Below are 111,658 nucleotides of genomic sequence, written 5' to 3'. Positions count from 1 at the left end.
GATGGTGTGCTGGGCGACCAGGCCGCCTTCGGAGACGGCGAGTTCGGGCTGCTCGATGGCGGCCGGTGCGATGCCGAGCTCGCGGTGGAGCTTGGTGGCGACCAGGGGCATGCGGGAGGCGGCGCCGACGAGGAACAGGGCGGTGATCTGCTCCTTCGCGAGACCTGATTCGCGGATCACGCCTTGGGTGACGCGGATGGTGCGGGCCACGAGGGGCGCGCAGACCTCTTCGAGCTGGCCGCGGGTCAGGTGCGTGTCGACGTCCAGCAGCGGGATCGTCAGGTCGGTGGTCGTGGAGCGGGACAGGCGCTCTTTGGCCTGGCGCACTTCGTCCATGAACGCGGTGCGGTGGCGCAGGTCGGCGGGCTCGACCGGGTGGAGCAGGCGCTGCCAGCGCTCGTCGTCGGGCTGGACGGTGGCGGCGAGGTGCTCGGCGAGGGCCTGGTCGAAGTCGAGGCCGCCGAGGTCGTCGGCGCCGTCGACGGCGAGCACGTCGAAGCCGTTCGCGTTGCGGCGCAGGACGGTGGCGTCGAAGGTGCCGCCGCCGAGGTCGTAGACGACGACGCCGTTGCCGGGGTGCACGTCGACGCGGAGGGTCTCCATGAAGTAGGAGGCGGCGGCGACGGGTTCGGCGACGAGGTCGACCTGGCCGAGGCCGGCCGCCGCGGCGGCGTCGGCGACGACGTGGCGGCGGGTCGGACCCCAGGCGGCGGGCACGGTGACGGTGACGGGGCCGAGCGCGCCGAGGGTCTGTTCGCATTCGCGGGCGACGCGGGAGAGGACGGCGGCGATGACGCTGGTCACGGGGATCTCGGTCTCGCCGAGGAGGATCGACTCGTCGTCGATGCGGCGCTTCGGGTTGGGCTCGAAGCGGTCGGGGCGGCGGCGTCCGGAGTGGACGGCGTCGGCGCCGACGACCGGTCCGCCCTCGTCGTTCATGAACACCGCGGAGGGCAGTTGCGGCGAGCCGTCGAACAACTGCTGGTGGACCCGCCCGTCCGCGCGCCGGATGGTCGCGACCGTATGGGAGGTGCCGAAGTCGATGCCGATCGCGGCGGGCCGTGGGCTGGAGAAGGACATGAGGTCACTGTAGTTTCCGCGGTCAACGGCGCGGGGGACGGGAACCGGTGTGGTGGCGGGCGGCTGCGAGAATTCCTCAGTGGGAATTCAGACGCAGCTGCGGCGCGCGAACACGGTGTTCCGGTTCGTCGCGCTCGGCTACCCGGTGCTGCTGGGCGGCCTCGCCTTCGACGCGCTGGTGCGGCCGTTGTGGGCGGCGCTGCTCGTCGTGGTGCTCCTGGGCTGGACGTGGGCGGCGACCGAGTGGTACCGGCGGCGAGGGTACGAGCCGAAGGCGCTGTACACGGACCTGGCGGTGACGGTGTGCGCGGTCGCGGCCTCGTCGTGGGCGCTGGCGACGGACACCGGCGTGCCGGTGTCGGTGGGGCCGTGGATGGCCGGGGCGGTGCTGGCGTGGGCGGCGGCGTGGGGGCGGCGGTCGGGGGCCGTCGCGGGCGCGGTCGTGGCGGCCGCGGGCATGGTGTTCCGCGGGGGCGTCCACTCCAGCACGGTGAACGAGACGGTGCTGCTGGTGCTCACCGGGTTCGCGGCCGGGCACCTGGTGCGGCTCGGGGTGGTCGCGGAGCAGCGGATGCGCGAGGCCGCGGAGCGGAGCGCGACGGTGCGCGAGCGCGAGCGGCTGGCGCGGGACATCCACGACTCGGTGCTCCAGGTGCTGGCGCTGGTGCAGCGCAGGGGCGCCGAGATCGGCGGGGAGGCCGCGGAGCTGGGGCGGCTCGCCGGGGGCCAGGAGGAGGCGCTGCGGGCGCTCATCCGCTCCGAGTCGTACCGCGATCCCCTTGGGGGCCAGCGGGACCTGCGGAGTCTGGTGGGGCGGCACGCGGGCGCGACGGTGACGGTGGCGGCCCCGGCGACGCCGGTGCCGCTCCCTGCGGAGACGGCCCGGCAGCTGGCGGCGGCGGTGGCGAGCGCGGTGGACAACGTGCGGGAGCACTGCCCGGCGGGCACGAAGGTGTGGCTGCTGGTCGAGGACGACGGGGAGGCCGTGCAGGTCACCGTCAGGGACGACGGTCCGGGCATGGAGCCGGGGCGGCTCGCGGCGGCGGCCGCGGAGGGCCGTCTCGGTGTGGCGCAGTCGATCGAGGGCAGGATCCGGGAGCTCGGCGGCACGACCGCCGTGGTCTCGGCGCCCGGGGAGGGGACGGAAGTGGAGATGCGGGTGCCGAGGGGTGAAGGAGGTGCCGGTGGCGACGCTCGTCGTGGTCGATGACCATCCGATCTGGAGGGAGGCCATCGCCAGGGACCTGGAGGGGGCCGGGCACCGGGTGCTCGCGGCGTTCGGGGAGGGCCGGGCGGCGCTGCAGGGCATCAGGTCGCTGCGCCCCGACGTGGCGATCCTGGACCTGCAGCTGCCGGACCTGTCGGGGGTGGCGGTGCTCCAGGGCCTCGAAGAGGACTGCCCGACGGCGGTGCTGGTGCTGTCGGCGAGCGGGGAGTCCACGGACGTGCTGGAGGCGATCAAGGCCGGGGCGCGGGGGTACCTCGTGAAGTCGGCCTCGCCCGCGGAGCTGGCGGAGGCGGTGGAGCGGGTCGCGGCCGGGGACGCGGTGTTCACGCCGGGCCTGGCGGGCCTGGTCCTCGGCGAGTACCGGCGGCTGGCGAACACGCCGGAGCCGGACGAGCGGCCGCGGCTGTCCGACCGTGAGACCGAGGTGCTGCGGCTCGTCGCAAAGGGCTTGGGGTACAAGGAGATCGCGTCGAAACTGACGCTGTCGCCGCGGACCGTGCAGAACCATGTGCAGCACATCCTCGCGAAGCTCCAGCTGCACAACCGGGCGCAGCTGGTGCGGTACGCGATCGAGCAGGGCATCGACGGCGACTGAGTACTTTCGCCCCCGCGAAATGAGCGATCCGGCGGATGCGGGGCGGGCCCCGGATGGGGCCCAATGGAGGCATGAACGCCTTCATCACCGCCGCCGGGGCGTACCTCCCCGGGGACCCTGTCGGGAACGACGAGATCGCCGCGCGCCTCGGGGGCGTGGACGGGCGCGGGGACCGGCTCCGCCGCCGCATCCTCGCCGCGAACGGGATCGCCAAGCGCCACTACGCTCTCGACGAGCGCGGGCGGACCACCGAGCTGAACGAGGAGCTCGCCGCGCACGCGCTGCGGGCCATGCTCGGCGACCGCGGGTACATCGCCGAGGACCTCGACATGCTCGCCACCGCGACCACCCAGGGGGACCTGCTGGTGCCCGGGTTCGCGTCGATGGTCCACGGGCGGCTCGGCGGCGGCCCGATGCAGCTCCTGTCTGCGGCGGGCGTGTGCGCTTCGAGTATCGCGGCCCTGGACGCGGCCGTGGCGAAGGTGCGGCTCGGCGACCGCGAGCGGGTGGGCGTGGTCGGCAGCGAGCTGGCGTCCCGGTGGCTGCGGGCTTCTCGCTTCAACGGCGCCAACGACACCGACGCGCACTTCCTGCGGTGGATGCTCTCCGACGGCGCCGGGTCGGTGCTCGTGGAGGCGCAGCCGCGCCCGGACCGGCCGTCGCTGCGCGTGGACTGGGTGCGGACCGTGTCGCTCGCCCACGAGCACGCGGTGTGCATGCGGGCCGGGACCGACGGGTCCTCCCCCGCGGCCGGGCGGACCTGGCAGGACATGGGCAGCGCCGCCGCGGCCGAGCAGGCCGGGATGATGCTGCTGCGCCAGGACACCTCGGCGCTCGGGCAACTCGCCGAAGCCGGGCTCAAGGAGTTCGCGTCGCTCGCGCAGCGCGGCCTCATCGACCTCAAGCGGCTCGACCACGTGCTGTGCCACTACTCGACGAACGCGTTCCGCGACATCGTCTTCGACCAGCTCGCGGCCACGGGCGCGCAGATCGACACCGGCCGGTGGTTCTCGAACCTGGAGACGCGCGGGAACACCGGGGCGGCCTCGATCTTCATCGCCCTGGAGGAGTGCTGGCGGACCGGGCGGTTCGAGCCGGGGCAGACCGTGCTGCTGGCCGTGCCCGAGTCGGGCCGGTTCTCGTTCGGGTTCGCGCACCTGACGTGTGTGGGACCCGAAGCGCCGCAGGCGGTCCAGGTCCCGGCGCGGGCCGCGGCGCCGGTCCGCGAACCGGTGGCCGCCGCGGAGGGGGACGTGTTCGCGCGGCTCGACGCGGTCTGGCGGGACTTCGAGGAGCGCCTCGACGACGTGCCGGTCATGCGCCGCCTCGCCGACGGCGAATCCACACTGGACGACTACCTGCGGCTGCTGTTCAACCTGCGCCAGCAGGTCGCCGACGGCGCCCGCTGGATCGCGCGGGCCGCCTCGAACTTCTCCGTCGACTACTTCGACCTGCGCAGCGCCGCCATCGGGCACGCTCAAGAGGAGCACCGCGACTTCATGATGATCGAGCGGGACTACGCCGCCTGCGGCGGCTCGATCGAGGCGATCCGAAACGGGCGCAAGAACATCGGGTCGGAGGCGCTGTCGGCGTACATGTTCTGCAAGGCGAGCGAGCCGGACCCGGTCGGGCTGCTCGGGGCGATGTTCATCATCGAAGGGCTCGGCACCGGGAAGGCCGCCGGATGGGCCGCGCAGTTCAAGGAGCAGCTGGGCCTGTGCGACGACCAGGTGAGCTTCCTGGCCTACCACGGGGAGGCCGACGACGACCACTTCGCGAAGCTCCAGGCGATCCTGGCCTCGCCGCGGGTCGACGACGCCGCCGCCGACGCGATCGTCTCCACGGCGAAGGCCGTCGCCCGCCTGTACGCGCTGCAACTCGAAGAGCTGGACAATGTCTGACCTCGCCGGGCCGCCGCTGTGGGACGCCGTGGTCGGGGACCCGTCGCTGGTCCTCGACCCCGAGACCGCCCGCAAGATCGCCGCGGACCAGCAGCGGTGGACCCGCACGTGGCTGTACCCGCTCGCGCGGCCCGTCTCCCGGGTCCTGGCCCTGGTCATCCTGGTGCTCAAGCGGCTCACGCCGGTGCGCTGGACCGCGCACCGGCTCATGGACCGGCTCTGCATCTGGTTCCTGCGCCGCTTCGTGTCCCCGCAGGCGGTGGAGCTGCTCATCAGGCACTTCGTGATCGAGACGAACCTGCTCAACTTCATCGTCCGCAACTGCGACACCGACGTCGAGCCGGTCTCGCTGCGGCCCACCACGCTCGCGGGGCTCGGCGACAACGCCGTCATCGAGCACGACATCAACGTCTACGTGGTGCTCGCCGGGATCGGACCGCTCGTGTACGACGCCGGCCCCGACTACTCCGGGCTCGACGTCCCCGAGCTCGACCCCGAGCCGGACCGGTTCCGGTTCATGCACCTCGACATCCAGACCGCCCTGTGCCTCATGAACCTGCCGTTCGCCGCGTGCCTGACGCCCGAGGAGTACCGCCGCGCCGTCCACTCCATGCGCTTCGACGACTCGATCCTGGCGATCCTCGCCGAGATCACCGGCGACCCGTCGTTCCTGCGGTGGTGCAACGGGGACCTGTCGGTGCGGGTCGACTCCAATGCGGACGTGCCGCACGCGGTGTACCGCCACGCCGTGATCTGCGAGTACGCGCACGAGCACCTGCGGCGTCTGGCGGCGCGCGCCTGAACTGCTACCGTCAGCGGCGCAGCAGAGGGGGCACGCCTGTGGACGCCTGGGTGGCGATCGACTTCGAGACGGCGAACGGCAGCCGCGCCAGCGCGTGCTCCGTGGCCGCGGTGCGCGTCGAGAACGGCAAGGAGGCGGACTCGTACGCGAGCCTCATCCGCCCGCCCGCCGGGCACGACCGGTTCGACTACCGGAACACGCAGATCCACGGGATCAGGCGCGGCGACGTCGTCGGGGCGCCCACGTGGCGGCAGGCGTGGTCGCAGCTGCGGGACCTCATCGGGGACGCGCCGCTGGTCGCGCACAACGCCGCGTTCGACACCTCGGTGATCCGCGGCGCGAACGCGGCGGCCGGGATCGACGCGCCGAGCGTGCGGTACGCGTGCACGCTCGTCATCGCGCGCCGCACGTGGGAGCTCGACTCGTACACGCTGCCGCGGGTGGCGCGGGCGGCCGGGATCGCATTCGGCGACCACCACCGGGCCGAGGCCGACGCGCGGGCGGCGGCGAACGTGCTCCTCGCCGAGCAGCGCGAGCACGCGGTGGACTCCCTGGACGGGCTGCTGGACTCCGCGCGCGTGCAGTGGGGCCGCATTCACAGCGGTGGATACGACGGCTGCCGCAAGTATTGACCCTAGTCGATATCGGCGGGTTCTGGCGGTCTGGACGCTTTCACCCTTTCAGTGTCAAGAAATTGTCAAGTCCGTTGACGCAGGTCAATCGCGGTGGTGCGCTTGAGAGGTCAAGCGAATCGCAATCGGAGGTGGATGATGGAGCGCACTCCCTCGACCCCGTACTCCCGCGCCGGCGCCCTGGCCGCCCTCGGCGGTTCCATGCTCGTGGCCGGATCGATGTTCCTCCCGTGGGCGGACGCGGGAGGGGGGACGGTGAACTTCTGGGGCCTCTCGGGCCTGGTCGACGGCGACGGCGACACCCGCACCTACGGGATCTCGGTGGCCCTGATCCCGCTCCTCGTGCTGTGGTGCGCGATGTTCTTCGCATGGCGCACCCACGAGACCCGCATGGCCTGGGCGTTCGGCGGGTTCACCGGGGCGATGCTGCTCTACGGCGGCGACCTGCGCATCAGCGAGGACATCGCCGGCAGCGCCCAGGGCGCGGGCGAGGTCGTCGCCGCGGTCGGGCTGCTGCTCCTGGCGGCGGGGTGCGTCCTCGCGCTGGCCGCGAACATCCCCGAGCCGGTCCAGTCCCGGACGGACTGGAAGGGCTCGCTCTAGGCGGGCCGGAGACCTGGCGGCGGCACCTCGGTGCCGCCGCTGCTCATTGCTCCAGGAGGCGGCGCTTGGCCGCCTCGAACTCCTCTTCGGTGAGGTGGCCCGCGGCGCGCAGGGCCGCGAGGCGTTCGAGCTCGGCGACGAACGAGTCGGGGGCGGCCGTCGCGGGCACGGCGTCCGGTTCGGGACGCTCCAGGGCGGGGAAGCTCCTGATCCACGGCAGGGCGATCCTGGCGCGCTCGGGGCGGGTCTCGCGGAAGACCGCGAAGAGCGGGTGGCCGACCCACTGCTCGCGGGCGCGCACCTTCACGCGGTGGCGGCGGCCGTTGTCGGTGAACGTCAGGTACGCGGTGCCGAAGCCGAGCGCGGCGGCGTCCTTCGCGCCGATGCGGCCGTAGTCGCCTTCGGCGGGGCCGTAGTCGACGAGGACGGCGGGCACGCGCCTGGCGCCGAGGAGGCGGGCGCCGTAGCCGGTGGTCTTCAGCTCCGAGAGCAGGCCGAGGAGCGCGATGAGCGCGGCGAGGGCCGCGGCCGCGGTGACGACCCGCCGCTCGGTGAGGACCGACGCGGGGTCGACGCCGCCTTCGGTGACGGCCTCGTTCCAGCCGCTCAGCGCCGCGAGCGTGCCGACCAGGGCCGCGAGTCCGAAGCCGAAGGCGCGGGCGGGCTTGAGGAGCAGGACCATGAGGACGACGTTGCAGATGATCCCGGCGATCGGCAGGAGCGACCGGGGGTCGTTCGTGGAGCACTCCCCGCCCCAGCACTCCCACTGGACCAGGTGGCCGACGGAGACGCCCCATTCGATGAGCCGCCAGGCGGCGACGGCGAACGCGGCGGTGAGGAGGAAGCGGAGGATCGCCGGGCCGGGGCTGCGGCGCGCGGGCTGCGGTGTCGAGGGCACGGGACCAGTATGGAGCCTGGGAGCCCCTCGCGCGGAACGCGTCTCGCGAAGTATTTGACCTAGAGCGCGCTCTAGGTTCTACGCTCGGTCCATGAGCACACCGCAGCAGAGCATCAACTCCGGATTCGGCGCGAAGACCACCGCGGCCGAGGTCCTCGAAGGCATCGACCTGACCGGGAAGCACGTCCTCGTCACCGGCGGGTACTCCGGGATCGGCCTGGAGACGACGAAGGCGGTCGCGGCCGCGGGCGCGGAGGTCCTGGTCCCCGCGCGGCGCCCGAAGGTCGCCGAGGAGGCCCTCGACGGGATCGCGGGCGTCGAGACGGACGAGCTCGACCTCGCCGACCTCGCGAGCGTCCAGGCGTTCGCGGACCGGCGCATCGCCGTCGGGCGGCCCTTCGACGCCGTGATCGACAGCGCCGGCGTCATGGCCTGCCCCGAGACGCGGGTGGGGCCGGGCTGGGAGCTCCAGTTCGCGACCAACCACCTCGGGCACTTCGCGCTGGTGAACCGGCTCGCGCCGCTCGTCAGTGAAGGCGCGCGGGTCGTCTCGGTGTCCTCGGGCGGCCACCGCAGGTCGGCGATCCGCTGGGACGACCCGCACTTCGAGCGGGGCTACGACCGGTGGGAGGCGTACGGGCAGTCGAAGACCGCGAACGTGCTGTTCGCCGTCCACCTCGACCGGCTCGCGCAGGACCGCGGCATCAGGGCGTTCGCGCTGCACCCGGGCGGCATCCTCACGCCGCTCCAGCGGCACGTCTCCCGCGAGGACCAGGTCGAGCTGGGCTGGATCGACGCCGACGGCAACCCCGTCGCCGACTGGTTCAAGACCCCCGAGCAGGGGGCCGCGACCCAGACGTGGGCGGCGTTCTCGCCGCAGCTCGACGGGAAGGGCGGCGTGTACCTCCAGGACTGCGACGTCGCGGAGGTCGGCGAGGGCGGTGTCGCCGAGTACGCGGTGGACCCGGACGAGGCCGAGCGGCTGTGGGCGCTGTCGGCGGAGCTGACGGGGGTCGACGGCTTCGGGCGCTGACGTCGGTCGGGCGCGGTAAGTTTCCAGGCGGAGAGAAGGGAGGCCGCATGGAGGTCAACGAGGTGCTGGCCGACGCGTTCGGGCGGGTCCAGGGCGAGGTCGCGGGGGTCCTCGACGGGCTGTCGCAGGAGGACCTGGAGGCCCGGCCGGGCCCGGAGGCGAACTCGATCGCGTGGCTGGTGTGGCACATCGCCCGCGTCCAGGACGACCACGTGTCCGAAGCGGCCGGCCGCGAGCAGGCCTGGACCGCGGGCGGATGGGAGGAGCGGTTCGGCCTGGACCTGCCGCCCGGGGACACCGGGTACGGGCACGGCCCGAAGGACGTCGGCAAGGTCGCGGGGGTGTCCGGGCCGGACCTCCTCGCGTACTACGAGGCGGTCCACGCGAACACGCTCGAATACATCGGCGGGCTCACCGCGGCCGACCTCGACCGGGTCGTGGACACGAACTGGACGCCGCACGTGACGCTCGGGGTGCGGCTGGTCAGCGTCATCGACGACAACCAGCAGCACGGCGGGCAGGCCGCGTACGTGCGCGGGCTCCTCGAAAGCCGTTGAGGCGCAAGGGGTTCAGGGGCGGGCGCGGCGGGAGCGGGTGAGCAGGACCCACAGGCCGGCGGCGAGCACCCCCGCGGCGCCCGCCGCCGCGGCCCACAGCCACCAGTGGGCGGTGGACTCGACGGGGGCGACCAGCGCGGCCTCGTCCCTGTCGCAGTCGAGCATGTGGACCTCGTCGGCGGTGGCGACGCAGACCGTGGTGGTGAACCCGGTGCCGCGGCCCGCGGGGCCGAGGTCGTGCTCCTCGACCGCGACGAGGCGGCCTTCACGGAGCTGCTCCCCCGTTCCGGCTTCGACGGTGTCGCCGATCGCGACGGTCTCGCCGGGGCCGAGGGAGATCCGCCACACGGCGCCGCCTTCGGGCTCGGTCGCGGGTTCGGACCCGGCGAGGGTGAACCCGGACGGGAGCAGGTGCGAGACGCGCAGGTCCTCGTAGGTTTCGTCGCCGGTGTTGGCGACGGTGATCGCGTACTCGACGGTCTCGCCCTCGCGGACCACGTCGGCGTCGGCGGTGCGCTCCACGGTGACCGCGATCGGGCCCGCCTGGGCTGCCGCCCCGGTGAGGACGGCCGCGGCCAGGCCGCAGGCGAGGGCGGCCGTCAGGTTCCAGTGCTGCATGGGGTCCGTTGTAGCGGAGCGAGCCGTGGGAAGGACTGCGCGACACGGCGGCGGCGCAGGAAGGAAAGGCGAGGAGTGCTCGATGCGGCGCGCCCCCGTTTCGAGTGTGGCGCGGGGGTGCGACAGCGCACCGCGGCGCGGGCCGGGGCCGGATGCGTTCGGGTTCAGGCGGGCCGCTCCCGGGACCGCGGGGAGCCGGTCGGCCGGGGCCGGACGCGTTCGGGTTCGGTCGCCTTTCCGGCTCAGGCGCTGTCGCGGACGACCAGTTCGGTCGGGAGGATCACCGGTTCCACCTCGTGCTCGTCGAGCAGTTCGATGAGGAGGCGCACGGTCTCCTCGGCGACGCGGGCGAGAGGGTGGCGGACCGTGGTGAGGGCCGGGCGGGTGGCGGTGGCGATGACCGAGTCGTCGAAGCCGCCGACGGCGACGTCCTCGGGGACGCGGCGGCCCGCCTCGTGGAGGGCCTGGAGGGCCCCGGCGGCCATGAGGTCGGAGGCGACGAAGACGGCGTCGATGTCGGGGGCGGCGGCGAGGAGGCGGCGCATCGCGGCCTCGCCCGCGGCCTGCGTGTAGTCGCCGTGGACGACGAGCTGCTTGGCGGCCTTGCGGCCCAGCACGCCCGTGAAGCCTTCGAGGCGCAGCGCGCCGCCGGGCGTGTCGAGCGGGCCGGTGATCATGCCGATCTTGCGGCGGCCCAGGCCGACCAGGTACTCGGTCATGGCGGCGGCGCCGCCGCGGTCGTCGGCGGCCGCGTACGGGATCACCGACTCGCGGCCCAGGACGGCGCCGCACGCGACGGCCGGGATGCCGGAGCGCTCGATCTCGTCCAGCAGCGGGTCCCCCGCGTGCGTGGAGACGAGCAGGGCCCCGTCGGCGTGGCCGCCGCGCAGGTACCGGGCGACGCGGTCGCGGCCGCGGTCGTCCCCGGCGATCATGAGCACCAGCGACATGTCGCGCTCGGCGAGCTGGTTCGTCGCCACCCGCATGAGGACCGAGAAGTTCGGGTCCTCGAACAGGCGCTCCTGCGGCTCGGACAGGACCATGACGATCGAGCCGGTCCGGCTGGTCACGAGGCTGCGCGCCGCCCGGTTGACGACGTACCCGGTCTCGGCGACCGCGCGGCGCACCGCCGTCTCGGCCGAGAGCGAGACGTTCGACTTGCCGTTGAGGACCCGCGAGACCGTCCCGCGCGAGACCCCCGCGGCCGCGGCGACGTCGTGGATCGTCGGTCGTTTCCGTGCTGCCAAGTTGCTCAGTTCTCCCTTGTGTCCCGGTCATTATGTCCCCGCCCGGCGACCGGGCGGGGCGCGGATGATCGGGTCGGCCCTAGGGGGGGTGACGGCCTCGCCGGATTCCGCGGTCAGGCGCCGCCGAGCGCCCGCAGCGACGGCAGCGCGTCGCCGTCGAAGTCGAACAGGCCCTGGTTGGCCCAGGAGTTCCCGGCCTCGTCCAAGACGTCGTCGCCGTACTCCATGCCGGCCCGCGACGCCCAGGTCGTGCCCGCCACCGGGAGCCACGCGGGCTCCCAGTAGACGATGCCCAGGCCCAGGCCGTTCGGGACCGCGGCCACGGTCGCGTACAGGTCGCGCAGGAACGCGGTCTGGCCCTCGGGCGAGACCTCCCACGGCAGGCCCTCCGCGAGCTTCGCGGTGAAGACCTGGTGGTGGCCCTCCGGCTGGGCCGTCGTCCACGCGAACGCCGTCTCGACCACCACGAGGCCCTTGCCGTAGCGCAGCGCGAGGTCGTTCAGGTTGGCGCCCAAGTCCTCCAGGGTCGAGTGCCAGTACGGGTAGTACGACAGGCCGATGACGTCGAAGTCGAGGCCGCGCACCGTCGCCTGGTCGAACCAGCCGCGGTAGAGCTCGTTCGCACCGCCGAAGTCGAGGTGCACCATCACCTGCGCGCCCCCGGACTCGCGCACCGCGGCCGCGCCCGCCTGAAGGAGGCCGGTGAGGCGGTCGAACGCGGCCGGGTCCTCGCCGTCGAAGCGGCGCTCGGCGTCCAGGAACTTGGGCGTCCTGCCTTCGGGCCAGAGCATCCCGTTGGTGATCTCGTTGCCGACCTGCACCATGTCCGGGTAGACGTCCGCGGCGCTCATCGCGGCGAGGACCTCCGCGGTCCAGTCGTGCACGCGCGCTTGAAGGTCCGCACCCGTGAGGCCGCGCCAGGCCTTCGGCGTGGACTGCTTCTTCGGGTCGGTCCAGAAGTCCGAGTAGTGGAGGTCGAGCAGGAGGCGCTGGCCCGCGGCCCTGGCGCGGCGGGCCAGCGCGATCGTGGTGTCCAGGTCGTTCGTGCCGCCCATGTAGGGCTCGCCGGTCTCGTCGCGCGGGTCGACCCACAGGCGCAGGCGGATCCAGTTGACGCCGTTGGACTCCAGGATCTCGAAGAGGTCGCGTTCGGCGCCGCCGGAGCGGAAGGCCGCGCCGCGCTCCTCGATCTCGGCGGTCATGGAGACGTCGGCGCCTCGGATGGGCGGCAGGGACATGTCTAGCCTTTCTCGGCGCCGGCGGACGCGCCGGTCACCAGGTAGCGCTGGAGGACGATGTAGAGGATGGTGATCGGGACGGCGAGGATGACCGCGCCGGCGGCGAAGGTCGTGAACGCGTTCTGGTAGACGTCCTCGATCATGGCGAACAGGCCGAGCGCGACGGTCTGCTTCTCGGGGCTCTGGAGCAGCAGGCGCGGGAGGATGAAGTCCATCCACGGCACGGTGAACTGCGTGATGGCCACGAAGGTGAGCATGGGGCGCATGAGCGGCAGGACGATCTTGACGAAGATGGTCCACCGGCTGGCGCCGTCGATCGCGGCGGCCTCGTCGAGGCTCGCGGGCAGGTTGTCGGTGTAGCCCTTCATGAGCCACGTGTTGTACGGGAGGGCGGCGGCGATGCTCACGAGCGCGAGGCCGGTGAGGGAGTCGAGCAGCCCGAAATTGAGGAACAGCATGTAGACGGCGATGGCGGTGAGGAAGGTCGGGAACATCTGGAGGATGAGGATGCCCAGGAGCCCGGCCTTGCGGCCGCGGAAGCGGATGCGGGAGAACACGTAGCCGCACAGGGCCGACAGGACGACGGAGCCGACCATGTTGAGGACGGCGACGTACAGGGAGTTGAGGTACCAGCGCCCGTAGTCGGTCTCGGTGAAGAGGCTGACGTAGTGGTCGAGGGTGGCGTCGGTGGGGATGGGGCTGGCGTTCGCCAGGCCCGTCCCGGGGCTGAAGGAGGCGCCGACGATCCACATGAGCGGGAAGATCACGATGATCGCGACGACCAGGAGCTCCAGGTGGAGGAAGAGGCTCGCGGCCTTCTCGCCCCGCGGGGAGGTGCGGCGGCGCTTGCGCGCCGGTGCTGCGGTTTCGGTGGTCATGTGATCAGAGCTCCCGGATCGCCTTGGAGCGGTTGAGGTTCCACACCGAGATGGTGCCGACGATGACGAAGATGAGCATGCTCATGACCGCGCCGATGTTGTAGAGCCGGTTGTCCAGAGTGAGGTTGAACAGCCAGGTGATGAGCAGGTCGGTGCTCCCGGCGAACCGGTAGTCGGCGTTGTCGGGGCCGCCCTGGGTGAGGAAGTAGATGACGCCGAAGTTGTTGAAGTTCGACACGAACGCGAGGATGAGCAGCGGCGCGACGGTGCGGTGCACCACCGGGAAGGTGATGTGGCGCAGCTGCTGGAGCGGTCCGGCGCCGTCCATGCGGGCGGCCTCGTAGTAGCTGTCGGGGATGTTGGTGAGCACGCCGCCGACGAGGGCCATGAAGAACGGGAAGCCCAGCCACAGGTTCACGAGCAGTGCCACGGCTCTTGCGAGGTTCGGGTGGGACGGGTCGGTGAACCAGTAGACGCGCTCGTCGGTGAGGCCGACGTCGACGAGCCACTGACTGATGGGTCCGAACTGGCCGTTGAACATCGAGCGGAACACCAGGGCCGAGACGATGCCGGGGACGGCCCACGGCAGCAGGAACACCGAGCGCCACACGCGCGGGAACTTCACCTTCTTGTTCGCGAGGAGCACGGCCTGGAGGAATCCGGCCGCGTAGGTCGTCGCCGTGGCGACGATGGCCCACACGAAGGTCCAGCCGAGGACGCCGAGGAACGTCGCGGTCCAGGAGGGGACGGCGAAGATCGTGGCGAAGTTGTCGAAGCCGACCCAGTTGACGAGGTTCTTCGGCGGCAGGTTGTCCCGGTTGTAGTCGGTGAAGGCGACGAGGATGCCGAAGAGCACCGGCAGGACCGACATGAACACGATGAGGATCAGGCCGGGCGACAGCACGATGTACGCGAAGGCGCCCTCCCATACGCGCTTGAAGTAGGCGAGGGAGGTCTCGCGCAGGCCGCCCTCGATGAGGCGGCGGCGGTAGGCGTGGGCGTCGCGGATGCTCCAGACCCACACGATCGCCAGGAGCGCGAGGGTGAGGAGCGCGATGAGGCCGTTGGCCATGAGGACGATGGAGTTGTCGCCGTCGGTGAGGCCGGTGACGGTCATCTGGCGCGGCTGGGTGCCGAGGGTGAGCAGGCCCCACAGGCCCTTGATGAAGAACCCGCCGTTGGAGCGCGGCGCGAAGTCCATCCCGGCGTAGTAGTTGCCGGTCCCCATCTCCCAGCCGATCAGGGCGGCGAAGAAGGCGAAGAAGAAGGCGGCCTTGCCGACCTGCCGGTTCATGAGCTGGCCGGCGCCCCACACCAGGGCCGAGGCGACGCCCGGCACCGGTGCGGGGAGCCCGCCGTTCTGAGCAGTGCCCATCTGTGGTTGCGTCCCTTAGAGTCCGGCGAGCTCGTCGTACCCGGCGACGGCCGCCGCGGCGGCGTCGGCGGAGGACGAGAGGTCGTCCCAGACGGCGACGGTCATCTCGTTGGCGGTCGACCAGAAGTACTCGGGCAGCTGCGGGAACAGGTCGGCCTGGGTGGACTGGGCGACGATCCCGGCGACGTGCGGGTCCTCGGAGAGGCCCTCGATGCCCGCGAGCAGGTCGGCGTTCAGGGCCGGGATCTGGCCGGTGGTGGCGTAGAGGGCGGCGGCGCCCGCGTCGGAGGCGAGGAAGTTCGCGAAGACGCGCGCGGCGGCCGGGTACTTCGTGTACGCCGACACGGCGATGACGTGCATGCCCGCGAAGGACGAGGCCGGGTCGCCGGAGGGCGCGGAGGGGATGGTGGTGACGCCGTACTCGAAGCCGTTCTCGGCGGCGCCGGCGTCGAACGCGGAGAACGCCCACGGGCCGGTGATGATGAGCGGCGTGTTCCCGGCGGCGAACTCGGCCTCGACGGTCTCGGGGGTGGCGTCGGCGGACGGGACGTTCCAGATCTCGCGCAGGCCCTTGTAGTAGTCGAGGGCCTCCACGAGGGCCGGGTCGTCGAAGCCCGGCGCGGCGACGTCGCCGCCGGGGTAGGCCTGCCAGCCCATGGAGGAGAGCACGGAGTAGGAGTAGTAGATCTCGCCGGGGACCCAGCGGATCGTCCAGGTGTTGGCGGCCGCGTCGTTGTAGCCCGCGGCGATGGACTTGACGTCCTCCCAGGTGGCGGGCGGCTGGTCGGAGCCGGTCAGGTCGGTCAGGAGCTGCTTGTTGTAGAACAGCGCGATGGACTCGGTGGTGACGGGCACGGCGTACATCTGGCCGTCCTCGCCGGACACGGCGCTGGTGAAGGTCTCGGCCAGGCGGCCCTTGAGGACGGTCTCGTACTCGCCGAGGGGCGCGGCGGTGCCCTCTTCGATCGCGCGGGCGATCTGGTCGTAGAAGCTCATGAAGACGTCGCCGCCGTTGCCGGCCTCGCCCGCGAGGGACATCTCGGAGACGGCGTCGTTCTGGGCCACGAGCTCGTACTCGAACTGGATGTCGGGGTAGACGTCCTTGAAGGCCGTCTTGAACGCGTCGATCTGCGCCTTGGCGAGGTCCTCGTTCTCGAACCACAGCTTGAGCGGGACCTTGCCGGAGGCGATGTCCTCCTCGATGACGTACTGCTGTGCGTCGGCGTCCCAGTCGAGGCCGCCGTTCTCCTCCGGCTCCTCCTCGGGGGAGCCGCAGGCCGCGAGGGTCCCGGCCGCGGCGACCCCGCCGCCCGCGGCGAGGAGGCGGCGGCGGTTCATCGAGGGTCCCGCGTAAGCACCGTTGCTGCGCATGTCAAGTCCTTGTCTCGGTGAGAGGGAGTCCAGTGCCCGCTGGGCTGAGAGAGGCGTGCCACCGGACTGTGAACGTTTACACGAATCTAGCGACTCACGTCGCAGTTAGCAACATATCTATGTCCGCTTGTATCCGTTTCACGTGAAACGTACTTCATGAAACGATCACAATTTCGAAACGAGGACCGACTGAACCACAGGTTGCACGGCGGCTAGGCGTGGAGTACTGTGCACGTTCACAGGCATTGATGCAAGGAACCTCACAGGAGACCGCAGTGCAGGACATTCGCTTCGGCGGCGACTACAACCCCGAACAGTGGCCGGAGGAGATCTGGCTCGAAGATGTGCGCCTCATGCGCGAGGCGGGCGTCAACCTCGTCAGCCTCGGCGTCTTCAACTGGGGGATCATCGAACCCGCCCCGGGCGAGTACGACTGGAGCGGCCTCGACGCGATCGTGGAGCTGCTGCACGCCAACGGAATCGGCGTCAACATGGGGACCCCGACCTCCTCGCCGCCCGCGTGGCTCCGCAAGGCGCACCCGGAGATCAGGCTCGTGGACGCCGAGGGCCGGACCCTCGCCGGGGGCTCGCGCCACGGCGTGTGCCCCTCCTCCCCCGCCTATGCCGAGGCTTGCGCATCCATCGTGGACAAGATCGCGGAGCGGTACGGCAAGCACCCGGCGGTCAAGCTGTGGCACATCCACAACGAGTACGGATGGGCCAATGTAGAGTGCTACTGCGAGGCGTCCGCGACGGCGTTCCAGGGGTGGCTGGCCGAGAAGTACGGCGATGTGGACCGCCTGAACGAGGCGTGGGGCACCGCGTTCTGGGGCCTGGTGTACCGGTCCTTCGACCAGGTCGAGGCCCCCGCGGCCGCGCCGCCGGGCGTCAACCCCGCGCTGCGACTGGACTGGAAGCGGTTCTCCAACGACGAGCACGTGCGCAACTACCGGATGCAGCGCGAGGTCATCGCCCGGCACTCCGAGGCCCCCGCGACCACGAACTTCATGATCCCCAACTGCGAGGGCATGGACTACCGGCGCTGGGCGGGCACTGTGGACGTGGTCTCGAACAACCACTACCTCATCGCCGAGCGCCCGGACCACCAGATCGAGCTGTCGATGAGCGCCGACCTCACCCGGGCCGTGGCGAACGGCCCGTGGATGGTCATGGAGCACTCCACGTCCGCGGTGAACTGGCAGCCGCGCAACATCGCCAAGACCACCGGCGAGCTGCGCCGCAACTCCCTCGCGCACGTCGCGCGCGGCGCCGACGGGCTCATGTTCTTCCAGTGGCGGGCCTCCCGGGCCGGGGCCGAGAAGTTCCACTCCGCGATGCTCCCCCACGGCGGCACCGACACCGAGGTGTGGCGCGACGTCGCCGCGCTCGGGAACGACCTCAAGAAGCTGTCCGCCGTGGTGGGTGCCGATGTGGCCGCGGACGTGGCGGTCCTGTGGGACTGGGAGTCCTGGTGGGCCCTCGAACTCGAATGGCGCCCCTCGGTGGACCTGAAGTACCGCGAGCGCGTCGAGGCGTACTACGCGGCCCTGTGGCGCGAGCACGTCACCGTGGACTTCGCGCACCCCGAGGCGGACCTGTCGGGGTACCGGCTCGTGGTCGCGCCGTCGTCCTATGTGCTCACCGACGCGGCCTCGAAGAACCTGCGCGGGTATGTGGAGAACGGCGGCCACCTGGTGGTCTCGTACTTCTCGGGGATCGTCGACGAGCACGACACCGTCCACCCCGGGGCGCACCCGGGCGCGCTGCGGGAGACCCTGGGACTGTGGATCGAGGAGTTCCACCCGCTCCACGAGCGTGAGTCGCTGAGTCTCGATTCCGGTGCGGCGGGCCGCATCTGGTCCGAGCACGTGCGCCTCGACGGCGCGGAGGCCGTGGCGCGCTTCGCGTCCGGTCCCGACGCGGGGCGTCCGGCGCTGACCCGGCACGACCTCGGGCGCGGCACCGCGTGGTACGCCGCGACCGCACTCGACGCGGGCACGGGCCTGGACGAGCTGCTGGCGACCGCGATGGACGCCGCCGGAGTCGAACGGCCGCAAGGCGTCCCGGACGGCGTCGAGGTGGTCCGCCGCGGCGCCCACCGCTTCCTCATCAACCACACCGGGCAGGACGTGCAGGTGCCGGGCGCGGGCGTCGACGCGCTCGACGGCACCGCGTACGACGGCCGCGTCCCGGTCCGCGCCGGAGGGGTCGTGGTCCTCGCCGACGCCTAGAAGCCCCGGCGGCCCCGCACTCCCGCGGGGCCGCCGCCAAGAAAATCACCCTCAGGGAGAGTGTCTCAATGAAGAGAAGAACCGCCCTCACCGCGGCAGTCGCCGCCCCGGCACTCGCTGTCCTCGGCAGCGGCACCGCGGCCTCCGCGCAGACCGCGTTCGCCCGCGGCGCCGACATCTCCAGCCTGGCCAAGTCGGAGGCGCTCGGCGGCGTCTACATGTGGTCGGACGGCTGGAAGGAGGACGCGATCTGGATCCTCCAGAAGAGCGGCGTCAACTGGATCCGGCTGAAGGTGTGGGTGAACCCCGCCGACGGCTACAACAACAAGGCGCGCGTCGTCGCGGTCGCCAAGCGCGCCAGGGCCGCCGGCCTGAACGTGCTCGTCGACTTCCACTACTCCGACGTCTGGGCCGACCCCGGCAGCCAGACCAAGCCCGCGGCGTGGGCGAACTACAGCGTCGCGCAGCTGAAGACCGCGGTCTACAACCACACCGCCGACGTGCTCGGCGCGATGGTCTCGGCGGGCGCGGCCCCGCAGATGGTGCAGATCGGCAACGAGCTCAACGGCGGGATGCTGTGGCCCACCGGCCGCTACGACCAGCTCGACAACCTCGCGCAGTTCCTCATCTCGGGTGCGAACGCGGCCTACGCGACCGTGCCCGGGATCAAGGTCATGCTGCACCTCGCCGAGGGCGGCAACAACTCGCTGTTCCGGTGGTTCTTCGACGCCATGAAGAGCCGCGGCGTGCGGTGGGACGCCATCGGCGCGTCCTACTACCCGTACTGGCACGGCTCGCTCTCGGGCCTCCAGTCGAACCTGAACGACGTGGCCGCGCGGTACGCGAAGCCGGTCTACGTCGTGGAGACCGCGTACCCGTTCACGTCGAGCGACAGCGACGGGTTCGCGAACATCGTCTCGTCGTCCACACCCGTCTCCGGCTACCCGGCGAGCACGACCGGGCAGTCCAACATGCTCAAGGCGATCGCCGACGTCGTCAAGGCCGTCCCGAACGGCCGCGGCGCGGGCGTGTTCTGGTGGGAGGCCACCTGGACCGCCGTCAAGGGCAACGGCTGGGACCCGACCGACCCGTCGAGCGGCAACGGCTGGGAGAACCAGGCGCTGTTCGACTACGCGTGGAAGGTCACGCCCGCGCTGAAGACCCTCGGGACCCTCTAGACCGAACCTCCATCCCCCTGGTCGGGGCCGGCCGCGCGGCGCACTCCGCGCGGCCGGCCCCCGAACCCCCGCAAGAGAAAGCGACCCCTGATGAAACGCAGAACCGCCCTCACCGCCGCAGGCGCAGGCGTCTTCGGCATCGCCGCGGCAGCGGCCGTCCCGGCTCTGGCCGAGGCCGTCGGCGACGACCGAGGAAAGCCCGGCGGGAGGTTCGTGCGCGGCGCGGACGTCTCCGGCCTGCTCAAGAACGAGGACTACGGCGCGGTGTACCGCAAGGCGAACGGCCGGCCCGGCGACGCCGTGCAGATCCTCGCCGACAGCGGCGTGAACACGCTGCGCGCGAAGGTCTGGGTGGACCCGGCCGACGGGTACAACGACAAGGACCACGTGGTGGCGCTCGGCAAGCGCGCCAAGCGCGCCGGGATGGACCTCATGGTGGACTTCCACTACTCCGACGCCTGGGCCGACCCCGGGAAGCAGAACAAGCCCGCCGCGTGGGCCGAACTGTCGTTCGCGGACTTGAAGACCGCGGTGTACGAGCACACGGCCGACGTCCTCGGCGCTCTGAGGCGGGCCGGGGTGAAGCCGACGCTCGTGCAGGTCGGCAACGAGACCAACGGAGGGCTGCTGTGGCCCGACGGCAGGTGGGACCAGCTGGAGCAGATGGCGGAGCTGCTGGCCGCCGGGTGCGATGCCGTCCACGACACGGCGCCGCAGGCGAAGGCCGTGCTGCACTTGGCCGAAGGCGGGAACAACGGCGCGTTCACGTGGTTCTTCGACAACGCCGTGGCGAACGGGGTGCCGTTCGACGCGATCGGCGCCTCGTACTACCCGTACTGGCACGGGCCGCTCTCGGGGCTGGAGGCGAACCTGAACGACCTCGCGGGCCGGTACGGGAAGCCGCTCTACGTGGTCGAGACCGCGTACCCGTTCACCACCGGGGACGCCGACGGGTTCGCGAACATCGTCACCGACCCCGAGCCGGTGGCCGGGTACCCGTCGAGCCCCGAGAACCAGGTGCACTGGCTGGAGCAGATCGCCGAGGTCGTCAGGAACGTGCCCGACGGCCTCGGCAGGGGCGTCGTCTACTGGGAGCCGACCTGGACGGGCGTCGCGGGAGCCGGGTGGGACCCGGCCGACCCGTCCAGCGGCAACGGCTGGGAGAACCAGGCCCTGTTCGACTTCGACGGGAAGCCGCTGCCGGGCCTGCGGACGCTCGGGCGGCTCTAGAAGGACCAGGGGCCGAAGCGGCCCCAGGCGATCACGGCGGCGATGAGGAACAGGACGCCGTTGACCACGAGGGCGGAGTACTCGCCCTTGCGCACGTGGTACGCCGCGGCGAGGACCATCGTGAGCGCGAGTCCCGCCGCGGCGAGCGGCGTCAGGACCACGGCGATGCCGGTGGCGGCGGGCAGGATGAGGCCGAGCGCGCCGAGGAACTCGACGATGCCGACGAACTTGACGGTCCCGGCGGAGAAGTCGTTGACCCACGGCATCTGCGGGGCGAGCTTCTCCTTCGGCTGGGTCGCCTTCATCACACCGGCGGCCAGGAAGGCCAGGGCCAGAAGGCCTTGCAGGATCCAGAGCAGGACGTTCATGCGGGCGTCTCCATAACGAATCGACGGGCGCCGCTCCCAAGCGGAGCGGTCTATCCGGTTGCTGGCGCCGAGTGTAACAACACAAGCGGATAGGGCATTCCACTTGGTTAGGATGGCGGCATGGAACCCGACCGCAAGCGCCCCCGCCGCCTCCGCTGCGACGCGGAGCAGAACCGCGAGCGCATCATCGAGGCGGCGCGGCGGGTCTACGAGCGGGAGGGCCTGAGCGCGTCGATGGCGTCGATCGCCCGCGCCGCAGGCGTGGGGATCGCGACGCTGTTCCGGCGGTTCCCGACCCGCACGGAGCTCATCGCCGCGGTGTTCGAGGACGCCATGGAGCGCAACCGGGCCGCGGCGCTCGCGGCCGGGGAGCGCGCGTCGGCGTGGGACGGGTTCCGCGAGTACGTGGAGACCGTGTGCGGGCTCCAGGCGGACAACCGCGGGTTCGCCGAGGTGCTGACGATGAACTTCGGGTCGGCGAAAGTGCTTGAGCGCCACCGGCAGGAGGCGTTCGCGGCGTTCACCGACCTCATCGGCCGCGCGAAGGCCGAGGGGCGGCTGCGCGAGGACTTCGCGCCCGAGGACCTGCTCATCCTCTTGATGGCGAACGCGGGCGTGCTGGCGGCGGCCACCGACGCGGCGGGCGAGGCGTCGCGGCGGCTCGTGGGCCAGATGCTGCGGGCGTTCGCGGTCGGCGCCGAGGAGGCGCTGCCGGAGGCGCCCGCGCCGAAGCGGCTGCTGCGCGGGATGGTGCGGGGGCGCCGCGGGAGCGCCTGCTAGGCCGCTACCCCGCCGCGAGCTTGGTGGCGAAGCCGATCATGACGGCGCCGACGAGGCCGTTCCCGGCCGCGGCGAGGCGGCGGCGGCGCCGGAACACCTGGGCGAGGCCGTCCCCGGCGAGGATGAGCGTGGTCAGGTAGGTCATCGACAGGACCTGGATGATCACGAACAGGACGCCGTAGCTGAGGACCGGGTAGGCGTAGCCGGGGTCCACGAACTGCACGAAGAACGAGACGAAGAACAGGATGGCCTTGGGGTTGAGCAGGCTCGCGACGAGCGCGCGCGTGAAGGGCCGCTCGTTCGGCGACGCGGCGGGCGCGGGGGCCTCCTCGATCGCATCGCCGCGGCGGGCCGCGCGCCAGGACTTCACGCCGCCGCGGATGAGCCCGAACGCGAGGTAGGCGAGGTAGACGACGCCCGCCCAGCGCACCAGGTTGTAGATCAGCGGCGAGGTCGCGAAGACCGAGGCGAGGCCGGCGGCCGTGGCGATCATGAGGACCGAGTCGCCGCAGAAGACCGCGGCCGCGGCCTTGAACCCGTCGCGGCGCCCGCGCCGGGAGGCCACGGACAGCACGTACAGCGAGTTGGGGCCGGGGAGCAGGATGACGAGGACCGAGGCGACGACATAGGTCCACAGGTCGACGGTGCCGAACACGGGCGCTTCCTCTCAACGCGGGGGACGCATCGAAACGGCCGCGCTCGCGCGGCTCAACAGTCCCAGCCTAGCGCGCCGTTGCGAGGTGGCCCTATGCTGTGGCGACCGGGGCCGGCGGCGCGTGCGGGTATGCGCCGCCGGCCCCTTCGCTCACGAGTTGTCGAGGCGCGGGATCACGATCTCCTTGGCGATCAGGCGCACCGCCGCGTAGATCGGGACCGACAGGACGATGCCGACGACGCCGAAGAGCGTGCCGCCCACCAGGACCGCGACGATCGCGGCCAGGTTCGAGACCTTCACCGCGCTGCGCATCACCGTCGGGTAGATGACCCAGTTCTCCAGCTGCTGGTAGGCGATGAAGAAGATCGCCGACGCGACGGCCGTCATCGGCGAGACCGCGAGGGCCACCAGGGTCACCACGACCGCGCCGATCGTGGCGCCGATCTGCGGGATGAGGTCGAGCAGGGCCACCAGGAGCGCGAGCAGCGCGCCGTAGGGGATGTCGACGATCGCCATGAAGATCCACGACGAGACGCCCGCGAACAGGCCGATCGCCAGTGCGCCGATGAGGTAGGCGCCGACCTGCTTGAGGATGCCGTCGAGGATGCGGCCGGTCTGCTCGCGCTTGGAGGCGGCGACCAGGCGCAGCGAGCCCTGGCGCAGCTGCGTGTAGGACGCGAGGATGAAGACGGTGAGGAGGATCGTGGTGACGGTCCAGACCAGGCCGTTGGCGGCGGAGGCCGCGCCGCCAGCGACGCCGCCGAGGGCCTTGGAGATGTTCTCGGCGGTGAGGACGCCTTGGGCGCGTTCGGCCAGGCCCGCTTCGCCGCCGAACTGGGCGGCGAGCTTGCTGCTCATGATCGCGTCGTAGTAGTCGGGGACGTGCTCGACGAACTGCGCGGTCTCGCGCACGAGCGCGGGGATGATCGCCGCGATGCCGCCGCAGAAGACGAGGAACACGCCGAGGAACAGGATCGTCATGGCGAGCCAGCGGGGCATGCCGCGGCGGGTCATGGTGGAGATGATGCGTTCGAGGCCGATCGCGAGGAACGCCGCCACGACCAGGGCCGTGATGACCGTGCTCAGCTCCTGGAGCGACCAGACGAGCGCGTAGGCGACGGCGAGGCCGAGGCCGAGCAGGATGCCCGCGGTGAGCGGGGGGCTCTGGGAGAGGCTTCTGCGCAGCGGCAGTCCGGGTTTGTCGGTCATGGGAGATGTCTAGCAGATTCGGCGGCGGCGCGGTGGAAGGGCCGGTGGCGGTGCCACCGGCCCTTTCGGGTTCGCGTCAGACGGCTTTGAAGCCGCGGGAGAGGAAGCGGCGGGTCTGGTAGAAGCGGGCCCAGGCGATGAGCGCGAACAGGACCAGCAGGATCAGCGGGGTGTAGACCGGGTAGTCCAGGATCGTGGCGTTGAAGATCGCGGCGCCGACCATGAGCAGGCTCAGGCCGATCGCGGCAAGGCCACAGGCGCGCGGGATCAGCAAGCCCACCCCGCCGGCGACTTCGAGCGCGCCCACGGCGTACATGAACCAGTCGCCCCAGCCGATGAGGGCGAACCCCTCGGCGGCGGACTCGACGCCGAACAGCTTCGGGGCGCCGGAGGCGGCGATCATGAACGCGGCCAGCAGCGCCTGGAGGACCCACAGGGTCACGTGCAGGCCCTTGGCGGGGCGCTCGGCGTCGACGGTCTTCTCGATGGCGATGTCGTTGGTGCTCATAGTGTCTCGTACCTTCCGGGAGTATCGGGCTCTCGAAAGTGAAGACGAGGGGGCTCCTCCGGATTCATCGCCGCCGCCGAAGTTTTTCCGGAGCGGGTGTCGGGGGGCGCGGATACGGTGAAGGCATGATCGACAGCCGCCAGGTCCTGAGATACCGCACGCACGTCCAGCAGCTCGACCGCGAGCACGGCACGGCCGCCGACACGGCCGTCCTCGACCTCGGGGTGCAGGACACCGGCCCCGACGGCGCGATGTGGGCGCTGGCGGTCCGCGGCGCCGGCATCAAGGAGGAGGACCTGGTGTGGCTGTGGACGCTGCGCGGCGCCCCGCACGCGTACCGGCGCGCCGACATGGCCGCGGTGGCGGCCGCGGTCGCCCCGTGGTCGGACGCCGACGCGGCCAAGCGGATCTTCGACGCCTCGAAGCCGCTCAAGGCCGCGGGCATCCCGGTCCTGGAGGCGCTCGACACCGTCGCGGCCGAGATGAAGCGGATCGTCACCGCGCCGATGGTCAAGGGCGAGATGTCGACCCGCCTGCACGAGGCGCTGCCGGAGCCGTACCAGCGGTACTGCCGCTCGTGCGACGCGGTGCACCTGTACGAGATGCCGTTCCGCCTCGCCGCGGTCCACGCCGGGCTCGAACTGGAGGCGCACACCTCGCCGCCGGTCCTCAAGCCCGTCAAGGGGTTCAAGCCCGCGAAGGCGTTCCCGCAGCGGCTCGACCCGGTCCGGGCCTACCTGCACCTGTGCGGGCCCGCGACGGTGAAGGAGGTCGCCGAGTACGTCGACTCCCCCGTCAAGGAGGTCAAGGCCCACTGGCCCGCGGACGCGGTCGAGATCGACGTCGCGGGCGAAAAGCGGTGGATCCTCGCCGGGGACGAGGCGGCCCTGCGCGAGGCCGACGCCGAGGCCGTCAGGCTCGTCGGGCCTTACGACCTGCTGCTCCAGTCGCGGGACCGGAAGCTCCTCGTCGACGACCCCGCCAAGGCGAAGGCCCTGTGGCCGGTCCTCGGCCGCCCCGGCGCGGTCCTCGCCGGGGGCCGGATCGCGGGGCTGTGGCGGCCCCGCAAGTCCGGGAAGAAGTTCACGGTGCTCCTCGAACCGTGGGAGCAGTCGTTGGACCGCCAGGCGATCGGGGTCGAGGCCGAGCGGCTCGCGGCCTTCCGCGGCACCGCGCTCACCGCCGTGGAGTACGCGGACTAGCGCTTCGCCGTCAGGTTGTCGACGAACAGGCCGTAGTCGCCGAACGCGTCGTCGATCATCGCCGGGTGCAGCCCGTAGTGGACCATCGAGTACTCGTGGCCGCGCTGGTCCCGCGGGCGGTCCAGCGCCTCTTCGAGGTTCCGCTCGTCCGCGTCGGTCCACTTGAGGTCGAGCTGCTCGAACAGCGCGGGGACGGCGCGGGTCGGATCGGCCATCATCGCGTGGTACGACACGTCCACGGTGGTCTCGCGGGGCATCTTGATGCGCTCCCGGCGGGCCCGGTCGACCATCTCGGGGAGGATGCGCAGCCAGGTGCGGCCGATCTCGTGCGGGTCCACCGAGCCGGGCCGGTTGTGCAGGTACGCGAGGGACTCGGCCATCGAGCACATCGAGCCCATGACGGTGTGCGGGTCGCGGTGCGTCCACACGAACTTCGCATCCGGGAACACCGCGTGGATCGCGGCGGTCTCGCCGAGGCAGTCGGGGTGCTTGAGCATCCAGCGCGGCGTCGGGCGCCGGTACTGGAGGATCTGGAGCGTGTCGCGCACGAACCGGTAGTCGGGACGGGCGTCGTAGGTCGACATGAACTCGATGTACTCCGGCATGGGCGCCATGGTGTTGTGCAGGCGGCTCTGGTTGAGCAGGAAGTAGATCTCCTCGACCCAGTCGGAGCGGACCGGGTGGATGCGGCCCCACGAGGGGCTGAGGGTGAGGATCTGGTCGAGCTTGCGCTGGGTGCGGCGGCGCAGCCGCTGCTCCTCCTCGACGGTGCGGGCGAGCCCGATGTTGTCCATCTCCCACATGTACGGTCCGCGCCCGCCTTGGGCGTTCGCGAGGATCTTGTGGGTCAGCGTGGTCGCCGTGCGCGGCAGGCCGATCACGAACACGGGCGCCTCGATCCGCTCGCGCCTGACCTCCGGATGCCGGCCCTGGAGGCGGCGGACGCGGAACAGGTTCCCGATGCGGGTCCTGATCATGTCGTGGACCGAGAGCCAGCCGACGCCGCTGAGCGACTCGACGGCGGCGATGCGGTGCAGGAACCACCGCAGGTGCTCCAGGGACCGCTCGTCCTCCTCGGTGAGCACGGCCCCGTCGAGGTCGGAGCGCTCGGTCAGGAGGATCTTGTCGAAGACCCGGTCGGGGTCGCGGCGGGCCTTGGCGGCGGGGGCGGTGAGGGTGTTGACGAGTCGCATCTTCGCGGTGGTGCGGCGCATGGGAAAGGGGTCCTCTCTCCGTCGGCATTGGACACCGGATCGGGCGGATTCCCACGTACCGTAGCGCAATCGGTGCGCACGGAAAAGACCCGCGCGTCGCCTTTGTCACGTGCAGGCGGACCGCGCGGGTCTGAACTGTATTTCCGATTCATTCCATCGGATTAGTGCAATTGGAGACGGAAGGCGCGGCTATTCGCCGGTCTCGCCGTCGATGGATTCGCGGATGAGGTCGGCGTGGCCGTTGTGCCGGGCGTACTCCTCGATCATGTGGGTGAGGATCCAGCGGAGCGACGGCTTGCGGCCGTCCTCCCACGAGCCGTGCGCGAGGCGGTCGAGGCCGCCGTCGGCGAGGGCCTCGGCGGTGAGGGCGCGGGCGCGCTCGACGTGCGCCGCCCACAGGGCCCGGAGCTCGTCGGGGGTGTCCTGCGCCGCCGAGTGCCACTCCCAGTCCCGGTCGGCCTTCCAGTCGACGTCGTCCCACGGCTCGCCCATGGGGCGGCCGAACAGGCTGCGGGAGAACCAGCTCACCTCGACGAGCGCGAGGTGCTTCATCATGCCGCCCAAGGTCATCTTGGAGGGCGGGAGCGAGGTGTAGAAGCCGGCGGCGTCGAGGCCGCGGGTCTTCCACTCGAAGGTGGCCCGCTGGAAGTCGAGGAAGCCGATGAGGGTGGCGGCCTCGTCCCCGGCAGCGGGCGGCTCGGGGCGGCCGCGGTCGTCGATGATCGTCATGTCCGGACTCTAGCGGACCGGTGCGCGGGGCTGCGGCGCAATCGGTTTCCGGAAGTTCCGGAGCATGGCGACACTGGTCAAGCTATTTACATACCTCGATGTTTATCGGTAACCTGGTCCTGCGGCCGGGTGCATTCCGGAACTGTTTGGAACTTCCGGCCCGCGCCGCATCGAGAGAGGCGAGGCAATGGCAATCCCAGTGAGAACGAGGCTCAAGGCGGTGCGCGCAGCGCTGCTGGCGGCCGCCCTGGCCGCCACCATGGCGGCCGCCGCGCTGAGCGCCAGCGCGCAGGGCGACGACTCGGCCGACCCGGTGCAGGCCGAGGCGCTGCCCACGAGCTACTCGTGGAGCTCCAGCGGGGTCCTGGCGGGCCCGAAGCCCGACTCGTCCCACCCGAGCATCGCGGGCCTGAAGGACCCGTCGGTGGTGTACTCGGGCGGGAAGTGGCACGTGTTCGCGTCCATCGCGAACTCCGGCGGGTACAACATGGTGTACTTCAACTTCACGGACTGGTCGCAGGCGGCGTCGGCGACGCACTACTACCTGGACCGGTCGGGGATCGGCACCGGGTACCGGGCCGCGCCCCAGGTGTTCTTCTACGAGCCGCAGAACCTCTGGTACCTGGTGTACCAGGACGGGAACGCGGCGTACTCGACGAACGCGGACATCAACAACCCCGCGGGCTGGACGGCGCCGAAGCACTTCTACTCGGGGATGCCGCAGATCATCAGGGACAACATCGGCAGCGGCTACTGGGTGGACATGTGGGTCACCTGCGACGACGTCAACTGCCACCTGTTCTCCTCTGACGACAACGGGCACCTGTACCGGTCGCAGACCTCGGTGGCGAACTTCCCGAACGGGATGAGCGAGCCGGTGATCGCGATGCAGGACTCCAACAAGTACGCGCTGTGGGAGGCCAGCAACGTGTACAAGGTGCAGGGCTCGAACCAGTACCTGCTGCTGGTGGAGGCGTTCGGGAGCGTGGGCCGGTACTTCCGGTCGTGGACGTCGACGAGCATCGCCGGGCCGTGGACGCCGCTGGCGGACTCGAACGCGAACCCGTTCATGGCGGCGTCCAATGTGACGTTCCCGGGCGGGGCGTGGACGGAGGACATCAGCCACGGCGAGATGGTGCGCGCGGGCGTGAACCAGAAGCTGGAGATCAGCCCGTGCAACATGCGGTACCTGTACCAGGGCGTCGATCCGAGCGCAGGCGGCGACTACAACAGCCTGCCGTGGCGCCTGGGCCTGCTGACGCAGACGAACACGGCCCCGGGCTGCGGCGGCGGCGAGGAGACCTCCGACCCGCCGACGACCACGCCGCCGCCGACCGGAGGCGCCTGCACCGCGGCGGTGTCGGTGGCCGGGAGCTGGAACGGCGGCTGGCAGGGCAAGGTCACCGTGACCGCCGGCTCGGCGGCGATCAGCTCCTGGAAGCTGACGTGGACCTGGCCTGGCTCGCAGACGATCAGCTCGGCGTGGAACGCGACGTGGTCGCAGTCGGGGTCGGCGGTGACGGCGACCAACGTGAGCTGGAACGGCGCCGTGGCGGCGGGCCAGTCGCGCGAGGCGTTCGGCTTCATAGCGAACGGGGCGACGGCGACGCCGCAGGTGACGTGCTCCACTGCGTGATCAGAAGGGCCGCTTGACGAGCCGGTGCCCGCTCCCCCGGATCTGGGGAGCGGGCACCGGAAGCTGTTTCAGGGCAAGAAAAAAGGCCCCACCGCAACGAACCGAAACGACGAAAGCCTTAGAAATGAAACGATGACCTTCTTTTGCTAACGCTTTTTCTTTCCACAGACTATTTGTCCACTACATACACTAACTTTAAGTATCACCGAGACCTCTCAAGTATAAGGCCCGGACGCCTTTGCGGTCAAGGCGTCCGGGCCGTGCTTTACGTAAATCGGCTGTTCAGCCGATGTCGAATTGCACCAACAGGTAAGCGCGGCGCACGTCCTCGGGCAGCAGCGAGTCGTATTCGGCGGCGCCCGCCCGCTTGAGCCCCATGCGCCACTCCCCCAGCATCGGCGGGGCCGGCACGGGGGCGACGGCCGAGTGCGGGGCGCCCCCGAATCCGGGGTCGTTCGCACCCGGGACCTCGCTGGAGGAGGGCTGGCCGGGGAGGCGCCACTTGACGGTGAACGCGTCGGTGTGGACGGTGTCGATCACGAGGTCGGCGGCCGAGACCTTGACGGGTTCGCCGGCGGCGCGCACGCGGGCCCAGAACGGCAGGTGCTCGGGGGTGAGCGTGAAGACGAGTTCCTGGTCTTCGCCGTCCTCGGGGTGGAGCATGCGGTGCCAGGCGGTGCCGAACTGCTCCTCCAGGGCGAACAGGGCCGCGCCGGAGGTCGGGAGCACCGCGTCGATGTTGTCGACGGCGAGGCCCGCGAGGCCGGGCCCGCCCGCGCGGGCCGTGTAGTCGAGGTGGAGCACCACGTCCGTGATGGACCCGAGGTCGAACTGGTTGTGGGCCTTGGGGAGCGAGAGCGTCCATTCGCTGACGGCCCCGGCGCCCTCGAAGGGCAGGAACCGCTCGTCGTCGAAGCGGAGCTCGAACATGCCGCGGTCGTTGACGGCGTGGCTGGTGGCGATGGCGGTGGTCGGCACGGGGCTCTTCCAGAACCGCGGGTCGCCCCCGGCGAGGGGGTCGCCGTAGCCGCCCGCGACCGAGTCCGTCAGGCGCACCCCGTTGTTGGTGACCGCGAGCGTGCAGTTCACGGAGGTGTAGGGGCCGACGACGCACGGCACGGACAGGGCCGCGGACTTCAGGCGGCGGCGGTAGTGGCCGGGGTAGTCGAGGTCGAACAGCCACTCGGGCAGCAGGATCGAGGCCTGGCCGGTGAGCTTGAGCGCGAGCAGCGCGAGCGGGTCGACCTGCGCGAGCGAGACGTGCTTGGTGAGTTCGAGGTCCCGCAGGTGCTTCTCCATGTAGGAAGACTCCATGCGGCGCAGGTCGTTCGTGAGCCGCTCCGGGGCGAGGAGGCCCTTGCGCAGGGAGTCCCAGTACCCGAACTGGATGAACGAGGCGTCCGGTTCGGCCAGCTCGAACTGGTAGGACTGCTGCGCGAGCATCGCGGTGTCGAACGCGATCTGGTACGCCTGGAAGTAGACCGTGGCGACCTTCCCGAGCATCCAGTCGTACAGCTCCTTGTCGGTGTACTTGGAGCGCAGGAACTCCTCGACGGCCTCGGCGTCGGCGGTGGCCTGGAGCTGGTTGTTCGCCTCGGCGGTGGCGATCTGCTCGCGGATCGCGGCGGCGGCGAGCTGGGCCTCCAGCTGGGCGAGGTCGTTCACGGCGACGTCGCGGTTGAACTGGTGGTCGTCGAAGTCGCGGGTGTAGCGGCCCTGCGTCTCGGCCATCGCGGCGCCGGTCATGAGCATCCCGGCGAAGCCGCCGATCATCGCGGCGGTGTTCGACAGGTACCCGGAGACGTTGGAGCCGCCGATGGACATGCTCACGTTCGGGGAGCCGCCGAACCCGGCGATGCCGATGCTGAAGTCGGGGATGAGGCTGGCGCCGCCGGCGATGCCGGACATGATGGCGGACACGGCGTTCCCGGCCAGGCCGAGGCTCTGCATGACGACCGCGGCGATCTCCTCGCCGTTCATGCGCGGCACCGAGCCGTGGAACGCGATCCGCGTGTCGATCGCAGCGCGCCCGGCTTCGAGGGCGGCCTTGTCGGCGGCGGCCTCGTCCACCTGGAGGTCGCGCACGGCCTGGATCGCGCGGTTGAGCGCGGCCTCCTGGGTGGCGCGCAGGAGCGCGAGCTCCTCGGCGTCGCGGGTCTCCAGGATGCGCAGGAGCTTGTCCCCCATGGCTCTCAGCTCCGAGAGCAGCTCGGCGGCGCGGGCGGCGAGGACCCGGAACCGGTAGCGGGTGTCGGCGGCGGTGAACAGGCCCAGGACGCTGGAGAGGTCGGCGCCCGCGGCGGCGGCCTTGACGAGCATCCCCGGGTCCAGGGGCGGCTCGAACAGCGGGAGCTGGCGGAAGACGCCCTCGATGTTGAGGCCGTGGCGGACCTTGAACAGCCGGTCGGCGACGGTGTCCCAGTAGCCGAGGAGCCGGTCGTTCACGGGGATGCCGAAGTACTTCACCTCCAGGTGCGGGAGCGGCTCGCCGCCGCCCTCGTCGGGGCCCGCGGCGATGTCGAGCGGCGGCGCGAAGCCTTCGAGGACCGCGGCCACGTCCTGGTTCCCGAACGGGTCGAGGGCGCCTTCGGCGGTGAGCTGCGCGTAGGACTTGTCGGCGCGCTCGGGCGGCGGCACGCTCTCGGGTCGCCGGCCGAGGATCTCCGCGGCGAGGGTGTACAGGAGCACGGCCTGGTTGATCGATTCGAGGGTGTCGCGCCGGAACTGCTGGTCGGCCCAGCCGATGAGGTTGTCGAGGTACTTCATGACGATCGCCTTCTGGTAGGCGACCGGCCGGTGGCGGGCGATCGTGTGCGGCGAGAACGGGTGGTTCTTCCAGGCGCGCAGCTCGTCGAGGTGGTCGCCGATGTCGCCGAGGATCGACTCGATGCGCTGCTGCCGGTAGTCCTCGCTCGTGTGGTCGAAGAACGGCTTTGTGACCCAGTACCGCTGGGGCGCCTCGTCGCCGTCGGTGCTCGTGGGGTCGAAGATCCGGTGGTACCAGCGCATCGCCTCCTCGAACCGCTGCTCGGCGGTGAGCTTCGCGGCGATGAGCATGGGCGCGTGGAAGAACAGCTCCCAGTTGTACGCCGAGTACGCGCCGCCGCGGGTGAAGTCCACGCCCCCTTGGGCGGTCGGGTCGATCGCGTTGCCCGGCTGCGGGCCGTACGCGAACTGGGTCTGCGCGGTCGGCGCGATGCTCTGCTGCGGGCGCGTCACGAGCCCCTCGACCCCCTTGGTGTCCAAGGAGGCGAGGAAGTCCGAGGCGTGCGGGTGCCAGAACGGGTACCAGCGGTGCCCGAGCGTCGCCACGGGCACGTGGATCCAGAAGTCCCCGGCGACCCCGTGGAAGCGCATCGGGACCGTGGTGACGACCTGGGTGCGCTTGACCCAGTAAGCGCGCTCGCGGTCCTGGAAGACCATCGGGGACGCCGGGTCGTCGTTGAACTGGCGGGCGTGCGGGGCGAGCACCAGCTCCGCGGGCGTGCGCGCGGCGGAGAGGAGCTTGCGGGTGTCGTCCCACCCGACCATGACGTCCACTGCGGACCCGAGCGCGGCGAGGCGGCCGTTCGCGAAGCGCATCGTCGCGGGCTTGCGGAGCTTCGGGGAGCGCTCCGCGGACGTCAGGGCCGTGATGCCGCGGCCCTTCTCGCCGAAGTTGGTCTGCACGTGCCACAGCGAGTCGGCGGTGAACAGCGTCCCGTCGGAGCGGCGGGTGTAGTTGCCGTACATGGGCTTCATCTTCAGGTCCAGGACCTCGCCGGTGAACACGTACGACGAGGAGTGCCAGGGCCAGTGGAGCGCCGAGTACGCGCGGCGGGTGAGCCGCTCGTGCGAGTCGGTGAACTCGTCGTAGAAGCGGCCGTCGTTGAACTCGATCGAGGAGGAGATGTACACGTCGAGCCACAGCTGGTTCGCGCGGTGCCGCGGCTTGAGCGTGTACGACGAGCGAGGGCGCGGCCACGGGTGGATGAGCTTCTCGCCGCTGGTGCGCCGCGCCGTCCACCCGTCGGGGGTCCGCTCGGACCACGCGAGCTCGATCTCCAGGGTCCGGGCCGGGTCGGCGGTCGGGTTCGGCGAGTCGGTGATCTGGGCCGGGGGCTGGCGCTTGGGCGACTGGGTCTTCTCCTCGAACTGGAGCCAGAACAGGTGGAGGCGGTCGCGGAAGACGACGGGGATCACCTGGTCGGAGGCGATGTCGACGTCGATGCGCTCCCAGCCGGTCCACTCGTTGTAGGCGAGATCGAGGGAGCGGTAGTAGCAGTGGCTCGGCTGGGAGGCCGAGCGGGCGACCACGTGCAGGCGGTCCGCCGAGGCGGTCCGCTGGTGGTAGATCCCCAGGGTCTGCATATGCGCGACCTCCACGAGCTTGCGGAGGTAGTCGCGGTAGGCGGCCTCGGCGTTCGCGTCGGTCAGCTCCCCTTGGGCCAGGCGGTCTTCGAGCTCCTTGAAGAACGGGGTCTTGTCGTCGCGCAGCTCCGCCTCGATCCAGTTCTCCGGGTACAGGAAGACCTTCCGGTTGGCCTCCCAGAGCCGGTAGCCGCTCATCCACTCCCACTGGCTCCACGAGTCCAGCGACGTCGTGTCCGCGGTCTGCGCGGCCGTGATCCGCACCAGCGGCAGCTCCAGGTTGAGCAGGCACCGCTGCGCGAACAGCTGCACCGAGCTGATCGCCTGCTTGAGGCGGGAGGTGAGCTGCACGGAGGTCATCTCCGTGTCGAGGAGGAACCAGCGCTGGAGGTCCGCGGCGTCCTTCCAGTGCCGCGGGTTCGCCCACTCGCGGCCCTCGGCGAGGACGGTCGGCGAGGTGGTGCGCAGCGAGTGCTCCACGAGGTACGCGGTGAGGGCGTCGCGGCGGGCCTCGCGCAGCGGGTCCTGGAGCTCGGGCATGAGCGCGAGCCACGCGCCGGTGTCGTACTTGGACTTCATGGTCTGGCGCAGGTGCTCGGCGGCGAGGCGCTGGGCGCCGCCGGTGTCGTCGTCGCGGTCGACCCACCGGAGGGCGTCGGCGGCGGGGACGGCGAGGCGGCGCAGGGCCTCGGCGGCGGCGCGCACGCGGGTGAGCGCGTCGACGTCGGCGTAGAACGCGGGGTCGCCGCCGTCGAGTTCGGCGAGGTCGGCGGCGTGCCAGCCGGTCAGGGCCTCCACGGCGGCGCGCACGTCGGCGACGGGGTCGCCCGCGGCCGCGGCGTCGAAGACCTCCGGCCAGCCGGACTCCTCGGGCCGCGGGTACCGGTGCCGCAGCACCAGCCACGCCGCGAGCCGCCGCCATTCCTGAAGGGACGCGGCCGGATCGGCGGGCCCGGCGGGCAGCGAGCCGGGGTGCAGCCACCCCGAGGCCGCGGCGCGGTCCATGAGCCACGGCAGGTCGGTGGCGTCGATCCGCATGCGCCGCACCAGGTACGCGGCCTTGTGGAGGAGCCGCCAGGTGTGGAAGAGCTCGGCGAACGCCGCCTCGGTGAGCGGGTGCGCGTACTCGCCGTCCTCGTTCTGGGCCATGAGGTCGGGGTTCGCGAACACGTCCCACAGGGCGGGCCGCAGCAGGTCGAGGAGGGTCACGGCCTGCTCGTCCGGGAGGGAGAACGTGGCAGCGACGGTGGCGGCGATCTGGCCGTTCACCTCCTCGGCGGGGGTGGTCCGCAGGCTCTCGCGCAGGGCGTCGAGCTGCTCGGCGATCGCCTCGGCCCGCTGGCCGAACGGCGCGTCGGGCCGGTCGTTCAGGAGCCAGTCCAGTTCGGACACCGTCAGGCCCGCGGCCTTGGCCTCGGCGTGGCGGTCGGCCAGCGCGAGGGTCGCGTCCGGGCCCGCGTACGGGTCGGGGAGGTCGGCGGCGGCGAGGTCGAGGAGCGCGAGGTACTCGGCCACGGGCAGGCGCAGGGCCTCGGCGAGGACGGTGTGGCGCAGCGGGACCGTGAGGTCGGCGACGGTGAGGTTCGGGCCGGTGCGGGCGAGGAGGAGGTCGAGGTCGGCCTCCCCGGCGCGCCAGGCGGCGGCGAGGGCGGGCCGGTGGTCGGCCATGGGCTCGGTGCCGGGGAGCGGCAGGTCGAACGCGGGGTCGGGCGGGTCGAGGAGGTTGGGGTTGGCGAAGAGGTCGGCGTACGGGGAGCGGGCGCCGTCGGGGCCGGGTTCGGTGCTGAGGGGCGCGTAGAGGGTGATGGCGGCTTCGAAGGGGAGGCGCAGGCGCTTCGCGAGTTCGGCGAAGGCGGCGAGGCGGCGGAGGGCGGCGGCGTCGAGGGTGCCGCCGCCGATGCCGGGGGCGCGCAGGAGCCGGTCGAGCTGCCTTGGGGTCCAGGAGGTGTGGCGCCAGAGGCGGATGAAGCGGTGGACGCGGTCGTAGCGGGCGGGGCCGAGGCCGGTGAGGGTCTGGAGTTCGAGGTCGCAGGTGCCGTCGGGGCGTTCGAGGGCGATGGTCCCGGCGGCGTGGATCCAGGTGGTGTCGAGGAGGTCGAGGAGTTCGGCGTAGGTGACGCCCGCGTGGTGCATGAATCCGAGGACGCCGGTCTCGGCGTCGGTGGTGTCGAGGCCCCAGACGTCGTCCTGGTCGGTCTGGTTCGGGGCGGGGGCGGTGATGAGCGCGGCGTCGAGGGTGGAGAGTCCGAAGTACTCGGCGGCGGCGGAGGCGAGGGCGGTCGGGGTGGCGGGGCCGAGGAGGCGCATGAGTTCGTGGCGGGGGACGCCGAGGTGGGCGAGGAGGACGCGGGCCTCCTCCTGCCAGGCGTTGAAGGCGCCGCGCACGGGGAAGCGGGCGGCCTTGACGGTCTCGTAGGCGGGGGCGTGGAGGTGTTCGGGGACGGCGCGCAGTTCGGCGGCGGTGCGGGTGGTCTGGGGCTGGGCGGCGCCGGGGGCGGCGGCGCGTTCGAGGAGTTCGTTGACGAGGTCGATGTAGGGCAGGGCGGTGTCGGTGTTGGGGCAGTTGAGGAGCAGGTCGTCGATGTCGGGGCGGCGGGCCTGGAGGACGGTGAGGACGGTGTCGGTCCCGCCGGTCTTGGCGGGCCGGGTGGAGAGGAAGCGGAGGAGGTCGGCGAGGTAGGCGGCGGGGCCGTACACGGATTCGCAGTGCCCGCAGTCGCAGTAGTCGAGGCCGCCGAACAGGAGCGCGAGGTCGGGGACGTCGCCGAGGACGCCGGTGGCGTCGGCGAGGGTGATCTGCTGCGGGCCGAGGGCCTGGGCCTGGCCGGGGGCGTGGTCGGAGCGGAAGGCGGCGACCTGGCCGAGGACGTGGGCGTAGGCGATCTGGGCGGCGGAGTGGACGTGGGCGACGGCGAGGTCGTCGACGCCGTGGCCTTTGAGCTTGGCGGCGAGTTCGGCGCGGTCGAGGGCGGCGATCTGGCCCGCGGAGTGGAGGTGCTCGGCGAGGAGCGCGGCGCCGGTCTTGTGGTCGGGGGCGAGGCGCACGGCGCGCTGCTGGACGCGCAGTTCGGCGCGCAGGTCGGGGTCGAGGTCGAGTCCGGCGGTCCTGGCGTAGGCGTCGAGGCCGGTGGCCTTGAGTTCGAGGTCGGGGTGATCGTCGATGAACGCGGCCGACTGCGCGAGGAGGGCGAGGCCGTGGCCGTCGGTGCGGCCGAGCTCGGCGATGAGCGCGGTGGTCGGGTAGTGGGCGGCGGCGGTCGCTTCGAGCTTGCGGGCGTAGGTCTCCGCGGCTTCGCCCGCGGGGTGTCCGGCGTCGGCGACGACGGCGTCCCAGTCGGCGCTGGAGAGGCGCGCGAGGTGGCGGGTAGAGGTGAGGTCGGGTTCGCCGGGGTCGTCGATGCGGGCTTTGAGGAGGGCGGCGACGGGCGCGTAGCCGTCGGCGATGGCGGCGGCCTCGACGGCGGCGGCGACGTCGGCGACCACGTCGTCGCCGCCGAGTTCGCCTGCGGCGCCGGTGAGGTCGGTCCAGAACGCCTCGCTGGTGCCGCCACTGGCGAGGAGCATCGCGGCGACGCCGTCGTAGTGGGCGGCGTCGAGCTGCGAGGAGTCGAGGAGCTGGCGCAGGGACGCGTCGCCGCCGACGGGCGGGGCGTCGAGGACGGCGGTGACGGACCGGGTGTTGAGTGCGGCGAGCACGGCCTCCTCGTCGCGGACGATCTCGATGGGGACGAGGTTGTCGTCGGCGGCGCGCGCGAACGCCTCGGCCTGCCGCTCGGGGCCGAGGAGGAGGATGCCGGAGGCGGTGGCGGCGGTGAGCTCGCCGATGCGGGTCCACTCGTCGGTGGCGGCGAGGAGTTCTTCCGGGAGCGTGCCGGGCAGGCCCTGAGCGATGAATCCGAAGTAGACGGCGGCGCCGAGGACGGGGTCGCCGACGTGCTTGGCGGCGCGCACGGCGAGGACCAGGCGCATGACCTCGTACTGGGTGAGCCCGGATTCGAGGGCGGCGACGGTGACGTCGTTGCGCTCGCCGTCCTCGACGAGGTCGGTGACGCCGAGGCCCCCGAGGACGGCGTCGAGGGCGGCCCGCTGCGTCTCGTAGAGGGAGGGGCCGCGGTAGGGCCGGTCCCCGGCGGTCTGGTTGGTCCACTGGATCGGCGTGGGGTTGAACAGGATCCGCGACCCGAGCGGCGCGCTGTCGGGGCCGGTGAAGGTGACGACGAGGTGGAGCGGCTTGACGACCTCCTTGGTGTTCGGGTCGCGCGGCGGGTCGTACGGGAGGTCGTAGAAGCCGGTCTCGCCGGTGACGCGGGTGGCGATGGTCGCGCCTTCGCCTGCGAGGGAGCGGAACGCGAGCCGGACCTTCGCGCCCTTGACGGGCCGCCACCGGTCGTCGCGCACCGAGCCGCGGAGCCGGTAGTGCGCGAGGGGCTGCTCCGATGCGGGGAGCGCGGCGAGGAGGTCGCGGTTGAGGGCCTTGACGGTGGGCCCGTCGAGCGCGCCGGTCTGCGGGAGGCGCTTGGCGGCCTGGAACGCGAGGACGGCCTGCCGGGTGGCCTTGCCGTAGCGGGCCTCGCCGTGCTCCCCCATGGGGATCGCGTACCCGAAGTGGGCGAGGGCCTGCTGGGCGGCGGCGACGTGGCCGCCGCGCATGTTGAGCTTCGCGCCGCGCTTGAGCGGGGACAGGCCGAGCGCGGACTTCACCTTGAGGGTCTTGACGGGCGCGGGCTTGGAGGCGGCGACGGCGTCGAGCTTGTCCATGGTGGCGAGGTCGAAGCGGCCGGAGGCGGGGAGGCGGTACTTGGCCTGGAAGGCGCGCAGGGCGGCCTGGGTGCCGGGCCCGGCCTGGCGGGCGTTGAGCTCGTCGGCGCCGATGGGGACGTCGAGCTTCGCGATCGTCAAGGCGCGCAGGAGGGTCCGCTGAGCCTTGCCGAACTGGGTGCGCGAGCCGAGGCGGGCGTTGAGGGCTTCGGCGCGGAGGCGTTCGACGAGGGCCTCGTCGAGCCACCAGGAGACGCCGCGGGCCTTGGTGCGCTGGCGGAACTGCTGGATCGCGGCGGCCGTGGAGGTGCCGACCTTGCGCGAGGCGAGTTCGGCCGGGTCGATGCGGTGGCCGAGGGAGGTCAGGAGCGCTTGGACCTTCGCGGCGCGGTGGGGCGCGTCGGTGAAGTAGCGGTGCTCCAGCTCGCGCTTGATCTGCCCGGCGGTCTCGGGGGTGACGACGCCGGTGCGCACGAGCCCGGCGGCGGCCTGGAGGCGCCGCACGGCGTCCCTCGTGGACGGTCCGAGGCGGGACTCGGCGACCTCGGCGGGGTCGATCGCGTGCCGCAGGCGCGCCAGCGCGGCCTGGAGGGCGGCGACGTCGCCGCCGGTGGGCTCCTCGACGAAGCCGGGGAGCTGGATCGCCATGGTGCGGTCCGGGTCCGCGCCGGGCGGGGCCGCGGCCGTCTCGACGGGCAGCGCGAGCCTGCGGATCGCCTCGGGGCTGAAGTGCCGCTTCGGCTGGGTCATGTCGGGTCCTCTCTGTGCTGCGGCGGTCCCGTGGATCTCGCAAGCGGGGTGACTGCGCGGTGGTCGGTGCCGTTGTGGCGCTAGGGGGTCGGGTGGTTCGGGTCAGTCGGTGAACATCCGGTACAGGCCGTAGAGGCCGGCGCCGATCCCGGTGACGATCCCGATCCCGATGAGGACGGGCGAGCCGATGATGCAGCCGATGACGAGCGCGACGCCGCCGACGGCGGCGGCCGCGTTGAACGCGAACGAGGTCCAGTCGCCGCGCTGGTAGTCCTCGTAGGCGAGGTAGCCGGAGATGAGGGCCTGCGCGACGCCGCCCGCGACGCCGGCCGCCCCGCGGGCGATCCCGGCGGTCCGGGCGAGGTTCGCGGAGTGGAGCCCCCGCACGCCGAGCGCGGTGCGCGCGCCCACATAGGTGGCCCCGGCGGCGAACTCGACCCCGGCGGCGCCGTACGCGCCGTAGCGGACCGCGCGGTTCTCGATGGACGAGGCGCCCCAGACGGTGACGGCGGGCCCGGCGAGCATGAGCGCGTTGCCGCCCCAGCGCAGTCCGGTGCGCAGGCGGGTGCTGTTGCTCCAGTGGCCCATGTCGGCGGTGCGGGCGACCCCGCCCGCGGGGACGTCCTCGACGGCTCCGGCGGCGCGGGCGCGCCGGTCGGCGTGCATCGCGCTGGAGCCCTGGGAGCTGTTGATGCCCCGGGGCCAGTAGCGGTGGTCGACCGGGCGCACGAACTCGCCGGGCTGGCGGACGATGTGCTGGAGCTCGACCATGTGGTCGACGGGGTTCGCGGGCGAGCGCAGGCCGCCGTTGGCGGCGTCGAACGCGTCCATCAGGCCCTCGTTGGCGGCGCGGATGTCGGAGGTGCGGGCCGAGCCGCGGCCGGTGTGCGCGGGGTCGGCCGAGCGCAGGCCCACGCCGCGGTCGCCTTGGATGCGCTGGCGGTAGGCGTTGATCTTGGCGTCGTCGAAGTTGTTGGGCACCTCCAGGGTCTCGCCGGGCGGCCCGGCGCGGAACGCCTCGCGTCCGGCGGCGCCGATGCCGGGCCCGGCCGGTGCGCCCGCGCCCTCCCCGGTCTCGCCGCCGTCGCCGGTCTCGGCGCCGGTCCCGGTGCCCGCGTCGGCGCCGGTGCCCGCGTCGCCGGACCCGGTGCCGTTCGCGCCCGCTCCGGCGTCGGGGGCCTGCCCTGCGTCCGCACCGCCGTCGGCCGCGTCGCCGCCGCCGTCGGCGTGCACGGTGATCTCCATGTCGTCGCTGGTCGCCTCGCCGGGGTCCTGGTAGGGCTCGGCGAAGTACCAGGAGCCGTCCTCCCAGGTGGGCAGGGTGTGCAGGTACGGGAAGTACCGCTGGGCCTCGCGCAGGACGTCGGCGGGGTCGGCGTTGGGGTTGGCCCAGATCTCGGGGTCGCCGTCGGGGATGGGGACGTGGACCTTGTCGCCGGGGGCGCTCGCGGGCGCGTCGGCCGGGGTGTCCTGGGTGCCCTTCGGGTCGATCCTGCCGACGGGGTCGTTCCCGCAGTAGGCGTACAGGTTCGGGCCCGCGCCGGTCCCGGCGGGGTCGGCGCCGGTCCACCTGCCGAGCCAAGGCGCGTACATGCGCGAGCCGTAGTCGTAGAGGCCGGTCTCCTCGTCGCGCTCCTTGCCGTGGAAGCGGTAGCGCTTGAGGCTGTGGTGCTCGCCGGGCTTCGCGGAGCGGTAGGCGGTGGAGCCGTACGGGTGGTACTCCTCGTAGGAGACGACCGCGCCGTCCTCACCGGTCTCCACTGTGGCCGAACCGACGTGGTTGCCGTACTGGTACCGGAAGACCGGTTCGCCGAGCGGCGCGCCGTCGGTCCCGGCGGTGTCGGTCACGAGGACGTCGGCGCGGGCGAAGCGCCCGGCGTCGTCGGTGAACTGGATCGTGCGGCGCTCCAGGCGCAGCACGCCGTTCATCCACTCCCGGTAGACCTCGACGGCGCCGAGGTGGCGGCGCTCGGTGCGCAGGCCGCCCTGGCGCTGGACCACCTTGCGGGCGCGGGAGCCCCCGCCGGTGTGGCAGTAGTACGCGGTCCCGCCGCCGCCGAGGTCGGCCTCCCGGAGGCGGTCGTTCCAGTCCCAGGCGAGCGCGGCCAGGTGCGGCGCGGTAGCGAGGTTCCCGTAGGCGTCGTACGTGTACTGGTGGCTGTAGGGGCCGTCGGGGGCGTCGCCGGGGGCGCTGGTGGCGGTGAGCCGGTTGCGCCGGTCGGCGGGGTCGTCGTCGTGCGCGTACCGGTAGCGGCGGGTCCAGCCGCCGCCGTTCGCGATGTGGCGCATGGACAGGAGGTTGCCGAGGTCGTCGTAGTCGTACACCTGCTCGTAGCGGCGCACCGCGGCGGTGTCATTGGGGTGGGGCAGCGGGGCGCCGACCGCGTCGGCCGGGCCGGTGGGCGCGTTCGGGTCGGTGCCGGCGTGCTCGCGGCCGGTGGCGCGCACGAGCTGGCCGAGGGCGTCGTGGCGGAAGCGCATCGCGGCGGGCACGAAGGCGCCCGCGAAGAACAGCGACTGCTGCGCGGTGTCGTCGGCTTCGACGAGCCGCCCGGCGGCCTCGTAGACGTAGTGGAGGTGCTGGATCGCGTCCGCGGCGCCGTCGGCGGCGGTGCGGATCTCGGTGACCTTGCGGCTCAACGGGTCGTAGGTGTAGGCGGTGGTGAGGCCGTTGCCGTAGCGGGCGGTGGCGCGGCGTCCGAGCGCGTCGTACTCCTGCCCGGCCATGAGGGTCCTCACCGGACCGGCGCCGCCGATCTGCGCGTCGAGGCGGGCGAGCCGGTTGGCCTCGTCGTAGGCGGGGGTGACGACGGTGCCGTCCGCCAGGGTCGCGGTGGTGGCGCGGCCGAGGGCGTCGAACGCGCCGCCGGTCTCGACCTGGTCGGCGAGCGGTTCGAGCAGCGGCGCGGCGGCGGCCATGACGGCGGCGGGGTCCTCGATCCCGTCGAGCGCGGACCAGTCGGGCTCGGTCTCGGGGTCGGCGGTGAAGCGGCGCAGCACCCGGAGCGGGTTGCCGTGGCGGTCGTAGCGGTCGAAGACCACCGCCCCGGCGCCGTCGAAGACGATGTGCGTGCGGCCCACCAGGTTCCGTTCGGCGGCTTCGGGGTGGGCGTCGCCGTAGACGACGCGGCTGAGCACGGTCTCGGGCCGGTCGGGGTCGGTGAGGCGGGTGGTGACGGGCCGGTGGAGGCCGTCGTAGGTGACGCGGAGGGTGCGGCCGTGCTCGTCCCAGGCGCGCACGAGGCGGCCCACGGTGTCGGCGAGGTGCCAGCGGCGCCCGCGCTCGGCGGACTCGCCGGAGACGGCGCCGCCGGTGAGGTTGGCGACGGCGGCGCCCACGAGGCGGCCGCGGTGGTCGTACTCGCGGGTGAAGCCGCCGGTGGCGTCGGCGGCGGCCCGGCTGGTGCGCAGGCCCGCGGGGCCGTTGTCGGCGACGGTGTGGACGGTGCGCCCGGACGGGTCGGAGTGGGCGACGGCGGGCGTGCCGGCGTGCTGGGCGGCGATCCAGGCGGCGCGCTGCTGCGGGTCGGCGGGCTCGGGCCCGGCCGGGTCGGGGCTGCCGCGCTCGGCGTACCAGGCGGAGTCGAGGACGGTGTCGTCGGCGTCGTGGGACACCGTGGACCACGGCGTGGTCTCGGTGCGCGTGAACGTGCCGTCGGGGCGGTCGGTGCGCACGACGCGCCCGAGCGGGTCGTAGCGCGGGATCGCGGTCACGCCGGTCTCGACCAGCGCGGCCTCCGACTCGAAGTCGGCGGTGGTCGAGAAGTACGGCTCGTACTGCTTGACCGGCAGGCCCTTGTTGTTGACCACGGTGCGGCCGTTGCCGACCCAGCGCGGGTCGGCGTGGACCTCGGTCGCGGTGCCGGTGTCCGGGTCGTACTGGAGCGCGGGTCCGGGGGCGACCCGGCCCTTGGTCATGACCGTCCCGCCCGCGCCGTCGAAGTAGGTGCGGGTCTCCTGCCAGGGGGTGCCGGGGTCGGCGTGGCGCTCGCGGCGGCGGCTGCGCGCGCTGATCGGTTTGCGCTCGTCGATCCACGAGAACAGGTCGTAGTCCATCGTGGTCGTCGGGTCGTCGGCCGTGTCGGCGTCGGCGTCGCCGGGGCGGCCGAGGACCGCGGTGGCGACGGTGGCGCCGAGGGCGTCGTAGACGGCCTCGGCGCGGTTCCCGGCCGCGTCGGTGACGAGGCGGGGCCGCAGGACGCGGTAGTCGGGCTCGACGCGGATCTCGCGCCCGGCGGCGTCGGTCGCGCGCACCACCATGAGGTCGCGGGGGTCGCGCTCGATGGTGGCGGTGACGCCCGCGGGGTCGGTGGAGCCGGTCGGGAGGTAGAAGCGGTCGGGGGCGTCGGGGGCGTAGACCTCGGTCGGCCCGGCGGCCCACCAGCCCTCGTCGAAGTGCTCGTACCCGGCGGCGGTGAGCTCGTCGGCCGTGACGGTGCCGTCGTAGTGGGCGGCCACGAGGCCGTCGGTGAGGACGAGGCCGCGGCTGCGGTGGCCGATGCCGAGGCGGCCGTGGACGCCGTGCGGGAGCGGCCCGGCGAGGTCGTCGGAGCGGAAGAACGCCTGGGCGCGCGACAGCAGCCGCAGGGCGGGTCCGGCGGCGTCCACGGCGCCGTCCTCGTCGACCTGCTCGTACGGGACGTGCTCGGCGGCGGCGACGAGGGCGTCCACGTCGGCGGCGGTGAGCCGCCCGTCGGGGAGCCCGGCGAGTTCGAATGAGCGGGCCTCGCAGACCTGGCGCAGGCGGCGGGCGTCCGGTTCGTCGATGTCGGCGGTGTAGTCGGCCTCGCTGTACCCGGCGCGGGTGCGGGCCTGGGCGTCGCGGACCGCTTGCGGCAGCGACGGGTCGGCGACCGCGCGGCGGTAGGCGATCGCGGCGGAGCGGACCGGCAGCCCGAGGTCGTCGAGTTCGAGGGCGAGGGAGTGCGAGACGCGGGGGTCGGCGGGGTTCCGGTCGTACGCGTACGTGACGGCCTCGGTGGGCAGGACCTGGAAGACCGCGTGGCGGCGCGCCCCTTTGGGCTGGCGCAGGGCCACGTCGTAGCCGGACTCGCTGACCGAGTACGGGTCGGCCGCCTCGGGGGCGCCGTCGAGCCCGTACACCTCGGTGCGCAGCACGAGGCCTTTGAGGGCGCGGCACGCCTCGCGGTACTCGTCGTCGCCGAGCGCCTGCGGCAGCCGCGGTTCGGGCAGCGGCGGCTCGGGGAGGACGGTGTTCTCCCAGTACTGGTCGCGGCGGGTGTGGAGCATCCGCTGCCCGGCCGCGGCGGCGGCGCCGGTGTGGAACCAGGTGCGGGTGAGCACCGGCGGCTGGTCGAGGTCGGTTCCGGCGCTGTCGTTCTCGGAGGTGCTGCCGGTCTCGTACGCCTCGGTGTCGAGGGCCTCGACGCGGCCGAAGCCGCGGAACTCGCGCTCGACCGGGTCGAAGTAGCCGTCGTGGTAGCTGGTGGTCGAGGTGAACGCGGTCTCGCGCACGTGGTCGGCGCGGGTGACGCGGTGGGCGCACGGGACGGGGAACGGCAGGCGCGAGGGCCAGGGGCGCCCGGCCTGCTCGTCGGCCAGCGCGAAGTGCGTGGAGGGCAGGTACTCGACGGTGGTCTCGCCGCCGAAGCCGTTCTCGTACCCGGCGAGGAGGTGGGGGCGTCCGGCCGCGGCGAGGTCGATGTAGCGCATGGCGGCGGCGGTGCCGCCGGGCAGGACGGTGGACCAGACGAGGCAGCCGGTGCCGGCGCCGCGGAGGTCGACGACGGCGGCCATGCGGCGGTTGTCGGCGGCGGGGGCGCCGGGGAGGTCGCGGGCGGGGGCCCAGGAGTCGCCGGAGCGGTTGGCGTAGATCCGGGCGGCGTCGGCGGCGAGGTAGACGAGGTCGGTGCGGCCGTTGCCGTCGGTGTCGCCGAGGAGGACGCGGCGGGGGTCGAAGCGGTCGGGGCTGTCGAACCAGGGGGCGTCGTCCATGGCGACGGCGGGTCCGAAGCGGCCGCGGCCGAGGTTGGGACGGTAGGAGACGGCGCCGTTGGCGATGCGCACGAGGTCGGGGAGGCCGTCGCCGGTCATGTCGGCGAGCTGGACGGCGACGCGCTCGGAGGTCTCCACGAGGGAGGGTCGGAGGGGTTCGGCGCCGGGCTCGATCGGCTGGGGCGGGCCGAATCCGGCGAGGCCGAGCCCTTCGCACCAGCGGGCGCCCGCGGTGTCGGTGAGGACGAGGTCGGGGAGGCCGTCGCCGGTCATGTCGGCGACGCGGACGTCGGCCCCGAACGCGTCGATAGCGGGGCGCTGCGCGAAGGGCGCGGCGGCGCGCCAGCGGCCGTCCTCCTCGCGGACGGCGATGCCGGTGACGGGTCCGTCGAGGCGCACGAAGTCGGGCCTGCCGGAGCCGTCGGTGTCGAGGAGGAGGTCGGTGCCGACGTTGAGGCGGCCGGTCTCGGGGCGGGGGTCCACGTGCTGCGCGGTCGTGAAGCGCACGGGCCCTTCGGGTTCGAGGGGGGTGTGGTTGCGCAGGTAGTACCAGGCGCCCGCGCGGGAGGCGAGGACCCCGGCGACGCCGTCGCCGTCGAGGTCGACCCAGGTGTAGTCGACCAGGTCGAGGCCGGCGGGCAGGTGCTCGGCGCGCACGTCGCGCACTTCGGGGTCGAGGGCGGCGGGCGTGTACCGCATGGTGGTGGGCGGGGTGTGGGCGCGGTCGTAGCCGTCGCCGGAGCGGACGTAGCCGGTGGAGTGGACGGCGGTGAGGAGGGAGTCCCCGGCGTGGGGGGCGGTGTCGTAGGTGAAGTCGAGGGAGGCGACGAGCGTGGGCGTGTCGCCGAGTTCGGGGAGGTCGTGGAACATGAGGGCGCGCCGGCCGCGGCGGTGGCAGCGGATCTCGAATCCGGGGCGGCAGGTGCCGTAGGGGTCGGGGCGGGCGGGCCAGGGCCGGTCGGGTTCGAGGGCGGGGGTCTCGCTGTCGTGGTCGCCGTAGTCGACGACGAGGGTGAACAGCCACTGCCCGGGCCGGGGGGTCGGGGGCGCGTCGGGGTCGAGGACGGGGAGGTAGGGGACGGCGTTGCCGTAGCGGACGCGTTTGAGGTGCCTTGCGGCCGTGCGGGACTGCTCGGTTCGGCCGGATTCGGCGGCGGAGCGGGGGACGCCCGCGGAGTCCTCGGGGGCGTACTCGTAGGCGACGGCGTTGCCCTTGTCGTCGTGGCCGAAGCTGAGGAGCCAGGCGAAGATCCGGGCCGGGTCGGCGGGGTCGGCGATCCGGCTCTCGGGCCCCTCGCCGAACCAGGAGGTCTGGTTGTCGCTGGAGAGGGTGCGCCACTTGACGTCGGCGCGGTCGGCGACGGCGCTCCAGCGCTCGATGCGGGTGAGCCCGTCGTCGATGCGGGGCCGGTAGCGCTGGACGGTGTAGGCGGTCCCGGCGACGGTGCGGACGGTGGCGGGCGCGGCGTCGGGGACGAGGTCCTCGGCTCCGTCGGCGAGGAACACGTCCGAGTCCTCGGCGTCGCGGTAGCGGGGCACGCCGCGGTCGGTGCGGCGGCTGATGCGCGGGACGGGGAGGTCCCAGCCGTAGCCGAAGAGGCCGGGCCCGCCGGAGGAGTCGTAGGCGACCGCGAGGGAGGGGGCGCCGCGGCCGGCGCTGAAGGGCAGCGGGAACGACATCGAGGCCGAGCCGGTGGCGGGGTTGGTCTGGAACGTCTCGCCGAGGCGCCCGGGCGGGTTGCCGACCGCGGGCAGCTCGGGCGCGCCGGGCATGTGGGCGCTCTCGGGTCCGCCGGGGAAGGGCGTGCCCGGCGGCCGCATCAGGTGGTCGGCTCCGCCGCGGTAGGCGTCCACGATCGCGGCCCCTTTGCTGGGAAAGGCGGTTGAAAGGCACTCGGGAGGTGCCTGATAACGGAGCGTAATGCGATGGAAGCGCCCGCACAATTGACCGTACGGACCAATTCGAGGGCAGTTTCAGTAGTGCCCGAGTGGTAGAATCCGCGTCTTTCACAGAGCGGTCCCGAATGGGTATAACAAGTCCCGAGATTGAATAATGTGGACTATTGAAGCCAGGAGCGCCGCTGGTGCACACGGTGCGTCAGCCTGCTCACTAGATGCTATCGGCAAGCCGGGTGCGGCGGGGTCCCGCCGGAATTGCGGCAAACGGTCGCCGTCCGGAACGGCCGCGGCGCGTCCGCTGCGGCCATTCGTTCGCATTTCGCATGAACGGCGGGGACGAATGCCGCAAAGAACGTGCGATCCGCGCGGCCCGCGCCGTCGGCCTCCGCCACCGCGGGCCGCGCCGCCGGGTGGTTGAATCACCGGGTGACCCCCGAACCGGCCCCCGCGCGCGACCTGCGCCGCCTGCGCACCTACACGTTCTTCACGGTGATCGGCTCCGGCCCGCTGGCCCTCGCCATGGCCGCGCTGTTCCTCGCCGGGGCCGACGACGGCGTGCGCCCGCTCGCCGCGGGCGCGGCGGTCGGGTCGGTCGCGCTGTGCACCGCGGGGCTCGCGCTGCACTGGCACGGCCAGGGCCCGTGGCGCCGCCGCCTCCTGTGGATCGCCTCGCTCGCACTGCTGTTCGCGGGCGTCGCCGCCGAGGCCGCCTCCGGCGAGATCGGCCCCGCGTGGGGCGCCCCGGCCGGGCTCATCGCCGCCGAGGGCGCGCTGCTGTGGTCGCTCCCCGGGCGCCGCTCCCTCGCGGTCCTGCTGGGGACGGCCGCCGCGGGCGCCCTCTCGGCGCTCGCGATGCAGCTGGGCTACATGAACTTCGGGGCGCTGCTGACGACCGCGGTGCTCGTGCCCTCGATCGCCGTCGGGATCGTGTGCCAGCTGTGGCACTACCGGGTCGCGCAGGAGCTGGAGCAGGCCCGCGGGCTCGCCGCCGACCTCGCCGTGGCCGAGGAGCGGCTGCGGTTCGCGGCCGAACTGCACGACGTCCAGGGCGGGCACCTCCAGGCGATCATGCTCAAGGCCCAGGTGGCGCGGCGGTTCCGCGACACGGACCCGGAGCTGGCCGCAGCCGAGGTCCAGGCGGTCGAGGAGCTCGCGCGCGAGGCCCTGCGCGACATGCGGGCCGTCGTCGGCGGCTACCGCAAGACCGCGCTGGCCGACGAGATCGACTCCGCCGCAAGGCTCCTCAAGTCCGCGGGCGTGGAGGCGTCGGTGCCCGACAAGGCGCCGGACCTCGACGAGGACACCGAGCGGCTGCTGGGCCTGCTCGTGCGCGAGGCGACCACGAACCTCATCCGCCACGCCGAGCCCACGTCCGCGAACGTGTCCATCGTGGAGGTCGACGCCCAGGTGACGGTCACGGTCGTCAACGACGGCGCGCCGGAGGCGACCGAGGGCGGGAACGGGCTCTCGATGCTCGCCAAGCGGTTCGACGAGGCCGGCGGGTCCGTCGAACACGCCCTCGACAACGGCGAGTGGACCATCCGGGGGACCCTCCCGAAGCCCGTGGTCCCCCGGCCGCGCCAGGCGCCGAGGGCCGCCACGAGGGCCCGCCGCCGCTAACCGCCGAAGGTGTGCGACTCCAGGTGGTCGAGCAGGACCCACTCCGAGTCCGGGCTCGCCTCGGCCACGAGCTCGCCGAGGGCCGCCGCGCCGAACAGGTCCACGGCCGGCTCCTTCAGGGGCGCTTCGTAGTCGTCCCAGTGGGTCGGCACGATGTACGGCGGGCGCCCCGTGGCCGCGAGCATCCGCTCCACGTAGTCCGGGTAGGCCGGGTTGGGGCCCTGCATGAACAGCACCGTGGGCCGGACGCCCGCCACCTCCCGCTCGTGGAACGACGGCAGGCCGTTGAAGAACAGCGAGGTCTCGCCGAACGTCACGAGGTACGCGAGGCTGCCGCCCTCCACGAGGTCCTTGATGACCTCGGGCTTCTCGGGGACCGGCCCCGGGCGCGTGCCGGGGAACAGGAGCGTCTTGTGCTTGCCCGAGACGCCGTGGGAGGAGCGGAAGACCTCGACGGTGTAGCCGTCGAACTGGTACAGCTCCCCGCCGCCGACCTGCGACAGCTGCTCGTCCGGCGTGCCCATGGCGCGCAGCAGGTTCAGGTGCGTCTCGGTGCCCAGGACCGTCGCGCCGGTCTTCTCCGCTACGTACGGGACGTCGGCGATGTGGTCGAAGTGCGCGTGGGTGATGAGGATCGAGTCGGCGGCCCCGATGTGCTCGTCCACGGCGGACTCGTCCACGGTGATCGGCGTTTCAGGATCGAACTGCCCCGGGACGGTGGCGCCGGTGTAGGTGCGGGAGACGTACGGGTCGACGAGCACCGTGGCGCCGTTCCCGGTGATCTCCCAGGCGTTGGTGCCCAGCCAGCGGACGGTGACCTCAGAAGTCATGGCTCTCCAGGTGGTCGAGGAGCAGGAACTCGGTCTCAGGGCTCGCGGCGGCCACGCGGTCGCGCAGGGCCTCCCAGTCGCCGCCCTTGACGGCGGGCTCGGTGAGCGGCTCGTCGAAGTCGTCCCAGTGGGAGGCGACCACGTACGGCGGGAACCCGGTCGCTTCGAGGGCGCGCTCCACGAAGGCGGGCGTGTGGCCGCCGCCGGGCTGGAGGAACAGCACGGTGGGGCGGATCCCTGCGATCTCGGCCTCGTGGAAGCTCGCCGACCCCATGTTGAAGAACGAGACGCCGCCGAAGTCCACCAGGTACGTCAGGCTGCCGCCCTCGATGAGGTCCTTGATCCGCTTGGGGCGCTTCGGGACCTCGCCGGGTCGGGTGCCGCCGAACAGGATCCGCTTGTGCTCGCCGCTGGCGGAGTGCGAGGAGCGGAAGACCTCGACGGTGTAGCCGTCGAACTGGTACAGCTCCCCGCCGCCGACCTGGCACAGCTGGTCGTCGGGGGCGCCCATGGCGCGCATGAGGTTCAGGTGCGTCTCGGTGCCGAGCACCGTCGCGCCGGTCTTCCCGGCGAGGTAGGGGACGTCGGCGATGTGGTCCCAGTGCCCGTGGGTCACCAGGATCGTGTCGGCCTTCGGCAGGTGCTCGTCGATCACATCCTCGTGGACCTCGATCTCCGTCTCCGGGTCGGCGCCGCCGCTCGAATACGCGCCGGTCGGGAACCGGCTCACCCACGGGTCGATGAGCACCGTCGCGGTCTCGGTGGTGAACTCCCACGCGTTGGTGCCGAGCCAGCGCAGGCGCACGCCCGCGGTGTCGGTCTGGGCCGCGGCCACGCCGCCCCCGGCGGCCGCGGCCGCGACGGCGGCGACGCCGGTGCCCTTGAGGAGGTTCCGGCGCTGGAGCGCCGGGGTCCGGTCTCGTTTCTCGGTCATCGCGACAGTCAAGCCCGGATCGTCCCGTCCGTCCAATATCAACGCGCGTATCGCCTCATACGCGCGTTGATATCGTGGCTCGGTGGACATCATGCGGCATCTGGAGTGCTTCCTGGCGGTCGGTGAAGAACGTCACTTCGGGCGGGCGGCCGAGCGGCTCGGCATGGAGCAGCCGCCGCTGAGCCAGCGCATCCGGCGGCTGGAGAAGGAGCTGGGCGCGGAGCTGTTCGACCGCAGCGGCGGGCAGGTGGCGCTGACGGCCGCCGGGGACGTCCTCATGCGGGAGGCCCCGGCCCTGCTGCGCCAGCACCAGCGGATGCGGTCCCTGGTCAAGCGCGCGGCCGAGACCGACCCGGCGGACCCGCCGCGCCCGTGGAGCGCGATCTACTGACCCCTACCGCCCCATGGCCTCGGTGAGGGCGAGGGCGGTGCGGCTCATCGCGAGCTCCACTTCGCGGAAGTTCCGTTCGGTCGGCTGCGCGGAGACGGCGATGGCGTGGCGGCGGCCGTCGGGCCACTCCCACACGGCGACCTCGTTGAGCCAGCCCGGGAGCGACCCGGAGCGGCCGAAGACCTGGACCTCGCTGGGGGCCAGGCGGGACAGGCGCCCGCCGGTGAGCTGGCGGCCGGTCCAGGTGCGCAGGTCGCCGGCGATCGGCTCGGGCCCGTTCCAGATGTGCCGCATGAACGCGGTGAGGTCGGCGCAGGTCGAGACGTTGGTGCGGGCGGGGTCCCAGGCGCTGGTGGCGCGCAGCTCGGCGGTGGTGACGGCCCCGGCGCTGAGGACGTGCGCGAGGGCCTGGAGGTCCGAGACGTCGAGGTCGCGGGCCACGTCTTCGAGGATCGTGCGCGGCGGGCCGATGAGCCGGGTCCCCTTGAGCCCCAGGCGGGCCGGGAGGCTCCGCAGGGACGAGGCGCCGATGCGGGCGGTGACGAGGTCGGCCGCGGAGTTGTCGGAGACCTCCATCATGAGCGCGGCGAGGTCCCACACGCTGATGTGCGAGTCGTAGCGGAACCCGGCGGTGCCGGTGCCGCCGAGGCGGTCGGCGGCGGTGGTGCGGACGGGCGCGGCCGGGTCGACCAGGCCCTCCTCGACCTGGCGGCGGAACTCCCAGGCGATGAAGAGCTTCACGACGGACACGAGGATCACCGGCTCGTCCTCGCGCACGCCGATGCCGCGGCCGTCGCCGAGGTCGCGGATGTGCGCCTGGGCCGTGGCGCCGAGGGGCGCGAAGAACCCGTCGACGATCGCCTGCACCTCTCGCCCCCTTCCGGTCGACCGACCACGGTACCCGGCGGGTGCGACATTCCGGGCTGCGGACCGCAGGTCCGGCAGTGCCTCTGCGGACCGCAGGTCCGATAACCGTTCGCGTCCGGTCCTAGAATCGGCCTCATGGAGGAGGAGGGGCCGCTGCTGCGCGAGGTGTACCCCGACCTCGTCGCGGAGCTGGAGCGGCTCCTGGAGGACGAGGGCGAGCGGAGCCTGTCGATCCTCGCGCACGACCTGCGGATCGTCGCCGAGTGCGGGTGCGGCGAGCCCCACTGCCAGAGCATCAGGACCGCCCCGCACCCGCCCGGCGAGCCGTACGGGCCCGGGCACCGGAACGTGCTGCTCGACCCCGACGAGGGGATGCTCGTCCTGGACGTGCTGAACGAGCGGATCGTCTACGTCGAGATCCTGTTCCGGCCCCCGATGGCCCGCCGGGACGTCACCCGGCCGCAGTAGCCGGGTCCATCGCCCACAGCGCCCCGCCGTCCCCCGCCTCCGGTGCGGCCCCGGCGACCACGAGCGCGAAGTCCTGCCGCAGGTCGCCGGCGGGGGCCGCGCCGGGCGCGTGGCTGGTGACGGAGACGCCGCGGACGCGGAACGTGTAGACCCCGGGCTCGGGGTCGTCGACGATGATCTGCTGGACGTTGTTCGTGACGCGGGTGACGGGGTTCGCGTCCCAGTTGCGGACCTCCCCCGAGGGCGTCTCCACCTGGAGGTACAGCTCGTTGACGAGGCCGCCGAGCCCTTCGAGCGAGGGCGCGTCGGTCCAGACGAGCGTGGCCTTCAGCTGAGTGCCGGAGGCGGCGACGCGGAACGCGCGGATCTCGCCGGTGGCGACGGCGTGCGCGGGCGAGTCCGCGAACCCGACCCTGCTGTCGGGGCCGACGGCGGCGCCGACGTCGATGCGGCCGAACCCGGACACCGGGTTGGGCCCGGCGGGCACCTCCCCGGGGTACTGGCCGGGGATCGGGACCGCGCCGTTGACCAAGAGCGCCTTGAGGAGCGCGCCGGAGGGTCGGCGGCCGTCCTCGACGTGCCCGGCGTCGGCGAGGCGCTGGCGCACGAGCGCGGCGGCCCCGGCGACGAGCGGCGTGGCCATGCTGGTGCCGCCGCTCCAGCAGTACTTGTCGCGCAGCGGGTGGCCTTCGGGGAGGCGCCCCCAGAGGGGCTCGCCGTCGCCGTCGTAGACCGAGGAGAGGAGCGAGAGGACGTTGGTGCCGGGGGCCACGACGTCGGGTTTGATGCGCAGGTCGTCGGTGGGGCCGCGGGACGAGAACGCGGCCATGCCGTCGGTGTTGTCGGAGACGTGCCCGGCGGCGCCGAGCTTCGGGTAGCTCGACCAGTCGCTCCAGTTGCGGTCGAGGCCGGGCGCGGGGTCGGACCCGGCGGGGCGGTCGTTCTCGGTGGCGCCCACGGTGAGGCAGTTCTTGGCGGTGCCGGGCGAGCCCATGGAGTCGCGGTCGATCTGGCCGTCGCTGTCGACGTCCTCGCCGTCGTTCCCGGCGGCGAAGAGCACGAGCATGTCGGGGTGCTCCCAGGTGAAGGCGTCCACGGCGCGGGCGTTCTGGCTGTACTCCCCCGCGAGCGGCGCGCCCCACGAGTTGGTGTGGACGCGGGCGCCCGCGGCGTAGGCCTCGGCGAACAGCTCGGCGATGTCGCCGGGGATGCCGTAGAGCCCGGAGGCCGGCGGGGGCCAGGGGAACGTGAAGGGCTGGAGGCCGGAGGCGGCGAGTTCGGCGCGGGACTTCCACCGGATCGTCTGCCCCATGACTCGCTAACAAGTAAGTGTGATAGGGCTGGGCGGTGGCTCGAACATACAGCAGAAGGCCCCGTTCCCCCCACCGGGAACGGGGCCTTCATCATGCCGGTAACGGCAGCTCGCGCGGCGCCTCCTTGCCTCGGTCTGAACCTGCGTCGGCGGGTTCGTCTTCCCCGGGAAGGACGAGGACCGTGCCCTCGCGGAGGTAGCAGTTCTGGAGGGCGACGATCGCGCCGATGCACTCCTTCACCGCGGCGGTGGCCGCCTCGACCGCGACGGTCGAAGCGGTCACAGCGTCGTCCATCGATTTGATCGCGGCGCGGTTCTCGTTGATCGCCTCCGAGATTTCCCGGAGCGTGGTGAGCATGGCGCAGGTGGATTCGTCGATCTTCGCGTGGAGCCGGGCTTCGCGGGCTTCGGCTTCAGCGATGGCGGCGGCGGTGCGGTCGTCAAGGTTGACGACGCCGGTGCGGTCGCGTTCGATGGTGCACCACAGCCAGTAGGCAAGGACGATGCATCCAGCGAGGTTTGCGAGGCCGCTGGTGGTAAAGGCGTGGCCGCCGGGGAGTGCGAAGTGCACCCAGTAGGCGACGGCTGCGCCGGCGGCGAGGATGGCGCCGATGACGGCATGGGTGATGGTAGGGACGGTGAACGAGATGGTGACTCGTCGTGTTGTGGGTTCTGTCATGGTGGGTTCCCCGTGGCAGTACGGACTGATGGAACAGGCTTTGGGGGTCAGTCAGTGCCGGATTACCCATTGTAACCACGTTGTGTGACGTGTCCCATCATCCAATCGGACTACCATATTCAGCCGCGTGAGGCGCAACCTCTCCCACTGTATGAACCTGTCGGGTGTGTCGGGTACCTGACAGCTATTGGTCGGTCGGCTCGTCCGCCGCTTCGAGGACCGTGCCGAGGAGCTCCTTCGCTCGCCGTTCGGTCTGCTCAGCCGACAGGCGCTGGCTCGCAGCGGAACGCCGGGCCTCCTCTGCCATGCCGATGAGCGCTTGCAGGTCCTCACGTCGCGCGGGCGACGTGCCCTCTTCGGCCGCAAGTGCTTTGGCTCGTCGGATGAACGCGCCGAGCCTCACGGTGTCGTTCAGCGGGGGCAGCCCCGCCCCCCAGCCGAGCAGCTGCGCGGGCTCGGCGAAGTCGATGCCGAGACCGCGGCAGAACCGGGCGACCGTCTCGCGCTTGGGAACCGACTTCATGCCGATCCAGTCATAGATCGCGTTGCGGTGGACGCCACCCTTCTCCGCGAGCTTCGTGACCGACCACTTCTTCGGGGGCTCACCGAAGCTGTCCACGACGTCCTGCACCCAGTTCGCGAAGTCCTGCCGCTGCTCGGGGGTCGGGCCTTCATCAGGGTTGCTACCTGCACGTTGCATACCCCCAGAGTAGGCGCGGAGGGCGCGCCGCCGCTGGTAGGTGCTCATCTTGTCGCGTCTGATGTGCAGTTGTACTCGTCTTCGACGCTCGTACTTAGGGATGTCCAGGATTCGCATTCGCCCATGTTATGCCACTTGCACGTTGCAGTCTCCCCCGGTTGGTGTCTGATCTTGGACGAACAGACGACGCCCTTGACTGCACATTGCAAGTTGCAATAGGCTACTGTCGTGCAGATGGAACACGCACCGATCGACACGAGGGAGCCGGTGTTCGTGGGCGGTCAGCCCCACTGGCTCCGAGCTGAGGTCATGCGACGTCTGGGCAAGGACCGGACGACGCTCTGGCGGTGGGCGAAGCGAAAGAAGATCACGCAGCGCTACTACCTTGGTTGGGCCTGCTACCCCGTCGCCGAAGTCGTGCAGATCGAAACCGCGCAGCAGGACAAGGAGCACAGCAATGGCAGCAACTGAAAGCGATCGCCCCGGCGGTGCTCCCAACTCCGGCACCAAGCCGACCGACCGCCCGCGGGCCGTCTCCTCGTTCCAGGACCCGGTGCGGCTCGACCGGGCGGCGCGGATCCTCCAGTACGCGCTCAGCCGCGAGGGCCTCACGATCGCGGACCTTTGCGTCCCCGGTGTCGAACACGCCCGAGCTGCGTGACGACGTCTCGACCGCGGCCGGGGGTGGCGCGGAAGGGATCGGAGCTTCGGCTCCAGGACCGGCCCCTTCTGAGGGGTGAGGGGTCGGTCCACCCCCAACGGCATCTAGCTCAGCTGGACGCTCCGAGACCTGATCAGTTGAGGACAGAGCGCCGGGTCGCGAACCCGGAGGTGCGTGGTTCGAATCCACGGATGCCGACGACAACAGAAAAGGGCCGCGAGCTGCGGTAACAGCTTTAATGCGGCCCTTCGGACAACCAGATCAGTGAGAAGAGGCAATCCAGTGAACAACCAGACTATCGAGACCAGCGGGCCCGCGCAAGGTGAGGCGAGCGACGACCTGCTCCACGGCGAGGCTCGCACCGACGCGATCGTGGGCATGAGAGCTCTGCTCGACCTCCTGGAGGCCGATGCGGCACTGCCGCTCCCGCAGTTCGCGTTCCACTTCTATGCCCAGCCGCGCGATGCGGGCATCGACCAGGATGCGACCGCCGAGGCGGTCTGCTGGCTCGGCACCGTCGCGGGCGCGCTCGGCGTCGACGTGGCAGACCACGTCGGCAGCTCCCCGTCCTCGGAGACGGACATCTACAAGGCGAGCCGCAGGTTCGGCGACCACGTCCGGTACGAGGCCGTACACATCACCCCGGAGTTCCGCGCGGAGCAGGACGCCAAGGCCGCTGCGGGCGGTGAGTCCTGATGGTCGACCTCCTCTCCCGAGACACCAGCGCCCCCGCGCTGGCGGTCCCGGCCGACACGGCGGCGCTCCCCGCCGGGTACCGGCGCCCTGCGGTCCCGCAGCGGGTCGAGATCGCCGACGCGATCGACTGCACCGCCGAGGCCGCGCACCGGATCGGCGACCGCGACTTCGCGTGCGGGCGGCACCGCTTTGAGGTCGTCGCCGCGCACTGGCACCGCGAGCCCGGACTGCCCGTGTTCGACCTCGACCCTGGCAACGACCACGTGTGCAACGAGGTCCGCGCTGAGCGGCGGGAGGGGGCATCGTGAATGTCTCCTTCCGCGAGTTCGTGACCGGCGGTATCGCCGCCCTCGACGCTGTCGAGCTCGCCGTGCTCGCGATGGTCGCCCTGGTCCTTGCCGCCGCCTTGGCGCTCATCGTCAACGAGGCCGCCGCCCGCGCCGACCGGTCCCTGCTGGAGCCAGCGGTCGCGTTCGTCGCCGCGCTGTTCCTCCGGGCCGGTGCCGCTCGGCACCGCCGCCGGCGGGCCTTCCACGGCCGGACCGCCCCGGAGCTCGCGGCGGCCCGCCGCCGCGAGATGCAGGCGCAGCTCGCCGAAGGCCTCGACCGGCTCCTGGGCGCGGTCCTCGAACGCGAGGCCGAGACCGGCGCGACCGATGTGCGCGACCGCCGCCGCCCCGACCGGTCCCCCACGACTTGATTCCCCGGCGGGGGCCTGTTGGCGCTGCGCCCCCGCCGCCTCCACGAAGGAGCACTGACATGACCGACCTGAAGGCCAAGCCCTACAGCGACACCCGCGATGCCGTCGAGCTCGTCGTCGGCTTCGAGTGCGCGCTCAACCGCGGCACCGACGAGATCCGCCAGGCCCTCCTCCTCGACTACCTCGACGCGCTCGCCGACCTCGACGAAGCCGACGCCGACGCCGACCGCGAGTCCGCCTCGGCGCGTGCCGAGCAGGCGAAAACCTCGTTCGCGAGCTATCTCGCTCGCACCGGGGAGTACCGGACCGATGACGACGCCGCGCTGGCCGCCGAGCACCGCCAGGCGTACGGCATGCCCAAGCCCGGCAAGGACTACTCGAAGGTGGTGCCGTTCTGATGGCCGCCACCACGAAGACGCACGGACCGGACCGCTGCCACCTCCGCTACTGCACCGCCGCCCCCTGTGTGGCGGACGGCCGCTCGTACAAGGCGGCGCACCAGCGTTACCGGACGCGCATGCTCGCGTACGGGCGCTGGGACCCGTTCGTCGACGCGCAGCCGGTTCGCGATCACGTCGCAATGCTGCGGGCCGCGGGCATCGGAATCGACCAGATCCCGCGCCTGACCGGCATGCCGCGGCGGACACTGATCGCGCTCGTCCGCGGCGTGGGCGGCCGTCCGCCGTCGCGGTTGGTGCGGTCCCGCACCGCCGAGAAGGTCCTCGCCGTCACGCCGGGGATCGAGCGGTGCGCTCCAGGCGCCCGCGTGGACCCGACCGGGACACGTCGACGTCTGCGCGCGCTCCAGGCCGTCGGCTGGTCGCAGCAGCAGCTCGCCGACCGGATGGGCACCTCGAAGACGGTGGTGGGTCGGATGATTCGCGGGGAGAACGGCGCCGTCCTCGCCGCCTCGGTCCTGAAGGTCCGGGCCCTCTACGAGGAACTGTGGGACCAGGCCCCGCCCGGTGAGACGAGCGCGCAGCGGCAGGCCGTCACCCGCGCCCGCCGGGATGCCGCGGCACTCGGGTACGTGCCGCCGCTGGCGTGGGACGAGGAGACCATCGACGACCCCGCGGCCGAGCCGTCCACCGGTTCGGACGCACCAGCCACCGCCGACGTCGACGAAGTCGTTGTCGAGCGCGCGCTCGCCGGGCACCCGGTCGAACTCACCGTCGACGAGGTCCTCGAAGTCGTGCGCATCGGCACCGCCTCCGGCCTGTCCGCCGCCCAGATCGCGAAAATCGCCCACATCAGCTCCCGCTCGGTCGTGCGGATCCGCAACGAGCAGCGCCTCACTGAGGCGGTGACATCGTGAAGGACACGAAGCGCGCGAACGCGATCCTCGACGGCGCCGCAGCCGGGCCCGGAGAGCTGCCGAACATGACCGTCCGCACCCCGCTCGGGTCGGCCGACCTCGTGCCGTTCCTGCGCCGCGACGCCCGGCTCCCCGACGTCGAACTCCGCGACTGGGAGCGGGAGCCCGCCGCGCTGGCGCTGTCGGCGCGCCGCGGCTGGGGAATCGAGCGCGTCGCCCACGCAACCGGCATGGACCGAGACCGGCTGCGCGAGCTCCTCGCCGAGCACGCCCCGCACCTCCTGCCCGCCCCCAAGCCCGAGGAGGCGCCGCGCGGGCGCCCCTCGACCCGCCTGTACGGGATCGCGACCGACCCCGACCTGATCCGCAAGAAGGCACCCAAGATGAGCATCCCCTGGGACGTGAAAGAGCGGATCGACGCGCTCGACTCCGCGAAGGACCGCGCCGAGGGCCGCGTCGCCGCGGTGCTCGCGCTCCACACGCCGGAACGCCGCTACACCGACTCGTCCGGCGAGGTCTCTTACGACACCGCCGAGGACGCCGCCGCGGCGTTCGACATCCCGCTGTCCGCCGTCCACTACTTCCTGGTGTGCGCGCACTGCGGCGCCATCGAGATGGGTGACGGCGGCGGCCGCGACTACCGCGAGTCCCTGTGGCCGTGCGCGACCGCCCGCGGCTGCGGCGTCACCGCCGCGATCGGCAAGAAGTCCACCCTGACGACCGTGACGGAGGTGGCGGCGTGAGCGTCTTGGAGTACACGGCGTTCCTGGAGCGCCGGTCGCAGTTGGACGGTGACCACGGGTTCGAGCCGGTGTGGATGCCGGAGTTCCTGTTCGGGTTCCAGGCCGACCTGGTCGCGTGGGCGCTGCGAAAGGGCCGCGGTGCGGTCTTCGCCGACTGCGGGCTGGGGAAGACGCCGATGGCGCTGGTGTGGGCTGAGAATGTCCACCAGCACACCGGCCGACCGGTGCTGGTGGCGACGCCGCTGGCGGTGGCCGCGCAGTTCGAGACCGAGGCCCGCAAGTTCGGCGTCGACGCGGCCGTCTCCCGCGACGGCGCGGTGGCCGCGGCGGTGACGGTCACGAACTACGACCGGCTGCACCTGTTCGACGCCGCCGACTACGCCGGCGTCGTGTGCGACGAGTCCTCGGCGATCAAGGCCTTCGATGGCAAGCGCCGGAAGCTCGTGACCGAGTTCCTGCGGCGCATGCCCTACCGGCTCCTCGCGACTGCGACCGCGGCGCCGAACGACTACATCGAGCTGGGCACCTCCTCGGAGGCCCTGGGCTACCTGGGCCACATGGACATGCTCGGCAGGTTCTTCACGAACACGGCGAAGTCCTCGTTCGTGAAGGTCGCCCGCGAGGAAGCGAAGTGGCGGTTCAAGGGCCACGCCGAGGGCCAGTTCTGGCGTTGGGTGTCCTCGTGGGCGCGCGCGCTCCGCCGCCCCTCGGACTTCGGGTACGACGACACCGGGTTCGACCTGCCGCCGCTGCTGCACCGCGAGCACGTCGTCGCCGCTGCGCGCCCTGCCGACGGCCAGCTGTTCACCACGCCCGCCGTCGGGCTCCACGAGGAGCGCGAGGAGGCCCGCCGCACGATCGCCGAACGGTGCGAGAAGGCCGCCGGACTCCTCGCCGATGCCGACCATGCGATCGCCTGGTGCCAGCTCAACGACGAAGGCAACCGGCTCACCGGCCTCATCGACGGCGCCGTCCAGGTAACCGGATCCGACCCGGTCGACGTCAAGGAGGAGACGCTCCTGGCGTTCGCCCGCGGCGAGATACGCGTCCTGGTCACCAAGCCGACCATCGCCGGGTGGGGCCTGAACTGGCAGCACGCCCACCGGATGACGTTCTTCCCCTCGCACTCCTACGAGCAGTACTACCAGGCCGTGCGCCGGTGCTGGCGATTCGGCCAGCAGCACCCGGTCACGGTCGACATCATCACCACCGACGGCGGCGCCCGCGCGCTGGCCGGACTCGAACGCAAGGCCGCCCAGGCCGACCGCATGTTCGACGCGCTCGTCGCGCACATGCGCGCCGCCGTCGACGTCGACCGCTCCCTCACCTATGCGACCCCTGTGGAGGTGCCCCCGTGGCTGTCCTAGACCAGACCCTCACCGACCAGTACGCGATCTACAACGGCGACTGCATGGACGTCATGGCCGCGCTCCCCGACGCCTCGATCCACCTGTCGGTGTACTCACCGCCGTTCGCGGGTCTGTTCGTCTACTCCTCCTCGGAGCGGGACCTCTCGAACTGCCGCTCGTACGACGAGTTCATGGAGCACTACGGCTTCGTCGTCGGCGAGATCGCCCGGCTCACCATGCCCGGCCGCGTGAGCGCCGTGCACTGCATGGACGTCCCGCACTCCAACACCGGGCGCGGGGACAACCTCCGCGACTTCCCCGGCGACATCATCCGCCTGCACGAGCGCCACGGCTTCGGCTACGCGGCCCGCTACCACATCTGGAAAGAGCCGCTGACGGTCCGCAACCGGACCATGGCGAAGTCCCTCGCGCACAAGACCATCGTCGACGACTCCGCCCGCTGCGGCGTCGCCTCCGCCGACTACCTCCTGATCTTCCGCAAGGCCGGGGACAACCCGGTCCCGATCGCCCACCCGGTGGGCCTGACCGAGTACGCCGGGGCCCGCCAGGTCCCCGGCGACCTCCACCGCTACCGCGGCTGGACCGGCAAGCAGACCGAGAACCGGTACTCGCACTGGATCTGGCGCCAGTACGCCTCCGCGTTCTGGGACGACGTCCGCCTCGACCGGGTCCTGCCCTACCGCGAGGCCCGCGACGCCGAGGACGAGAAGCACCTCCACCCGCTCCAGCTCGATGTCATCGACCGGGCCCTCGCGCTCTGGTCGAACCCCGGCGAGCGCGTCCTCACCCCGTTCATGGGCGTCGGCTCCGAGGTGTACGGCGCGGTCCGCGCCGGTCGCTTCGGCATCGGCGCCGAGCTCAAGCCGTCCTACTACCGCCAAGCCGTCAAGAACCTCGCGGCCGCGGCCGACGAGGCCGCTGAGCCGCCCCTGCTCGATGCGCTGGAGGTCTCCAATGCCAGCTGACCTGACTCCGGTCGAGAAGGCCGTCTACGACGCGATGATCGCCGAGGCGACGCCGCGGGTCCGCGACGGGCTTTACGGCCTCGAAGGCGAGGAGATCGCGCGCGCCGTGGTCGCCGCCGCCCGCGGCCCGATCCTCGCCGAGGCCGCCGACAACCTCGCCGCGTTCGTTGCCGAGCGCGCCGCCGGGAAGGAGTCGGCCCGATGACCCTCACCGTCATGGACTGGTTCTGCGGGGCGGGCGGGTCCTCGCAGGGCATCGACGCCGTCCCCGGTGTCCAGGTCGCGCGCGCCGCGAACCACTGGGCGAGGGCGATCGAGACGCATGCGGCGAACTTCCCGGCCGCCGACCACTACCAGGGCGACATCCGGCTCGCCCCGGTCGAGGACTGGCCGACGTGCGACATCTTCTGGGCGTCCCCGGAGTGCCCGAAGTGGTCCGCCGCGCGCGGCGTGCGCCGCGACTTCGACTGGAAGGCCGTCGCGCTCCCGGGCATGAAGCCCGAGCGCGACGAGGAGGCCGAGCGGTCCCGCGCGCTCATGGACGAGGTCCCGCTCTACCTCGCCGGCGTCCAGCGCCGCGGCAAGCTCGTGCTCGCCGGAGTCGTGGAGAACGTCGTGGAAGTCCGGGCCTGGGCCGACTGGGACCGGTGGCTCGGCGACCTCCACAAGCTCGGCTACCGGACCCGCGTTATCGCGTTCAACTCGATGCACGCGGCCGGGACGCGCTCCCGCCGCGCCCCGCAGTCCCGCGACCGCCTCTACGTCGCCTACTGGCACCAGAGCCTGGGCCGCACCCCCGACTGGGACAAGTGGCTGCGCCCGGCGGCGTGGTGCCCTTCGTGCGAGCGGACGGTCGAGGCCGTGCAGGCGTTCAAGAAGCCCGGCGCCGACATGGGCCGCTACCGCGCCCAGTACGTGTGGCGGTGCCCGTGGGCGTCGTGCCGCGGCGCCGCCGTCGAGCCCGGGACGCTCCCGGCCGCGGCCGCGATCGACTGGACGATCCCCGGGCAGCGGATCGGGGACCGCGCGAAGCCGCTCGCGGCGAAGACCCTCGCCCGCATCGAGGCCGGGCTCCAGAAGTTCGCGCGGCCCATCACCTTGGAGGCCGCGGGGAACACGTTCGAGCGGCGCCCCGGCGTGCGCACCTGGCCCGCCGACGCGCCGCTGACCACCCTCACGACCACCGCCACGAAGGCCCTCGCCGTGCCGCCGATCGTCGTCCCCGCCGGGGGCACCTGGCGCGACGAGGCCACGACCACCGAGGAGCCCCTGCCGACCCGCACCGCCAGCGAGACCGACGGCCTCGCCGTGCCGCCGCTGCTGGTGCCCGTCGAGGGCCGCGACGGCAAGGAGGCCGGGACCGCGCACGCGCCGCTGCGCACCCAGACCGCGCGCAACGAGACCGGCCTGGCGTGGCTGCCGTGGATGGTCGAGCTGCGCGGCGGCTCCTCCGACTCGCGCTCCATCCTCGACCCGGCCGCCGCGGTCACCGCCTCGGGCAACCACCTCGGCGTCGCCGCCGCGGACTGGCCCGCCATGGTGATGCGGAACTTCACCGCGCGCGGCGACGCCGGGCAGATGAGCACCTCCCCGGCCGAGCCGCTCCGCACGCTGACCGCCGAGGGCAAGCAGTCGCTCATCACCTGGGAGCACCTCCTGGTGCCCTACTACGGCAACGGGAACGCCCGCAGCGTCGCCGAGCCGGTCGGGACGCTCTCGACCCGCGACCGCTACGCGCTCGTCACCGGCGACATCGACATCAACGACGTCCTCTTCCGGATGCTGGAGCCGCACGAGATCGGCGCGGCCATGGCCTTCGGCGCCGAGTACGTGGTCCTCGGCTCCAAGCGCGAGCGGGTCCGCCAGTACGGCAACGCCGTCACCCCGCCCGTCGCGGAGCTGATCGTCTCCGCGCTCGTTGAGGCGATCCACGGCACCGACCTGGAAAGGATGGTGCTCGCCGCATGAACACCAACAACAGCCCGCGGCGGATCCGCCGCCAGCGCGAGCAGGACTGGCGGATGCCTGTGGATGCGGAGGGCCGGACACCTGTGTATGTGGGTCGTCCTGGTGCGTTCGGGAACCGGCACCGGGTCGTGGGGAACCGCGGCGCTTGGCGGGTCGAGTCTCCGGGTGGGGTCCTGAGTGCGCCGATGGCGACCGAGTTCGACGCTGCCGCGCTGGCGGTGGCGATGTTCCGGGCCGATCTGGAGCAGGACGCGGTCCTGCGCGCGAAGATCCGTGCGGAGCTGCCGGGCCGGGACGTCATGTGCTGGTGCAAGGAGCATACCAGGAGCGGGAAGCGCTTCCCCTGCCATGGGGACGTCATCCTCGAATTCGCCGCGCAGGCGATCGAGGAGGTGCCTCGTGGCTGAACTCCGTGTCATCGCCACCGGCGGCCGCGACCTCGCCGACCGGGTCGCCGTCGCCGCCGCGCTGGAGGCGTTCGAGCTCATCTACGTCCACGGGTTCGCCCCGGGCGAGATCACCCTCGTCCACGGCGACTGCAAGGCGTACAGGGTGGACGGCATTGTCGACCCCGACCGGTCCGCCGACCAGCTCGCTGACCAAGAAGCCCGCCTCCGCGGGTGGCGGACTGAGCCGCACCCCGTGCGGGAGGTCCACCGCCGCCGCTGGGGCCCCAAGAACGCGTACCTGAAGCGCAACCAGGCGATGGTCGACATGGGCGCGCTCTACGTGCTCGCGTTCGACGGCGGCACGGGCACCGCGCACTGCGTCCAGTGCGCGCTCACCGCGCAGATCCCCGTCCTCTACGCGCACGAGCTCCTCGCGCTGGCGGGCCCGGTGCCGGTTGGGGGTGGCCGCGTTGGCACGTAGTGAAGCGCGGATCAAGGTCCGTATCTGGGAGGACGACGACTTCCTGGCGCTCGACGGCCCCGAGAAGCTCGTCTACCTGTTCCTGATCTCGCAGCCCGACATCGCGCACACCGGCGTCCTGCCGCTGCGGGTCAAGCGGTGGGCGAACAAGTTGAAGTTCACCACCGGCCAGCTGGAGAAGGTGCTCGCGCACCTGGAGGACGCCCGGTTCGTCGTCGCCGACTACGACGAGGAGGAGCTGTTCGTCCGCTCGTTCATCCGCAACGACGAGGTGTACAAGCAGCCGAAGGTGCTGCTCGCCGCGGTGCGGCAGATCGCAGAGATCTCGTCGAAGCTGATCCGCGGTGTCCTGTCGTTCGAGATCCAACGGCTGCTGGAGGAGGGCCTCCCCGGCGAGAACACCCGCCCGACCCTGCTGAAGATGGTGGGCATCCTGGGCCGCGCGCTTGCATTCGGGGTAAAACCGCAGGTGAATACCCTATCCGATACCCATCCGGGTACCCATGGCGGTACCCCTTCGGAGGGGTATGCGGAAGACGTTCCGGAAGGGTATGCGGTACCCAACGCGATGCCCACGGGGGTGGGGGTAGGGGTAGGGGATGGGTTTGAGGTTGTAGTTACTTCCTCTTCCTCGCCTTCCGGCGAGGCCGAAAACGAGGCTTCGCACAACAGCGACGAGCAGGCGCCGCAGCGCCCCGCAGCGGACGCTGCGAAGCGCGGGACTCGCGTCCCTGACGGGTTCACCTTCACCACCGAGATGCAGGCGTGGGCGAAGGAGAAGACCCCGCTGGTCGCCGATGACCTCAGCCTGCACACCGAGATGTTCGTCGACTACTGGCTCGGGCGCAGCGACAAGCTCGCCGTGAAGCGCGACTGGATCGCCGCGTGGCGCAACTGGCTGCGCAAGGCCAACAAGGACGCCGCCGAGCGCGCGGCCCGCCGCGGCGAGCAGCCAGGGCGCCAGCTCGCCCCCGCGACTGCCCGCTGCCCCAAGCACAAGCGGCAGCCAGCGCCGCCGCTGTGCCAGACCTGCGATGCAGAGAAGCGAGGTGCGGCATGACCGACCTGGAAGCACGCCCGGATGCTGTCGACGGCGACCCGTTCGAGCGCCGTACCGCCCCGCACGACCTCATGGCCGAGCAGTCGGTCCTCGGCGGGATGCTCATGAGCCGCGACGCGATCGGCGACGTCGTCGACGTCATCACCGCCGCCGACTTCTACCAGCCGCGGCACGGGCTGATCTTCGACGCGATCGTCGACATGGACGCCAATCGGATCCCGGTCGACGCCGTGTCCGTGGTGGCGCGGCTGATGGACGACGGCGACCTCGTGAAGGTCGGCGGCGGCCCGTACGTGCACGACCTGCTGCACGCGGTGCCGACCGCAGCGAACGCCGCCTGGTACGCCCGGATCGTCGCCGAGCGCGCGCAGCTCCGGCGCCTGATCGAGGCCGGGACGCAGATCGTCCAGTACGGGTTCGGCGGCGGCCAGGGCGGCCGCGACGTCGCGGACCTGGTCGACCTCGCGCAGAAGACCCTCCACGAGGCCACCGTGGACGTGCGGGCCCGCTCCACCGCGGTCTCCTGGGACGACCTGACGGCGCGGCTGCTGGAGACCATCGAGAACGGCACCGTGTACGGCGGGATCTCCACCGGACTCCAGGAAGGCGACGAGCTCACCTCCGGCGGGTTCAAACCCGGAGAGCTCATCCTCGTCGCGGGCCGGCCCGGGATCGGCAAGTCGGTGTACTGCATCGACATCGTCCGACGCGCCGCGTTCAAGGACCGCAAAGCGGTCGCCGTGTTCTCCCTGGAGATGAGCGTCGAGGAGCTCGGGCTGCGCATCGCCGCTGCCGAGACCCGCCTCGACATGGACACGCTCAAGTCCGGGGAGATGACCCCCGCAGAGATGACCCGGCTCATGGAGGGCTTCGACCGGCTCCACAAGGCCCGCCTCTACCTGGACGACAACGCGGTCTCCACGGTCGCCACGATCCGCGCCCGCGCCCGCCGCATCCAGCAGGAACACGGCCTCGACCTCGTCGTCATCGACTACCTCCAGCTCATGAAGTCCGGCCGCAAGACCCAGAACCGCACCGAGGAAGTCGGCGACATCTCCCGCGACCTCAAGCTCCTCGCGAAAGAGATCGGCGTGCCCGTAGTCGTCGCCGCCCAGCTCAACCGCGGCCCCGAACAGCGCGCCGACAAGCGCCCCTACCCGTCCGACCTCCGCGAGAGCGGATCCCTGGAGCAGGACGCCGACGTCATCATCCTCCTCCACCGCGAGGGCCACTACGACAAGGAATCCCCCAAAGGCGCCGAGGCCGAATTCAACTTCGCGAAGAACCGCCACGGCGCCACCGACACCGTCACCGCCATCGCGCAACTCCACCTGTCCCGCTTCGTCGACTACCACCCGGACTAGCCGATGCAACCCGAACCCATCCGCGGCACCCTCCACACCGCGCTGGCGGCCCTGTGGGAGGCGACTCTCCAACGCCGGGCCTCCCGCGGCGAGGCACCGCCTCCCGAGCACCTCAACCCGTCCCGTCCCACCTCTAAGGAGCAGCAATGACCGCCGGACCAACCCGCTACCGCTTCAACACCGAGAACATCCTGGAGCTGCTGCTCGACCGCAGCGGCGACTGGGACCGCGACCTCGACGCCTGGGTAAACGTCAAGCTCGATCGCGTCGACGGCCCGGTCCCGAACGCCGCCACGGTCACGCTCAATCCGACCCTCGGCGAGGACGAGGATTCGGATCCCGACGCGGACCTGCGCGAACGGTTCCGGGTGACTGTCGAGCGGATCGACTCCGAGGTTGGTGCCCGATGAGTACCGACTTCCACATGCTCGCCGAAGCGCTCGACGAGAACCTTGCCGCGCAGGACCAGATCCGCAACCTGACCGCGCAGCTCGCCAAGGTCCACGACTTCATCCACGCCCGCCGCGAGTTCGTCGGGGTGCTGCGCCAGTACTCCACCGAGGACATGGCCGACTACCACCGCTGGACCGGGCACGCCGAGGCGCGCCGGGAGCTGGCCGAAACCCTCGGACTGGAGATCGACCAGCAGACCGGCGGCCTGGCGGAGCGGGAAGGAGAACCCCGATGAGCAAGCCCAAGAAGCGATCTACCTCCCAGGGCGAGAGGAAGCGCGCCCGCGCGCTTGCGGCCGAGGAGCACCTGCCTTACGCCGAGGCCCTGCGGAGGGTCCGACTCGCGGCCGCCCCCGAGCCCGCTGAGGAGGCCGATCGTGGCTGAGCGCCTGGCCGACGGCTACTACGCCGTCCCCGATCCCGACAACGCCGCCACCATGACGTGCTGGCGGGTCAAGGACGACGGCATGCACCCGCACCCGGCGAAAGCCTGGTACGGGCCGGACCGGCCGCTGCGCAAGGACGCGCCCGGGAAGCCCGGGACTGACGAGTACATCGCGTGGATGCGCGACTACTTCGACACGTGGACCGCCTGGGCCCGCCGCGTGAAGGACGCGATCGCCGCCGACCCGGTCGCCGCGCAGCGCCACTTCGCCGCGAAGACCGCGCACTGCTGCGTGTGTGGGCGGGCCCTCACCGACGGGGCCTCCAAGATCCTCGGCATCGGCCCCGACTGCCGCGAGAAGGTCCCAAACCACGTCCTCATGGCCCACCTCGCCGCCACCCGCGGCGAACCCAGCGACTAACCGTCCCGGCGGCCCCGCCAGCGCGGGGCCGCCACCAACCCGAGAGGGACACCATGAACCTCGACCCGAAGTCCACCACCGTCTCCGTCGACCGCTTCACCGACGGCACCTACGGCGTCGGCATCCACTACGGCCACGACATCTCCATCGGCCTCGACACGTTCGCCGCCGCCACCTACACGAAAGCCGTCCACAAGGTCGCCGCGCTCGCCGAGTACGCCGCGGCGGTCATCGACCAGTTCACGACCCTCGGCATCCCCGACGGGAACGCGCTGCCGACCGTCGGCGAGCTCATGGACGCCGACTGGGACGGGATCGCCGCGTACGTGGGCTTGAAGGTGGTGCCGCTCGTCGCCGCCAGCGACCGCACCCCGCAGGTCCGCTTCGACGTCAACCACCGCCCCTTCACCCAGGTCACCGCCGCTGACGCCCGCGACCACGCGGCCGCCGTGCACCGCGCCGCCGCGACCGCCCGCCTCGACGAGCGGTACTACAAGTTCCTGCGCGGCCCCCTCAACCTCCCCGATGACAAGGCCCGCGGCCTCATCGGCGAGCTCGCCGACCACCGCATCGACGGAGGCGACCGCGTCATCCGCGCTGCGCGAGACGCGAAGGCGACCCTCGCCTCCGGCGGGGTGCTCACGGAGATCGCGGCCGAGCAGGACGCGCAGCACAAGAAGTTCGGCGAGCAGAACCACCCCGACCTCGACCCGCACGACTTCCCGAGCGTGGCGCGCAACGAATACGCCTTCCGCGCTGACCGGTGGAAGCAGATCAACACCCGCCGGGCCAAGGACGGCTGCGAGGTCAAGAACCGCGACCCCGAAGTGGCGTCGTGCACTGCCTGGGACGGGATTCTCCTCGAAGAGGTCTACGAAGCACTCGCCGAGAAGGACCCGGAGGCGCAACGCGCGGAGCTGGTCCAGGTGGCTGCGGTGGCGGCGACGTGGGTCGAAGCGATCGACCGCCGCTCCGGCGCGGGCAACGGAGGCGACCGTGGCTGAGCAGACCGACCCGATGACCGACGAAGCACTGGCGGAGGCCCAGGCATTCGTTGACGGCAACCATCTGACCGGACTTGACGGCGCGGCCGTGGTCGATCTGGTCCGCCGCCTGCTTGCCGAGGTGAAGCGGCGCCGCTCCAACGCTGTGGGCCTCATCGATGCCAGCGGCGGGGCGTGGGCCGAAGCCGCCCGCGTGACACGCGGTCTCCGCGCCGAGCTGGAACAGTCCCAGTCGGCATGCGCCGCACTAGCCGCGAAGATCGAGGCCGCCCGGACGGACCGCTCCGCGTGGACGCTCCGGGACCTGCTGCGGCTCGCGCACCGCCGCGGCCTGCACCTGTCCCGGTACCGCTCGGACGGCGACGCGACCCGCACCATCCACCAGGTGTGGGAACCCAACGAGAACCCCGACCCCGCCAAGCCGTGGGCTCAGGGGCGCCGCTGGGTCGAGGTCCGGCACTGGCCGACGCGCGCGAACGGCGGCACCGGCCCGTCGTGGCAGATCCGCATCAACGGCACCGAGCAGCCGACCGAGACCGTGCACCGCATGGCGCACGCCGAGCTCTGGGACCCGACCATTGCCGAGATCGTCGGCGCTCTCGACTGGCTCGGGCTCCTCGACGACGCCGACGGAGGCAAGCCCGATGCCTAGCTACGTGCTCAAAGCCAGCCCGGACGAGTCCGAGGACCTGTACGGGATCTACTCGACGATCGTCGACGCGTTCACGTTCGTCGGCACCCGCGAGGAGATCCACACCGAGTTCACCGGGCGTGGTAGGCACCCGATGGAGGTCAACGCCCTCATCGCGCACGCTGACGCGCTCGGCTCCTCGTGCGGCATCGCCGACGACCAGTTCCAAGTCTGGTACGGGTGGGCTGAGAAGACCGTCACGATCGGCGAGGGCCCCGGCTGCGGGGAGCTGCCGCGTAAGAACCTCAGCGCTTACCTCCGGGCGATCGAAGCCCACAACCTCGACGCCGCCGCGGCGCTCGTCATCTCCGATCAGGAGGAGCCCGATGAGCGCTGAGCAGCCCCACAGCCGCTTCGTCTTCGACCTCCCCGCCCGCGCCGCCCTCACCGCGCTGGCGGCCGGGGAGACCTGCCGCTTCGACTCTGGGATCGTGGCGGAGCGCCTGGCCGACGGCGGCTTCACGCTCTCCTACGAGCGGGCCGGCGCTCTCGCCCCGGTTGCGCATCTGAACGCCGACCTCACCATGAAGATCGACGGGATCATCGACAGGATCGGAGAACGCAAGCCGCTCGCGACCGGGTCGCTTCCCGACGCAGTCCTCGCCTCGTACCTCGAACTGGCCGAGGAGCACTGGCGGATCGGTGAACTCGCGTCGATCCTCGACATAGAGGAGGAGGCCGCGCTCCTCTCCGAGGTGGTCCGTGCCCGCAGGCTCCTCGCCGTCGTGTATGCGGCCATCAAGCGCTGGAACCTCACCGACGAAAAGATCGCCGAGATCAACCTCGACAGCAACCTCTACGAGCGGGCACGCAAGCAGACGATCTACGAGAGCTACCGCGCCTGCGCGAGAACCCTCCTCGCCGACCTCGCCGCCGCCGGGGACCTGTGCCCCAAGTGCCGCAAGCCCCTCCACGACGGCCGCGGCGGCGGAATCCGGCTCGCCGCGGTCGAGCGGCCCTGTGCCGACTGCCCGCCGCCCGCGCAGGAAGGAGCCTGACGATGGCCGAACCGACCAGCGGCCGGTGTGCGCTGTGCGAGCACCCCGAGGAGGGCCACGGCGTCCGCTACGCCGCGGGCGTCGGGGATCACGAGTTCGTGCACGACGCGTGGACGGGCCGCGCCCCGAGGCCCGCCGTCGAATCCGACCGGCCCTCGCGGGCGCCTGAGATCTACCGGGCCCCAGACGGCGGGCTCGCCATGTGGCCTGACCCGTCCCGCCCGGCGCCGTCTGGCGGCGGGGACCGACTCCCTCCCCGGCGCACCGCATCACCCGAACCTCAGCAATCGATCACGTCCCGGAAGGACTCCCATGCCTGAGCGCATCAACCCGAAGCTCCTGTCGTACGCCTCGATCATCGACGAGCAGACCCTCGCGCAGGCGAAGACGACGTCGTCGATGCCGTTCGTGCCGCGCATGGTCCTCATGCCCGACGCCCACCTCGGCAAGGGCGCCACGGTCGGTTCCGTGATCCCAACCGAGCGGGCGATCATGCCCGCCGCGGTCGGCGTGGACATCGGCTGCGGCATGAACGCCCTGCGCACGCAGTACACGCTCGACGACCTCGCGGGCCGCGACCTCGCGGCGCTGCGCATCGCTCTGGAGGCGGCGACGCCCCTGTCGGCCGGGCAGTACAACGAGACGCTCACCGCCTCCGCGGAGCAGGCGTGCGCGCGGCTCGAAGCGCTCGCCCGTGCCAAGGGCTTCGACCCCGGCGAGTACGCCGAGAACTGGCGACTCCAGTTGGGCACCTTGGGATCGGGCAACCACTTCCAGGAGGTCACAGTGGACGAAACGGGCCGGGTCTGGCTGTTCCTCCACTCCGGGAGCCGCGGCGTCGGGAACCGGATCGCGCAGCGGCACATCAAGATCGCGCGGAAGCTCTGCGAACGGCGCTGGATCTCCCTCCCGGACCCCGACCTCGCGTACCTCGTCGAGGGCGACCCGGAGTTCTCCGACTACATCAACCAGATGATGTGGGCGCAAGACTTCGCCCGGGAGAACAGGGCCGAGATGATGCGCCGCATGCGCGCCTGCTTCGAGTCCTGGGTCGACGGGCACGTGGTCGCCTCGTCCTTGATCTCCTGCCACCACAACTACACCGCGCGCGAACGCGTCGACGGGAAGGACGTGTGGCTGTCGCGCAAGGGCGCCATCGACGCGCACACAGGCGTCCCCGGGCTCATCCCCGGCTCCATGGGCACCGCCTCCTACGTCGTGTCCGGGAAGGGCAACCGGGCCGCGATGTGCACGGCCCCTCACGGCGCGGGCCGCGAGTACGGGCGCCGCGCCGCGGAGCGGGCCTTCACCGTCGAGCAGCTCCAGGAGTCCATGGAGGGCATCGAATGGTCGGGCTCGGCGGCGCTCCTGGACGAGATCCCCGCCGCCTACAAGGACATCGACCAGGTCATGGCCGACGCCGCCGATCTCGTCGAGGTCCGACACACCCTCCGCCAGATCGTCAACGTCAAGGGCGAATAGCCCGCCCCGACCCGGCCCCGCACACCGGGGCCGGGCCCCGACCAGGAAGGACAACGACCATGCGAGTGCTCAACATCGACTACAAGGAGCGGCGCCGCAGGGACGGCCGCCCCGAGGGGCTGCTCAACCGCGGCATCACCGTCTTCGACGTCCCCCGCCCCGTCCTCCGCTGCCGCCTGCGCGGCCACAAGCCCGTCATCGACGGCACCGGGACCGTCGGCCAGCCCGGGCACCTCTCCCGCTGGGTCGTCTGCGACCGGTGCGACACCCGCCCCGAACCCCAGGGCCGCCTCCACGCCACCGGATGGGACATCGGCGAGCCCTACCCGAAACCCGGCGACATCCGCGAAGCCGCCCCCGGCGAAACCAACCCCGGGCCCTGGCCCGAGCCCGTCTTCGAGTTCCACACACAGGTCCTCATCGGCGGCGCCGGCCGCGGCTTCAGCGCCGAGTTCAAGGTCGGCAACCGCGGCTCCGAGAACGCGCTCGGCGGTCACCTCTCCCTGTGGCGACTCTTCGGGATCTACTGGTCCACCGGCGAGTTCGGCCGCGGCATCCAGCGCCGCCTCAACCCGACCGGCTACGAGTCGAAGGTCATCGAGGTGTCCGCGTACTACAGCCGCATCTACTGGAAGCTGTGGGCCGACCGGGACGACAACCGCCTCACCTCCAGGTGGCGGGCTGGGTCGGTGCGCTGGCGGCCCCTGGACCTCCTCCTCGGCGAGAAGCACTACCCGTCCGAGGACATCGGCGACCCTGTCGCGAGCGTGCTCGTCATGCCGGAAGGCGACCGCCACCGGATCGCGCTCCAGCTCGTGCGCGTCGACGTCAAGCGCCGCAAGCGCACCCGCGCCAAGTTCCACGCCTGGCGCGTCGAGTGGAAGACCGAGACCGGCATCCCCACCATGCCCGGCGGCCGCGGCACGGTCCTCACCGCCAGCATCCGCATCGACCACGCGAACCCCGCGAGCTCGGCGTGGGCGCTCGACGCCCTCGACGCGATCCGCACCGACCTCGCCGAGGCCCGCGCCGCCCGCGGCTACACCAGCACCCCGGAGGACACGACCCGATGAACCGCCACTTCACCGACGACGACGGCTACCCCACGAAGACCTACCTCGCCGCGATCGCAACCGCGGTCACCGAAGCCGGGCTCGACTTCGACTGGGGCCACTCCGACGTTGACGAGGACCTGTGGTTCTCGATCCGCCTCGACGACGGCCGCCTCATGCTCACCTGGAGCGCCGAGGCCGACGGCCAGAACGCGGACCCGAAGGCGCCCGGCGCCGTCGACCGGTGGGCCACCACCTGGTTCGACAACGACGACACCGCCGAAGGATTCCACCTCGGCACCACCCGCGCCTACACCACCGGCACCCTCATCCCCGAACCAGCCGCCGTCGCCGACCTCGCCCAGCAGGTCCTCCGCGACAAGATCGCCGAGGCCGCCTGATGGACACCACCGATCCCCAGCCCGACCCCACCACCCGCATCCTGTGGGTCCCCTCCCTCGCCGACCCCACCAACCCGACCCCCGCCGAACTCGCCGCAGGCAGCGAACTCCACCTCCTCCCACCCGACCAGCGCGACACCATCACCGGCCGCATGGTCGAAGTCGACCTCGCGACCTTCCTCGGCACCACCCGCCGCCCCCGCCGCCTCCCGCGCTGGCTGCGCGACCTGGTGTGGGTGCTGCCGACTGCGGGGATGGGCGAGGAGTTCCGGGGGTGGCGGCACCCGCTGTGGCGCGGCTCGGACGACTGGCCCGGTGACGACGAGGACCGGTACTGGCGCCGCACGATCGTCGTCCGGATCCCCGGCCGCCGGTACATGGTCGTCACGGTCCCGATCCGCCGCCGGTACCGCCGGGAGGGTTCATGAGCGACCGCATGGACGAGGTCTTGGCGGCGATCGACGCCGAGACCGGGAAGTGCATCTGCGGGAACCCGCTCCCCGCGGACGGGCCGTCGCTGGACTACTGCTCGGACCTGTGCCAGTACCGGTTCACCGCGGAGTCCGTCGGCGCCGAGCTCGACCGCGACGCCTTCGACGAGGACGACGTGTACCAAGCGCCGGTCACCGACGGGCGCGCCATCAACCAGGAAGTCAACAGGCACTTCCAGGTCGCAGACACCGACCTGCGGTCGCCCCATGCGGCGATGCGGCACGTCATCGTCTCCCGGCCCTCGCCCGTCGCGGTCCCGATGCGGAACGGCGCCAGGGCCGCCGACGCTGCATGGTTCGCCATGATGGCCGCGTCCGGGTCTGTGGTCGCCGGCCCCGTCGCTGGCCTCCGCACTCCTGTCGACAACGACTCCGTGCCTGCGCGCATCTCTCCCGGACGGTTCTGGCTTGCGCAGCGCCGCACCGGCAGGACCATCCCAGCCGCCTGGGTCGACATCACTGCCCTGGTCGAGTCGCTGACCGTCACGCAGACCATCCCAGAACTGGTGGAAGCGGACCGGGCGTCCTTCGTGAGCGAAGCCGAGCGCCGTGCCGTACGGTTCAACACCGCGTGGAACGAGCTGTTCCGCGAGATCGCGGCCACCGCCGAACAGATGCGCGACCTCAGCACGGCAGCAGCCACTGCGGCCCGCACCATCGGCCGCGCCTACACCACCGCGGCAGCGGCACAAGACGTCCGGCACGCCAAGACCGTGCTCCGCTCGCTCGACGTGTTCGTCCACTGCGACTGCGGCATCCACGTCGCCACCCTCCCGCGCGACGCGACCGACGACGAAGCGACCGCCGCATGGGAGGCGCACCTCCTCGGCGCGACCGGCCTGGCCCCCGCCGAGTACTTCCGGCAGCGCGCGCTCGCACATCAGCAGAACCGCGGCACCGGCCCGGCCCCCAAGCGGCGCCGGCCTCCGCGGGACACCGGATCGAACAGGAGGGGACACCGATGACGCTTCCGAGACCACCGCGGCAGCGGCGACAGTGCGAGCACGAGGACCTGACCGAAGTCGAGGTCACGTCGTTCAGCAGCCCCAACCGCATGTTCGACCGGACGTGCCCTGCCTGCGGGATGCGCGCCCTCGTGTACGAGTGCCGCGAGTGCGGGGCCCGGAGCACACTGCCGACCGCCTGCCACCCGAACGGCCCCACTGCCACCCGTGACACCACCGACACCGTCGAGTACGCCCGCGGGCACTGCCCGATCTGCTCGAAGGAAGGCAAGGTCGTCAACCGGAGCCTCCACGGCCTCGCCGCGCACCTCGCCAAGAAGCACACCGTCGCCGAACTCGTCCACGCCATCGCCAGCACGGCCATCGACGCCGCGCTCAACACCCAAGGAGCACAGCAGTGACCATCACGACCGGGCGCATGGACGTGCGCCGCACCCAGACCGACACCGGCACCACCTACGAGCCCCCGCTCGACCCGGACTGGGACGAACTCGACCGCCTGCGCTGGCACGCCGGCGTCGTCCACGGCGACACCGGCATCGGCCTCACCGTCGCGCCCGCGAAGTTCAGCGTCAACGGCGTCATCCAGGAGGGCCACTTCAACCTCTGGGTTGGCGACACCGTGGTGTGCCCCGGCAAGTACAGCGACACCCTCTCCTACCTCAACGGCATCGCCCTCGGCGCTCGGGGAGCCCCGTCGAAGGACCTGTGCTGCACTCACGGAGAGCGCATCGATCGGCTCCTCGACCTCCTCGAAGACCTCCACGGCCTCCGCCTGAAGAACGCGGGCATCTCCGCCGGGCAGGTCAGCCACCTCGTCGGGCAGTGGCAGCAAGGGATCATGACCCGCGAGGAGGCCATCGAGCGCCTCTCCCGCGAGACCGGCATCCCCGCTGGGAATTGGTCGACCGACCTCAACCTTCCCGACGGCGCCGCCGACTCCCTCAAAGAGGGATTCCAGACGCGGACTCCCGCCCTCCCCACCCTGGAAGCGAAGCAGGCCGCCGAAGAACGCCTCCGCGCCGACGGCGTCCTCCACACTGGCGGGCGCGTCGAGGGCAAGCCGCGGATGGTCGCCGACCCGTCCTCGCCCGACTGCCTGATCCCGCTCGGTTCGATCCGCGCCGTCGAAGCGGCCCGGAACCTCCAGGACGGCATCCAGGCGCTCCCGAAGGTGGACGACCTCACGCCCCCCGACGAGGCCCCGCCCGCACAGGACTAGACCCCTCCGAAACCCCCTGCCCCCACACACCACCCCCTCCCATGTCCCGACCACGAGGAGGACCACCATGACCACCCAGACCTGCGTCCTGTGCCGGACCACGAACAGCGACGGCACCGAGCGCGAACCGAACCTAGCCGCGCAGGGCCGCCAGGTGTGCACCGGGCACTACGCGCGCGCCGAGCGGCGCCTCGACATCATCGTCCCCCAGTGGGGCATGCTGTCGGCCGCGCTCGGATCCGGGAACGGGCACGCCCGCGTGTCCGGGACCGCCGAACCCACCCTCGGCGTCAGCGTCCCCGTGCTCGACCTCATCGGCCCCGCGAACACCGGCACCGTTTCCGACCCCTACGGCGACCAGACCGGCCACGCCTCCATCGCGTCCATCCTCCGCATGTGGGTGATCGACTGGGCCGACGCCCGCGGCCGCGGCGAGCGCGGCCCCGATGCGCTCACCGTCGACGCGCTCGTGACGTGGCTGCGCGACCGGCTTCCATGGGCCGTCGAAGAGATCAGATACGACCGCGACGGCCAGCGCGTCGGCGGCGGCCACCCGGCGCTGCTGGAGTTCGCCGACGACCTTGCCCGCATCGTGGGGGCGCTGCGGACCGCGAACGGCGACGTGCCCGACGCCGACGATCACCGCCACGGCATCGAGTGCCCCCGCTGCGACCTCCAGACGCTGTACGACACCGTCGACCTCGCCGAGGACTTCATCGAGTGTCTCGAATCCCGGGGCGGGTGCGGGAAGCTCCTCAAGCCCAGCGAGTACCACCGCTGGGTGCTGATGAAGGAGTTCTTCCTGCGCGCCTCCATCCCGTGCCCCCAGTGCGGGCTCGCGGCCCTCGCCGGGGCCCGCCGCCTCGACCGCGTCGAATGCCTCGAAGCGAAGGGCGGGTGCGGCGCGACTATCCCGTGGCAGGCCTACGACAAGTGGGTCAAGGCCGTCGCCGCCATCGAACGCGCCGGGATCCCCATCTGGGGGCACCACCACCCCCTCCCCGGCCCCGCCCTCCAGAACGCCGCATGACCACCACGAGACACGTACTTCGGCCACCGGGACTACCAAGCCGCGTGGACCGTGGTGGAGGTAGAACTGCCGTGACCGACGTCCTGACCTCTGAGCAGCGCGCACGACTCGAACTTGCCCGCGAGCTCGCCGCCTCTTCCTACACGCGCCTCAACGACGCCATCACGGCCGTCAACCAGCTGTGCGACAACAAGATGGAGCCGCGGCAACCCGACGACCTCGTGCACGCCGCGCGCTGGCTCCGCGGTCGCAACGGACGCCTCACCATCAGCGCCCGCATCCGCACCACTCTCAAGATCTGGAGGGCCCTGCGATGACGAACCCCATCGGGTTCCTCGAAGCCCGCCTCACGGAGGACGAGGCCATCGCGACCGAGGCGTCGCCAGGGCCGTGGCACCTCAACGCCGAACACGACGAAGTGATCGCCGTCGACGACATCGAGGTGTGTACCGCCTTCGCGCTCAGCAGCAACCAGCAGCGCAACACGGCACGGCACATCGCCCGTCATGACCCGTCCCGTGTCCTCCGCGAGATCCAAGCGAAACGCGCGCTCTTGGCTATCTACAAGCACGCCATCGAGACGTGGGACATCGTCGGTGACGGCTTCCGCGTGGTCGAACGCGCCGTAGTGGCGCTGGCGGCCGTGTACTCGGACCACCCCGATTACGACCCCACTTGGGCGACGGCCGAAACAATCTGACCGCAGAGTGGACGATTCTCGTGCAACACCTTACATTGAGAATTGACTTACATGCGCACACAGACCAGGAGCCCCGACAGCACCGCTGCGGGGCTCCGCCCATGCACGGGGGTGACCATGGCGAACTACACGGCCGCCCAAGCAGCCGAACGCTTCCGCGTCCACAGGACCACGGTCCTCTCCTGGCGGAACAGGGGCTGGTGCGACCCGGACACCGGCAAGCACCGCACGCTCTCGCCAGCGCTCGACCCCGTCACGGGCACACCCTTGAAGGACCCGAAGACCGGCGCGCTCCTCTTCCCCGAGTCCGAGCTCGTGCTCGCAGAGCAGCAGACACGCGCACAACACCGCCGGTCCCACCGGCGGTCTAGGGCACTGGTCAGCGCTCGAATCTAACTGCAACAGCACCACATCTTCCGGCCTTGAGGGCCGGTGTCTCCCCCGACGTAGACGCTCGACCGCCAGGCCAACGCCACGCCGCATGGATCTCTCGGGGGAGGGTCACCCGGTGTGCGCCTGGCGGTCGAGCCCGCCTCCCCCGCTCACAACCGGGGGAACCGCATGTCCGCCTGCACCATCCACCAGGGCGACGCCCTGACCGTCCTCAAGTCGATCCCGACCGGCACCGTCGACGCCGTCATCTGCGACCCGCCCTACAACTCCTCCGCCGGCGGCGGCTTCAAAGCCCCCGCCCGCGACAAGTACGTGTCCGGCGACGCCCAGCACGGCCTCGCGGACTTCGCGGGCGACCAGCGCGACCAGCGCGGCTTCACCGCCTGGCTCGCCATGGTCTACGCCGACTGCCTCCGCGCCGCCCGTCCCGGCGCGAGCCTCCTCGCGTTCACCGACTGGCGACAGCTCCCCGTCTCCAGCGACGCCATCCAGGCCGGCGGCTGGATCTGGCGCGGCATCATCCCCTGGAACAAGCCCGTCAACCGGCCCAAACGAGACGGCTTCCGCGCCTCCTGCGAGTACATCCTGTGGGCCACCCACGGTGAGCCCTACCGGCACTCGCCCTCGATCTACCTGCCCGGCCTCCTCACCGGCTCACAGCCACACGGCAACAAGCGGCGGCACATCACCGAGAAACCCGTCAACATCATGGCCGAGCTCGTGAAGATCGCCCCCGAAGGCGGCATGATCCTCGACCCGTTCTGCGGCTCCGGCTCCACCGGGGAAGCCGCGCTCGCGGCCGGGCGGCGTTTCACCGGGATCGAGATCTCCCGGCATTACGCCGGCGTCGCCGCCGAGCGGCTCGGCACCCAGACCCACCAACCCTGATCGCTCGGGAGGCGGACCCGATCCCCCGACGCCTCCCGAGCCCGAACATCCTGCTCCCTGTAAGTGGAGCAACCCCGGTGCATTAGGCGGAGACCTTCTACGGGTCCTGGCCCTCAAGGAGTCGACATGCGCAGCATCGGGATACCGCTCAAGCTCCGCGTCGGCGAGTTCATCGCGAGCGCAAAGCGTGCAGCGGTCGCTCTGCGCGGGAACAGAACGGCGTCCCCGACGGCGCGGGAGGCCTGTCCGTTCTGCTCACGCCCCGACCAGTGGTCCGCTTGCCCGATCCACGACAACGGCGCCTGATCCGATGCCCCGCGCAAAGCACCCGTGCTCGGTACTCGGATGCGGCGAGGTAGTCGATGCGGGCCAGTCCCGATGCCCCGCCCACCGTGCCGAGGCCGACCACCGCAGGGGTACAGCTAGGGAGCGGGGCTACGACCGGGCGCACGAGCAGGGGTTCAGGCAAGGGGTCCTCGCGAAGGATCCGTTCTGCACCTGCACACCAGACCATCCAGCCCACGCGGGCAGCCCGTGCGGACAGCAGTCCACCGTTGCCGACCACTGGCCCCGGGACCGGAGGGTACTGGTGTCCAAGGGCCTGGACCCGAACGATCCTCGACACGGGCGCGGGCTGTGCGCGTCGTGCCACGGATGGCAGACCACACAGCACCAAGCAGGGGGATGGGCAAGGCCCGAGCACTGAGCCGCACGGCTCCCGCTCACTCAGCGCACACGCTGACAGTTCACGCCAGCGCCTGACCTCGTGTTGAAGATTTATTTCATCGATCGATCGTCACTCACAGTGACGAAAACCTGGGGGGAAACCCCTTGCCAAGGGGGCTCCGGACCGCCGGGGAGGTAGTTTTCCATCTGTACGGGTTCCCAACTTTTCGGCCGTCACTCTCCGTAACGGATTATTGGGATTCATTTCCAATTATGCGGCCTGATTCCACTCTGAAACAGAGGGGGCACCATGCCCGGACAACTGCCGAAGGAAGACCCGGCCCGCCGGAACAAGTCGACCTCGAAGGCCACCCTGAACCCCGACCACGACGTCCAGGCCCCGCTGCTGCCCAAGGGCCGCACCTGGGACTGGCAGACCGAGTCGTGGTGGCGCGACATCTGGGCGAGCCCGATGGCCTCGGAGTACGACGACTCCGACAAGCACGGACTCTTCCGCCTCGCCGTCCTCGTCGACGACTACTGGACGACCGACAACGCGAACACCCGCGTCAAGCTCGCCGCCGAGATCCGCCAGCAGGGCGCCCTGTACGGGATCACCCCGCTCGACCGGCGCCGCCTCCAGTGGGAGGTCGCCCGCGGCGACGAAGCCGAGCAGAAGAACCGCCGCCGCACCGCCGAGCAGGCACCGCCCGCCACCGGCGACGGCGCACCGCCGCAGCCCGCCGACCCCCGCCAATACCTCCACCTCGTCCCCGATGCGGAGGCGATGTGACGGGGCTGATCGTCCCGCCACTCGATGAAGAACCCTGGCCCACACTCGGACCGCAGATCTGCGACCTGATCGAAGAGCGCTGCGTTTTCGGCCCCGGCGACCTCCGCGGCGAACCCGCCGTGATCGACGCCGAGAAGCGCGCGCTCATCTACCGCATGTACGAGGTCTACCCCAAGGGCCACCCGAAGGCGGGCAAGCGGCGCTTCAAACGCGTCTGCATCTCCCTGCGCAAAGGCACCGCGAAGACCGAATTCGCGGCCTGGGTCGCCTACGTCGAGCTGCACCCCGAGGGCCCGGTCCGCTTCGCAGGCTGGGACGCGTACGGCAACCCCGTCGGGAAACCGGTCAAGGACCCGTACATCCCGATGATCGCCTACACCGAGGAGCAGACCGAGGAACTCGCGTACGCCGCTCTCAAGGTGATGTGCGAGGAGTCCACCGACGCGGACCTGTTCGACCCGACCATGGAGCGGATCACCCGTACCTCCGGCGGCGGGAAAGCCCTCGCGCTAGCGGCGGCGCCGAACGCCCGCGACGGCGCGCGCACCACGTTCCAGCACGCGGACGAGCCGCACCGGTTCGTCCTGCCGCGGCTGGTCAAGGCGTGGCAGACGATGCTCCAGAACATCCCCAAGCGGCCGCTCGCCGACCCGTGGTCGCTGTCGACGACCACCGCGGGCGCCTCCGGCGAGCAGTCGGTCGCCGAGTCGGAGAAGGAGTACGCAGAGAAGGTCGCCGCCGGGAAGGCGAAGGACCCGCAGCTGTTCTACTTCCACCGCGAGGCCTCCGCACGGCACGACATCGAGACCGACGAGGGCCTGCGGGCCGCGATCATCGAGGCCTCCGGCCCCGTCGTCGCCGCCTGGTCCGACATCGACTCCATCGTGTCCCTGTACCACCAGGCCGACACCGACAAGGCCTACTTCGAGCGCGTCTGGCTCAACCGCTGGGTGGCCTCGGCGAACCAGGCGTTCAACCCCGAGCGGTGGAAGGACCTCGCGGCCCCCCGCACCGTCATCGCCAAGGGCGCGCAGATCGCGCTCGGCTTCGACGGCGCGCGCTGGAGAGACGCGTGCGGACTGGTCGCGACGCACCTGGAGACCGGGCACCAGTGGGTGACCGCGCTGTGGGAGAAGCCCGAGGACTACAAGGGCGAGTGGGAGGTCCTCGACGAGGACGTCGACGCCGCCGTCGACGCGGTCTTCGACCAGTGGAACGTCGTCCGCTTCTACGCCGACCCGCCCCGGTTCGAAGCGAACGTCTCCCGCTGGGCGGGCAAGTACGGGCCGAAGAAGGTCCTGGAGTGGTACACCAACCGGCCCAAGCAGATCGGGCAGGTCATGCGGGCCTACAGGACCGCGATCGACTCCGGGGAGCTCACGCACTCCGGGGACCCCGATCTCGCCCGGCACATCGCCAACGCCCGCGTCGGCAACCTGAAGCTCATGGACGACGACGACAAGACCCCCTTGTGGACGATCTACAAGGAGCGTCCCGACTCCACGGACTTCATCGACCTCGCCATGGCCGGGGCCCTCTCCTGGCAGGCCCGCCTCGACTCGATCGCCGCCGGCCAGATGCGCGCCTCCAACGGACGAATGATCGTCCTCCGATAGGAAGGGGCACGGTGTGGCTGAGCTCGTCGACGTCCTCAAGCGCCTCGAACAACGCCACAAGGCCCAGCTGCCCGACCTGGAGCGCCTGAACTCGTTCTACGAGGGCAAGCAGTCGCTCTCCTACCTGCATCCCGAGCTGATCGCCGAGCTCGACGACCGGCTCAAGCAGGTCGTCATCAACTGGCCTGAGCTCGTCGTCGACTCCCTCGACGACCGCCTCGACGTCGAAGGATTCCGCGTCTGGGGCGACAGCAAGCTCGAAGACCAGCTGTGGGAGCAGTGGCAGCGCAACGACCTCGACGAGGCCTCGCAGATGGGGCACCAAGAGGCCATGGTGTGCGAGCGGGCCTACACCATCGTCGGCACGAACGAGGACGCCGACGAAGACGAGACGCCGCTGATCACCGTCGAGTCGCCGTTCGAGGTCGTGCACGAGAACGACCCGCGCACCCGCACCGTCCGCGACGCCGCGAAATTCTGGTGCGAGGGCGAAGGCAAGGACAAGGTCGACCACGCCACCCTCTACGTCCCCGGCATCACCGCCTGGTGGATCCGCGACGGCGACGACTGGATCGAGGACCCCGAGTACAAGCGCGACGAGCACAACCTCGACTTCAACCCGGTCACGCCGCTGCTGAACAAGACCCGCCTCCACGGCGACGGCATCTACGGCCGCTCCGAGCTCGCCTCGATCATCCCGATCTCCGACGCGGCCTGCAAGATCGGCACCGACATGATGGTGTCGGCCGAATTCCACGCCATGCCCAGGAGATGGGCGCTCGGCTTCGGGCCCGAGGACTTCGTCGACGAGGTCGGCAACAAGATCTCCGCCTGGTCGAAGGTCGCCGGACGCATCTGGGCGTCCATGAAGCGCAAGGACGAAGGCGCCGAGGTCGGCCAGTTCCCCGAAGCCGACCTGAAGAACTTCCACGACACCCTCAACCTCCTCGCGCGCATGTGCGGCGCCCTCGGCGCGCTCCCCCCGCACTACATGGGCTTCTCCGACGGCAACCCCGCCTCCGCGGACGCGATCCGCTCCTCGGAGTCGCGCCTGGTCAAGCGCGCCGAGCGCCGTCAGCGCGGCTACGGCGGCACGTGGGAGACCACGCAGCGCAAGGCCCTCGCCATCACCGGCCGCGACGTCTCCGACCTCGCCCGCATGGAGACCGTCTGGCGCGACCCCGCCACCCCCACCAAGGCGCAGGCCGCCGACGCCGCCGTGAAACTGTTCACCGCCGGGATCTCCACCAAGCGCCAGGCCCGCATCGACGTCGGCTACACCGACACGCAGATCAAGCGCATGGAAGAGGAAGACGCCGAGGAGCTCGAACGCGACCCGGTCACCCAGCTCGGGCAGGCCATGCGGATGAGCCCGGCCCAGCAGGCCGCCCTCGACGCGGCCGAAGCCGACGACGAAGCGGTCCTCGCCGGTGCAGCCGCCGCTCAAGGCCAGTAGCGACCGCGCCGCGCACCTCAAGCGCACCTCCGCGGCCGCGACGGCCGAAGCCCGCCGCCTGTGGCGCCGCGTCGACCTCACCCGCGTCGCCGCCTCCTGGCTCGACCTCCTGCCGCGGCTCCTGGTCGTCATCGCCGCCGCCCAGCTCGACGCCGCGCGGACCGCCGAGGCCTACACGGCCGCCGCCCTCGGGCAGCAGGACATCACGAAACCGACCGAAGGCGAACTCGACCCGTGGGCGCTGGTCGGCACCGCCTCCGACGGGCGGCCGCTGGAGTCGCTGCTGATGCAGCCCGCCCTGACGACCCTCAGCGCCCTCGCCGCCGGGACGGTCCGGTCGCGCGCGCTCGGGCTCGGCTGGACGGCCCTGGACATGATCTGCCGCACCCAGGTCGCCGACGCGTTCCGCAACGCCGACTCCGTCGCGGGCGTTAACCGGCGCGTCACCGAGTACGTGCGGGTCCTCACCCCGCCGTCGTGCTCGCGGTGCGCGATCCTCGCCGGCGACGGCCGCGCCTGGAACACCGCGTTCCGCCGCCACCCTGGCGACGACTGCATCTCGATGCCGACCACCCGCGACAAGGGGATGGACCACCGCACCGACCCCATGGCCTATTTCGAGTCGCTATCACAGGCCGAGCAGGCCCGGATCTTCACGAAGGCGGGCGCGCAGGCGATCAGGGACGGCGCCGACATCTACGCCGTCGTCAACGCCCGCCGCCGCGCCGCGGGCATGACCGGCACCGTCACCAACCGGCTGACGCGCCGCGGCAAGGACATCCGCCTGGATGCGAACCAGTTCGCCATCACCGGCCGCCGCGGGCGCCTGCGCACCGTGAACGTCCTGGGCCAGGACACCTACATCACCCTCGAAGGCCGCCCCGTCCGCCTCCCCGGCGGCGGATCCGCCCCACGAATGATGCCCGAATCGATCTACGCGATCGCCCGGGACCAAGAGCACGCGATCCGGCTGCTGCGCCTCCACGGCTACATCTGGCACTGAGCAGCCGACCGCACCGGGAGCCCGACTCCCAACCCGCACCAGAAGGAAGGCCGCCGCATGGCGCACGACCAGGGCGAAACGCCCACCACCACACCGTGGTTCACCCTCTTCCGTCACGACGACGGCGACGAGGACCAGCCCGCAACGGACCCGAACCCGGCCGACGACACCGACGACCAGCACGACGACGACGGCGACAAGCCCTCCGACGATGCTCCCGCCGACGACCAGCCCGCCAAGGGCAAGGAGATCGACTGGAAGAAGCGCTCGCGCGAATGGGAGCGCCGCGCCAAGGAGAACAAGGAGAAGGCCGACAAGTTCGACGCGGTCGAAGCCGAGAAGAAGACCGAAGCGGAGCGGCTCACCGATCAGGCGGCCGCCGCGGAGGCCCGCGCTGCGAAGGCCATGACCCGCGCGGTCAACGCCGAGATCGCCGCACTCGCCGCCGAAAGCTTCGCCGACCCGACCGACGCGGTCGCCGCGCTCAACGCCGCCGAGTTCATCGACGGCGACGACATCGATACCGACGCCATCCGCGACCAGCTCGCCGACCTCCTGGAGCGCAAGCCCCACTGGGCGAAGTCGAAGGAGCCCGCGGCCGCCCCGGCGCCGCCCAAGCCCCGCCCGGACCCCGGCCAGGGCCCCCGCGGCGGCGACAACAAGGTCGACTACCGCAACGCCACCCGTGAGGACTTCAACGGCGAGATGGCGAAGTACGGCCTGCGCACCCGCTCATGATCCGCATCGCGGCCTCCATGGCCGAAGGCCGCTTCCACCTCGCGGTGGACGGCCACGAGCAGCGGGCCGAGGGCGGACGCGTCTGCGCCGCGGTGTCGGCGATCACCCAGACGGCCCTGCTCGGACTTGAGCAGATCGCCGCCCAGTTCCCCGAGCTCGTGGAGCTCACCATCGAAGAGGAGACACACCCATGACCACGCTGACCAAGCGCGGCTGGTTCAACCTGGCCCGGCACGACGTGCGCTCGACGCTCCCGTCGTCGATCCGCGCCATCATGCAGAACGGCCTGCTCGACCGCGCCTTCGAGGACGCCCTCACCCCCCAGTTCCTGTACCCGCGCGTCGCCGCCTCCGAGCCCTGGCAGGGCGGCCTCGGCGACACCTCGACGGCGACCCGCACCGGCCTCCTGGAGCCGAAGACCACCCCGATCACCGGTTCGGACCCGTCCCCTTCGAGCTACGCGGTCGAGCAGTGGTCGGTGACGATGGACCAGTACGGCGACGCGATCGACACCAACATGCTCCAGTCGTCGATGACGCTGGCGTCGAAGTTCCTCAAGGACATCCAGACCCTCGCCACCGGCGCGGGCCAGTCGCTCAACCGGATCGCCCGCGACCGGCTCTACCGCGCCTACTCGGGCGGGCGCACCTGGGTGACCGCCGCGGCCACCACCGACACCTCCATGGTCGTCGAGTCCGTCGACGGCTTCACCCACGTGGTCGTCAACGGCGTCCCCACCCCCGTCTCGGGGTCGAACCCGCTCAACATCACCGTGGACGGCGTCGCCAACACCGTCATCGGCGTCAACACGGGCACGAACACGCTCACTCTCGGGACCACCCGCGTCGATGTCATCGGCGAGGCGGTCGTCTCCGCCAACGCGCCCGTCTCGATCCGGCCCGGTGCCGCCGACACCGCGTTCGACCTCACCGGGTCGAACGTGGCGACGCTGTCGCTGTTCCGGGCCGCGACCACGCGCCTGCGCCGCATGAACGTCGACACCATCGACGGCGCCTACGTCGCGCACATCGACGCCGAGACGCTCAACCAGCTGTTCGACGACGAGGAGTTCCAGCGGCTCTACCAGGGCCGCGGCGAGGCGTCGGCGGTGTGGCGCGACCTGGCGGTCGGCCGCGTCGCGGGCATCGACTTCGTGCGCAACGAAGAGGCCCCGATCGCCGAGGTCGGCTCGGTCGACGTCCACCAGCCCATCGTCTACGGCGCGGACGCGCTCGTGGCCGCGCCGTTCGCGGAGATGGGCCGCCTCCTGGCCGAGACCGACGTCTCCGACGTCCCCTCGATCCAGATGGTCGACGCCGCCCCGAACGTCCAGGTCGCCCGCATCATCCGGCCCCCGCAGGACCGCCTCCAGCAGATCGTGTCCTCCGCGTGGTCGTGGGTCGGCGACTTCGGCGTCCCCTCCGACATCACCACCGGCGACGCGGCTCTGTTCAAGCGGGCCGTGGTCATCGAGCACGCCGGTTAGCAGGAAGGGAGCACCGAGATGCGCGTTCGTGCAAACCAGGATTTCCGCACCTACGTGAGCGGCACGCCGCTGCGCGTGACGGCCGGGAGCATCTGGACGGGCGGCGCGGCACGGGCCATGCTCGCGACGCACTGCCCCGTCACCGACCTCGACGCCGAGGCCACCGGCCCCGACGACGACGAGCCCGACGGCCACGACAGCACCGGCGAGCACGGCGCCCCCGGTGCCGACGACAGCGCCCCGGACGGATCCGACGCGGCGACTGCCGACGGCGGGAACGACGGCGACCCGGCCGACCCGCCTGCCGGGGTCCAGGAGGCCGACGCAGAGCCGACCGAGGGGGAGGCGCCCGCGGCCGAAACGGCCACCGTCGCCGAAACCGAGGAGGCCCCGACCGAGGCGGCCGACGCTGTCCCGGACGGGAACGTCTCCGACGTCCTCGACTGGGTCGACGGCGACGCCGAGAAGGCCCGCCAGGCCCTCGACGTCGAACGCGGCCGCGAGCGGCCCCGCGCGGGCCTGGTCAAGCAGCTCACCCAGATCGTCGAGTAGCCGGTGCACGCGGAGGGAGGCGGACGGTGGACCCGCTGATCACCAAGGCGCAGCTCGCCGCCCGCCTCCACAAGGACGTCGCCGACCTCGACGACGCCACCGCCGACCTCGCGCTGTACACCTCGTCCGGGATCGTCCGCGGCCTCACGCAGCAGACGATCTCGTTCGTCGAGCACGAGACCGTCCTCCTCGGTGGGGCCACGCAGAAGCTCACGCTCCCGCAGCGGCCCGTCGCCGTCGACGACGACCACCCGCTCACCGTCGTCGAGGTCGGCGACTTCGGCGGCCTCGACCTGACCCTGGTCGAGGACCGCGACTTCACGCGGCTCGGCAACGAGCTCACCCGCGGGCAGGCCTGGTCCCAGACCAGCCGCCTCATGGGCTGGCCGCGCACCCGTGTCCTCGGCGTGTGGTCCCCGCGCGTGCGCGTCACCTACAGCCACGGCTACACCGAGATCCCCGGCGACATCGTCGACGCCTGCCTCGACGCCGCCGTCCCCTGCTACCAGAACCCGACCGGGCTGCGGCAGCGGAGCATCGACGACTACTCCGAGACGTTCGCCAGCGAGTTTCTCGGCGCCGCGCTCGTCGCGAACCTCAAGGTCAAGCTCGGGCTTCTGGGCCGCCGCCGCGGCGCCTGGTCGGTCACCCCCGGATAGGAGGCGACCATGCTCGACATCGCCGCTGCGCTCGAAGCCGGCCGCGCGGCCGCCGAGGAGCGCATGGTCGACACCTGCACGATCCGCCGCCCCACCGGGACGGTTACCGACCCGGTCACCGCCGAGGTCACCACGACCTACGACGTCCTGTACAGCGGCCAGAAGTGCGAAGTCCAGTCGAAGGGGTACTGGGGCGAGGCGCGCGAGGTCGCCGAGGCGTTCAAGAACGTCCTGGCGCTGGAGGTCAAGCTGCCGATCGCGGTGCTGGGCCTCAACGTCGACGACGAGATCACCGTGGACGCCTCCGTGCACGAGCCCGACCTCGTTGGCCGTGTCTTCCACCTGAAGGACCTCTCCCACAAGTCCCACGCGACCGCACGGCGCGTCCTGTGCCGGGAGGTGACCGGGTGAGCGACGGCGTGGACGACCGCGAACTCCAGATGTACATCGCCGAGCTCGGGCGCGTCGGCGGCCGCCTCCACCGGGAGGGCCTCGCCGTCGGCGAGAAGGGCGCGCTGAACATCAAGCAGGACTGGGCGAAGACCTGGTCCGGCCACCCGTACTTCCCGGCGCTGCCGCGGGCGGTGAGTTACGACCGCCGCGCCCAGGGCGCGGACGCGGAGTGGGAGATCGGCCCCGACAAGGACCGCCCGCAGGGCGCCCTCGGCAACATCATCGAGTACGGCACCGTCAACAACGGCCCGATCCCCGGCGGCCTGCCCGCGCTCGACCGCGAGGTCCCCCGCTTCGTGCAGGCGCTCGCCGACCTCGGCATGGACGTGCTCAGTGGCGATTGACCCGGTCGCCGAGCCTGCCGCGGCCGCGTTCCTGGCGCTGCTGCGCGCGAACCCGAACCTCACCGTCTTCGACGGTCCGGCGCCGCTCGACCAGCGGCCGCCCTACCTCGTCGTGTACTTCGCGGGCGGCCCGCGCCTGGGCGACGGCCTGCGCCGACAGCCCGACAAGGCGACGATGCGCGCCTACGTGCACGCCGCCGGGGAGACCACGGCCGCGGCCCGGATCCTCGGCGGCCACGTCGACGCCGCCGTCCTCGGCGAGCGCTTGACGGTCCCCGGTTGGGACTGCGGGCCGGTCGACTGCGAGCTCGCGAACCCGCCGGTCCCCGACAAGTCGACTGGGGTCCTCGTCATGGACGCCGTCTCCACCTGGGTGTGGTGGATGACTGCGGCCTAGCGCTGGACCTGCTTCCGGCGTTTCCTGCGGATCATGCCGATCCGCGCCCAGATGAGGGCGTACGCGATGCCGATCGCGACGAACACGGCGATGAGCAGCAGCCCGCCGAGGACGCGGAACGGCGGCACGAGCAGGACCAGCAGCACCAGCACCACGATCCCGACGACGCCGACGGCCGTCAGGGGTTTCCGCGTGCGCTCAGGGGTTGAGGGTTCCGACATCCCCCCAGCGTAAGGCACACCCGCGTCCTCCACATCGGCCGAACGTGCCGACCCGTCACCACAGAAACACCAGGAGAACCAATGGTCAAGCCCACTCACGTGCTGCTCAAGCACCCGAAGACGGACGCGACGTGGCACTGCCCCGTCGGCGCCGTCGACGTCTGGCTCGACAAGGGCTGGACCAAGGCCCCCGACGAAGCCGCGCCCGCCGCGGCGAAGACCGACCAGGAGCCCGCGAAGGCCTCCAGCACCGGGAAGGACAAGTAAGCCATGGGCGACATCATCGTCGACGGCACGGTCAAGGTGGCGTACTGCCCGACCGTCGCCGACCTCTCCGCACCCACGCTCGTCGAGATCGCCGCGGGCATCGACGACCTCGACGTCATCATCACCGCCGACGGCCTCATCGGGTTCGAGCCCGAGACCGCCGAGGTCGACACCACCGGCCTGTCCTCGACGTTCGACACCAAGCGGCCCGGCCGCGCGTCGTTCTCGGGCACCATGCTGCGCATCAAGAAGCAGACCGGAGTCGACGCCGCCTACACGACCCTGGTGCGCTCCACCGAGGGCGTCCTCGTCGTCCGCCGGTACATCCTCGCCGCCGGGGCGTGGGCCGTCGCCGACAAGGCCGCCTGCTACCCGATCCAGTGCGGTGAGCGCCGCGACCTCGCCCCCGAGGCCAACACCACCGCCCGCTGGGAGGTCCCGACGATGATCCACTCCGACCCCGAGCTCAACGCGGTCGTGGCGGCCGGCGCATGACCGACGACATCGACGAGGCCATCAGGAACGCGAACCTCCGCGAGAAGACCGTCCCGGTGTGCCTCAATCCCAACGCGGTCGAGGCCTACCAGGAGGCCGAACTCGCCGCGGTCAAGGCCAACAACGACTCCCTGCGCGGCGCCGACCCCGTCCCGCAGGAGCTCGTCGACGCCGTGAACGCCTCCACGGTCAACTTCACGATCCGTGCACTCGGACGCACCGACTGGCGCAAGCTCGTCAAGAAGCACCCCCCGCGCGAGGGCAACCCCACCGACCGCCAGCTCGGCTACAACGAGGACGACTTCTACGAGGCCCTCGTCCGCAAGTGCGTCATCGCACCGGCCATGAGTGCCGAGAAGTGGGAGGAGGTCGACCCGCTCATCAACGAAGGCGAGTGGCTGAAGCTCGTCGGCGCCGTCCAGGCCGTCAACCTCCAGGTCTCCCGCCTCCCTTTCTAGTCAAGCGGCTGCACGAGTCCGCCGAGCTCCTCGCGCGCGTCAAGACCGCGCGGGACCTTGGCGTCTCCCTCAAGCGCTTCGACGGCTGGGAGCCTGTGACGCGCTCGTGGACCGAGGAGCGGGACGGCCGCACCGTCACCGTCACCGAACGCGAGACCGAGTGGGACGCCGACGAACAGGACTGGATGCTCGCGCTGGCACTCACCGAGGCCGACGAGTGCCCCGGCTGCCACGGGTGGCTGTCCGAGACGACCCTCCCGGAGAACGACGACAAGTACCTGCCGGGCCCGCCCGTCCGCTGCCACCGCTGCACCGCGCAGGGCATCGGGGCCGACCAGATCCGCGCTCAGAAGAAGCCGCAGCCGCAGGCGCTGTTCCTGCCTGTCCGCCATAGGGAGGAGGCCCCGTGGCTAACCGCACCGTGACCGTCGGCCTCCGCATGCAGATGGCCTCCGCGATCGGCGCGGTCCGCGGCTACCGGCAGGAGTGGATCAAGGCCCGCGACGAGCTCCACAAGAACATGCTCGACCACCGGCAGGCCACCCGGGACCTCGCCGACACCGCCCAGAAGACGGGCGCGGTCATGGTCGGGGCCGTCGCGCTCGCCGTCGTCAAGTCCGCCGAGTTCGAAGCACAGATGTCGGCCGTGAACGCGGCGCTGCGCGAGTCCGACGAGAACATGCAGCGGCTCCGGGAGGCGGCGCTCGCGGCGGGCAAGGACACGAAGTACTCCGCGGTCGAGGCAGCCCAGGCGATCGAGGAGCTCGGCAAGGCCGGTGTCGGCACCGAGGACATCCTCTCCGGCGGCCTCAACGGCGCCCTCGCCCTCGCCGCGTCCGGGAACCTCGAAGTCGCCAAGGCCGCGGAGATCGCCGCGATCGCCATGCAGCAGTTCGGCCTCTCGGGTTCCCAGATCCCCCACGTCGCCGACCTCCTTTCCGCCGGGGCGGGCAAGTCCCTCGGCTCGGTCGAGGACCTCGGCGCCGCACTCCAGCAGTCCGGCCTCGTCGCGAACCAGTTCGGCATCAGCATCGAGGACACCACGGGCGCGCTCGCCGCGTTCGCCGCGGCGGGCCTCATCGGCTCCGACTCCGGCACCTCGCTCAAGACGATGCTGACCATGCTCGCGAACCCCTCGAAGGAGTCCGCCGAGCTCATGGAGCAGCTCGGCATCAACGCGTACGACGCGGCCGGGCAGTTCGTCGGCCTCACCGACCTCGCCGGGCAGCTCCAGACCAAGATGGGCGGCCTCACGCAGGCCCAGCGGGACCAGGCGCTCGCGCAGATCTTCGGGACCGACGCGCTCCGCGCCGCGAACGTCCTCTACGAGGAGGGCGCGGCCGGGATCCGCGACTGGACCCTCGCCGTCAGCGACTCCGGCTACGCCTCCGAAGTTGCCGCCGCCCGCATGGACAACCTCAAGGGCGACGCCGAGCGGCTCGCCTCCACCGTCGAGTCCACGCTCGTCGGCGCGGGCTCGGGCGCGAACGACGTCCTGCGGACCCTCACCCAGACCACCACCGGCCTCGTCGAGCAGTTCTCGACCCTCCCCGGACCGGTCCAGACCAGCCTCCTGACCATCACCGGGCTCGGCGGCGCCGGCCTCATCGCCGCCGGCGGGCTCGCGAAGCTCGTCGTCTCCGCCGCCGAGACGCGCGAGGCCATCGCTGAACTCCAGCGCAACGGCTCCAAAGCGGACCGAACCATGATGAGGGTCGCCAAGGGCGCGGGCATCGCCTCGGCCGCGATCGCCACCATCGGCGTCGGCAACACCGCGCTCGCACGCGACGTCACCTACGACCTTGAGAACCTCACGAAGGCCCTGGAGAAATACGGCAAGACCGGCGAGGCCACCGGCGAGGCATCGAAGTTGTGGGGCGACGACCTCGGGCTCCTCTCCAACGACCTGAACGTCCTCGAAAAGTCCTGGTACGACGTCACCGGCACCGCGATCGCCGCCGGCGTGGAATGGGCCACGTTCGCGAACGCCTGGTCCGATGACACCGTCTCCCAGGCGAAAGACCGCATCGACGGCCTCGACCAGGCGCTGGCGGACATGGTCGCGTCCGGCAACGGCGACCAGGCCGCCGCGGCGTTCTCGCGGATCGCCCAGATGGCCGAGGCCGAGGGCGTCAGCATCGACGAGGTCAAGCAAGGCCTGCCGCTCTACCAGGCGGCCATGGAAAACGCCATCCAACCGACCGAAGACGTCTCGGCCGCGACCCGCATCTATGCCGACTCCCTCGGTGTCGTCCCCGAGCTCGCCGAAGAGGCCCAGGCCGGGATCACCCAGTTCGAGGAGGCGCTCAAGACCCTCACCGACACGCTGTTCGGCGTCGAGGAGGCCGAAGACCGTGTCGCGACCCTGGTGAACCAGGCCAAGGAAGCGTTCGCGGAGAACGGCGGGGCCGTCACCGGCAACACCGAGGCCGCACTCGCGAACCGCGAAACGCTGAGGAGCCTCATCACCGCCTATATGGACCAAATCCTGGCGGTCGCCGAGGCGACCGGCTCCCAGGAGGAGGCCATGGGCGTCGCCGAGGACCTCGAAGGCCAGTTCCGGTCCCTCGCCGGGCAGCTCGGCCTCTCCGAGGAGCAGGTCGACGACTACGCCGCGGCGTTCGACGACATCCCGTCTCTCGTGCAGACCACGGTCCGCACCACCTACGAGTACCGGTACGTGACCGTCAAGCCCTCCGGCCCGTCCGGTCTGGCCGTCCCCGGCCTCGCCGACGGCGGCTACTTCGGGTACGCCGACGGCGGCGCCGTCCAGCGCTACCCCAAGGGCGGCGCCGTCTACGGCGCTGGCGGGCCCCGCACCGACTCCATCAACGCCAAGTTGAGCACCGGCGAGTTCGTCGTGAACGCGTTTGCGACCCGCCGCAACAGGATGCTCTTGGAGGCGATCAACGCCAACCAGTTCAACTGGTCCGACCTGGCGGCGGGAGGGTCGATGCGGCAGGCCGCCTACGGCGCCCCGATGGGCGCCATGAGCTTCTCCGACGGCCGCGTGATCGTCGAGTTCCGGTTCCAGGGCGCGGCCGACTCGTTCACCCGCGCCATCCGGGACGCCGCCTATCTTCACGGCCAGGGCAACGTCCAGTACGCGTTCGGGACGAGCTGATGACGATCCCGCTCCAGTTCCGGATCGAGATCGCGCTCGGCGCCGACATCAACGGCGACCCCACCGGGTGGACCTGGACGGACATCACCGACCGCGTGCTCGTCGTCGACGGCGCGAAGATCACGATCCGCCGCGGCCGCCGCAGCGACTCCGGCGCCGTCACGGCCGCGAACGCCACGTTCATCCTCGACAACGACGACGGCGCCTTCGAGACCGACAACCCGCTCTCCCCGTACTACCCGCTGCTCGACGTCAACACGCCCGTGCAGATCAGCGTGTCCCCCGACAGCGGATCGTCCTGGTACGCCAGGTTCGCTGGCTACCTCACGAAACTGCCCACGCGCTGGCTCGGGGCGGGGGCGGCGATCTCGCGGATCACGGTGACGGCCGAGTCGATCCTGCGCCGCCTCAGCCAGGAGGACGCGGCCTCGCCGCTGGAGCGGACGGCGCCCGCGCTGTTGAGCGGGCGGTGCCTGGAGTACTGGTCGATGCAGGACGGCCAGTACGCGACCCAGTGCGCGTCCCACTTCGCCGGCGGCATCCCGATGACCGTTACCGGCAGCCTCGACCTGGGCCGGTCGACGCCACCGCCCGGCTCGACAGCGACGGCCATGTCCGACTACGAGTTCATGGCCGCGCGGCCGCCCTCGGCGACGGGCACGGTCCGGCCGTACACGAACACCGGCGCATGGTCCGTCCACGGCATCTTCCGGATCGAGCAGGAGGCTCCGTTCGAGCTCGTGCTCATGGAGTGCGATCTCGCCAAGGCCGAAGGCTCGGCGCAGCCGGACAAGATTCGTCTAGTCGTCGACGACGAGGTCCTCTCTCTGGAGGCGTACCGCGAGGACGACACGCTCCTGGGATCGATGAGCACCGGCATCGTCGCCTCCCGGGCCCCCAACGACGGCGAGTGGCATGCGATCACCGTGCGCGCGGCCCAGTCGGGGTCTGACGTCCTGGCCCGGATCCGCTACGAGGGTGCCACATACACGCTGACGCTCACCGGCAAGACCCTCGGCCCGATCCGGCGGGTGGCGTTCCCGTCGACGCGGATCACCACCGCCCCGAAGACGCTGTCGGTCGGGCACTTGGCGGTGTACGACCACGAGCTGACCACGGTCCTCCAGGACCGGGTCGCGCAGGCGATGCGCGCCTACCCGCGGGAGCAGGCGAACGCCCGGATTGGGCGCACCGACACCGAATCGGCCCTGATGTACCAGGTCCAGGTGTTCAGCGGCGTCTCCAGCATGGTGGAGCTCCTGGGCGAGCAGCCGCACGCCAACAGTCTCGGGATCCTCGCCGACGCCGCCGAGGCCGACGGCGGCATCCTGTTCGAACCGGCCGACTTCGCGGACGGGTCGCTGCGGTACTACTCGCGCGCCTTCATCAACGGCCTCGCCAACGCTGCGCCCGCGGTGGTCATCCCCCAGCGGATCCTCGCCGACCTCGACAAGAACGACGACGACTATCTCCTGTCCACTCAGGTGACGGCCGCCGGGGCGGGCTCGTCGGTCACCGCGGCCGTCTCGCCGGTGCAGAACGCGACGGCGATCTCGGTCAACGTCGCCGACGGCGACCGGCTCCCGGACATGGCCGGATGGGCGCTCTACCAGGGCACCCGCAAGGGCGGCCGCTTCCCCAGCACCAAAGTGAACATGCACGAGGCCAGCACGTTCCTGATGTACGACTGGCTCAACAGCGACCTCGGCGACCGCATCGCCCTCGACGACCCGCCCCCGCACGCCGGCGACGTCGACATGATCCTGGAGGGCTACACCGAGACCATCGACCTGTACGACTGGGTCCTGGACCTCTACGGCTCCCCGGCCTCTCGGTACCAGATCGCCGACCTCGACGACACCACCCGCGGCCGCATGGACACCGCAGGCTCCCGCCTCGTCAACGCGGTCACCGCGGCCGCGACGGCCTTGGAGGTCGAGACGCATGAAGGCTCTGAATGGTCCACTGCGGCAAGCGGATTCGACGTCGGCGTCGGCGGGGAGCGCATGGCCGTCACCTCGGTCGCGGCCGCGTTCTCCGACACGTTCACCCGTTCGGTGTCGAACGGGTGGGGCACCAGCACGTCGGGGCACGCATGGTCGCTGACCGGCGGCCTGGCCTCCGACTACTCCGTGAACGGGACCAGGGGTCTCATCTCCCTCGGCGCCGTGAACTCCCTGCGCTCCACCTACATCGCCGGTCTCGCGGTCGCCGACATCGACCGGACATTCACCGTCAGAGTCCCCGTCATCCCGACCGGCGCCGGGATCCAGGTGCGGTCCATGGTCCGCTGGGACGTCGCTGTCGGCACCTACTACATGCCCCAGATCCAGATCGAGACGTCGTCGGCCGTCACCGCGACCATCCGCAAGAGCGTCGCAGGCGTCAACACCACCCTCCGCTCGAAGGTCCTCGGCGTGACGCACACCGCCACCACCGACTACCGGCTCCGGGTCCGCACCGAAGGCTCGTGGATCTACTTCAAAGTGTGGACGACCGCGCAGGCGGAGCCGACGCAGTGGACCGACGCGGCATGGGACACCGACATCACCACCGCTGGCGCCTGGGGCGTGAGGGCTGCGCTTCTCACCGGCAACACCAACAGCCTGCCCGTCGTCATCCAGGTCGACAACGACACCACCGCGAACCCGCAGCGGTTCACGGTCACCCGTGCCGTCAACAACATCCCCAAAGACCACAGTGCAGGAGCCGAACTCACCCTGTCCCAACCGAACCACCTGGGCCTGTGATGACCACCCCGCTGTACTACATGCCGCTCCAGCCCGGAGACACCGCCACCCAGGCCCTCCTCGACCTGCGCGAACCCCCCTCCGCGGTCAAAACCGCGAACCAGTCGGTCAACAACACCACCACCAACGTCACCGACAACCATCTGACGGTCGCGCTCGCGGCAAATGCGATGTACCACGTGTCGTGCATCGTCGCGTTCTCCGGGCCCGCCGCGGCGAACTGGAAACAACTGTGGACCTTCCCCTCGGGCGCGACGGGGCAGCGGTTCTCGCACGGGCCGGGAACGGGGGTGACCTCGGTGCGCTCCACGCAGCTGCACGTCCGGGCCGCATCACTCGCGACGTCCCTCGGGTACGGGACCGACGGCATCGAGACCTCGCTGCTCAATGAGGACATCCTCCTGACGACCGCGGGGACCTCGGGCTCGCTGACGCTCACGTGGGCGCAGCTCACCGCCACCGCCGGGGTGACGACCGTGTACGCCGGATCGTGGATCCGCGCAGAGAGAGTGGTCTGAATGACCGTCCATGTGATGCCCGTCCGGGCCGGCGACGTGCTCACCGCCCACGGCTACAACCTCGCCCAGCCCGTCTACTCCTGGCGCACCGCCTCGAAGCCGATCGCCTCCTCGACGACCCTCACCGCGGACGAGGAGCTGTGGACGACGCTGGAACCGTTCGCGACGTACACGCTCCTGGTATGCCTCGCCATCACCGGCGGCACCACCGGCGACTTCAAGATCAACTACGCCACCCCGACCGGATCCCAGGGGCGACGGCACTGCATCGGCCCCGTACCCGCGGTCACCTCCGCGACCGGGAACACCCGCCACTCGGTGAACGACTGGTCAGTCGCCGTCAACTACGGCACGTTCACCTCCTCGCTCACCGTGCGGGAGCGGGGCATCATCTCCACGGAAGCGACCGGGGGCGTGCTGCAAGCCCAGTGGGCCCAGAACACCAGCAGCGCGACCGCGACCGTCGTCGAGGCCTCCTCGTTCCTGCGCGTCCAGCGGGTGCTCTGAATGACGCTCCCCTGGACCGCTGGCAAGCTCCTCACGAGCACTGATTTCACGTCGCGGCAGCCGATCGTCGTGTTCAAGAACGGAAAGCAGTCGTTCTCATCGACCGTGTCCGATCAGACCGACGCCGACTTCCTGATCCCCCTCCCCCAGACTGGCGCGACCTACGTCGTCAACGTCGTCTACGGCGCCACCGGCGCGACAGCCGCCGACATCGCACTTGCCTGGACCTCCACCGGGGACCCCACGATCGTCCGCACCATGCAGGCCGTCGATACCAGCTCCACCAACGTCAACGACACACTCGCGATCTGCCGCGAGCTGTCCCTCGGCGGGTGGGGTGTCGGCACCACCCCGTCGCAGCCCGGTGTCGTCAGCGAAACCCTCACCGTCACCACCGGCACCGACCCCGCCACGCTCCAGCTCGTCTGGCACCAGGTCAACTCGAACTCGGTGTGGACGACCATCCACGACTACGGCTGGGCTATCGCCCAACGAATCGCCTAGGAGGCACCCACCATGTCCCTGTTCACCGCCACCGACGGCGCCCAGCACCGCAGAGTCGGCGGCGTCCTCCGCATCGTCAACGGTGCCTGGGAACTCGCCAACGACACCGAGTACCAGAGCGACGACCTCACCCTCGACGGCGTCGGCGCGTCCACCATCACCCTTACCTTCCCCCCGGCGCTCAAGATCATCTCCTTCCGCGCCAGCCCCGACGCCCAGTTCGCGCAGAACTACGGCGCCTCCTTCGGTGTCGACGCCGAACTCGACCGCGCGGTCATCCGCGGCCGCCTCATGACCGGACTGCTGTACTTCAGCTCCTGGTCGAACACGGCCACCGCGATCCACGTCGAAGGCTGGCTCCTCCACGAGACCGCAGGACCCGTCGAGTGACCTACCTCAGCCCGGCGTCGACCACCGAACCGACCGGCGGCACCCACACCACCCGCGAGGTCACCACGACCGCGCTGGCGGTGTCCTCGGCACCCGGTGTCGCATACGAGACGCTCCTGCGACTCGTCTTCCCCGCCGAGCCCAGCGACATCCTCGACATCACCGCCCGCGCCCGCGTCACCAACATGACCGAGTTCCCGCTGGTGGCGGTCGGCTACGGCCTGTGGATCTTCGACGCCGAACTCCCACCCGAGGACCGGATCTGGACACAGATCGGACCCCAGCGGGAAGGCTCAACCGACCCGGTCAGGACGGTCCTCGCGATGCACACCGAGGACGTCTACCAGGTACCCGCCGAATGGCCGGAGGGCCACCGCATGGCCGTCGTCTACCGCGGCGACGCGTACGCGCCCGACCTCGACCCGGAGGCGCCCCCGGTGGCGCTCGATGTCGATGCCGCCTACGGCAGCGTCACCATCCGCCGCTGGCTCGCGCTCCCTTAGTCGCCGCCCTGCTCCCACACCTCCAGCAGGATCGCTGCGAGCGTGTCGAGGACCTGCCCGAGCCCGTAGACGACCGCCCCGGACACGACCGCGCCGAGGCCCGCGGCGAGACCGGGGACGACACCAACGTTCGCGGCGAGCACGAGGCCACCGAACACTCCGGCGAGCCCGACGACCACGCCAAGAACTTCCAGGACACCACCGATAGACCGGGCCGTCCTGACCTGCACGGGCGCTTGCTCGCTCATGCTCTGACCCTACGAGCACATTGGAGGATCCGATGGCGGACCACCAGAAAGACACCGAGGAGCTCCTCGCCGAGGCCGACGGGTACGTCGACGTCCCGCCCGACCCGGTCCTGCCCGGACACCCCGACTGGGTCGAGCCCGCCGCGGGCTGCACCCCCGTCCCCGAGGAGGACGAGTGAGCATCTACCGCGGCCCGTACTACTCGGCCAACAAGTGCAGCGGATTCGCCCGCCCAGGCAACAAGGCCCTCATGTCCTGGTACCTCGGCGCGTACGGCGACCGCGGCGCCGCGAACCTCGGCATCTACGTGTGCAAGAGCCTCGGCTCCGGAATTTCGATCCACGGCGACGGCCGCGCCTGCGACCTCGGCACCGCCCCCTACAACCGGCCCGGCTCCGGCTGGCCCGCCTGGGGCTGGGCACTGGCGAACGCCCTGCGACTCAACTCCGCCGAGCTCGGGATCCAGCTCATCATCTTCAACGGCAAGGTCTGGTCGTGCCGCTACCCCGACTCGGGCTGGCGCGACTACGACGGCTCCGACCCGCACGACGGCCACCTGCACGTCGAACTCACGCCGAGCTCGGCGGCGAGCCTGACCGTCGCCAAGATCCAGTCCATCATCGGCGGCGGCTCGTCGCCCATCACCATCGGAGAAGACGACATGATCGGTCTCAAGCGAGGCGACGAAGGCGAGGAGGTCAAGGCCCTCCAGTACGTCCTGGCCGACGCAGGATTCGACCCAGGCGAGAAGGACGGCCAGTACGGGCCGAAGGTGGCCGCGGCGCTCCTCGCGGCGCGGCGTTCCCTCGGGTCGTCGGCCACGGACGGCGACAATCTCACCGCCGCGGCGTACGCGCAGCTCCTGCGGGCCCTCATCAAGAAGCAGGCACCCGCCACGACCCCGCCGTCTTCGACGCAGGTCGCCGCCGCGGTCGCGGCGTACCTCAAGGCCAACCCGGTCAAGCTGCCCGAGAACGTCCAGTTCAGCGGCGGCACGCTCACGGGCGTGAAGGCCAAGTAGCGGCCGTGCGCCTGGGTGGGAGGTGATCGTGGCTGATGAAGCGATCGGACGCGAGATCCGCCAGCTCCGCGAGGACACGAAGAACGGGCTCGCGAAGATCGAGGCCGGGCTCGAAAAGCTCCTGCCGCGCGAGGTCTACGTTGCGAACCACGCCTCGCTCGTGCGCCGCGTCGAGGTCGTCGAGCGGGACCTTGAACGGCTTGAGGCCGAGCGCGACCATGACTTGGAGCGTGCCGCCGAGCAGCGCAAGAACGACGCGGAGAAGGCGCAGGCGGAGCGGGTCGCGTCCCGCCGCTGGGCCATCACCGCGATCGTGGTCCCCGCGGTGTCGCTGGTCGTCTCGATCATCCTGGCGGTGACGACTTGAGCCGCAAAGCAAAGCGCCGCCTCGGCGATGTGATCGTCGCCGTGATCAGCGCGGTCCTGGCGATCGGGATCACGCTGACCGCGCACCGGGTCGGAGAGCAGGCCCAGCAGCTCGACGAGCAGTCCGAGCAGCTCGATGCGCTGGAGCAGGCGCTCGGCGACGAGCAGTCGAACGCCGAAGACCATGGCATCGAGCCGGTCGCGCCGCCGCCGGAGGAGCTGCTGGAGGACCCGGAGTACTCCCCGTCGCCGGGCCCGTCCGGCCCGTCGGGGCCTCCCGGTCCGGGCCTGTCCGCCGCGGAGATCGAGGCGGCGTTCGCGGACTACTTCGCCGAGCACCCCTACGAGTTCGAGCCGTCGGCCGCGGAGCTGACCGCGGCGTTCGCGTCGGTCCTGGCCGACCATCCGGACTTGCTCTACGACCAGTTGTATGCGGCGATGGCCGCGTACCTGACCGAGCACCCGCCCGCCCCGGGCCCGGCGGGCGCTGACGGGCAGGATGGGGCCGACGGTCAGGACGGCGCCCAGGGCGATCCGGGGCGGCCGCCGACCGCGGAGGAGATCCGCGCGCAGATCGAGGCGTACATCGCCGAGCACGGCCTGCCGATGTGCCCGGAGGGGTCGAGCCCGGGGCCGCTGACGCCGCTGACGACGGACGGTCCGGTCGAGATCGTCGGCTGCATCGTCACCGAGTAGGCCGCGGCGGGACCGGCTCGCCGCCGCTCCGCCACATCGCGATCTGCCAGTCGCCGTAGATGGCGAGCGCGGCGAGGATCTCGTGGACCTCCTGCGCGGCCTCCCAGTAGCCGAGGCCGTCGGCGACGTACTCGTCGCAGACGCCCGCGAGCGCCTGGAGCCGCACCCGCCACCGCCCGTCCTTCGCTGGCGTGATGAGCACCTGGTGCCGGTACTGCGGCGCGGTCACCGCGGACGCCATCCAGCACACCACCGGCCGAGAACCTCCGATATCAGACACGTGTACGAATCTACTAGGAGTCGATCATGTCCGACCTCAGCAGCCTTCACCCGGAGACCGCGCATCTCGCCCGGTAATTCGAGTACACCCACCTCCCCGAGCGACTCCAGGCGGTCTCGCGCCCGTGCGGCGAGCTCGCTGGATCGATGATCGCCGCCCTCCCCGACGGGCCCGAGCTGACCGCTGGGCTCCGCAAGCTCCTCGAAGCGAAGGACTGCTTCGTGCGGGCTGCACTCGACCGCAAGGAGAACTGACCACCATGTCCAAGTCGAAGTACTACACCACGGCCTTCTGGGTCGAGACCGGCGACCGCGCGATCAAGACGTTCGGCGGGACCTGGTTCGCCGTGCTCACCGCCGATGCCATCCGCGGCCTCCGCGACGTCGACTGGGTCGACTCGTGGTCGATCGTCGGCCTCGCAGTCGGTGCGAGCGTCGCGTGGTCGATCGGCTCCGCGCCGGTCGGGACGGCGGGCTCGGCGAGCATGATCCCGCTCGGTGCCGTGAAGGACACGACCACCAAGTAGCCCGCCAGCGCAAGCAGAACGCCCCCGCTCCGAGTGGAGCGGGGGCGCTTTTGTCGTGCCTATCGTCGGTCAGGCGGTCGCCCGGTCGAGTACGGCGAGGTCGGCCTGGAACTGCCGGGCGGCGGTCCCCGCGGTGACCCACCGGCCCTCGATCTGCCGTCCGCGCCAGGCGGCGGCCGAGACCGGCTCGGCGTCCACGAGGTCGCGAGCAACCGTCCGGGCCTCATCGTGCAGCTCGTCGAGGGTGGCCTCCTCCCACAGCCACGCTCGCATCGCCGCGTCCAGCGGCCCGCGGGCGGCGAGCGCGATCCGGTCGGGACCGGCGCCGGTCTCCCGTGATCCGGCCGCGGTGTCGAGGGTGCGGACGTACCGGGTAAGAGCGTGCTCGGTGCCGCGCAGGACCGCGGCCGCGGCGGCGAGTCCGTCGCGGGCTGCCTCGTCGGTAAGGAGCCGCGCCGGGAGGGGCACGGCGTCCGAGCCGGCGTCGGTGACGACCGCGGCCTGCGTGCCGTAGGCGGTGCCGGTGACGCGGAGTGTGAGGTCGCCGTCGAGCAGGAGGGCGCGGTCGCGCGCCCAGTCGATGACGGGCGGGGCCAGAGCCGTCTGGCCGTCGGCGGCGAGGACGTCGGCGAGGTCGCGCCACACGGGACGGGCGGCGTCGAACCGGCGCCGACGCCACCGCTTCCCGGCGCTGTCCCAGCGGCGGTGGGCCATCGGCTCGGGGTCGGATTCGGGCGCGTAGGGGTCGCCTTGGCAGAGCACGGCGCCGGTGACGCTGTCCTCGTCCCAGGTGAGGCAGACGCGGCGCGACTGCCAGGTGTAGAGGTCGGCCAGGCCCGTGGGGGTCTCGGTGTCGCGGGGCGCCGCGGTCGCGGGGGCGCGGTCCCAGGCCGGGAGGTCGCCGCCGCGGCCGCGGGCGCCGTCGGGGGCGAGGTTGAGCAGGATCGTCTCGGCGAGCGTCGCGCCTTCGAGGTGGATTCCGGCGAAGGCCCCGCACGGGCCGGTGCCGATCCCGAACACTTTCCCGCGGACGATGCGGGGGTCGCCCTCGGCGCCGGGTTTGATCCCGGCGATGTCGTAGGCGTGGACGTGGACGAGCCAGCGGGCGGCCTCGGCCAAGCCGACGCGGGCGAGCCCGGCGGCCTCGCGCATCGAGTAGTGCCTGCCCGGTGCGGCGTCGGCGATGACCGCGGCTGGGAGGCGGACGCCGCGGGAGGTGGTCAGGCCGATGGTGCCGTAGAACGGCGCGTCGGGGTGGAGCAGGTCGAACCGGTCGCGCCGTGCCTCCAGGTAGGCGCCGATCGCACCAGCGTCGAGGGCGCGGGAGCGCCACATCCGCTCCCATTCCAGGGTGCCGGTGGCGGCGTCGGCGACGGCCAGGAGCAGCCGCAGGAGGGCGAGGTTCTGGGTCGGGGCGTCACCGGCGATAGCCCGGTACCGGTGCGCGCCGGTGAGCGCGTCGAGGAGGGTGGCCTCCCGGGTGCGGCCGTCGTGGTCGAGGAGCGGGAGCCAGGGCTGTTCGAGCAGGTTGAAACGCAAGAGGGGTCTCCGTTCGGGTTACTTGCCGAGGCGCTTGCGCAGCCACATGCGGCTGACGGTAGACCAGCGGGCGGCCTCGGACTCGGACATGTCGTCCTCGATCGCCATGAGCGCGATCTGCTGGGCGGCGATGGAGGCGCGGCGCGCCGCTGCCCGGGAGGCCGCTCGGCGCCGGCCGGCCTCTTCGATGGTGGTCTCGCCCAGGAGGTACTGGACTGCGGCGGACAGGACCGTGGCGCGGTCGTCGACGCCGTCGTTGCCGGGGTAGTCGGTCTCGGCCTGGTCCCAGACGCGCGCGAAGCGGGCGAGCTGGTCGTCGGTCAGTTCATCGGCGGCGGGGCCGAGCCAGGCGGTCATCTCGTCGGTCAGCATGGTGTGTCCTTTCGCTAGTCGACGGCCTGGGCCCAGGCGTGGCCGTCGTGGGTGCGGTGCTCCTCGGGCGAGTGGTGGAGGGCGCCGCCGAGCTGTTCGTAGGCGATCGCATACAGCTGGCGGGCGATGCCCTCGCGGCGGTAGGCGGGCTCGGTCTCGACCTGGATGATCTGGCCGGCGCGGAACTGGATGCCGTCCTCGTCGTCGATCTGGGCCCACAGCTCGGAGATGGTCTCGCCGTCGAGGGTGACCGCGGACCAGTGGTGGGCGGGGGCGTCGCCGTCGGTGTAACCGGCCTGGTCGTAGGCGACGGTGTACTCGGTGTCGTCGCTGCTGCGGTAGATCGTCATGTAAACTACAATACAGCATGGCTGTATACTAGTCTACAGTCGGGTAGCAGGAATTTTCGAGCACGAAGTAGCCGGGCCGCCCTGGTGGTAACTGGCCCCCGGCGGCCCGGCTCCATGATCGTATGCCCGGCCCGGGACTCCGGGAACCGCCCGATCAGACGGCGCTGTCGTCCGTGCGGGGGACGGCGTAGTCGGTGCCGCCGCCGAGGCGCTGCGCGGCTCGCCACGCGGCGGCCTGGTGCCACGAGGCGGGGAGCGAGGGCCACAGGCCCGGTTCGGCCGCGTGCAGCTCGCCGTCGGTGGCGTAGGTGGGGATCGTGCTACCGCGGCGGTGGGCGGCGGCGAGCGCGTCGACGTGGTCGTCGGTGTACCGGATGAGTCGCGCGAGGGCCTCGGCGTTCGGCGCGGAGATCGGCTGGGTCCCGGACTCCCATTTCTCGATCGTCTTGCGGTGCAGGGGCCCGCGCTGGCGGACACTGCGGGCGAGCGCGGGCTCATCGGGCCCAGCGGGGGCGTCGCGGGCGTCGGTACCGAGGATGGCCGCGAGCTCGCCGATTGACAGGCCGAGCCGGAGTCGACGCAGCGACCGCAGGTCGGCCGGGGTCATCTCCGACGGGTGCTGCACGGCGCGGCCTCTCCATGTAGGTGTGCGGGGATCGTAACGCGAGCGCGCCGCCGGCGGGGTCCGCGGGCGGCGCGCTCCAAGGGGGACTACTCGGGGTCGGCGGCGGGCTCGGGTTCGGTGCCGCCGGTGATCTTCGCTCCCAGGGTCTTGAGTCGGGCGAGGCGCTCCTGCACGGTTCCGCCGGTCTCGTGCCGGTGCTGCTGGTCGGCCTCGGCGGCGGCGAGGCGCGCCGCGCGGTCCTGGTCCTCATCGGTCATCGGTAGTCGGTCCTTCCTGGTCGGTGTCGGTCTTGGCGGCGACGTAGGTGCCGCGGCCGGTCCTGATGACGGCCTTGCTTTCGACCAGGTCGCCGAGCTTGCGCTGGACGGTCTTGGCCGTGATCTGCTGGCCGGGCTCGCGCCAGTGGTTGACCCATTCGAGGATCTTGACCGGCGTGGTTCCGTCGGGGCCCGCGGCATCGACGGCGGCGAGCACGGAGGCGAGGTTGTCGGTGAACGTGATCTCCAGTCCCCGAGTCAACTCCGTGAACTGCGTCAGGTCAACCTCCGGCGTCTCCTCGGGGGTCGGCTCGGCCTCGGTGCCGGAGGTGATCTTCTGGCTCAGCTCGTTGAGGCGGGCGAGGCGCTCGGTGATCGTCCCGCCTTCGGCGTGTCGCCGGGCCTGGTCGGCTTCGGCCTCGGCGATCCGCGCGGCCCGCTCGGGGTCGGCTTCGGGCGCGGGCCCGGCGGGGGCGTCGTCGAGGAGGAACAGCGTCGGGAGGGTCCGCGCCCACCGGTCGGTGTAGGCGCGGGTCGTGCGCGAGACCGAGTCGGCCAGCGCGACCGAGGGGGCGTCGAGCTTCGGCTGGAAGTGTCCGACGGCGACGGCGGCCTCGTCGATCTGCGCGTCGGGGGTGAACAGGGCCTTGAACGGGGTGAGGTACTTTCTGCCGACGGGGTTGCCGTCGGCGTCCTCGTCCTGGTGCTCGACCCAGCCGGACCCCTGCCAGTCGGCGAGCGCGGGATCGACCTTCCCCGGCGTGTCGAACAGGTACCGGATCTCGTCGCGGTCGCTGACCCTCATGCCGATGCGGAACCGGGAGTGCTTCTTGATGGCGGTCGGCAGGTCCTCGGCGGTGGCGCGGAGGACGCCGGTCCCGCCGCGGACGCCCGAGGCCCGGCCCTGCTGGTTGATCGCAACCAGCTTCGACTTGACGCGCTCGGGGAGGGTCGCGGTCTCGTCGGAGACGATCGCGATATGCGGCAGGTCCGGGGAGCAGCGGATCTTGCCGTCGTCGAGGTCGTTCGCGTACACGCGCTTGCGGCCCTTGAGGATCGCGAGGGCGACATCGCACATCAGGTCGGCCTCGGCGTCGGTGGTGGCGACCCAGTCGACGGCGGGGTCCTTGGTGCGGCCCTCGAACCAGGGGCGGACCCAGGGGCGCGCGAGTCCACCGCCGCCGCCGACGTCGATCACCCACGGGAGCGTGTCGGCGCAGCGGCCGAACCACATCAGGATGAGGTGGAGGATCGACGTCTTGCCCGCGTCGGTCTGCCCGGAGATGACGAACCACAGCCACTTGAACGCGATCCGGATCGCGGCCCCGTCGGGCAGGATCCCGAGGACGGCGCGGTCGTAGATGGAGACGGGCGTGTAGTCGCGCGGGGCCGGGTAGGTGTCGGCCATGGCGTTGCGGTGGGTCACCAGGATCTCGGCGTACCCGCGGCGCCCCTGGTGGCCGGGCTTGACGGTGACGCCGCAGTCGGAGGCGAGCTGGGCGTCCTCGGCGAGGCCCTCGGCGCAGCGCGCGATGTCCTGCGCCGAGGTCCCGCCCGGCGGGAGCTTCACGATGACGGTGTACCCGTTGCCCTGCCGCCAGATGCCGACGCGCTCGACCCGCACGCCCTTGATACGGCAGACCCGCGCGATCCGCGCCTCCCAGTTCGCGGCGAGCGCGGCCTCGTCGGTCGAGGCCGGGTCCTCGCCCTTCCAGACCGCATCGGCGGGCGCGACCTTCAGGGCCTCGGGAGTCATCCCGGCCCGCTTGGCGGCGAGGCCGAGCGCGGCGGCCTTCGCGGTGCGGCGTGCGAGCCGGATCGCCTTCCCGATGAGGTAGGCGGCGATGGCGAGCGCGACCGCGGCACCGAGCACGAACGGTTGGAACGGCGACCACACGAGCGCGGGGACGGCCCAGAGGGCGGGCACGAGCCAGCAGGCGACGCGCCACCAGATGACGGCCGGTCCGTCCTCGGCGATCATCGCGGCCCCGGCCGCGGCGGCGGCGCCGACGGCCCCGACGATCAGCGCGACCGTCCACGGCAGGTCGGCGCGGTGCCCGATCCAGGTGGTCAGGGCCAGGAGGGACGCGAGGTTGACGACGACCCACCCGGGCGGATGCGAGGCCCAGTCCCAGGACGCAACCCAGGCGGCGAAGCGGCCGCGGGGGCGCGCGGGCGCGGGGCGGGGGGCCGCCCCCGGCGGGGCGGCCGGGGGCGGCGACGCGAGCTGGTCGGTCATCAGACGTTCCACTTCGACTCGTTCGAGCGGGGCGCCTCATGCCGCGCGAGGTCGGTCTCGTGCTGCTTGACGAACGCCTCGACGGTCTCGCGCGAGAGCTCGCCGACGGTGTGCAGGAGCGAGTGGAGCTCGCCGAAGAACTCGGCGATCTGCGGGTCGACGGGCAGGTCCGCCGAGGAGATTGCGTGGATCTTCCCGAGCGCCGCCGACTTGTTCTCCCACGCGGTCACGAACTCGCGCAGGTCGTCGAGGTACTCGATCATCGTCTCGGGGTCGTAGCGGTTGGCGGCGGCGAGCTCCTCCTCGGAGTTCGCGCGCATGAGTCGGCCGAGGTGTCCCATGAGGGCCCCTTTCAGTGTCGTGGTCGTGGTCGGGTTCTGGGTCTGGTGCGAGTGCGGTGTGGTCGGTGCGGCCGTGGGCGGTGTGAGACCGGGCCCGGTACCCGGGTTGCTGGCCTCGGCGGGGGCCTTCGGCTCCACGCCGCTGCCGTCGCAGGTGCCCTTCTCAGGCTTGGCGGCGCGCCGGTCGGGGATGAGCTTCGTGTCGCCGCGGCGCGGGTCCGGTCCGGAGGTTCCGCGCCGTCGGCCGCGGCGGCGTCCGGTGCCGCCGGGCTTCGTCCCGGACCCGCTCGGGCCGGATCCGGCCGGGCCGCCCTTCCCGCCGCGGCGTCCGAGGATCCCGCGACGCGCCCGCCCGGACGGGGCCGTGCTGCTCTTGGGTCCGGGCGCGGATCCGTGCTTCGGACGGGCGCGGCGTCCGAGCCGCCCGCGCCGTCCGGGCTTCGTCCCGTCCGGCGTCGCGCCGCTGCGGGTGCGCCGTCCGGACCGGCCCTTGCCGCCGCGTCCGAGACCGAGACCGGCCCCGCGGCCGGATCCGCGTCCGGCGCCCCGCCCGCGGCCGCGTCCGAACGGGCCCCGTCCGGTCCCGCCGCGGCCGGATCGCCCGAGGCCGAGCGATCGTCCGGTCCCGCGGGTGCCGTGCGTCCCGCGCCCGGATCCGGACTGGCCGCGGCGGCGACGGCGCCGCTCGTGCTGCCACAGGAGCCCGCCGCCGACGAGGGCCGCGGCGGCGACGGCGACCCACACCCACAGGCCGCCCAGGGCCATCAGGCCCCACGCGGCGAGGTTCCCCGCGAACCCGGCGACCTCGGCTCCGGGCACGCCTTCGCGCTCGGTCTCAGGCGCCGTCTGCGGCGCTTCCATCACGTCATCGGCCATGGCTGTCCCTATGTCCTTTCCGGGGCGAGGGGTGTCGTTCACGTGCGTTCGTCGAGGTCGGGGGTTGTGCGGGGGTGAGGACATCGGGACATGTCCCTGCCGGTGTCCCGACCGGTGTCCCGACCGGTGTCCCATCGGGTGTCCCGAGCGCGGTCACGGGCCGCCTCCGGTGATGCGGCCGCCGATCGCCCGCGCGAGGCGCACCACGAGGACGAGGACGCCCGCCCCGAGCGCGCCCCACCCGAGGATCTGGAACGGGACCGTGGAGGAGACCAGGCCCGCGATGTACCCGGCGGCGCCGGTGCCGCCGACGGCGGAGCCGAGGACGATCAGGACCGTCCGGACCGGCGCGGGGCCGGGCGCGCGCGTCCGGGCCGGTACCGTCGTCGGCGTCCGGGTGATGTCCCGCCAGTCGATCGCGGGCTCGCCGTAGGTCGGCCCGGACGGCACGGTGTACCCGGACCGGACCGGCTCAGGCGGGCCGACCGGATCCGGGGCGGCCGGACGGGGAGCCGGGGCCGGATGCGGAATCCGGATGTCGGGGGCGGGTACCGCCGGACCGGACGGTCCCGGCGGCCCCGTCCGGCCCGGCGCCGGACCCGGGGCGGCCCGGATGACGTGAGCCTCGGACGGCGCGGCCGGACGCCCGTCCGCATCCGACAGTGGGACCACGAGGATGTCCGTCCGGGGCCAACCCGGACGCGGCTCGGTGCTCATACCGCGGCCTCCTGCTTGAGCTGGTCGACGTGCTTCTTCCGCCAGTCGCCGCACGTGCTGCGCGCGATCCCGGTTTCCGTCGCGAGCTCGGCGACGGTCGGCCAGCGCCCGAGCGAGTGCTCCAGCGCGGCCCACGCGGCGGCGAGGACATCGGCGTTCTTGGAGGCGGGCCGCGGCGCGGGGCGATCGTTGGCGGGCGCCTCGGCTGCCGCGCGGCGCGGGGCCTTCGGAGCCTCGTCGAACTTCGCAGTGGTCGCCTTCGGCTTGACCGGGGCGGCCGCGGGCTCCTTCGCGGCGGGCGCCGGGGCGAGCGCGGCGACGACCGCCACGGCCTGGTCCTTCGCGCCGCGCTTGAACCGGTCGAACCACCCGCGGCGCTCGCGCGGGGCGGCGCGGCCCGCGAGCTCGACGGCCCGGTCGGCGGCCTCCTTCGCGGCGGCGGCCTCGTTGGCGGCGGCCAGGGCGACCGCAAGCGCACCCCACTGGGCGGCCTGCGCGGCAGCCTCGCGCGCGGCGGCGGCCTTGGCGTCCCGGGCCTGCTCGATGCGGGCGAGGAGGGCGGCGGCGCCGGTGCCGACGCGGTCGCGCACGTCGAGGCTCCAGGCCCGCCACGTCGACCGCGGGTAGCGGACCCAGCGACGAAGTCCGAACCGCTCGGGCGGCTCGGGGATGAATCCGAGCTTGCGGAGGGCCTCGCGGTGCTTCGCGCCGGATCGGACCTCCCACACGATGATCGCCGCGAGCGAGGACGCGCCGAGGACAACGGCGAGGAGCTGGTCCTCTTGCTGGTGCGAGAGGTAGTTGATCGCCGAGGCGAACCCGGCGGCGGCCCACGTGGCGATGGTGGGGACGAGGGCCCGCTCGCCCTTGAGGCGGAGCTGGTTCGCGGTGAGCGCCATGGACAGCGCGGTGCCCTCCAGGAACGCGGCCATGCCGATGCCGAACAGTGGCGACCAGCCGCGGTCCGCGGCCATGCCGAGCTGGCCGGTCACGGCGACGCCACCCGCCATCACGTAGATGAGCGTCGAGTACACGGATGGCGCGTTCGTCGAGATGTACTCGCGGGTGCGGGTGTAGGCGCCGCGGACGCTGTCGAGGCGGGCCTTGCGGCGGGCGGCCCGACGGGTCGCGCGGGCGGCCTTGCGGCGCTCCTTCGCCTTGGCTTTCTCCTCGCGGTCCTCGCGCTTGAGCTTGGCCTCGCGCTCGCGCAGGTCCAGATCGGCCTCGCGGTTGCGGATCTTGCGGGCGGCCTTGGCGTCGTGCTCGGTGATGCGGGCCTCGGTGGTCCCGACGGCCTTCGTGACCGCGGCGGCCGCCTTCGACTCGACCTCGCTCGGAGCAGTGCGCTCGACGGGCGCGGGGTCGCTGTCGCTGGTCTGGTGGGACGCGGGGGGCGCCTGTAGGGTGTCCGTAGCCATCGTGAGGGCCTGTTCCCTTCGGTGGTCAGAGGGGCTCCGTCCGGTTCCAGCGGCGGGGCCCTTCGTGCTGTCCGGCCGGACGACACGCCCTCCATAATATGCTCCATGTTGGTACTTTTCTAGTCCGGGGTCGGACGCATCCGAAACCGCACGGCGTCCGGCCGGATCCGGACACGACGAAGGCCCCGCCATCCGGCGGGGCCTCACGTGGTCGGTCAGAGGGCGGCGAGCGCGGTCAACCCGGCGAGGGTGACCGCGGCGAGGACTAGGGCGAGCGCGATCCGGGTCCACCGCCATTTGATCGCCATGATCCGCTGGAGCGCCTGGATCTCCTCGGCGAGCCGGTCAGCCGAGGTGAACTCGCTATCCGCGGTGAGCTCGGCGGCGGTGACGATCTCCTCGACGGTCTGCACGCGGCGGCGCAGCAGCCGCGGCCAGAGGATCCCGACGATGGCGGGGACGATGGCGACCGCGACGCCGAGGGCGAGCGCGCCGAGGACCGCGGCGGCCCCGGTGAGGTCGGCGACGGTGCCCGCGGTGGCGAGTGCGGAGCCGGGCGCGATGAGCAGGAGGCCGGCCTTCTGGTCGGCTTTACCGGTCATGTCGCGGAGTGAGTTGCGCTGGTCGGTGAGGTGGTCGATGGTGGTCGTCATGCGGGTCTCCTGGGGTGCGGGTGGCCCGGGGCCCGCTGGGGCCCCGGGAGGCTAGTTCTTGCGGTGGCGGCCCTTGCCGGGCTGGGAGTCCGGCTTGTCGTCGGTACCGCGCGCCTTGTGGATGTGGGTGTGGTTGTGGCCCTGGGCTCCCTGCCCCATGGCGATGATGGTGTGGTTGTCGCCGCCCTGGATGCCGATGGTGAGGTTGTCGGCCTGGATGTGGAACTTCGCGGGCTTGGTGTCGTCGTCGGTCATGTCGTCCTCTCTGGTTGGGTGGGCCCCGGATGCTCGGAGCCGTGCGGTTCTTGGTGGTCCTGGAGTGCTCCGGTCCGGCGCTACCGGTTGCGGATCGCGTCGTTGAGCTCGGAGATTCGAGTCATCAGCCGACGGTGCTGGCGCTGTGCGTCCTCCAAGTCGTTGCCGGCGAGGTCGGTGCTA

At 71.6% G+C, this 111,658-nt stretch carries 119 protein-coding genes, 1 tRNA gene and 2 pseudogenes (2 of these 122 only partly in view); 85 read left to right on the top strand and 37 right to left on the bottom strand.

Translation table 11 applies throughout. The features are described from left to right. Positions 1-1,080 carry the 5' portion of an Hsp70 family protein gene (locus B0I28_RS21695; RefSeq protein ID WP_106365949.1) on the bottom strand. Its footprint begins 1,437 nt before the window's first position, so 1,080 of the gene's 2,517 nt are visible here — the first part of the coding sequence; the start codon lies at positions 1,078-1,080; its stop codon lies off the left edge, out of view. A gap of 79 nt (positions 1,081-1,159) precedes the next feature. Here B0I28_RS21695 and macS point away from each other — a divergent pair, with 79 nt between their 5' ends. From macS to B0I28_RS21665, 6 genes are all read left to right on the top strand, one after another. Beyond that, on the top strand, positions 1,160-2,290 hold the full coding sequence (gene macS / locus B0I28_RS21690; RefSeq protein ID WP_106365948.1) for a MacS family sensor histidine kinase: 1,131 nt from the start codon (positions 1,160-1,162) through the stop codon (positions 2,288-2,290). Further along, positions 2,265-2,903: a response regulator gene (locus B0I28_RS21685; protein WP_106365947.1), complete on the top strand. Its 639-nt coding sequence runs from the start codon at positions 2,265-2,267 to the stop codon at positions 2,901-2,903. Before macS ends, B0I28_RS21685 begins: the two co-directional genes overlap by 26 nt. Positions 2,904-2,974: 71 nt before the next feature. Further along, positions 2,975-4,804 carry a 3-oxoacyl-[acyl-carrier-protein] synthase III C-terminal domain-containing protein gene (locus tag B0I28_RS21680; protein ID WP_106365946.1) on the top strand — a complete coding sequence of 610 codons (1,830 nt, stop codon included), beginning with the start codon at positions 2,975-2,977 and terminating at the stop codon, positions 4,802-4,804. Then, the gene (locus tag B0I28_RS21675; RefSeq protein ID WP_106365945.1) at positions 4,797-5,606 is read left to right on the top strand and encodes a DUF6999 family protein; all 810 of its coding nucleotides are present in this window, start codon (positions 4,797-4,799) and stop codon (positions 5,604-5,606) included. The genes B0I28_RS21680 and B0I28_RS21675 overlap by 8 nt, the downstream gene beginning before the upstream one ends. Positions 5,607-5,644: 38 nt before the next feature. Then, entirely contained in the window at positions 5,645-6,238 is a 594-nt protein-coding gene (locus tag B0I28_RS21670; protein ID WP_219926913.1) for a 3'-5' exonuclease, read from the top strand. A 138-nt stretch (positions 6,239-6,376) separates the two neighbouring features. Then, the gene (locus B0I28_RS21665; protein WP_106365944.1) at positions 6,377-6,841 is read left to right on the top strand and encodes a hypothetical protein; all 465 of its coding nucleotides are present in this window, start codon (positions 6,377-6,379) and stop codon (positions 6,839-6,841) included. Between the two features lie 43 nt (positions 6,842-6,884). Here the strand turns inward: B0I28_RS21665 and B0I28_RS27430 are convergent, their stop codons facing one another. Further along, positions 6,885-7,739, bottom strand: coding sequence for an SHOCT domain-containing protein (locus tag B0I28_RS27430; RefSeq protein WP_219926912.1), 855 nt, complete (start codon positions 7,737-7,739; stop codon positions 6,885-6,887). Between the two features lie 91 nt (positions 7,740-7,830). On the opposite strand from B0I28_RS27430, the gene B0I28_RS21655 reads away from it, so the two are divergent. Both B0I28_RS21655 and B0I28_RS21650 read left to right on the top strand, forming a co-directional pair. Continuing rightward, entirely contained in the window at positions 7,831-8,772 is a 942-nt protein-coding gene (locus B0I28_RS21655) for an SDR family NAD(P)-dependent oxidoreductase (RefSeq protein ID WP_106365943.1), read from the top strand. A gap of 47 nt (positions 8,773-8,819) precedes the next feature. Continuing rightward, positions 8,820-9,329, top strand: a complete 510-nt coding sequence (locus B0I28_RS21650) for a mycothiol transferase (RefSeq protein WP_106365942.1) — start codon at positions 8,820-8,822, stop codon at positions 9,327-9,329. Positions 9,330-9,341: 12 nt separating this feature from the next. Here B0I28_RS21650 and B0I28_RS21645 read toward each other — a convergent pair whose 3' ends face one another. The 6 genes from B0I28_RS21645 to B0I28_RS21620 form a co-directional block, all read right to left on the bottom strand. After that, positions 9,342-9,947, bottom strand: coding sequence for a DUF11 domain-containing protein (locus B0I28_RS21645; RefSeq protein ID WP_106365941.1), 606 nt, complete (start codon positions 9,945-9,947; stop codon positions 9,342-9,344). Positions 9,948-10,189: 242 nt separating this feature from the next. Further along, positions 10,190-11,203 (bottom strand): substrate-binding domain-containing protein, encoded by a 1,014-nt coding sequence (locus B0I28_RS21640; protein ID WP_106365940.1) that lies wholly within the window; start codon positions 11,201-11,203, stop codon positions 10,190-10,192. A gap of 104 nt (positions 11,204-11,307) precedes the next feature. After that, the gene (locus tag B0I28_RS21635) at positions 11,308-12,432 is read right to left on the bottom strand and encodes a glycoside hydrolase family 53 protein (RefSeq protein ID WP_106365939.1); all 1,125 of its coding nucleotides are present in this window, start codon (positions 12,430-12,432) and stop codon (positions 11,308-11,310) included. A 2-nt stretch (positions 12,433-12,434) separates the two neighbouring features. Next, complete coding sequence (locus B0I28_RS21630) at positions 12,435-13,310, bottom strand: sugar ABC transporter permease (protein WP_106365938.1); 876 nt, start codon at positions 13,308-13,310, stop codon at positions 12,435-12,437. A 4-nt stretch (positions 13,311-13,314) separates the two neighbouring features. Then, the gene (locus tag B0I28_RS21625; RefSeq protein ID WP_106365937.1) at positions 13,315-14,685 is read right to left on the bottom strand and encodes a carbohydrate ABC transporter permease; all 1,371 of its coding nucleotides are present in this window, start codon (positions 14,683-14,685) and stop codon (positions 13,315-13,317) included. 15 nt (positions 14,686-14,700) lie between these two features. Continuing rightward, positions 14,701-16,056: an extracellular solute-binding protein gene (locus B0I28_RS21620; protein WP_106365936.1), complete on the bottom strand. Its 1,356-nt coding sequence runs from the start codon at positions 16,054-16,056 to the stop codon at positions 14,701-14,703. Between the two features lie 275 nt (positions 16,057-16,331). Between B0I28_RS21620 and B0I28_RS21615 the strand changes: the two genes are divergently transcribed. From B0I28_RS21615 to B0I28_RS21605, 3 genes are all read left to right on the top strand, one after another. Beyond that, the gene (locus B0I28_RS21615; RefSeq protein ID WP_219926910.1) at positions 16,332-18,287 is read left to right on the top strand and encodes a beta-galactosidase; all 1,956 of its coding nucleotides are present in this window, start codon (positions 16,332-16,334) and stop codon (positions 18,285-18,287) included. A gap of 68 nt (positions 18,288-18,355) precedes the next feature. After that, positions 18,356-19,465: a glycoside hydrolase family 53 protein gene (locus B0I28_RS21610; protein WP_106365934.1), complete on the top strand. Its 1,110-nt coding sequence runs from the start codon at positions 18,356-18,358 to the stop codon at positions 19,463-19,465. 90 nt (positions 19,466-19,555) lie between these two features. Next, positions 19,556-20,695 (top strand): glycoside hydrolase family 53 protein, encoded by a 1,140-nt coding sequence (locus B0I28_RS21605; RefSeq protein WP_106365933.1) that lies wholly within the window; start codon positions 19,556-19,558, stop codon positions 20,693-20,695. On the opposite strand, the gene B0I28_RS21600 is transcribed toward B0I28_RS21605, so the two are convergent. Then, on the bottom strand, positions 20,692-21,063 hold the full coding sequence (locus tag B0I28_RS21600; RefSeq protein WP_106365932.1) for a DoxX family protein: 372 nt from the start codon (positions 21,061-21,063) through the stop codon (positions 20,692-20,694). The genes B0I28_RS21605 and B0I28_RS21600 overlap by 4 nt on opposite strands. Before the next feature lie 120 nt (positions 21,064-21,183). On the opposite strand from B0I28_RS21600, the gene B0I28_RS21595 reads away from it, so the two are divergent. Next, a complete protein-coding gene (locus B0I28_RS21595) occupies positions 21,184-21,843 on the top strand; it encodes a TetR/AcrR family transcriptional regulator (RefSeq protein WP_106365931.1) in 660 nt (219 codons plus the stop codon). 4 nt (positions 21,844-21,847) lie between these two features. On the opposite strand, the gene leuE is transcribed toward B0I28_RS21595, so the two are convergent. The 3 genes from leuE to B0I28_RS21580 all read right to left on the bottom strand — a co-directional run bounded on the left by leuE (position 21,848) and on the right by B0I28_RS21580 (position 24,215). Continuing rightward, positions 21,848-22,498: a leucine efflux protein LeuE gene (leuE, locus tag B0I28_RS21590; protein WP_106365930.1), complete on the bottom strand. Its 651-nt coding sequence runs from the start codon at positions 22,496-22,498 to the stop codon at positions 21,848-21,850. 150 nt (positions 22,499-22,648) lie between these two features. After that, a complete protein-coding gene (locus B0I28_RS21585) occupies positions 22,649-23,707 on the bottom strand; it encodes an AI-2E family transporter (protein WP_106365929.1) in 1,059 nt (352 codons plus the stop codon). Positions 23,708-23,783: 76 nt separating this feature from the next. After that, positions 23,784-24,215 (bottom strand): DoxX family protein, encoded by a 432-nt coding sequence (locus B0I28_RS21580; protein WP_106365928.1) that lies wholly within the window; start codon positions 24,213-24,215, stop codon positions 23,784-23,786. A 125-nt stretch (positions 24,216-24,340) separates the two neighbouring features. Between B0I28_RS21580 and B0I28_RS21575 the strand changes: the two genes are divergently transcribed. Continuing rightward, the gene (locus B0I28_RS21575; RefSeq protein WP_106365927.1) at positions 24,341-25,417 is read left to right on the top strand and encodes a winged helix DNA-binding domain-containing protein; all 1,077 of its coding nucleotides are present in this window, start codon (positions 24,341-24,343) and stop codon (positions 25,415-25,417) included. Here B0I28_RS21575 and B0I28_RS21570 read toward each other — a convergent pair. Both B0I28_RS21570 and B0I28_RS21565 read right to left on the bottom strand, forming a co-directional pair. Beyond that, on the bottom strand, positions 25,414-26,631 hold the full coding sequence (locus B0I28_RS21570; protein WP_106365926.1) for a sulfotransferase family protein: 1,218 nt from the start codon (positions 26,629-26,631) through the stop codon (positions 25,414-25,416). The genes B0I28_RS21575 and B0I28_RS21570 overlap by 4 nt on opposite strands. A gap of 189 nt (positions 26,632-26,820) precedes the next feature. Further along, a complete protein-coding gene (locus tag B0I28_RS21565; protein WP_106365925.1) occupies positions 26,821-27,360 on the bottom strand; it encodes a DinB family protein in 540 nt (179 codons plus the stop codon). Between the two features lie 322 nt (positions 27,361-27,682). On the opposite strand from B0I28_RS21565, the pseudogene B0I28_RS21560 reads away from it, so the two are divergent. Both B0I28_RS21560 and B0I28_RS28535 read left to right on the top strand, forming a co-directional pair. After that, positions 27,683-28,633, top strand: a pseudogene (locus tag B0I28_RS21560) (glycoside hydrolase family 62 protein); the annotation flags it as partial. 84 nt (positions 28,634-28,717) lie between these two features. Next, positions 28,718-28,996 carry a cellulose binding domain-containing protein gene (locus tag B0I28_RS28535; RefSeq protein WP_342761237.1) on the top strand — a complete coding sequence of 93 codons (279 nt, stop codon included), beginning with the start codon at positions 28,718-28,720 and terminating at the stop codon, positions 28,994-28,996. A 282-nt stretch (positions 28,997-29,278) separates the two neighbouring features. Here the strand turns inward: B0I28_RS28535 and B0I28_RS27425 are convergent, their stop codons facing one another. Both B0I28_RS27425 and B0I28_RS28340 read right to left on the bottom strand, forming a co-directional pair. Then, positions 29,279-38,854 carry a Tc toxin subunit A-related protein gene (locus tag B0I28_RS27425; protein ID WP_106365923.1) on the bottom strand — a complete coding sequence of 3,192 codons (9,576 nt, stop codon included), beginning with the start codon at positions 38,852-38,854 and terminating at the stop codon, positions 29,279-29,281. Positions 38,855-38,956: 102 nt separating this feature from the next. Beyond that, complete coding sequence (locus B0I28_RS28340; RefSeq protein WP_106365922.1) at positions 38,957-46,663, bottom strand: SpvB/TcaC N-terminal domain-containing protein; 7,707 nt, start codon at positions 46,661-46,663, stop codon at positions 38,957-38,959. A gap of 471 nt (positions 46,664-47,134) precedes the next feature. Here B0I28_RS28340 and B0I28_RS21545 point away from each other — a divergent pair, with 471 nt between their 5' ends. After that, positions 47,135-48,328 carry a sensor histidine kinase gene (locus tag B0I28_RS21545; protein ID WP_106365921.1) on the top strand — a complete coding sequence of 398 codons (1,194 nt, stop codon included), beginning with the start codon at positions 47,135-47,137 and terminating at the stop codon, positions 48,326-48,328. Here the strand turns inward: B0I28_RS21545 and B0I28_RS21540 are convergent. After that, on the bottom strand, positions 48,325-49,158 hold the full coding sequence (locus B0I28_RS21540; protein WP_106365920.1) for an MBL fold metallo-hydrolase: 834 nt from the start codon (positions 49,156-49,158) through the stop codon (positions 48,325-48,327). The genes B0I28_RS21545 and B0I28_RS21540 overlap by 4 nt on opposite strands. Then, complete coding sequence (locus B0I28_RS21535) at positions 49,148-50,092, bottom strand: MBL fold metallo-hydrolase (RefSeq protein WP_106365919.1); 945 nt, start codon at positions 50,090-50,092, stop codon at positions 49,148-49,150. Before B0I28_RS21535 ends, B0I28_RS21540 begins: the two co-directional genes overlap by 11 nt. Positions 50,093-50,183: 91 nt before the next feature. On the opposite strand from B0I28_RS21535, the gene B0I28_RS28335 reads away from it, so the two are divergent. Continuing rightward, a complete protein-coding gene (locus tag B0I28_RS28335; protein ID WP_106366028.1) occupies positions 50,184-50,483 on the top strand; it encodes a LysR family transcriptional regulator in 300 nt (99 codons plus the stop codon). Between the two features lie 3 nt (positions 50,484-50,486). Here B0I28_RS28335 and B0I28_RS21525 read toward each other — a convergent pair whose 3' ends face one another. Further along, a complete protein-coding gene (locus B0I28_RS21525; RefSeq protein ID WP_181245895.1) occupies positions 50,487-51,350 on the bottom strand; it encodes a serine hydrolase in 864 nt (287 codons plus the stop codon). Between the two features lie 135 nt (positions 51,351-51,485). On the opposite strand from B0I28_RS21525, the gene B0I28_RS21520 reads away from it, so the two are divergent. Then, positions 51,486-51,818 carry a hypothetical protein gene (locus B0I28_RS21520; RefSeq protein WP_219926909.1) on the top strand — a complete coding sequence of 111 codons (333 nt, stop codon included), beginning with the start codon at positions 51,486-51,488 and terminating at the stop codon, positions 51,816-51,818. Here B0I28_RS21520 and B0I28_RS21515 read toward each other — a convergent pair. The 3 genes from B0I28_RS21515 to B0I28_RS21505 all read right to left on the bottom strand — a co-directional run bounded on the left by B0I28_RS21515 (position 51,802) and on the right by B0I28_RS21505 (position 54,509). Further along, positions 51,802-53,130 carry a S8 family serine peptidase gene (locus B0I28_RS21515; RefSeq protein WP_106365917.1) on the bottom strand — a complete coding sequence of 443 codons (1,329 nt, stop codon included), beginning with the start codon at positions 53,128-53,130 and terminating at the stop codon, positions 51,802-51,804. The two genes, B0I28_RS21520 and B0I28_RS21515, sit on opposite strands and share 17 nt — an antisense overlap. Before the next feature lie 91 nt (positions 53,131-53,221). Beyond that, complete coding sequence (locus tag B0I28_RS21510) at positions 53,222-53,809, bottom strand: hypothetical protein (protein WP_106365916.1); 588 nt, start codon at positions 53,807-53,809, stop codon at positions 53,222-53,224. Positions 53,810-53,993: 184 nt separating this feature from the next. Continuing rightward, the gene (locus B0I28_RS21505; protein ID WP_146148192.1) at positions 53,994-54,509 is read right to left on the bottom strand and encodes a helix-turn-helix domain-containing protein; all 516 of its coding nucleotides are present in this window, start codon (positions 54,507-54,509) and stop codon (positions 53,994-53,996) included. 228 nt (positions 54,510-54,737) lie between these two features. Between B0I28_RS21505 and B0I28_RS21500 the strand changes: the two genes are divergently transcribed. From B0I28_RS21500 to B0I28_RS21260, 50 genes are all read left to right on the top strand, one after another. Then, a complete protein-coding gene (locus B0I28_RS21500; protein WP_106365914.1) occupies positions 54,738-54,980 on the top strand; it encodes a hypothetical protein in 243 nt (80 codons plus the stop codon). Beyond that, the gene (locus tag B0I28_RS21495; RefSeq protein ID WP_106365913.1) at positions 54,967-55,170 is read left to right on the top strand and encodes a hypothetical protein; all 204 of its coding nucleotides are present in this window, start codon (positions 54,967-54,969) and stop codon (positions 55,168-55,170) included. The genes B0I28_RS21500 and B0I28_RS21495 overlap by 14 nt, the downstream gene beginning before the upstream one ends. 98 nt (positions 55,171-55,268) lie before the next feature. Beyond that, positions 55,269-55,368: transfer RNA gene (locus tag B0I28_RS27420), tRNA-Arg, on the top strand. A gap of 84 nt (positions 55,369-55,452) precedes the next feature. Continuing rightward, complete coding sequence (locus B0I28_RS21490; RefSeq protein ID WP_106365912.1) at positions 55,453-55,866, top strand: hypothetical protein; 414 nt, start codon at positions 55,453-55,455, stop codon at positions 55,864-55,866. Continuing rightward, positions 55,866-56,174: a hypothetical protein gene (locus tag B0I28_RS21485; RefSeq protein WP_106365911.1), complete on the top strand. Its 309-nt coding sequence runs from the start codon at positions 55,866-55,868 to the stop codon at positions 56,172-56,174. The genes B0I28_RS21490 and B0I28_RS21485 overlap by 1 nt, the downstream gene beginning before the upstream one ends. Further along, entirely contained in the window at positions 56,171-56,566 is a 396-nt protein-coding gene (locus tag B0I28_RS21480; RefSeq protein ID WP_106365910.1) for a hypothetical protein, read from the top strand. Before B0I28_RS21485 ends, B0I28_RS21480 begins: the two co-directional genes overlap by 4 nt. A 59-nt stretch (positions 56,567-56,625) precedes the next feature. Next, entirely contained in the window at positions 56,626-56,964 is a 339-nt protein-coding gene (locus B0I28_RS21475) for a hypothetical protein (RefSeq protein WP_106365909.1), read from the top strand. Beyond that, complete coding sequence (locus B0I28_RS21470; RefSeq protein WP_106365908.1) at positions 56,964-57,881, top strand: helix-turn-helix domain-containing protein; 918 nt, start codon at positions 56,964-56,966, stop codon at positions 57,879-57,881. The genes B0I28_RS21475 and B0I28_RS21470 overlap by 1 nt, the downstream gene beginning before the upstream one ends. After that, the gene (locus B0I28_RS21465) at positions 57,878-58,624 is read left to right on the top strand and encodes a hypothetical protein (protein WP_106365907.1); all 747 of its coding nucleotides are present in this window, start codon (positions 57,878-57,880) and stop codon (positions 58,622-58,624) included. Before B0I28_RS21470 ends, B0I28_RS21465 begins: the two co-directional genes overlap by 4 nt. Beyond that, a complete protein-coding gene (locus B0I28_RS21460) occupies positions 58,621-59,991 on the top strand; it encodes a DEAD/DEAH box helicase (RefSeq protein WP_106365906.1) in 1,371 nt (456 codons plus the stop codon). Before B0I28_RS21465 ends, B0I28_RS21460 begins: the two co-directional genes overlap by 4 nt. Continuing rightward, positions 59,979-60,959 carry a DNA-methyltransferase gene (locus B0I28_RS21455; protein WP_106365905.1) on the top strand — a complete coding sequence of 327 codons (981 nt, stop codon included), beginning with the start codon at positions 59,979-59,981 and terminating at the stop codon, positions 60,957-60,959. The genes B0I28_RS21460 and B0I28_RS21455 overlap by 13 nt, the downstream gene beginning before the upstream one ends. Continuing rightward, on the top strand, positions 60,949-61,164 hold the full coding sequence (locus B0I28_RS21450) for a hypothetical protein (RefSeq protein ID WP_106365904.1): 216 nt from the start codon (positions 60,949-60,951) through the stop codon (positions 61,162-61,164). Before B0I28_RS21455 ends, B0I28_RS21450 begins: the two co-directional genes overlap by 11 nt. Then, positions 61,161-62,927 carry a DNA cytosine methyltransferase gene (locus tag B0I28_RS21445; protein ID WP_106365903.1) on the top strand — a complete coding sequence of 589 codons (1,767 nt, stop codon included), beginning with the start codon at positions 61,161-61,163 and terminating at the stop codon, positions 62,925-62,927. Before B0I28_RS21450 ends, B0I28_RS21445 begins: the two co-directional genes overlap by 4 nt. Next, positions 62,924-63,334 carry a DUF4326 domain-containing protein gene (locus B0I28_RS21440; RefSeq protein ID WP_106365902.1) on the top strand — a complete coding sequence of 137 codons (411 nt, stop codon included), beginning with the start codon at positions 62,924-62,926 and terminating at the stop codon, positions 63,332-63,334. Before B0I28_RS21445 ends, B0I28_RS21440 begins: the two co-directional genes overlap by 4 nt. Next, positions 63,327-63,797 (top strand): hypothetical protein, encoded by a 471-nt coding sequence (locus B0I28_RS21435; RefSeq protein WP_106365901.1) that lies wholly within the window; start codon positions 63,327-63,329, stop codon positions 63,795-63,797. The genes B0I28_RS21440 and B0I28_RS21435 overlap by 8 nt, the downstream gene beginning before the upstream one ends. Continuing rightward, positions 63,787-64,857 (top strand): hypothetical protein, encoded by a 1,071-nt coding sequence (locus B0I28_RS21430; RefSeq protein WP_146148191.1) that lies wholly within the window; start codon positions 63,787-63,789, stop codon positions 64,855-64,857. Before B0I28_RS21435 ends, B0I28_RS21430 begins: the two co-directional genes overlap by 11 nt. Continuing rightward, positions 64,854-66,221 (top strand): replicative DNA helicase, encoded by a 1,368-nt coding sequence (gene dnaB / locus B0I28_RS21425; RefSeq protein WP_106365899.1) that lies wholly within the window; start codon positions 64,854-64,856, stop codon positions 66,219-66,221. Before B0I28_RS21430 ends, dnaB begins: the two co-directional genes overlap by 4 nt. Before the next feature lie 3 nt (positions 66,222-66,224). Beyond that, entirely contained in the window at positions 66,225-66,371 is a 147-nt protein-coding gene (locus tag B0I28_RS27415) for a hypothetical protein (RefSeq protein WP_181245894.1), read from the top strand. Beyond that, the gene (locus tag B0I28_RS21420) at positions 66,368-66,631 is read left to right on the top strand and encodes a hypothetical protein (protein ID WP_106365898.1); all 264 of its coding nucleotides are present in this window, start codon (positions 66,368-66,370) and stop codon (positions 66,629-66,631) included. The genes B0I28_RS27415 and B0I28_RS21420 overlap by 4 nt, the downstream gene beginning before the upstream one ends. Continuing rightward, positions 66,628-66,909: a hypothetical protein gene (locus tag B0I28_RS21415; protein WP_106365897.1), complete on the top strand. Its 282-nt coding sequence runs from the start codon at positions 66,628-66,630 to the stop codon at positions 66,907-66,909. The genes B0I28_RS21420 and B0I28_RS21415 overlap by 4 nt, the downstream gene beginning before the upstream one ends. Next, positions 66,906-67,058: a hypothetical protein gene (locus B0I28_RS27410; protein WP_181245893.1), complete on the top strand. Its 153-nt coding sequence runs from the start codon at positions 66,906-66,908 to the stop codon at positions 67,056-67,058. The genes B0I28_RS21415 and B0I28_RS27410 overlap by 4 nt, the downstream gene beginning before the upstream one ends. Then, the gene (locus B0I28_RS21410; RefSeq protein WP_106365896.1) at positions 67,051-67,479 is read left to right on the top strand and encodes a DUF6011 domain-containing protein; all 429 of its coding nucleotides are present in this window, start codon (positions 67,051-67,053) and stop codon (positions 67,477-67,479) included. Before B0I28_RS27410 ends, B0I28_RS21410 begins: the two co-directional genes overlap by 8 nt. A 53-nt stretch (positions 67,480-67,532) precedes the next feature. Continuing rightward, positions 67,533-68,483 (top strand): hypothetical protein, encoded by a 951-nt coding sequence (locus B0I28_RS21405; RefSeq protein ID WP_106365895.1) that lies wholly within the window; start codon positions 67,533-67,535, stop codon positions 68,481-68,483. Further along, on the top strand, positions 68,476-69,135 hold the full coding sequence (locus B0I28_RS21400) for a hypothetical protein (protein ID WP_106365894.1): 660 nt from the start codon (positions 68,476-68,478) through the stop codon (positions 69,133-69,135). Before B0I28_RS21405 ends, B0I28_RS21400 begins: the two co-directional genes overlap by 8 nt. Then, on the top strand, positions 69,128-69,511 hold the full coding sequence (locus B0I28_RS21395) for a hypothetical protein (protein WP_106365893.1): 384 nt from the start codon (positions 69,128-69,130) through the stop codon (positions 69,509-69,511). The genes B0I28_RS21400 and B0I28_RS21395 overlap by 8 nt, the downstream gene beginning before the upstream one ends. After that, positions 69,501-70,172 carry a hypothetical protein gene (locus B0I28_RS21390; RefSeq protein ID WP_106365892.1) on the top strand — a complete coding sequence of 224 codons (672 nt, stop codon included), beginning with the start codon at positions 69,501-69,503 and terminating at the stop codon, positions 70,170-70,172. The genes B0I28_RS21395 and B0I28_RS21390 overlap by 11 nt, the downstream gene beginning before the upstream one ends. Positions 70,173-70,484: 312 nt before the next feature. Continuing rightward, entirely contained in the window at positions 70,485-71,654 is a 1,170-nt protein-coding gene (locus tag B0I28_RS21380) for an RtcB family protein (RefSeq protein WP_106365890.1), read from the top strand. A gap of 59 nt (positions 71,655-71,713) precedes the next feature. Continuing rightward, a complete protein-coding gene (locus B0I28_RS21375; protein WP_146148190.1) occupies positions 71,714-72,727 on the top strand; it encodes a hypothetical protein in 1,014 nt (337 codons plus the stop codon). Further along, complete coding sequence (locus B0I28_RS21370; protein ID WP_106365888.1) at positions 72,724-73,107, top strand: hypothetical protein; 384 nt, start codon at positions 72,724-72,726, stop codon at positions 73,105-73,107. Before B0I28_RS21375 ends, B0I28_RS21370 begins: the two co-directional genes overlap by 4 nt. Further along, a complete protein-coding gene (locus tag B0I28_RS21365) occupies positions 73,107-73,535 on the top strand; it encodes a hypothetical protein (protein ID WP_106365887.1) in 429 nt (142 codons plus the stop codon). The genes B0I28_RS21370 and B0I28_RS21365 overlap by 1 nt, the downstream gene beginning before the upstream one ends. Then, positions 73,532-74,563 (top strand): hypothetical protein, encoded by a 1,032-nt coding sequence (locus tag B0I28_RS21360; RefSeq protein ID WP_146148189.1) that lies wholly within the window; start codon positions 73,532-73,534, stop codon positions 74,561-74,563. The genes B0I28_RS21365 and B0I28_RS21360 overlap by 4 nt, the downstream gene beginning before the upstream one ends. Continuing rightward, entirely contained in the window at positions 74,560-74,964 is a 405-nt protein-coding gene (locus B0I28_RS21355; protein ID WP_106365885.1) for a hypothetical protein, read from the top strand. The genes B0I28_RS21360 and B0I28_RS21355 overlap by 4 nt, the downstream gene beginning before the upstream one ends. Then, positions 74,961-75,785: a hypothetical protein gene (locus B0I28_RS21350; protein WP_106365884.1), complete on the top strand. Its 825-nt coding sequence runs from the start codon at positions 74,961-74,963 to the stop codon at positions 75,783-75,785. The genes B0I28_RS21355 and B0I28_RS21350 overlap by 4 nt, the downstream gene beginning before the upstream one ends. 67 nt (positions 75,786-75,852) lie before the next feature. Then, positions 75,853-76,815: a hypothetical protein gene (locus tag B0I28_RS21345; protein WP_106365883.1), complete on the top strand. Its 963-nt coding sequence runs from the start codon at positions 75,853-75,855 to the stop codon at positions 76,813-76,815. A gap of 71 nt (positions 76,816-76,886) precedes the next feature. Further along, positions 76,887-77,132, top strand: coding sequence for a hypothetical protein (locus B0I28_RS21340; RefSeq protein WP_106365882.1), 246 nt, complete (start codon positions 76,887-76,889; stop codon positions 77,130-77,132). Beyond that, complete coding sequence (locus B0I28_RS27405) at positions 77,129-77,515, top strand: DUF6221 family protein (RefSeq protein WP_106365881.1); 387 nt, start codon at positions 77,129-77,131, stop codon at positions 77,513-77,515. Before B0I28_RS21340 ends, B0I28_RS27405 begins: the two co-directional genes overlap by 4 nt. Before the next feature lie 117 nt (positions 77,516-77,632). Beyond that, the gene (locus tag B0I28_RS21330; RefSeq protein WP_146148187.1) at positions 77,633-77,911 is read left to right on the top strand and encodes a helix-turn-helix domain-containing protein; all 279 of its coding nucleotides are present in this window, start codon (positions 77,633-77,635) and stop codon (positions 77,909-77,911) included. Positions 77,912-78,076: 165 nt separating this feature from the next. Further along, entirely contained in the window at positions 78,077-78,796 is a 720-nt protein-coding gene (locus B0I28_RS21325) for a DNA-methyltransferase (RefSeq protein WP_106366026.1), read from the top strand. A 976-nt stretch (positions 78,797-79,772) separates the two neighbouring features. Then, positions 79,773-80,255 (top strand): phage terminase small subunit, encoded by a 483-nt coding sequence (locus tag B0I28_RS21315; protein WP_106365878.1) that lies wholly within the window; start codon positions 79,773-79,775, stop codon positions 80,253-80,255. Further along, complete coding sequence (locus tag B0I28_RS21310; RefSeq protein WP_106365877.1) at positions 80,252-81,871, top strand: terminase large subunit; 1,620 nt, start codon at positions 80,252-80,254, stop codon at positions 81,869-81,871. Before B0I28_RS21315 ends, B0I28_RS21310 begins: the two co-directional genes overlap by 4 nt. 13 nt (positions 81,872-81,884) lie before the next feature. Further along, positions 81,885-83,327 carry a phage portal protein gene (locus tag B0I28_RS21305; RefSeq protein ID WP_106365876.1) on the top strand — a complete coding sequence of 481 codons (1,443 nt, stop codon included), beginning with the start codon at positions 81,885-81,887 and terminating at the stop codon, positions 83,325-83,327. Further along, a complete protein-coding gene (locus B0I28_RS21300) occupies positions 83,302-84,330 on the top strand; it encodes a hypothetical protein (protein ID WP_106365875.1) in 1,029 nt (342 codons plus the stop codon). Before B0I28_RS21305 ends, B0I28_RS21300 begins: the two co-directional genes overlap by 26 nt. Positions 84,331-84,387: 57 nt before the next feature. Further along, positions 84,388-85,068, top strand: coding sequence for a hypothetical protein (locus B0I28_RS27400; protein ID WP_106365874.1), 681 nt, complete (start codon positions 84,388-84,390; stop codon positions 85,066-85,068). Continuing rightward, positions 85,065-85,262, top strand: a complete 198-nt coding sequence (locus B0I28_RS21290; protein WP_106365873.1) for a ribosomal-processing cysteine protease Prp — start codon at positions 85,065-85,067, stop codon at positions 85,260-85,262. The genes B0I28_RS27400 and B0I28_RS21290 overlap by 4 nt, the downstream gene beginning before the upstream one ends. Then, positions 85,259-86,554, top strand: coding sequence for a major capsid protein (locus tag B0I28_RS27395; RefSeq protein ID WP_181245890.1), 1,296 nt, complete (start codon positions 85,259-85,261; stop codon positions 86,552-86,554). Before B0I28_RS21290 ends, B0I28_RS27395 begins: the two co-directional genes overlap by 4 nt. 18 nt (positions 86,555-86,572) lie before the next feature. Continuing rightward, positions 86,573-87,106 (top strand): prolipoprotein diacylglyceryl transferase, encoded by a 534-nt coding sequence (locus B0I28_RS21280; protein WP_146148186.1) that lies wholly within the window; start codon positions 86,573-86,575, stop codon positions 87,104-87,106. 26 nt (positions 87,107-87,132) lie between these two features. Next, positions 87,133-87,765, top strand: coding sequence for a hypothetical protein (locus tag B0I28_RS21275; RefSeq protein WP_106365871.1), 633 nt, complete (start codon positions 87,133-87,135; stop codon positions 87,763-87,765). Between the two features lie 9 nt (positions 87,766-87,774). Beyond that, complete coding sequence (locus B0I28_RS21270; RefSeq protein ID WP_106365870.1) at positions 87,775-88,176, top strand: DUF6093 family protein; 402 nt, start codon at positions 87,775-87,777, stop codon at positions 88,174-88,176. Then, entirely contained in the window at positions 88,173-88,562 is a 390-nt protein-coding gene (locus tag B0I28_RS21265) for a hypothetical protein (RefSeq protein ID WP_106365869.1), read from the top strand. Before B0I28_RS21270 ends, B0I28_RS21265 begins: the two co-directional genes overlap by 4 nt. Next, positions 88,552-88,959 carry a DUF3168 domain-containing protein gene (locus B0I28_RS21260; RefSeq protein ID WP_106365868.1) on the top strand — a complete coding sequence of 136 codons (408 nt, stop codon included), beginning with the start codon at positions 88,552-88,554 and terminating at the stop codon, positions 88,957-88,959. The genes B0I28_RS21265 and B0I28_RS21260 overlap by 11 nt, the downstream gene beginning before the upstream one ends. Here B0I28_RS21260 and B0I28_RS21255 read toward each other — a convergent pair. Next, complete coding sequence (locus B0I28_RS21255; protein WP_106365867.1) at positions 88,956-89,180, bottom strand: hypothetical protein; 225 nt, start codon at positions 89,178-89,180, stop codon at positions 88,956-88,958. The two genes, B0I28_RS21260 and B0I28_RS21255, sit on opposite strands and share 4 nt — an antisense overlap. An 81-nt stretch (positions 89,181-89,261) precedes the next feature. Here B0I28_RS21255 and B0I28_RS21250 point away from each other — a divergent pair, with 81 nt between their 5' ends. The 11 genes from B0I28_RS21250 to B0I28_RS21200 all read left to right on the top strand — a co-directional run bounded on the left by B0I28_RS21250 (position 89,262) and on the right by B0I28_RS21200 (position 98,696). Continuing rightward, positions 89,262-89,447: a hypothetical protein gene (locus B0I28_RS21250; RefSeq protein ID WP_106365866.1), complete on the top strand. Its 186-nt coding sequence runs from the start codon at positions 89,262-89,264 to the stop codon at positions 89,445-89,447. Positions 89,448-89,450: 3 nt separating this feature from the next. Continuing rightward, a complete protein-coding gene (locus tag B0I28_RS21245; protein WP_106365865.1) occupies positions 89,451-89,942 on the top strand; it encodes a phage tail tube protein in 492 nt (163 codons plus the stop codon). After that, positions 89,939-90,400 (top strand): hypothetical protein, encoded by a 462-nt coding sequence (locus tag B0I28_RS21240; RefSeq protein WP_106365864.1) that lies wholly within the window; start codon positions 89,939-89,941, stop codon positions 90,398-90,400. Before B0I28_RS21245 ends, B0I28_RS21240 begins: the two co-directional genes overlap by 4 nt. Before the next feature lie 95 nt (positions 90,401-90,495). Then, positions 90,496-90,825 carry a hypothetical protein gene (locus B0I28_RS21235; protein WP_106365863.1) on the top strand — a complete coding sequence of 110 codons (330 nt, stop codon included), beginning with the start codon at positions 90,496-90,498 and terminating at the stop codon, positions 90,823-90,825. After that, the gene (locus B0I28_RS21230; RefSeq protein WP_146148185.1) at positions 90,807-93,524 is read left to right on the top strand and encodes a phage tail tape measure protein; all 2,718 of its coding nucleotides are present in this window, start codon (positions 90,807-90,809) and stop codon (positions 93,522-93,524) included. Before B0I28_RS21235 ends, B0I28_RS21230 begins: the two co-directional genes overlap by 19 nt. Beyond that, a complete protein-coding gene (locus B0I28_RS21225) occupies positions 93,524-96,274 on the top strand; it encodes a hypothetical protein (protein ID WP_106365861.1) in 2,751 nt (916 codons plus the stop codon). The genes B0I28_RS21230 and B0I28_RS21225 overlap by 1 nt, the downstream gene beginning before the upstream one ends. Next, positions 96,274-96,792, top strand: a complete 519-nt coding sequence (locus B0I28_RS21220) for a hypothetical protein (RefSeq protein ID WP_106365860.1) — start codon at positions 96,274-96,276, stop codon at positions 96,790-96,792. The genes B0I28_RS21225 and B0I28_RS21220 overlap by 1 nt, the downstream gene beginning before the upstream one ends. Beyond that, on the top strand, positions 96,793-97,299 hold the full coding sequence (locus B0I28_RS21215; RefSeq protein ID WP_106365859.1) for a hypothetical protein: 507 nt from the start codon (positions 96,793-96,795) through the stop codon (positions 97,297-97,299). Beyond that, entirely contained in the window at positions 97,300-97,803 is a 504-nt protein-coding gene (locus tag B0I28_RS21210) for a hypothetical protein (protein ID WP_106365858.1), read from the top strand. Between the two features lie 12 nt (positions 97,804-97,815). Beyond that, positions 97,816-98,193, top strand: coding sequence for a hypothetical protein (locus B0I28_RS21205; RefSeq protein ID WP_106365857.1), 378 nt, complete (start codon positions 97,816-97,818; stop codon positions 98,191-98,193). Beyond that, positions 98,190-98,696 carry a hypothetical protein gene (locus tag B0I28_RS21200; protein ID WP_106365856.1) on the top strand — a complete coding sequence of 169 codons (507 nt, stop codon included), beginning with the start codon at positions 98,190-98,192 and terminating at the stop codon, positions 98,694-98,696. Before B0I28_RS21205 ends, B0I28_RS21200 begins: the two co-directional genes overlap by 4 nt. Here B0I28_RS21200 and B0I28_RS21195 read toward each other — a convergent pair. After that, positions 98,693-98,944 (bottom strand): hypothetical protein, encoded by a 252-nt coding sequence (locus tag B0I28_RS21195; RefSeq protein WP_146148184.1) that lies wholly within the window; start codon positions 98,942-98,944, stop codon positions 98,693-98,695. The genes B0I28_RS21200 and B0I28_RS21195 overlap by 4 nt on opposite strands. 32 nt (positions 98,945-98,976) lie before the next feature. On the opposite strand from B0I28_RS21195, the gene B0I28_RS27390 reads away from it, so the two are divergent. Genes B0I28_RS27390 through B0I28_RS21180 form a run of 4 tightly spaced genes read left to right on the top strand, consistent with a single transcriptional unit; the run spans position 98,977 to position 101,027 of the window. Next, the gene (locus B0I28_RS27390) at positions 98,977-99,123 is read left to right on the top strand and encodes a hypothetical protein (RefSeq protein WP_181245889.1); all 147 of its coding nucleotides are present in this window, start codon (positions 98,977-98,979) and stop codon (positions 99,121-99,123) included. Continuing rightward, on the top strand, positions 99,120-99,965 hold the full coding sequence (locus tag B0I28_RS21190; protein ID WP_106365854.1) for a peptidoglycan-binding domain-containing protein: 846 nt from the start codon (positions 99,120-99,122) through the stop codon (positions 99,963-99,965). The genes B0I28_RS27390 and B0I28_RS21190 overlap by 4 nt, the downstream gene beginning before the upstream one ends. A 28-nt stretch (positions 99,966-99,993) precedes the next feature. Beyond that, a complete protein-coding gene (locus tag B0I28_RS21185) occupies positions 99,994-100,332 on the top strand; it encodes a hypothetical protein (RefSeq protein ID WP_106365853.1) in 339 nt (112 codons plus the stop codon). Beyond that, entirely contained in the window at positions 100,329-101,027 is a 699-nt protein-coding gene (locus B0I28_RS21180) for a hypothetical protein (RefSeq protein WP_146148183.1), read from the top strand. Before B0I28_RS21185 ends, B0I28_RS21180 begins: the two co-directional genes overlap by 4 nt. On the opposite strand, the gene B0I28_RS21175 is transcribed toward B0I28_RS21180, so the two are convergent. Continuing rightward, positions 101,017-101,268, bottom strand: coding sequence for a hypothetical protein (locus B0I28_RS21175; RefSeq protein ID WP_146148182.1), 252 nt, complete (start codon positions 101,266-101,268; stop codon positions 101,017-101,019). The genes B0I28_RS21180 and B0I28_RS21175 overlap by 11 nt on opposite strands. 65 nt (positions 101,269-101,333) lie before the next feature. Between B0I28_RS21175 and B0I28_RS28675 the strand changes: the two are divergent. Next, positions 101,334-101,561 (top strand): annotated as a pseudogene (locus tag B0I28_RS28675) (hypothetical protein). A gap of 5 nt (positions 101,562-101,566) precedes the next feature. Further along, entirely contained in the window at positions 101,567-101,833 is a 267-nt protein-coding gene (locus B0I28_RS21165; RefSeq protein ID WP_106365850.1) for a holin, read from the top strand. Between the two features lie 69 nt (positions 101,834-101,902). On the opposite strand, the gene casA is transcribed toward B0I28_RS21165, so the two are convergent. From casA to B0I28_RS21110, 12 genes are all read right to left on the bottom strand, one after another. After that, a complete protein-coding gene (gene casA / locus B0I28_RS21160; protein WP_106365849.1) occupies positions 101,903-103,372 on the bottom strand; it encodes a type I-E CRISPR-associated protein Cse1/CasA in 1,470 nt (489 codons plus the stop codon). An 18-nt stretch (positions 103,373-103,390) separates the two neighbouring features. Then, a complete protein-coding gene (locus tag B0I28_RS21155; protein ID WP_106365848.1) occupies positions 103,391-103,744 on the bottom strand; it encodes a hypothetical protein in 354 nt (117 codons plus the stop codon). Between the two features lie 14 nt (positions 103,745-103,758). Then, positions 103,759-104,094 (bottom strand): GNAT family N-acetyltransferase, encoded by a 336-nt coding sequence (locus B0I28_RS21150; protein WP_106365847.1) that lies wholly within the window; start codon positions 104,092-104,094, stop codon positions 103,759-103,761. A gap of 154 nt (positions 104,095-104,248) precedes the next feature. Next, positions 104,249-104,719 (bottom strand): hypothetical protein, encoded by a 471-nt coding sequence (locus tag B0I28_RS21145; RefSeq protein WP_106365846.1) that lies wholly within the window; start codon positions 104,717-104,719, stop codon positions 104,249-104,251. 86 nt (positions 104,720-104,805) lie between these two features. Beyond that, positions 104,806-104,976 carry a hypothetical protein gene (locus tag B0I28_RS27385; protein WP_181245888.1) on the bottom strand — a complete coding sequence of 57 codons (171 nt, stop codon included), beginning with the start codon at positions 104,974-104,976 and terminating at the stop codon, positions 104,806-104,808. Beyond that, positions 104,966-107,215: a hypothetical protein gene (locus B0I28_RS21140; RefSeq protein ID WP_106365845.1), complete on the bottom strand. Its 2,250-nt coding sequence runs from the start codon at positions 107,213-107,215 to the stop codon at positions 104,966-104,968. The genes B0I28_RS27385 and B0I28_RS21140 overlap by 11 nt, the downstream gene beginning before the upstream one ends. Next, a complete protein-coding gene (locus B0I28_RS21135; RefSeq protein WP_106365844.1) occupies positions 107,215-108,432 on the bottom strand; it encodes a hypothetical protein in 1,218 nt (405 codons plus the stop codon). Before B0I28_RS21135 ends, B0I28_RS21140 begins: the two co-directional genes overlap by 1 nt. A gap of 153 nt (positions 108,433-108,585) precedes the next feature. Continuing rightward, on the bottom strand, positions 108,586-108,882 hold the full coding sequence (locus B0I28_RS21130; protein ID WP_106365843.1) for a hypothetical protein: 297 nt from the start codon (positions 108,880-108,882) through the stop codon (positions 108,586-108,588). A 263-nt stretch (positions 108,883-109,145) separates the two neighbouring features. Then, positions 109,146-110,567, bottom strand: a complete 1,422-nt coding sequence (locus tag B0I28_RS21125) for a DUF2637 domain-containing protein (protein ID WP_181245887.1) — start codon at positions 110,565-110,567, stop codon at positions 109,146-109,148. A gap of 215 nt (positions 110,568-110,782) precedes the next feature. After that, on the bottom strand, positions 110,783-111,220 hold the full coding sequence (locus tag B0I28_RS21120; protein WP_106365841.1) for a Pycsar system effector family protein: 438 nt from the start codon (positions 111,218-111,220) through the stop codon (positions 110,783-110,785). Positions 111,221-111,271: 51 nt separating this feature from the next. Beyond that, on the bottom strand, positions 111,272-111,475 hold the full coding sequence (locus B0I28_RS21115) for a hypothetical protein (protein ID WP_106365840.1): 204 nt from the start codon (positions 111,473-111,475) through the stop codon (positions 111,272-111,274). An 80-nt stretch (positions 111,476-111,555) separates the two neighbouring features. Beyond that, positions 111,556-111,658: the 3' portion of a hypothetical protein gene (locus B0I28_RS21110; protein ID WP_106365839.1), read on the bottom strand. The gene runs 86 nt beyond the window's last position; the window shows 103 of its 189 coding nt (coding positions 87-189); its start codon lies off the right edge, out of view — the gene reads right to left on this strand; its stop codon occupies positions 111,556-111,558.

This window comes from Glycomyces artemisiae, assembly GCF_003002955.1.
Taxonomy (GTDB): Bacteria; Actinomycetota; Actinomycetes; order Mycobacteriales; family Micromonosporaceae; genus Glycomyces; species Glycomyces artemisiae.
Note: the sequence above shows the minus strand (reverse complement) of the source record. Positions and strands in the feature narration are given on the sequence as shown.

Bases quoted from the DNA above. Each gene is read 5' to 3' on its own strand.
- B0I28_RS21680 (WP_106365946.1), top strand. From the start codon at position 2,975: ATGAACGCCTTCATCACCGCCGCCGGGGCGTACCTCCCCGGGGACCCT.
- B0I28_RS21675 (WP_106365945.1), top strand. From the start codon at position 4,797: ATGTCTGACCTCGCCGGGCCGCCGCTGTGGGACGCCGTGGTCGGGGAC.
- B0I28_RS21665 (WP_106365944.1), top strand. From the start codon at position 6,377: ATGGAGCGCACTCCCTCGACCCCGTACTCCCGCGCCGGCGCCCTGGCC.
- B0I28_RS21655 (WP_106365943.1), top strand. From the start codon at position 7,831: ATGAGCACACCGCAGCAGAGCATCAACTCCGGATTCGGCGCGAAGACC.
- B0I28_RS21650 (WP_106365942.1), top strand. From the start codon at position 8,820: ATGGAGGTCAACGAGGTGCTGGCCGACGCGTTCGGGCGGGTCCAGGGC.
- B0I28_RS21645 (WP_106365941.1), bottom strand. From the start codon at position 9,947: ATGCAGCACTGGAACCTGACGGCCGCCCTCGCCTGCGGCCTGGCCGCG.
- B0I28_RS21635 (WP_106365939.1), bottom strand. From the start codon at position 12,432: ATGTCCCTGCCGCCCATCCGAGGCGCCGACGTCTCCATGACCGCCGAG.
- B0I28_RS21630 (WP_106365938.1), bottom strand. From the start codon at position 13,310: ATGACCACCGAAACCGCAGCACCGGCGCGCAAGCGCCGCCGCACCTCC.
- B0I28_RS21625 (WP_106365937.1), bottom strand. From the start codon at position 14,685: ATGGGCACTGCTCAGAACGGCGGGCTCCCCGCACCGGTGCCGGGCGTC.
- B0I28_RS21620 (WP_106365936.1), bottom strand. From the start codon at position 16,056: ATGCGCAGCAACGGTGCTTACGCGGGACCCTCGATGAACCGCCGCCGC.
- B0I28_RS21610 (WP_106365934.1), top strand. From the start codon at position 18,356: ATGAAGAGAAGAACCGCCCTCACCGCGGCAGTCGCCGCCCCGGCACTC.
- B0I28_RS21605 (WP_106365933.1), top strand. From the start codon at position 19,556: ATGAAACGCAGAACCGCCCTCACCGCCGCAGGCGCAGGCGTCTTCGGC.
- B0I28_RS21600 (WP_106365932.1), bottom strand. From the start codon at position 21,063: ATGAACGTCCTGCTCTGGATCCTGCAAGGCCTTCTGGCCCTGGCCTTC.
- B0I28_RS21595 (WP_106365931.1), top strand. From the start codon at position 21,184: ATGGAACCCGACCGCAAGCGCCCCCGCCGCCTCCGCTGCGACGCGGAG.
- B0I28_RS21585 (WP_106365929.1), bottom strand. From the start codon at position 23,707: ATGACCGACAAACCCGGACTGCCGCTGCGCAGAAGCCTCTCCCAGAGC.
- B0I28_RS21580 (WP_106365928.1), bottom strand. From the start codon at position 24,215: ATGAGCACCAACGACATCGCCATCGAGAAGACCGTCGACGCCGAGCGC.
- B0I28_RS21575 (WP_106365927.1), top strand. From the start codon at position 24,341: ATGATCGACAGCCGCCAGGTCCTGAGATACCGCACGCACGTCCAGCAG.
- B0I28_RS21570 (WP_106365926.1), bottom strand. From the start codon at position 26,631: ATGCGCCGCACCACCGCGAAGATGCGACTCGTCAACACCCTCACCGCC.
- B0I28_RS21565 (WP_106365925.1), bottom strand. From the start codon at position 27,360: ATGACGATCATCGACGACCGCGGCCGCCCCGAGCCGCCCGCTGCCGGG.
- B0I28_RS27425 (WP_106365923.1), bottom strand. From the start codon at position 38,854: ATGACCCAGCCGAAGCGGCACTTCAGCCCCGAGGCGATCCGCAGGCTC.
- B0I28_RS21540 (WP_106365920.1), bottom strand. From the start codon at position 49,158: ATGACTTCTGAGGTCACCGTCCGCTGGCTGGGCACCAACGCCTGGGAG.
- B0I28_RS21535 (WP_106365919.1), bottom strand. From the start codon at position 50,092: ATGACCGAGAAACGAGACCGGACCCCGGCGCTCCAGCGCCGGAACCTC.
- B0I28_RS28335 (WP_106366028.1), top strand. From the start codon at position 50,184: ATGCGGCATCTGGAGTGCTTCCTGGCGGTCGGTGAAGAACGTCACTTC.
- B0I28_RS21520 (WP_219926909.1), top strand. From the start codon at position 51,486: ATGGAGGAGGAGGGGCCGCTGCTGCGCGAGGTGTACCCCGACCTCGTC.
- B0I28_RS21515 (WP_106365917.1), bottom strand. From the start codon at position 53,130: ATGGGGCAGACGATCCGGTGGAAGTCCCGCGCCGAACTCGCCGCCTCC.
- B0I28_RS21510 (WP_106365916.1), bottom strand. From the start codon at position 53,809: ATGACAGAACCCACAACACGACGAGTCACCATCTCGTTCACCGTCCCT.
- B0I28_RS21505 (WP_146148192.1), bottom strand. From the start codon at position 54,509: ATGCAACGTGCAGGTAGCAACCCTGATGAAGGCCCGACCCCCGAGCAG.
- B0I28_RS21495 (WP_106365913.1), top strand. From the start codon at position 54,967: ATGGCAGCAACTGAAAGCGATCGCCCCGGCGGTGCTCCCAACTCCGGC.
- B0I28_RS21485 (WP_106365911.1), top strand. From the start codon at position 55,866: ATGGTCGACCTCCTCTCCCGAGACACCAGCGCCCCCGCGCTGGCGGTC.
- B0I28_RS21475 (WP_106365909.1), top strand. From the start codon at position 56,626: ATGACCGACCTGAAGGCCAAGCCCTACAGCGACACCCGCGATGCCGTC.
- B0I28_RS21470 (WP_106365908.1), top strand. From the start codon at position 56,964: ATGGCCGCCACCACGAAGACGCACGGACCGGACCGCTGCCACCTCCGC.
- B0I28_RS21450 (WP_106365904.1), top strand. From the start codon at position 60,949: ATGCCAGCTGACCTGACTCCGGTCGAGAAGGCCGTCTACGACGCGATG.
- B0I28_RS21445 (WP_106365903.1), top strand. From the start codon at position 61,161: ATGACCCTCACCGTCATGGACTGGTTCTGCGGGGCGGGCGGGTCCTCG.
- B0I28_RS21440 (WP_106365902.1), top strand. From the start codon at position 62,924: ATGAACACCAACAACAGCCCGCGGCGGATCCGCCGCCAGCGCGAGCAG.
- dnaB (WP_106365899.1), top strand. From the start codon at position 64,854: ATGACCGACCTGGAAGCACGCCCGGATGCTGTCGACGGCGACCCGTTC.
- B0I28_RS27415 (WP_181245894.1), top strand. From the start codon at position 66,225: ATGCAACCCGAACCCATCCGCGGCACCCTCCACACCGCGCTGGCGGCC.
- B0I28_RS21420 (WP_106365898.1), top strand. From the start codon at position 66,368: ATGACCGCCGGACCAACCCGCTACCGCTTCAACACCGAGAACATCCTG.
- B0I28_RS21415 (WP_106365897.1), top strand. From the start codon at position 66,628: ATGAGTACCGACTTCCACATGCTCGCCGAAGCGCTCGACGAGAACCTT.
- B0I28_RS27410 (WP_181245893.1), top strand. From the start codon at position 66,906: ATGAGCAAGCCCAAGAAGCGATCTACCTCCCAGGGCGAGAGGAAGCGC.
- B0I28_RS21405 (WP_106365895.1), top strand. From the start codon at position 67,533: ATGAACCTCGACCCGAAGTCCACCACCGTCTCCGTCGACCGCTTCACC.
- B0I28_RS21395 (WP_106365893.1), top strand. From the start codon at position 69,128: ATGCCTAGCTACGTGCTCAAAGCCAGCCCGGACGAGTCCGAGGACCTG.
- B0I28_RS21390 (WP_106365892.1), top strand. From the start codon at position 69,501: ATGAGCGCTGAGCAGCCCCACAGCCGCTTCGTCTTCGACCTCCCCGCC.
- B0I28_RS21380 (WP_106365890.1), top strand. From the start codon at position 70,485: ATGCCTGAGCGCATCAACCCGAAGCTCCTGTCGTACGCCTCGATCATC.
- B0I28_RS21375 (WP_146148190.1), top strand. From the start codon at position 71,714: ATGCGAGTGCTCAACATCGACTACAAGGAGCGGCGCCGCAGGGACGGC.
- B0I28_RS21370 (WP_106365888.1), top strand. From the start codon at position 72,724: ATGAACCGCCACTTCACCGACGACGACGGCTACCCCACGAAGACCTAC.
- B0I28_RS21365 (WP_106365887.1), top strand. From the start codon at position 73,107: ATGGACACCACCGATCCCCAGCCCGACCCCACCACCCGCATCCTGTGG.
- B0I28_RS21360 (WP_146148189.1), top strand. From the start codon at position 73,532: ATGAGCGACCGCATGGACGAGGTCTTGGCGGCGATCGACGCCGAGACC.
- B0I28_RS21355 (WP_106365885.1), top strand. From the start codon at position 74,560: ATGACGCTTCCGAGACCACCGCGGCAGCGGCGACAGTGCGAGCACGAG.
- B0I28_RS21345 (WP_106365883.1), top strand. From the start codon at position 75,853: ATGACCACCCAGACCTGCGTCCTGTGCCGGACCACGAACAGCGACGGC.
- B0I28_RS27405 (WP_106365881.1), top strand. From the start codon at position 77,129: ATGACGAACCCCATCGGGTTCCTCGAAGCCCGCCTCACGGAGGACGAG.
- B0I28_RS21330 (WP_146148187.1), top strand. From the start codon at position 77,633: ATGGCGAACTACACGGCCGCCCAAGCAGCCGAACGCTTCCGCGTCCAC.
- B0I28_RS21325 (WP_106366026.1), top strand. From the start codon at position 78,077: ATGTCCGCCTGCACCATCCACCAGGGCGACGCCCTGACCGTCCTCAAG.
- B0I28_RS21315 (WP_106365878.1), top strand. From the start codon at position 79,773: ATGCCCGGACAACTGCCGAAGGAAGACCCGGCCCGCCGGAACAAGTCG.
- B0I28_RS27400 (WP_106365874.1), top strand. From the start codon at position 84,388: ATGGCGCACGACCAGGGCGAAACGCCCACCACCACACCGTGGTTCACC.
- B0I28_RS21290 (WP_106365873.1), top strand. From the start codon at position 85,065: ATGATCCGCATCGCGGCCTCCATGGCCGAAGGCCGCTTCCACCTCGCG.
- B0I28_RS27395 (WP_181245890.1), top strand. From the start codon at position 85,259: ATGACCACGCTGACCAAGCGCGGCTGGTTCAACCTGGCCCGGCACGAC.
- B0I28_RS21280 (WP_146148186.1), top strand. From the start codon at position 86,573: ATGCGCGTTCGTGCAAACCAGGATTTCCGCACCTACGTGAGCGGCACG.
- B0I28_RS21270 (WP_106365870.1), top strand. From the start codon at position 87,775: ATGCTCGACATCGCCGCTGCGCTCGAAGCCGGCCGCGCGGCCGCCGAG.
- B0I28_RS21255 (WP_106365867.1), bottom strand. From the start codon at position 89,180: ATGTCGGAACCCTCAACCCCTGAGCGCACGCGGAAACCCCTGACGGCC.
- B0I28_RS21250 (WP_106365866.1), top strand. From the start codon at position 89,262: ATGGTCAAGCCCACTCACGTGCTGCTCAAGCACCCGAAGACGGACGCG.
- B0I28_RS21245 (WP_106365865.1), top strand. From the start codon at position 89,451: ATGGGCGACATCATCGTCGACGGCACGGTCAAGGTGGCGTACTGCCCG.
- B0I28_RS21240 (WP_106365864.1), top strand. From the start codon at position 89,939: ATGACCGACGACATCGACGAGGCCATCAGGAACGCGAACCTCCGCGAG.
- B0I28_RS21225 (WP_106365861.1), top strand. From the start codon at position 93,524: ATGACGATCCCGCTCCAGTTCCGGATCGAGATCGCGCTCGGCGCCGAC.
- B0I28_RS21220 (WP_106365860.1), top strand. From the start codon at position 96,274: ATGACCACCCCGCTGTACTACATGCCGCTCCAGCCCGGAGACACCGCC.
- B0I28_RS21215 (WP_106365859.1), top strand. From the start codon at position 96,793: ATGACCGTCCATGTGATGCCCGTCCGGGCCGGCGACGTGCTCACCGCC.
- B0I28_RS21210 (WP_106365858.1), top strand. From the start codon at position 97,300: ATGACGCTCCCCTGGACCGCTGGCAAGCTCCTCACGAGCACTGATTTC.
- B0I28_RS21205 (WP_106365857.1), top strand. From the start codon at position 97,816: ATGTCCCTGTTCACCGCCACCGACGGCGCCCAGCACCGCAGAGTCGGC.
- B0I28_RS21195 (WP_146148184.1), bottom strand. From the start codon at position 98,944: ATGAGCGAGCAAGCGCCCGTGCAGGTCAGGACGGCCCGGTCTATCGGT.
- B0I28_RS27390 (WP_181245889.1), top strand. From the start codon at position 98,977: ATGGCGGACCACCAGAAAGACACCGAGGAGCTCCTCGCCGAGGCCGAC.
- B0I28_RS21175 (WP_146148182.1), bottom strand. From the start codon at position 101,268: ATGGCGTCCGCGGTGACCGCGCCGCAGTACCGGCACCAGGTGCTCATC.
- B0I28_RS21165 (WP_106365850.1), top strand. From the start codon at position 101,567: ATGTCCAAGTCGAAGTACTACACCACGGCCTTCTGGGTCGAGACCGGC.
- B0I28_RS21155 (WP_106365848.1), bottom strand. From the start codon at position 103,744: ATGCTGACCGACGAGATGACCGCCTGGCTCGGCCCCGCCGCCGATGAA.
- B0I28_RS21150 (WP_106365847.1), bottom strand. From the start codon at position 104,094: ATGACGATCTACCGCAGCAGCGACGACACCGAGTACACCGTCGCCTAC.
- B0I28_RS27385 (WP_181245888.1), bottom strand. From the start codon at position 104,976: ATGACCGATGAGGACCAGGACCGCGCGGCGCGCCTCGCCGCCGCCGAG.
- B0I28_RS21140 (WP_106365845.1), bottom strand. From the start codon at position 107,215: ATGACCGACCAGCTCGCGTCGCCGCCCCCGGCCGCCCCGCCGGGGGCG.
- B0I28_RS21135 (WP_106365844.1), bottom strand. From the start codon at position 108,432: ATGGCCGATGACGTGATGGAAGCGCCGCAGACGGCGCCTGAGACCGAG.
- B0I28_RS21125 (WP_181245887.1), bottom strand. From the start codon at position 110,567: ATGGCTACGGACACCCTACAGGCGCCCCCCGCGTCCCACCAGACCAGC.
- B0I28_RS21120 (WP_106365841.1), bottom strand. From the start codon at position 111,220: ATGACGACCACCATCGACCACCTCACCGACCAGCGCAACTCACTCCGC.
- B0I28_RS21115 (WP_106365840.1), bottom strand. From the start codon at position 111,475: ATGACCGACGACGACACCAAGCCCGCGAAGTTCCACATCCAGGCCGAC.